This is a genomic window from Methanimicrococcus blatticola, from assembly GCF_004363215.1.
Taxonomy (GTDB): Archaea; Halobacteriota; Methanosarcinia; order Methanosarcinales; family Methanosarcinaceae; genus Methanimicrococcus; species Methanimicrococcus blatticola.
Genome location: NZ_SNYS01000009.1, coordinates 115343 through 230685 on the forward strand (window position 1 = coordinate 115343; position 115343 = coordinate 230685).

General features: G+C 40.2%; 107 protein-coding genes and 5 tRNA genes (2 of these 112 running past the window's edge). 67 read left to right on the forward strand and 45 right to left on the reverse strand.

The genetic code is table 11. The features are described 5' to 3' along the window. From C7391_RS06110 to C7391_RS06155, 10 genes are all read left to right on the forward strand, one after another. Positions 1–795, forward strand: partial view of an adenylosuccinate synthase gene (locus C7391_RS06110; RefSeq protein WP_133517665.1) — the 3' portion only. It extends 531 nt beyond the left edge of the window; only the last 795 of its 1326 coding nucleotides appear in the window; its start codon lies off the left edge, out of view; the stop codon is at positions 793–795. A gap of 546 nt (positions 796–1341) precedes the next feature. Further along, complete coding sequence (locus tag C7391_RS06115) at positions 1342–1791, forward strand: 30S ribosomal protein S19e (protein WP_133517666.1); 450 nt, start codon at positions 1342–1344, stop codon at positions 1789–1791. 63 nt (positions 1792–1854) lie between these two features. Beyond that, the gene (locus C7391_RS06120; RefSeq protein WP_133517667.1) at positions 1855–2202 is read left to right on the forward strand and encodes a DNA-binding protein; all 348 of its coding nucleotides are present in this window, start codon (positions 1855–1857) and stop codon (positions 2200–2202) included. 42 nt (positions 2203–2244) lie between these two features. After that, complete coding sequence (locus tag C7391_RS06125; RefSeq protein ID WP_133517668.1) at positions 2245–2850, forward strand: DUF7411 family protein; 606 nt, start codon at positions 2245–2247, stop codon at positions 2848–2850. 54 nt (positions 2851–2904) lie between these two features. Next, the gene (locus C7391_RS06130) at positions 2905–3060 is read left to right on the forward strand and encodes a 50S ribosomal protein L39e (RefSeq protein WP_133517669.1); all 156 of its coding nucleotides are present in this window, start codon (positions 2905–2907) and stop codon (positions 3058–3060) included. Positions 3061–3099: 39 nt separating this feature from the next. Beyond that, positions 3100–3369, forward strand: coding sequence for a 50S ribosomal protein L31e (locus C7391_RS06135; RefSeq protein WP_133517670.1), 270 nt, complete (start codon positions 3100–3102; stop codon positions 3367–3369). 109 nt (positions 3370–3478) lie between these two features. Further along, a complete protein-coding gene (locus C7391_RS06140; RefSeq protein WP_263295318.1) occupies positions 3479–4132 on the forward strand; it encodes a translation initiation factor IF-6 in 654 nt (217 codons plus the stop codon). A 94-nt stretch (positions 4133–4226) separates the two neighbouring features. Then, positions 4227–4403 (forward strand): 50S ribosomal protein L18Ae, encoded by a 177-nt coding sequence (gene rpl18a, locus C7391_RS06145; RefSeq protein WP_133517671.1) that lies wholly within the window; start codon positions 4227–4229, stop codon positions 4401–4403. After that, the gene (gene pfdA / locus C7391_RS06150; RefSeq protein WP_133517672.1) at positions 4403–4810 is read left to right on the forward strand and encodes a prefoldin subunit alpha; all 408 of its coding nucleotides are present in this window, start codon (positions 4403–4405) and stop codon (positions 4808–4810) included. The genes rpl18a and pfdA overlap by 1 nt, the downstream gene beginning before the upstream one ends. A 571-nt stretch (positions 4811–5381) precedes the next feature. Next, entirely contained in the window at positions 5382–7859 is a 2478-nt protein-coding gene (locus C7391_RS06155; protein WP_133517673.1) for a hypothetical protein, read from the forward strand. Positions 7860–7902: 43 nt separating this feature from the next. On the opposite strand, the gene C7391_RS06160 is transcribed toward C7391_RS06155, so the two are convergent. Both C7391_RS06160 and C7391_RS06165 read right to left on the reverse strand, forming a co-directional pair. Next, positions 7903–8133 carry a hypothetical protein gene (locus C7391_RS06160; protein ID WP_133517674.1) on the reverse strand — a complete coding sequence of 77 codons (231 nt, stop codon included), beginning with the start codon at positions 8131–8133 and terminating at the stop codon, positions 7903–7905. Positions 8134–8411: 278 nt separating this feature from the next. Next, positions 8412–9908 carry a catalase gene (locus tag C7391_RS06165; protein WP_133517772.1) on the reverse strand — a complete coding sequence of 499 codons (1497 nt, stop codon included), beginning with the start codon at positions 9906–9908 and terminating at the stop codon, positions 8412–8414. Between the two features lie 269 nt (positions 9909–10177). Between C7391_RS06165 and C7391_RS06170 the strand changes: the two genes are divergently transcribed. The 7 genes from C7391_RS06170 to C7391_RS06195 all read left to right on the forward strand — a co-directional run bounded on the left by C7391_RS06170 (position 10178) and on the right by C7391_RS06195 (position 14781). Continuing rightward, positions 10178–10771, forward strand: coding sequence for a DUF367 family protein (locus tag C7391_RS06170; protein WP_133517773.1), 594 nt, complete (start codon positions 10178–10180; stop codon positions 10769–10771). Positions 10772–10884: 113 nt separating this feature from the next. After that, positions 10885–11664, forward strand: coding sequence for a thymidylate synthase (locus tag C7391_RS06175; protein WP_133517675.1), 780 nt, complete (start codon positions 10885–10887; stop codon positions 11662–11664). Between the two features lie 159 nt (positions 11665–11823). Continuing rightward, positions 11824–12585 (forward strand): uroporphyrinogen-III C-methyltransferase, encoded by a 762-nt coding sequence (cobA, locus tag C7391_RS06180; RefSeq protein WP_133517676.1) that lies wholly within the window; start codon positions 11824–11826, stop codon positions 12583–12585. A gap of 33 nt (positions 12586–12618) precedes the next feature. Then, positions 12619–13407, forward strand: a complete 789-nt coding sequence (locus C7391_RS06185; protein WP_133517677.1) for a uroporphyrinogen-III synthase — start codon at positions 12619–12621, stop codon at positions 13405–13407. 93 nt (positions 13408–13500) lie between these two features. Beyond that, a complete protein-coding gene (locus C7391_RS08345) occupies positions 13501–13653 on the forward strand; it encodes a hypothetical protein (RefSeq protein ID WP_166627430.1) in 153 nt (50 codons plus the stop codon). 266 nt (positions 13654–13919) lie between these two features. After that, the gene (locus tag C7391_RS06190) at positions 13920–14414 is read left to right on the forward strand and encodes a zeta toxin family protein (protein ID WP_133517678.1); all 495 of its coding nucleotides are present in this window, start codon (positions 13920–13922) and stop codon (positions 14412–14414) included. Between the two features lie 154 nt (positions 14415–14568). Beyond that, on the forward strand, positions 14569–14781 hold the full coding sequence (locus C7391_RS06195; RefSeq protein ID WP_243726297.1) for an Lrp/AsnC ligand binding domain-containing protein: 213 nt from the start codon (positions 14569–14571) through the stop codon (positions 14779–14781). A gap of 1189 nt (positions 14782–15970) precedes the next feature. Here C7391_RS06195 and C7391_RS06200 read toward each other — a convergent pair. From C7391_RS06200 to C7391_RS06210, 3 genes are all read right to left on the reverse strand, one after another. Then, positions 15971–17431, reverse strand: a complete 1461-nt coding sequence (locus C7391_RS06200) for a DNA topoisomerase IV subunit A (protein ID WP_394343210.1) — start codon at positions 17429–17431, stop codon at positions 15971–15973. An 11-nt stretch (positions 17432–17442) separates the two neighbouring features. Then, entirely contained in the window at positions 17443–19335 is a 1893-nt protein-coding gene (locus tag C7391_RS06205; RefSeq protein ID WP_394343211.1) for a DNA topoisomerase VI subunit B, read from the reverse strand. Between the two features lie 169 nt (positions 19336–19504). Further along, positions 19505–20119: a uracil-DNA glycosylase gene (locus C7391_RS06210; RefSeq protein ID WP_223611017.1), complete on the reverse strand. Its 615-nt coding sequence runs from the start codon at positions 20117–20119 to the stop codon at positions 19505–19507. Between the two features lie 169 nt (positions 20120–20288). Between C7391_RS06210 and C7391_RS06215 the strand changes: the two genes are divergently transcribed. The 5 genes from C7391_RS06215 to C7391_RS06235 all read left to right on the forward strand — a co-directional run bounded on the left by C7391_RS06215 (position 20289) and on the right by C7391_RS06235 (position 25071). After that, positions 20289–20954: a hypothetical protein gene (locus C7391_RS06215; RefSeq protein WP_133517680.1), complete on the forward strand. Its 666-nt coding sequence runs from the start codon at positions 20289–20291 to the stop codon at positions 20952–20954. Between the two features lie 30 nt (positions 20955–20984). Further along, positions 20985–22613 carry a beta-Ala-His dipeptidase gene (pepD, locus tag C7391_RS06220; protein ID WP_133517681.1) on the forward strand — a complete coding sequence of 543 codons (1629 nt, stop codon included), beginning with the start codon at positions 20985–20987 and terminating at the stop codon, positions 22611–22613. A 37-nt stretch (positions 22614–22650) separates the two neighbouring features. Further along, a complete protein-coding gene (gene pth2 / locus C7391_RS06225; protein ID WP_133517682.1) occupies positions 22651–22998 on the forward strand; it encodes a peptidyl-tRNA hydrolase Pth2 in 348 nt (115 codons plus the stop codon). Positions 22999–23112: 114 nt separating this feature from the next. Then, complete coding sequence (gene truD / locus C7391_RS06230) at positions 23113–24456, forward strand: tRNA pseudouridine(13) synthase TruD (RefSeq protein ID WP_133517683.1); 1344 nt, start codon at positions 23113–23115, stop codon at positions 24454–24456. Between the two features lie 195 nt (positions 24457–24651). Then, positions 24652–25071: a hypothetical protein gene (locus C7391_RS06235; RefSeq protein WP_166627431.1), complete on the forward strand. Its 420-nt coding sequence runs from the start codon at positions 24652–24654 to the stop codon at positions 25069–25071. A gap of 129 nt (positions 25072–25200) precedes the next feature. Here C7391_RS06235 and C7391_RS06240 read toward each other — a convergent pair whose 3' ends face one another. Together C7391_RS06240 and C7391_RS06245 are read right to left on the reverse strand one after the other, a co-directional pair. Further along, positions 25201–25653 (reverse strand): protease inhibitor I42 family protein, encoded by a 453-nt coding sequence (locus C7391_RS06240; protein WP_166627432.1) that lies wholly within the window; start codon positions 25651–25653, stop codon positions 25201–25203. Between the two features lie 226 nt (positions 25654–25879). Then, entirely contained in the window at positions 25880–26686 is an 807-nt protein-coding gene (locus tag C7391_RS06245) for a protease inhibitor I42 family protein (protein WP_133517686.1), read from the reverse strand. Between the two features lie 665 nt (positions 26687–27351). Between C7391_RS06245 and C7391_RS06250 the strand changes: the two genes are divergently transcribed. Beyond that, on the forward strand, positions 27352–27564 hold the full coding sequence (locus tag C7391_RS06250; RefSeq protein ID WP_133517687.1) for a hypothetical protein: 213 nt from the start codon (positions 27352–27354) through the stop codon (positions 27562–27564). A gap of 44 nt (positions 27565–27608) precedes the next feature. After that, positions 27609–27782, forward strand: a complete 174-nt coding sequence (locus C7391_RS08350) for a hypothetical protein (protein WP_166627433.1) — start codon at positions 27609–27611, stop codon at positions 27780–27782. A gap of 32 nt (positions 27783–27814) precedes the next feature. Here the strand turns inward: C7391_RS08350 and C7391_RS06255 are convergent, their stop codons facing one another. The 8 genes from C7391_RS06255 to C7391_RS06290 all read right to left on the reverse strand — a co-directional run bounded on the left by C7391_RS06255 (position 27815) and on the right by C7391_RS06290 (position 34752). Beyond that, positions 27815–28093: a hypothetical protein gene (locus C7391_RS06255; protein WP_133517688.1), complete on the reverse strand. Its 279-nt coding sequence runs from the start codon at positions 28091–28093 to the stop codon at positions 27815–27817. Positions 28094–28396: 303 nt separating this feature from the next. After that, positions 28397–28936, reverse strand: coding sequence for a protease inhibitor I42 family protein (locus C7391_RS06260; RefSeq protein ID WP_133517689.1), 540 nt, complete (start codon positions 28934–28936; stop codon positions 28397–28399). Between the two features lie 220 nt (positions 28937–29156). Beyond that, on the reverse strand, positions 29157–30626 hold the full coding sequence (proS, locus tag C7391_RS06265) for a proline--tRNA ligase (protein WP_133517690.1): 1470 nt from the start codon (positions 30624–30626) through the stop codon (positions 29157–29159). Positions 30627–30694: 68 nt separating this feature from the next. Next, entirely contained in the window at positions 30695–30997 is a 303-nt protein-coding gene (locus C7391_RS06270; protein ID WP_133517691.1) for a Dabb family protein, read from the reverse strand. Positions 30998–31151: 154 nt separating this feature from the next. Continuing rightward, on the reverse strand, positions 31152–32597 hold the full coding sequence (locus C7391_RS06275) for an MFS transporter (protein WP_133517692.1): 1446 nt from the start codon (positions 32595–32597) through the stop codon (positions 31152–31154). Positions 32598–32711: 114 nt separating this feature from the next. Beyond that, a complete protein-coding gene (locus C7391_RS06280; protein WP_133517693.1) occupies positions 32712–33554 on the reverse strand; it encodes a DUF7524 family protein in 843 nt (280 codons plus the stop codon). A 291-nt stretch (positions 33555–33845) separates the two neighbouring features. Beyond that, the gene (locus C7391_RS06285; protein WP_243726298.1) at positions 33846–34046 is read right to left on the reverse strand and encodes a Trm112 family protein; all 201 of its coding nucleotides are present in this window, start codon (positions 34044–34046) and stop codon (positions 33846–33848) included. Between the two features lie 10 nt (positions 34047–34056). Further along, positions 34057–34752: a MarC family protein gene (locus tag C7391_RS06290; protein ID WP_133517694.1), complete on the reverse strand. Its 696-nt coding sequence runs from the start codon at positions 34750–34752 to the stop codon at positions 34057–34059. A 253-nt stretch (positions 34753–35005) separates the two neighbouring features. On the opposite strand from C7391_RS06290, the gene C7391_RS06295 reads away from it, so the two are divergent. Next, positions 35006–35278 (forward strand): hypothetical protein, encoded by a 273-nt coding sequence (locus tag C7391_RS06295; protein ID WP_133517695.1) that lies wholly within the window; start codon positions 35006–35008, stop codon positions 35276–35278. Between the two features lie 93 nt (positions 35279–35371). Here the strand turns inward: C7391_RS06295 and C7391_RS06300 are convergent, their stop codons facing one another. From C7391_RS06300 to C7391_RS06310, 3 genes are all read right to left on the reverse strand, one after another. Then, positions 35372–36580, reverse strand: a complete 1209-nt coding sequence (locus tag C7391_RS06300) for a potassium channel family protein (protein WP_133517696.1) — start codon at positions 36578–36580, stop codon at positions 35372–35374. 127 nt (positions 36581–36707) lie between these two features. Beyond that, a complete protein-coding gene (locus tag C7391_RS06305) occupies positions 36708–37271 on the reverse strand; it encodes a magnesium transporter (protein ID WP_223611016.1) in 564 nt (187 codons plus the stop codon). After that, positions 37268–37885, reverse strand: coding sequence for a magnesium transporter (locus C7391_RS06310; RefSeq protein ID WP_133517697.1), 618 nt, complete (start codon positions 37883–37885; stop codon positions 37268–37270). The genes C7391_RS06305 and C7391_RS06310 overlap by 4 nt, the downstream gene beginning before the upstream one ends. A 99-nt stretch (positions 37886–37984) precedes the next feature. Between C7391_RS06310 and C7391_RS06315 the strand changes: the two genes are divergently transcribed. Together C7391_RS06315 and C7391_RS06320 are read left to right on the forward strand one after the other, a co-directional pair. Continuing rightward, positions 37985–38058: transfer RNA gene (locus C7391_RS06315), tRNA-Val, on the forward strand. A gap of 115 nt (positions 38059–38173) precedes the next feature. Continuing rightward, positions 38174–38247: transfer RNA gene (locus C7391_RS06320), tRNA-Val, on the forward strand. A gap of 36 nt (positions 38248–38283) precedes the next feature. On the opposite strand, the gene C7391_RS06325 is transcribed toward C7391_RS06320, so the two are convergent. Continuing rightward, entirely contained in the window at positions 38284–38505 is a 222-nt protein-coding gene (locus tag C7391_RS06325) for a hypothetical protein (RefSeq protein WP_133517698.1), read from the reverse strand. A gap of 301 nt (positions 38506–38806) precedes the next feature. Between C7391_RS06325 and C7391_RS06330 the strand changes: the two genes are divergently transcribed. From C7391_RS06330 to uvrC, 3 genes are all read left to right on the forward strand, one after another. After that, positions 38807–39745 (forward strand): hypothetical protein, encoded by a 939-nt coding sequence (locus C7391_RS06330; RefSeq protein ID WP_133517699.1) that lies wholly within the window; start codon positions 38807–38809, stop codon positions 39743–39745. A gap of 229 nt (positions 39746–39974) precedes the next feature. After that, positions 39975–40448, forward strand: a complete 474-nt coding sequence (locus C7391_RS06335) for a Mov34/MPN/PAD-1 family protein (RefSeq protein ID WP_133517700.1) — start codon at positions 39975–39977, stop codon at positions 40446–40448. Between the two features lie 77 nt (positions 40449–40525). Continuing rightward, on the forward strand, positions 40526–42163 hold the full coding sequence (gene uvrC, locus C7391_RS06340) for an excinuclease ABC subunit UvrC (protein WP_133517701.1): 1638 nt from the start codon (positions 40526–40528) through the stop codon (positions 42161–42163). Between the two features lie 322 nt (positions 42164–42485). Here the strand turns inward: uvrC and cptIN are convergent, their stop codons facing one another. Continuing rightward, positions 42486–43004 carry a type III toxin-antitoxin system CptIN family toxin gene (cptIN, locus tag C7391_RS06345; RefSeq protein ID WP_133517702.1) on the reverse strand — a complete coding sequence of 173 codons (519 nt, stop codon included), beginning with the start codon at positions 43002–43004 and terminating at the stop codon, positions 42486–42488. Positions 43005–43488: 484 nt separating this feature from the next. Between cptIN and C7391_RS06350 the strand changes: the two genes are divergently transcribed. The 6 genes from C7391_RS06350 to C7391_RS06375 all read left to right on the forward strand — a co-directional run bounded on the left by C7391_RS06350 (position 43489) and on the right by C7391_RS06375 (position 52206). Next, entirely contained in the window at positions 43489–46119 is a 2631-nt protein-coding gene (locus C7391_RS06350; RefSeq protein WP_133517703.1) for a valine--tRNA ligase, read from the forward strand. Between the two features lie 379 nt (positions 46120–46498). Next, the gene (locus C7391_RS06355; protein WP_133517704.1) at positions 46499–46828 is read left to right on the forward strand and encodes a hypothetical protein; all 330 of its coding nucleotides are present in this window, start codon (positions 46499–46501) and stop codon (positions 46826–46828) included. 212 nt (positions 46829–47040) lie between these two features. After that, positions 47041–47406 carry a DsrE family protein gene (locus tag C7391_RS06360; RefSeq protein ID WP_133517705.1) on the forward strand — a complete coding sequence of 122 codons (366 nt, stop codon included), beginning with the start codon at positions 47041–47043 and terminating at the stop codon, positions 47404–47406. A gap of 181 nt (positions 47407–47587) precedes the next feature. Continuing rightward, positions 47588–48832 carry a hydroxymethylglutaryl-CoA reductase (NADPH) gene (hmgA, locus tag C7391_RS06365; protein WP_133517706.1) on the forward strand — a complete coding sequence of 415 codons (1245 nt, stop codon included), beginning with the start codon at positions 47588–47590 and terminating at the stop codon, positions 48830–48832. Between the two features lie 242 nt (positions 48833–49074). Next, a complete protein-coding gene (locus C7391_RS06370; RefSeq protein ID WP_133517707.1) occupies positions 49075–51678 on the forward strand; it encodes a heavy metal translocating P-type ATPase in 2604 nt (867 codons plus the stop codon). Between the two features lie 279 nt (positions 51679–51957). Continuing rightward, the gene (locus C7391_RS06375; RefSeq protein WP_133517708.1) at positions 51958–52206 is read left to right on the forward strand and encodes a hypothetical protein; all 249 of its coding nucleotides are present in this window, start codon (positions 51958–51960) and stop codon (positions 52204–52206) included. A gap of 89 nt (positions 52207–52295) precedes the next feature. On the opposite strand, the gene C7391_RS06380 is transcribed toward C7391_RS06375, so the two are convergent. The 3 genes from C7391_RS06380 to C7391_RS06390 form a co-directional block, all read right to left on the reverse strand. Beyond that, a complete protein-coding gene (locus C7391_RS06380; RefSeq protein ID WP_133517709.1) occupies positions 52296–53069 on the reverse strand; it encodes a hypothetical protein in 774 nt (257 codons plus the stop codon). A gap of 64 nt (positions 53070–53133) precedes the next feature. Then, positions 53134–54450 (reverse strand): geranylgeranyl reductase family protein, encoded by a 1317-nt coding sequence (locus tag C7391_RS06385; protein WP_223611015.1) that lies wholly within the window; start codon positions 54448–54450, stop codon positions 53134–53136. Between the two features lie 53 nt (positions 54451–54503). Beyond that, complete coding sequence (locus tag C7391_RS06390; RefSeq protein WP_133517780.1) at positions 54504–55367, reverse strand: methanogenesis marker 8 protein; 864 nt, start codon at positions 55365–55367, stop codon at positions 54504–54506. 324 nt (positions 55368–55691) lie between these two features. Between C7391_RS06390 and C7391_RS06395 the strand changes: the two genes are divergently transcribed. The 3 genes from C7391_RS06395 to C7391_RS08595 all read left to right on the forward strand — a co-directional run bounded on the left by C7391_RS06395 (position 55692) and on the right by C7391_RS08595 (position 58083). Next, positions 55692–56858: an LL-diaminopimelate aminotransferase gene (locus tag C7391_RS06395; protein WP_133517710.1), complete on the forward strand. Its 1167-nt coding sequence runs from the start codon at positions 55692–55694 to the stop codon at positions 56856–56858. 156 nt (positions 56859–57014) lie between these two features. After that, complete coding sequence (locus tag C7391_RS06400; protein WP_133517711.1) at positions 57015–57743, forward strand: UPF0280 family protein; 729 nt, start codon at positions 57015–57017, stop codon at positions 57741–57743. A 214-nt stretch (positions 57744–57957) separates the two neighbouring features. Then, the gene (locus tag C7391_RS08595) at positions 57958–58083 is read left to right on the forward strand and encodes a hypothetical protein (RefSeq protein ID WP_263295317.1); all 126 of its coding nucleotides are present in this window, start codon (positions 57958–57960) and stop codon (positions 58081–58083) included. Positions 58084–58128: 45 nt separating this feature from the next. Here the strand turns inward: C7391_RS08595 and C7391_RS06405 are convergent, their stop codons facing one another. Further along, the gene (locus C7391_RS06405) at positions 58129–58818 is read right to left on the reverse strand and encodes a SatD family protein (protein WP_133517712.1); all 690 of its coding nucleotides are present in this window, start codon (positions 58816–58818) and stop codon (positions 58129–58131) included. A 412-nt stretch (positions 58819–59230) separates the two neighbouring features. On the opposite strand from C7391_RS06405, the gene C7391_RS06410 reads away from it, so the two are divergent. The 4 genes from C7391_RS06410 to C7391_RS06425 all read left to right on the forward strand — a co-directional run bounded on the left by C7391_RS06410 (position 59231) and on the right by C7391_RS06425 (position 64770). Next, on the forward strand, positions 59231–60661 hold the full coding sequence (locus C7391_RS06410) for an aldehyde dehydrogenase family protein (protein ID WP_133517713.1): 1431 nt from the start codon (positions 59231–59233) through the stop codon (positions 60659–60661). Positions 60662–60760: 99 nt separating this feature from the next. After that, positions 60761–62074 (forward strand): formate-dependent phosphoribosylglycinamide formyltransferase, encoded by a 1314-nt coding sequence (gene purT, locus C7391_RS06415; protein WP_133517714.1) that lies wholly within the window; start codon positions 60761–60763, stop codon positions 62072–62074. Next, positions 62067–64247 (forward strand): KAP family P-loop NTPase fold protein, encoded by a 2181-nt coding sequence (locus C7391_RS06420; protein WP_166627434.1) that lies wholly within the window; start codon positions 62067–62069, stop codon positions 64245–64247. The genes purT and C7391_RS06420 overlap by 8 nt, the downstream gene beginning before the upstream one ends. Beyond that, entirely contained in the window at positions 64222–64770 is a 549-nt protein-coding gene (locus C7391_RS06425; RefSeq protein ID WP_133517716.1) for a phosphoribosyltransferase family protein, read from the forward strand. Before C7391_RS06420 ends, C7391_RS06425 begins: the two co-directional genes overlap by 26 nt. Positions 64771–64836: 66 nt before the next feature. On the opposite strand, the gene C7391_RS06430 is transcribed toward C7391_RS06425, so the two are convergent. Both C7391_RS06430 and C7391_RS06435 read right to left on the reverse strand, forming a co-directional pair. Further along, positions 64837–65034, reverse strand: a complete 198-nt coding sequence (locus C7391_RS06430; RefSeq protein ID WP_133517717.1) for a hypothetical protein — start codon at positions 65032–65034, stop codon at positions 64837–64839. 148 nt (positions 65035–65182) lie between these two features. Beyond that, positions 65183–66391 (reverse strand): homocitrate synthase family protein, encoded by a 1209-nt coding sequence (locus tag C7391_RS06435; protein WP_133517718.1) that lies wholly within the window; start codon positions 66389–66391, stop codon positions 65183–65185. A gap of 372 nt (positions 66392–66763) precedes the next feature. Between C7391_RS06435 and C7391_RS06440 the strand changes: the two genes are divergently transcribed. Both C7391_RS06440 and C7391_RS06445 read left to right on the forward strand, forming a co-directional pair. Then, on the forward strand, positions 66764–67975 hold the full coding sequence (locus C7391_RS06440; RefSeq protein WP_133517719.1) for a nicotinate phosphoribosyltransferase: 1212 nt from the start codon (positions 66764–66766) through the stop codon (positions 67973–67975). 128 nt (positions 67976–68103) lie between these two features. Beyond that, positions 68104–68997: a class I SAM-dependent methyltransferase gene (locus C7391_RS06445; protein WP_223611014.1), complete on the forward strand. Its 894-nt coding sequence runs from the start codon at positions 68104–68106 to the stop codon at positions 68995–68997. Positions 68998–69076: 79 nt separating this feature from the next. Here C7391_RS06445 and C7391_RS06450 read toward each other — a convergent pair. The 6 genes from C7391_RS06450 to uvrA all read right to left on the reverse strand — a co-directional run bounded on the left by C7391_RS06450 (position 69077) and on the right by uvrA (position 79372). Beyond that, positions 69077–69148 (reverse strand) — tRNA-Gly (locus C7391_RS06450). A gap of 66 nt (positions 69149–69214) precedes the next feature. Continuing rightward, entirely contained in the window at positions 69215–69379 is a 165-nt protein-coding gene (locus C7391_RS08355; RefSeq protein WP_166627435.1) for a hypothetical protein, read from the reverse strand. Between the two features lie 806 nt (positions 69380–70185). Then, positions 70186–70995, reverse strand: coding sequence for a DUF1638 domain-containing protein (locus C7391_RS06455; RefSeq protein ID WP_133517721.1), 810 nt, complete (start codon positions 70993–70995; stop codon positions 70186–70188). A 237-nt stretch (positions 70996–71232) separates the two neighbouring features. After that, entirely contained in the window at positions 71233–74610 is a 3378-nt protein-coding gene (locus C7391_RS08465; protein WP_208107073.1) for a hypothetical protein, read from the reverse strand. 281 nt (positions 74611–74891) lie between these two features. After that, the gene (locus C7391_RS06465) at positions 74892–75728 is read right to left on the reverse strand and encodes a DUF1638 domain-containing protein (protein WP_133517722.1); all 837 of its coding nucleotides are present in this window, start codon (positions 75726–75728) and stop codon (positions 74892–74894) included. 650 nt (positions 75729–76378) lie between these two features. Beyond that, a complete protein-coding gene (uvrA, locus tag C7391_RS06470; protein ID WP_133517723.1) occupies positions 76379–79372 on the reverse strand; it encodes an excinuclease ABC subunit UvrA in 2994 nt (997 codons plus the stop codon). A 430-nt stretch (positions 79373–79802) separates the two neighbouring features. Between uvrA and C7391_RS06475 the strand changes: the two genes are divergently transcribed. From C7391_RS06475 to C7391_RS06495, 5 genes are all read left to right on the forward strand, one after another. Further along, positions 79803–80237: a hypothetical protein gene (locus C7391_RS06475; RefSeq protein WP_133517724.1), complete on the forward strand. Its 435-nt coding sequence runs from the start codon at positions 79803–79805 to the stop codon at positions 80235–80237. A 136-nt stretch (positions 80238–80373) separates the two neighbouring features. Next, positions 80374–80799: a hypothetical protein gene (locus C7391_RS06480; RefSeq protein ID WP_133517725.1), complete on the forward strand. Its 426-nt coding sequence runs from the start codon at positions 80374–80376 to the stop codon at positions 80797–80799. A gap of 259 nt (positions 80800–81058) precedes the next feature. Next, complete coding sequence (locus tag C7391_RS06485; RefSeq protein WP_133517726.1) at positions 81059–81277, forward strand: hypothetical protein; 219 nt, start codon at positions 81059–81061, stop codon at positions 81275–81277. A gap of 323 nt (positions 81278–81600) precedes the next feature. After that, positions 81601–82974, forward strand: a complete 1374-nt coding sequence (locus C7391_RS06490; RefSeq protein WP_133517727.1) for an MATE family efflux transporter — start codon at positions 81601–81603, stop codon at positions 82972–82974. Between the two features lie 153 nt (positions 82975–83127). After that, entirely contained in the window at positions 83128–84261 is a 1134-nt protein-coding gene (locus tag C7391_RS06495; protein ID WP_133517728.1) for a TIGR04084 family radical SAM/SPASM domain-containing protein, read from the forward strand. 67 nt (positions 84262–84328) lie between these two features. Here C7391_RS06495 and C7391_RS06500 read toward each other — a convergent pair whose 3' ends face one another. Beyond that, a complete protein-coding gene (locus C7391_RS06500; RefSeq protein WP_133517729.1) occupies positions 84329–84664 on the reverse strand; it encodes a hypothetical protein in 336 nt (111 codons plus the stop codon). 1045 nt (positions 84665–85709) lie between these two features. Then, entirely contained in the window at positions 85710–86045 is a 336-nt protein-coding gene (locus C7391_RS08360) for a hypothetical protein (protein ID WP_166627436.1), read from the reverse strand. Between the two features lie 144 nt (positions 86046–86189). Here C7391_RS08360 and hxlB point away from each other — a divergent pair, with 144 nt between their 5' ends. Both hxlB and C7391_RS06515 read left to right on the forward strand, forming a co-directional pair. Beyond that, a complete protein-coding gene (gene hxlB / locus C7391_RS06510) occupies positions 86190–86771 on the forward strand; it encodes a 6-phospho-3-hexuloisomerase (RefSeq protein WP_133517731.1) in 582 nt (193 codons plus the stop codon). Positions 86772–87045: 274 nt separating this feature from the next. Further along, positions 87046–88158 carry a pyridoxal phosphate-dependent aminotransferase gene (locus C7391_RS06515; RefSeq protein WP_133517732.1) on the forward strand — a complete coding sequence of 371 codons (1113 nt, stop codon included), beginning with the start codon at positions 87046–87048 and terminating at the stop codon, positions 88156–88158. 59 nt (positions 88159–88217) lie between these two features. Here C7391_RS06515 and C7391_RS06520 read toward each other — a convergent pair whose 3' ends face one another. Beyond that, the gene (locus C7391_RS06520) at positions 88218–89216 is read right to left on the reverse strand and encodes an NOG1 family protein (RefSeq protein WP_208107074.1); all 999 of its coding nucleotides are present in this window, start codon (positions 89214–89216) and stop codon (positions 88218–88220) included. 425 nt (positions 89217–89641) lie between these two features. Here C7391_RS06520 and C7391_RS06525 point away from each other — a divergent pair, with 425 nt between their 5' ends. The 8 genes from C7391_RS06525 (at position 89642) to C7391_RS06560 (ending at position 97265) form a co-directional block, all read left to right on the forward strand. Next, positions 89642–90517 carry a CBS domain-containing protein gene (locus C7391_RS06525; RefSeq protein WP_133517734.1) on the forward strand — a complete coding sequence of 292 codons (876 nt, stop codon included), beginning with the start codon at positions 89642–89644 and terminating at the stop codon, positions 90515–90517. Positions 90518–90743: 226 nt separating this feature from the next. Then, positions 90744–91958, forward strand: coding sequence for a 12,18-didecarboxysiroheme deacetylase (gene ahbC / locus C7391_RS06530; protein WP_133517735.1), 1215 nt, complete (start codon positions 90744–90746; stop codon positions 91956–91958). A gap of 65 nt (positions 91959–92023) precedes the next feature. Continuing rightward, a tRNA-Leu gene (locus C7391_RS06535) sits at positions 92024–92108 on the forward strand. A 36-nt stretch (positions 92109–92144) separates the two neighbouring features. After that, entirely contained in the window at positions 92145–93245 is a 1101-nt protein-coding gene (locus tag C7391_RS06540) for a DNA alkylation repair protein (RefSeq protein WP_133517736.1), read from the forward strand. 184 nt (positions 93246–93429) lie between these two features. Then, a complete protein-coding gene (locus tag C7391_RS06545) occupies positions 93430–94506 on the forward strand; it encodes a uroporphyrinogen decarboxylase family protein (protein WP_133517737.1) in 1077 nt (358 codons plus the stop codon). Positions 94507–94784: 278 nt separating this feature from the next. Continuing rightward, positions 94785–95342 (forward strand): beta-class carbonic anhydrase, encoded by a 558-nt coding sequence (locus tag C7391_RS06550; RefSeq protein WP_133517738.1) that lies wholly within the window; start codon positions 94785–94787, stop codon positions 95340–95342. Positions 95343–95677: 335 nt separating this feature from the next. Beyond that, on the forward strand, positions 95678–96586 hold the full coding sequence (locus C7391_RS06555; protein WP_133517739.1) for an AraC family transcriptional regulator: 909 nt from the start codon (positions 95678–95680) through the stop codon (positions 96584–96586). 103 nt (positions 96587–96689) lie between these two features. Next, positions 96690–97265 (forward strand): cysteine hydrolase family protein, encoded by a 576-nt coding sequence (locus tag C7391_RS06560; protein WP_133517740.1) that lies wholly within the window; start codon positions 96690–96692, stop codon positions 97263–97265. Between the two features lie 324 nt (positions 97266–97589). On the opposite strand, the gene C7391_RS06565 is transcribed toward C7391_RS06560, so the two are convergent. Together C7391_RS06565 and C7391_RS06570 are read right to left on the reverse strand one after the other, a co-directional pair. Next, positions 97590–99203, reverse strand: a complete 1614-nt coding sequence (locus tag C7391_RS06565; protein WP_133517741.1) for a phosphate--AMP phosphotransferase — start codon at positions 99201–99203, stop codon at positions 97590–97592. Positions 99204–100449: 1246 nt separating this feature from the next. Next, a complete protein-coding gene (locus tag C7391_RS06570; RefSeq protein WP_133517742.1) occupies positions 100450–100818 on the reverse strand; it encodes a hypothetical protein in 369 nt (122 codons plus the stop codon). 506 nt (positions 100819–101324) lie between these two features. Between C7391_RS06570 and C7391_RS06575 the strand changes: the two genes are divergently transcribed. The 5 genes from C7391_RS06575 (at position 101325) to C7391_RS06595 (ending at position 104451) form a co-directional block, all read left to right on the forward strand. Next, positions 101325–101636, forward strand: coding sequence for a DUF2551 domain-containing protein (locus tag C7391_RS06575; RefSeq protein WP_133517743.1), 312 nt, complete (start codon positions 101325–101327; stop codon positions 101634–101636). Between the two features lie 198 nt (positions 101637–101834). Then, positions 101835–102239, forward strand: coding sequence for a hypothetical protein (locus C7391_RS06580; protein WP_133517744.1), 405 nt, complete (start codon positions 101835–101837; stop codon positions 102237–102239). 85 nt (positions 102240–102324) lie between these two features. After that, a tRNA-Gln gene (locus tag C7391_RS06585) sits at positions 102325–102397 on the forward strand. Positions 102398–102481: 84 nt separating this feature from the next. Beyond that, on the forward strand, positions 102482–103699 hold the full coding sequence (gene thiI / locus C7391_RS06590; protein WP_133517745.1) for a tRNA uracil 4-sulfurtransferase ThiI: 1218 nt from the start codon (positions 102482–102484) through the stop codon (positions 103697–103699). 167 nt (positions 103700–103866) lie between these two features. Then, on the forward strand, positions 103867–104451 hold the full coding sequence (locus C7391_RS06595) for a hypothetical protein (protein ID WP_133517746.1): 585 nt from the start codon (positions 103867–103869) through the stop codon (positions 104449–104451). A 1156-nt stretch (positions 104452–105607) separates the two neighbouring features. Here the strand turns inward: C7391_RS06595 and C7391_RS06600 are convergent. The 6 genes from C7391_RS06600 to C7391_RS06625 all read right to left on the reverse strand — a co-directional run bounded on the left by C7391_RS06600 (position 105608) and on the right by C7391_RS06625 (position 112149). After that, on the reverse strand, positions 105608–106396 hold the full coding sequence (locus tag C7391_RS06600; RefSeq protein WP_133517747.1) for a helix-turn-helix transcriptional regulator: 789 nt from the start codon (positions 106394–106396) through the stop codon (positions 105608–105610). 378 nt (positions 106397–106774) lie between these two features. Then, entirely contained in the window at positions 106775–108253 is a 1479-nt protein-coding gene (locus C7391_RS06605; protein WP_133517748.1) for a cobyric acid synthase, read from the reverse strand. Positions 108254–108535: 282 nt separating this feature from the next. Next, on the reverse strand, positions 108536–109387 hold the full coding sequence (locus tag C7391_RS06610; RefSeq protein WP_166627437.1) for a M48 family metallopeptidase: 852 nt from the start codon (positions 109385–109387) through the stop codon (positions 108536–108538). A 55-nt stretch (positions 109388–109442) separates the two neighbouring features. Continuing rightward, positions 109443–109754, reverse strand: a complete 312-nt coding sequence (locus tag C7391_RS06615; RefSeq protein WP_394343212.1) for a phosphoribosyl-ATP diphosphatase — start codon at positions 109752–109754, stop codon at positions 109443–109445. A 38-nt stretch (positions 109755–109792) separates the two neighbouring features. Further along, on the reverse strand, positions 109793–111055 hold the full coding sequence (locus C7391_RS06620; RefSeq protein WP_133517782.1) for a 3-isopropylmalate dehydratase large subunit: 1263 nt from the start codon (positions 111053–111055) through the stop codon (positions 109793–109795). A gap of 296 nt (positions 111056–111351) precedes the next feature. Then, complete coding sequence (locus tag C7391_RS06625) at positions 111352–112149, reverse strand: YkgJ family cysteine cluster protein (protein ID WP_133517750.1); 798 nt, start codon at positions 112147–112149, stop codon at positions 111352–111354. A 196-nt stretch (positions 112150–112345) separates the two neighbouring features. Here C7391_RS06625 and C7391_RS06630 point away from each other — a divergent pair, with 196 nt between their 5' ends. Both C7391_RS06630 and C7391_RS06635 read left to right on the forward strand, forming a co-directional pair. Then, positions 112346–112849, forward strand: a complete 504-nt coding sequence (locus C7391_RS06630; protein ID WP_133517751.1) for an amino acid-binding protein — start codon at positions 112346–112348, stop codon at positions 112847–112849. A gap of 245 nt (positions 112850–113094) precedes the next feature. Next, the gene (locus C7391_RS06635; protein ID WP_133517752.1) at positions 113095–113487 is read left to right on the forward strand and encodes a 5-(carboxyamino)imidazole ribonucleotide mutase; all 393 of its coding nucleotides are present in this window, start codon (positions 113095–113097) and stop codon (positions 113485–113487) included. Between the two features lie 666 nt (positions 113488–114153). On the opposite strand, the gene C7391_RS06640 is transcribed toward C7391_RS06635, so the two are convergent. Further along, a complete protein-coding gene (locus tag C7391_RS06640) occupies positions 114154–114447 on the reverse strand; it encodes a chorismate mutase (protein WP_223611013.1) in 294 nt (97 codons plus the stop codon). Between the two features lie 181 nt (positions 114448–114628). Then, positions 114629–115343 carry the 3' portion of a shikimate kinase gene (locus C7391_RS06645; protein ID WP_133517753.1) on the reverse strand. Its footprint extends 275 nt past the window's final position, so the window shows 715 of its 990 coding nt (coding positions 276–990); the start codon falls outside the window, past its right edge — the gene reads right to left on this strand; its stop codon occupies positions 114629–114631.

Genomic DNA, 115343 nt, shown 5'->3' on the forward strand with positions numbered 1-115343 from the left:
TACGATCTTTTCCCCGACGAAGAAATCAAAAATCTCTTGAAAATCGGCCGCGAACTCGAAGATTATTCGGTTGACGTTTCTTATGAAATTAATAATTCACTGCGCGCCGGCAAAAAAGTTCTTGCCGAAGGAGCGCAGGGCACCTTTTTAGATGTCGTTCACGGCACTCAAAAATATGTCACTTCTTCTTCAACCATTGCCGGCTCCGCCTGTACCGGCCTCGGTGTCGGCCCGTCTCAAGTGACCAAGACAATCGGTTTGGTCAAAGCCTATATCACGCGTGTCGGCAACGGACCGCTTCCGACTGAATTGGATGACGAAGTCGGTCAGCATCTCGTTGACGTCGGTCACGAATTCGGCACCACGACCGGTCGAAAGAGACGCTGCGGATGGATTGATATGCCTCTTCTGAAAAAATCAATCAATTTAAACGGGTACACCGAGTTGGTTTTAACAAAACTCGATGTCCTCACCGGACTGGAAACGATTAAAATGTGCGTTGCGTATGAATTGGATGGCGAGCGCATTGATTATCCGCCGCTGATGACCGAAGATATGGAGCGCTGCGTTCCTGTTTACGGCGATAATAGTGGGTGGGACGAGCCGATCGGTCACATCCGCAATTATTCTGAACTTCCTGAAGGTGCCAGAGACTTTATCGAATATATCGAGAAAATCTGTCGGATTCCGGTCAGTTATGTTTCTGTCGGTCCCGAAAGAGATCAAACAATCAAAGTCGATGCCAATCGACCGAAAGATCCGAGATGCAATCCGATTAACAGGAAATTGTTCTGAAATTATTCTGTATATTCTGTAATTTGAACTGATTCTGTAATTTGAACTAAATCTGAAATATTTGAACTAAATCTGAAATAACTCTGAAATTATTTTTGATTGTTTCAGATTTTTCTTTTTCATTTCCTTTTTTTCTTCCCTTTTTCTTTCCTTTTTTCTCTTCTCACTCTTATTTTCAACAAAATCTTTTTATATCATCGGTCTGTTGATAGGTTCATTTGAGTCCTTATTATTCAAGCATCCGGTTTCGGCCACCGCGGAGTTTGAAATAAAAGTTCAAAAAACCATTGAATGCTTCAGCCAGCGTCGCATTGAATGTTACACATAATCCGAACGAACCTGTCAAAATCGTCTGACTGTATTTGGTAAGACTGAAAAAAAAGCGGGGCGTTTACACTGTCCGCATGCAGAAATGCTGCGCTAAAAGACGGTGATTGCTGTGCACTTTTTTCTTGTTTTTATCATTTGCAGAGTATACACTTTTTTGGCGGATTTGGCGTTTCTTTGAAACGCAAGCGAGATTATCAATTTAATAAGGAGATATTAATGACAACAGCATACGATGTTCCCGCAGACGATCTCATTATGAGAGTTGCGGACAAATTTAAAGAAAATGACAAAATCAACCCGCCGGAATGGGCTGAATTTGTCAAGACCGGTGTTCACAAAGAATTCCCGCCCGTTCGGGAAGACTGGTGGTACGTCAGATGCGCCGCAGTTCTCAGAGCGGTTTACATGAACGGCCCGGTCGGTGTTGAAAGACTTTGTTCCATCTACGGCGGCAAACAAGACCGCGGATCCAAACCCGGAAGAAAGGAAAAAGGCAGCGGCTCTATCATCAGAAAAGCCGTTCAGCAGCTCGAAGCCGCAGGCTACCTCCAGACTGCCAAAGAAGGCAGAACTGTTGCCGGTCCCGGCAGAGCATTGCTTGACAACACAGCCCACGAATTGAAGGGAGAACTTCTCGAAAAGTACCCCGGATTGAAGAACTACTGATGTTTTTTAATCTCAATTCATATCGAAATGATTTCTGAATAATCTTGACGGAGTGTTTTAATTATGGATAACGAGCTTGAAGAAATTCGCCGCCGAAGAATGGCACAGATGCAGGAGCAACAGACTCAGGCACAAGCCGGTCCCGAGGCAGCTTACCAGCAGGAACAGGCGCAAGCCGAAATGGAAGCACGCAAACAGGAACTCCTCAGAAAAATCTTAACGCCTGAAGCGCGCGAGCGTTTAACGACGCTTCGCATGTCCCGTCCGGCATTGGTGGAACAGTTGGAAATGCAGCTTTTCTCACTCGCCCAAAGCGGTCGCCTTCAGAATATGATTGATGATGAGCAGTTAAAACAGCTTCTGGCGCAAATTCAGCCGCCGAAGAGAGAAACCTCCATTAAAAGAGTGTAAATTCAAGACATTTTCGTAAATTTCAATCTCAGTTGATCATCCATGAAAGCATATGTATTATTCAGCGGCGGAAAAGACTGCTCCTTGTCTTCTTTGATTTTGGAGCCGTATTTTGATGTTCAGCTTGTTACTTTCAATTTCGGCATTCTGCCGACAGGCGAAGTCGCTAAGCAAATCGCTGACGAATTAGGCTTTCCGCATATGGTGATTCAGCCGCCGATGGAAATCTTGGAAACTGCCGCTGAAATCGTTAAAAAAGACGGTTTCCCGAACGGCGCGATTAACTACATCCATCGCCAGGTTCTCGAAATTCTGGCAAAGACAGAAGGCGTTGAACTGATCGCCGACGGTCTCAGAAGAGATGACCGCGTTCCGCATTTGGAGCATTCCGAGATTCAAAGTTTCGAAGACCGGTACAAAATTTTGTACTGCAGCCCGTTAATGGGATTCGGACGGTTTACGATTAATAAAATGCTTGAATCCAACCTTGTCATCACCGAAGAAGAAAGCGCGGTGATTTTGAAATGCGATTATGAAGCCGAACTCCGCGAATATTTATACCGTGATATCGGCGAAGAAGAAACGCATAAGCATTTCCCCAAATCACACAAACAATCGCGCGTGATTTCAAGAATCAGAAAACAATGAAGCAACATTTCGATTGTGATTTCAATTTATACATATCATACACAGGTGTTTGAAATGAGTAAGAATTTAAAAGGACAAAAGAAGAGACTCGCAAAAGCGCACGTTCAAAACGCGCGTGTGCCGGTCTGGGTCATTATCAAGACCAAAAGAAACGTTACATCTCACCCCAAGAGACGCCACTGGAGAAGATCCAGCATGCGCTTGAAGTAATCGGGATGGTAAATTTAAACAAAATCATGGTGATTTATAATGGCAGAAGATATTGTTAAAGAACAAATTTATACAATCCCGCTTCGCGGCGTGAAAGTAGCTCCCAGATGGAAAAGAGCCAACAAGGCGATGTCCCTCATCAGAGAGTATCTTGAAAGACATATGAAAGCAACCCCCGAAATGATTAAGATTGACAAATCAATCAACGAGCGCGTTTGGGAAAGAGGCTGTGAAAAACCGCCGTCTTTTATTCGCGTGAGAGCCGCAAAATACGCAGACGGTGAAGTTCAGGCTGAACTTGCCGCTTAATTTTGTTGCAGCTGTTGGTTTGATATCGGGTTTTGGAGTTTCCGTCTTCAGACGGGAATTCCCCAAATCCTTGTCTTAATCATTTTCATGAATTTGAGTGAAGAAGATTATGCAAACAATTAATATTATGGATACCCCTGTGATCGGGGTTTTCTCCACATGTACCGAAGAAATCTGCTTGGTTCCCGAGGGAACGCGACCGGAGGTTACCGCCCAAATCGAAAAAAGATTGGACGTTTCCGTTTACAAATGTCTTGTCAATGACAGCATTTTGGTCGGTTCCATGTGCCGCGGCAATTCAAATGGTTTTTTGGTTCCGGAAAATTCAAAGGCCGACGCTCTTTCAAAACAGTTCGGAAAGCCTGTTACCGTTATGCCCGGAAAACTCAATGCTGTCGGCAACATTTTGCTTGCCAACGATACAGCCGGGTTGGTTCATCCCGAGATGCCGGACAATATTGTCCGAATTATCGGCGACACATTAAAAATTGATGTTCGGAAAGGAACAATTGCGGGCATTAAAACGGTCGGCATGGCCGGTTGTGTTACGAACAAAGGGCTTTTGGTCAGCCCCGGCATTACGGAAGACGAAACCGCGCTTCTTGAAGACTTGTTCGGATTTGCGCCGGTTGTCGGAAGTGTCAATTTCGGTTCCCGAATGGTCGGCTCAGGCATTTTGGCCAATTCGAAAAACTGTTTGGCCGGATCGGAAACGAGCGGTTATGAACTCGGCCGCATTTTGACCGCGCTCGATTTAGAGTGATGTCGGAAATGCGGATGAGAATGAAGATTTGAATTAATTATATCAACCGTCAGCGCATGTATGATTGATACATTACAATAAAAGGTGAAGACAAATGGCAAACTATTTGATTTCAGGCAAATTTAAACCCGGCTTTTTCTGGGAAAAATTTACCAAAACAATTGAAAGCGAAAACGAAAAGAACGCGCTTGAAAAGGTCTATTCCATTATGGGCAGCAAGCACGGTCTGAAGAGACGCAGCATTGTCGTTGAATCGATTCAAGAGGTCTGATGATGGCAATCAGTGAACAGGAAGCCCGTCAATTGGTGGCCGAATATCAGGAATACCAAAGAAACGTTGAGGCGCTTCAGGGACAAATGGAAATGGTTCGAAATACGCTTGCCGGCTGCGACAGCTCAATCAGTACGATTACGGCACTGAAAGAAGCGGCCGCAAACGGCAGTTCCGAATCTGTCATTCCCGTCGGTTCCGGCTGTTTTGTTCACGCCGAAATCCGTGACTTTTCAAAAGTAATCGTTAACGTCGGCTCCGGTGCCAACATCGAGAAAAACGTTGATGATGCGCTTGCTTTCCTCGCCGAAAGAAAGAGCAAACTTGAGAATATGATTCAAGAATTAAACGAGTCTCTCGCGCAGTTTTTGCAAAAAATGCGAGAAATTGAGTCCGTCCTCAATTAATTTGAGTGACACTCAATTCATTGATTGATTTTGATTTTATCAAAATTAATCTCCTTTTCTTTTTTATTTTCATAATTTTGTTGTTATTTCTTTTTTATTTTCGTTATTCTGTTGTTATTTCCTTTTTATTTTCGTTATTCTGTGTTATTTCCTTTTTATTTTCGTTATTCTGTGTTATTTCCTTTTTATTTTTGTTATTCTGTTGTTATTTCCTTTTTATTTTTGTTATTCTGTTGTTATTTCCTTTTTATTTTCGTTATTCTGCTGTAATTTCCTTTTTATTTTCGTTATTCTGTTGTTATTTTTTTAATTCCGTTTGTCATTTGTAAAGTTTTCATTTGCAAAGTCTCAGAATTTTCATTGACGGGGTCATGATTTGAGCACCAAAATATTTAGGCGGTCTTGTCTCTGTCTCACAAAATTTAGAGTTCATATAATATTGAACTTATAGTCAACTTTATATTCGATGATGTAATCTTGTTAGTATCTAAAGTATATCAAATATCTTGGTTATATTAAACTTATTGATTATGAATTTTAAAAAAACTAATATAATTTACAGGTTAAAAAAATGAAAAACAAAACAGCAACTATTTTACTTTTAATTATTGCATTTACTTCGCTGATCGGAACAGCATCAGCAGCAGATGTAGAGATTGACCCCCAGAATAAATCGGTTTATGCAAATGGAAATCCGATTACGATTTTGGGGCGTAAAACGGTAGAAGCAGACAACAGCGCGTCAATCGTATTTATATCAGACGATACCGAATATACAAATGTTGACGGATATTCAATTTACGGCGGCTCAAAAGACAACAGTTATGGGAAAAGCGCAACAAGCGAGAGTCCGGCAACAACAAAAATAACAATTGCCAATGACGGCTCTTTTTATGATAGCTTAGCAATCTATGGCGGCAATAAAGGTGAAGATGGTAATTCCGATCCGATTTTTCTTAATACTGAAGTCATTATTAACAGCCTGCACGGTTACGGCTCAAGTACCGAGATAACCGTTTTCGGCGGAAATGAAGAAGGAAACATAACGGAACTGACTTCATATATTTTAATTAAAAACGCAACAATCAGCAACGGCAGTATTCATGGGGCAAGCAATAAAGGAAATGTTGAAAAAGCGCAAACAAGAGTCGAAATTGCAGAAGCCGATGACGGAGAAATCGATTTTTGCAGCATCAGCATTTATGGCGGCAGTAAAAAAGGACAAATCGGAGATGCAAATAACAAAGACAGTGTAACAACCGTTGTTTTAACCGAAGGATTCATCGAAGATACAACAGCAACCGGATTGGGCGCGCTTTACGGCGGCAGCGAAGACGGAGATGTTTACGGTAAAACGAAAGTCGAAGCAAACGGCGGAAAAGTATACTACTTATATGGCGGAAATGAAAACGGAGATCTTTACGGAGAAACCGAGCTGATTTTAACCGGAACGTATGTCCAAAATAGTGCTTACGGCGGAAGCCGGTATGGTGATATCGAAGGAAAAACAATCGCTAAAATGTATGGCGGCAGAGTTGAATCTATATTCGCCGGTAATTCCGAAGGGGACATTATCGGAACAACAACTTTAATCCTTGATGGAGAAAGCGCGGCAACCGAAGATGAACTCCACATTAACGGATGGATTTTCGGCGGCAGCCTGGAAGGAAATATTACCGGTCCCTCAACCGGCAATACCATTACGGTCGATGTCAGAAATTTGGCAGAAAGTCTTGGCTTCCATGCAAGAATCAGCGGTGGCAATGATTTTGGAATCATTGATGGAAATATTTCTTTGACCGTTGAAGACAATAACGCAATTGTGCAAACATACGGCGGCAGCAGAGGCGGGGCCGGAACTATTCCGACAAAAACAATCGGAGAAATCGTTGTTAATTATAATAACAACAATGCACCTTTGGGGAAAAAAGCAAACATTACTGCCGGAAATAACCATGCGGTGCTTGAAGGAAATGCAACGCTCAATATTGACACACGAAATGAAAACGATTACAGCAAAATCTATAAGATTACCGCATCCGGCGGATCTGAACTGGCGAGTGTTCAAAAGGTTATTGTCAATATGAACAACGGATCTGTTGATTCACTTTACGGAATCGCGGAAAACAGTGGTGCTGAAAAGGTTGAAATTTACATCTTAAACGGAACCGTTAATAAATTATATGGCGGTTACACCGGCACCGCTGATGATATTTACGTAAAGATTTCAGGCGGATCTGTTACGACATTAATTCCAGGCGGGTTTAATGTATACGCAAATACGACAAAGGCAGAGATAAATGGCGGTACCGTCGGTACTTTATTCAGCTTTTATAATTCCGGAAATATAGACCGTAAAATTAAAAAGGCAGAGCTGAATCTAGACGGCGGCACAATCGACAAATTATACGCCGGCGGCGGTGTGCAGCGTACAAATTATAATATCAGTGTCGAAGAGGTCATTGTGAATTTAAACGAGAGCAGTACGGTTTCAATGATTTATTTGGGCGGACGAACCTATAACGACGGTGGACAAACAGGTAAAACGGAAGTCGAAACAGCCGTATTAAATTTAAACGGCGGAACAATATCGGCCACCGACGATATCCGTAAAATTTACGGACACGGGACTACGGAAAAAGATGTTGTTCAATCGGCTGTAATTAATTTAAATAACGCTGACAGCAACGGTTTGGAATACAGATTCTTTTTAGGCGCGACAAAAGATGCCGATCAAGTGATTCACAGATTCGGAAAATGGAAGTCATATCAGATTGCTGATGCAGATGATGTGACAACAGAAAGTTATCTGAATCCGTATAAACTCGAAAATGCGGGAGAACCCGTAAAACCGGACAATCCTTCCGGCGGTTCAAATAAAACACTCAATGTCGTTTCTTCAAGCGAAGTAAAAGATACCGATTCGGACCAGAGTTTTGAAGGAAAAACGCCCGGAAACGTGTTTGTCATTTTACTTCACATGATAGCTGTTACAGCATTTTGTTTCGTTGAAAGAAAAGAACACGAAGACGAGAAAGATCGGAAATAATTAATCCGAAAGAAGCAGGCGAAATAATTCATTTCGTCTGTTTTCATTTTTTATTTTTATTATTTTGCCAAAACAGAAACAGTTCGATAGCAGCAGAACAGAAACAGTTCGGTAGCAGCAGAACAGAAACAGTTCGGTAGCAGCAGAACAGAAACAGTTCGGTAGCAGCAGAACAGAAACAGTTCGGTAGCAGCAGAACAGAAACAGTTCGGTAACGGCGTTCCGTTCGCGCAAGCGAACGGGTGTGATAAGAAGGAGCAGATGCACGCAGCAAAAAACGCACATTGCAACGCGGATATAAATGAACATAGAATTAAATTTGAGAAACAGTTTTTCGTTTTTGCTGTCTCGACCGGGTACGAATCCGCAAATTTCCGATTTTTCATTTCGCTTCGCTCCATTCAAAATCGTAAATTAGCGGGCAGTTGTTTCGGGTTTTAATTCTAAAATTAAATTATAAAAAAAATCAGAAATCTTATTTAATTTATTAAAAAAATTAATTTATTAAAAAAATGAAAAAAAACGAAGCCGATAAACGGCTTTCGTTTATTTTTAAACTTTAATTTGTTTCAAATCTTTAACATCCAAGTTCTTTTCAACCAACTGCCAATCAATTCCCATGGCTTCGGCAACGCCTTTGCCGTAATCCGGATCGGCGCGGTAGCAGTTAACGGCGTGACGAACTTTGGTTTGCAGTGTTGCGCCCTGAATGTTTCTGGCTGTGTTTTCAAGAAGCAGTTTCTTCTTGTCAGGCGCCATCAAGCGGAACAGTTTGCCCGGCTGAGTGTAGTAATCGCTGTCATCCTCGCGGAAGTTCCAGTTGTCAATCGGACCGGTCCAATCCAACGCAGGTACTTTTGCTTCGGGCTGCTCTTCCCATTCGCCGTAACTGTTCGGCTCGTAATGGAGTTGGCCGCCGAAATTGCCGTCAACGCGCATTTGGCCGTCGCGGTGATAGCTGTGGTAGCCGCAGCGCGGACGGTTGACCGGAATCTGGTAATGATTGACGCCGAGTCTGTAACGCTGAGCATCGCCGTAGGAGAACAGGCGACCCTGAAGCATTTTGTCGGGCGAAAAGCTGATTCCCGGAACAACGTGTGCCGGATTGAACGCGGCCTGCTCGACATCCGCGAAATAATTCTCGGGATTTTTGTTGAGTTCCACAACGCCGACTTCAATGAGCGGGAATTCGTCGTGGTACCAGACTTTTGTCAAGTCAAACGGATTGTACGGCATGTTTTTGGCCTGTTCGTCGGTCATGATTTGAATGAACACGGTCCAGCGCGGGAAATCGCCCTTTTCAATGCTTTCATACAAATCGCGCTGATGGCTCTCACGATCCATGCCGATAATTTTTGCAGCTTCTTCATCTGATATATTTTCAATTCCCTGCTGCGTCGTCAAATGGAATTTAACCCAAACGCGTTCGTTTTCAGCGTTAATCATACTGTAAGCGTGGCTGGAGAAGCCGTGCATGTGTCTGTAAGAGCGCGGGATACCGCGGTCGCTCATCGTGATTGTTATCTGATGAAGCGCTTCCGGAAGAAGCGTCCACCAATCCCAGTTGTGTTTCGGGCTTCTCATGTTTGTTCTCGGGTCACGCTTTACAACGTGATTGAGGTCCGGGAACTTCAACGGATCGCGAATGAAGAACACGGGGGTATTGTTACCGACAAGATCCCAGTTTCCTTCTTCCGTATAGAATTTCATGGCAAATCCGCGAATGTCGCGCTCTGCATCAGCTGCGCCGCGTTCGCCGGCAACGGTGGAGAAACGGACGAACATTTCTGTTTGTTTGCCGATTTCCGAGAAAATCTTGGCTTTCGTGTATTTTGTGATGTCGTTCGTTACGGTAAATGTGCCGAACGCGCCGGATCCTTTGGCATGCATTCGTCTCTCCGGTATCACTTCGCGGTCAAAATGCGCGAGCTTTTCAAGATACCAGACATCTTGAAGAAGAACAGGTCCGCGCGGGCCGGCTGTCATAATGTTGTTGTTGTCGGCGACAGGCGCGCCGTTGACTGAAGTCAGTTTATGTGAATCATTCATTTGATTTTTCATTTCTGTTGTGTTTTGATTTTGCTTATCCAAAAAGATCACCTCATTTGTTAAACAAAACATATTAATTGTATAATATATTACAATCAATATATAGTTATTCTACAAATTTATTTATTCTTGTTTTTAATATTACTCCAATTATAAATCCGTTGATATCTATAAATGCCTTTTTCAAAAATCAAAAAGAATAAAAAGAAGACAAGCTTTATGAAATCCAAAAAGGCGATTGAATGGGTCAATATAATCAGATTAATCAGATGAATTTTTCAAACAAGACGGCTGCCGTTTCCGATCCGTCCGCCGACGGGAAAAAGGATGTCCGTCTCTATCTCTATTATGCCAATCAATGTGATCCGAGAAAATGCAGCGGCAAAAAGCTTGTCAAATTCAATTTAGCCCGCCAATATGAAAACATCGGCGAAACTCCGCGCGGCGCAATTTTAATGGACCCGACCGCCGAGCAAGCGCTTTCGCGCGCCGACAGCCTGAAAAAAGGAATTATTGTCTTAGACTGCTCTTGGGAACATTTTGAAGAAATGTTTCCGCTCCTTGATAATTTCAATCTTCAGCGGCGCGCGCTTCCTTATCTGCTCGCCGCAAATCCGGTAAATTACGGCCGTCCGTTTCAACTCAATTCCGCAGAAGCTTTCGCGGCCGCGCTTTACATTACGGGACAAAAAAAACAAGCTGAACGCGTTCTCTCAAAATTCAACTGGGGACATTCATTCTTTGAATTAAATGAAGAACCGCTCAACGATTACGCGGCGGCAAAAAACAGCACGGAAGTCGTTGAAGCGCAGAAATTGTATATTGATTTTGATGATAAAAATGAAAGCGACAATGAAACATGAATTTATTTTAAATGAGATGAATGACTCAAACATTAAATAATTTCAACACATATTTCGGGGTAGTTTGATATCTATATTTTATTCAATTAAAATCAGGAATTCTGTGATTTTTTATGAAACCGTCCTCATTAACTTTTGTGAAAACATATTCCGGCGAGAACATTGATTCTTTATACAAACGAATCACGGAAGACATTGTTCTTGACGGCAAAGACATCACATTCGGGCACGCCGGCGAGCCGAAGAAAGCGCGTGAAATTTATGCGATCATTCAAATTTACGGCAAAGCGATTGATGATGTTTTGGCCGGCATCACGCCTGAAAATTTCAGATGGGCCGGCGATAAAATTACGGACTATCAGGACAGTTTCCTGGTGCCGCTCTGCGATGTCGGAAAACGCCAGGGCGATGACACTGATTTTGAATACACTTACATCGAACTGATGCGCAAATTCCAAACGATTGAAGGCGAAATCGATCAAATGGAAGTGTCCAAAGACAAATTGGCTGAAGGGTTAAAAACCAAAATCCAGTCCAATCAGAATGTCGGTACCATTTATCATCCCATGTATTGGAATTCACACAATCCGCCGTGTTTTAATTGGTATCAAGTGCGCTTGCTGGATGACAATCAAGTCTCTCTTCGCTTGCTGTTCCGCTCCAACGATTACGGCGACGCCGTTTGGGCCAACCTCTGCGGTATCGCAAAAGCGTTTGACGAACTCGTGATTAAACCCGCCGGCTGCGAATTGGTTGAAATCATTTTAACCTCAACATCCGCTCACATTTACGCCAACGAAGCTGATTTGGCAAAAAAAGTTTCCGGATTTGACTGGGACCGTGACAAAAATGAAAAGAAGTCGCCGATTTTAAGACTTCTCGGGCACAAATAATGAATATGCCTTTCTCATTTAATCATTCAATATATTCTCATTCATAATCTCTTTACATTTTATTTCGATTTATTATTTGATTTATAATTTGATTTATTATTTGATTTATAATCTGATTTAATCTGATTTATTAATTTATTACATTGAGGAACGTTCAAAATGTCTGAAAAATACGGTAAAGTTTATTTGGCAGGATCCGGTCCCGGAGATCCGGATTTGCTGACGGTCAAAGCTCGCCGCTTAATTGATGAAGCCGATGTCGTCATTTTCGATCAGCTCCCGGGCGAAGCGATTTTGAATCTCATCCCCGAGAAAACCGAAAAAATCGATGCCGGAAAATATGCCGGAAACCACACGCTGACGCAGGACAAAATCAATGAGGCGATTATTGAAAAAGCCAAGGAAGGCAAAACCGTTCTTCGCTTAAAAGGCGGCGATCCGTACGTTTTCGGTCGCGGCGGCGAAGAAGCCGAAGAGCTTGTCAAAGAAGGCATTGAATTTGAAGTCGTTCCCGGAATCACATCCGCCGTTGCCGCACCGGCCTATGCGGGCATTCCGATTACGCATCGCGACAGCAATTCCATGGTGACATTCATCACCGGTCACGAAGATCCGACCAAAGAAGAAACCGGACTGGACTGGGAACTTCTCGCGAAATTCGACGGCACACTTGTGATTTTCATGGGCGTTAAAATGCTTGAACGCAATTGCAGTGAACTTTTAAAGTACGGCATGGACCCGAAAACACCCGTTGCGCTTGTTGAAAAAGGCACCAGACCCGATCAGCGCGTCACCGTCGGAAAGTTGGAAAACATTGCCGCTTTGGCCGAAGAAAGAAATGTCAAAGCACCGGCAATTACCGTGATTGGAAATGTTGTCAATCTGCATGCCATTCTCGGTGAGCAGCACTCGGATTATTGAAACATAAACTGGAATCAGCAAAGGAAAGATGTTATGGAAAAAAGACCCGTTCTTGCGATTATGCGTCCCGAAACTTATACGAACGATTCAGAAAGAGTTGCGGAAGACGCAGGATTTCAGCCTTTTTCTGTTCCCGTCGTGACGCTCAGAGGTATGAAAGACGACGCGTTTGACGGTTTTGTTCAGCGTGTCCTTTCTCAGAAAACGGATATTGTTATTTTTACAAGCGCAAACGGCATCGATTATACATTGAAAAATTTAGACGGCGTTTCTGAAAATGACTTTTTGAGCGCGTTGAAAAAAATTAAAATCGTTGCCATCGGCCCGACAACGCGGAAAAAGCTGGAAAGCTGCGGCTTGACGAGCTCTTTGATGCCCGGCGAATACAGTTCGGAAGGATTGGTAAATGATTTGGGCAAAGATGTCGATGGCAAAATCATTGATATTCCGAGAAGTTTTTACGGCTCGGAAGTTTTGGTTAAAGGATTAATCGACGCAGGCGCGACCGTTCATCAAACACACGTTTACACGCTTGATATTCCCGAAGGTCCGCTTCAAGACGAATTGATTGAAAAAACAGTAGCCGGCGAAATTGACGCTTTTGCGTTTACCAGCACGATGATGGTGAAGAATTTCATGAAAATGGCTGAAAACAACGGTGAATTAGAAGATGTCGTTGAAAAATTAAATGAAGCCGTTGTCGGCGCAATCGGTTATCCGACAGCTCAAACGGTTGAGAGTTTCGGGGTGACGGTTGATGTTGTTCCCGGCGAATTTACATTTGAGGCACTGGTTGAAGCAATTCGGGGAAAAATGAAATGAAGATTTTCGTTTCATTTTACATCTTCTTTTTTTAAAAACAATAGCATTAAATAAGAGAACATTCGAATTTTATTTAATCGTGAGGAGGAGATAATGACAGACTTTACATATACTGAAGAGTCAAAATCAATTGACAAATTAATGAAAAATTTTAAAGTTCTCCCTTACGCTGAAGTTTCTGCACGCTTGGATAGAGCAGCAAATGAAACGGTTGCTTTTGCGATGAAAAACAAAAAAACAATCTAACTCAGCGATTTTATAACAACCGGCGGGTTTTACCAGACCGTCCTATTTTCTTTTTGTTATTTTACAATTTTACATTTGGAGGTCTTATGTGTCCTTATGTTTCAAAAACAAAAGACATATACGTTTTTGCAGGGCCGAACGGTTCCGGTAAATCAACAATCGTTGACTGGTTTATAAAATATGAAAAATGCCCGCGGAATTATATTTGTCCTGATAATTATGTTCCAAAGAATCAAAGAGAAAACCCCGAAGCATATTTGTAGGGAATGAAATTAGCAGAAGAAACTCGATTCCAGCTGATTGATATGGGTATTTCTTTCACGTTTGAAACTGTTCTTTCAACACGTGAAAAAATTGATTTTTTAAAATGGGCAAAAAATGAAGGATATCTAATTAAAACAATTTACATAACAACCGCTGATCCTAAAATAAATGTTAAAAGAGTTGAAGAGCGAAAAAAGCAAGGCGGTCACGGCGTTCCAATTGATAAAATATTCTCCCGTTATGAAAAATCAATGAATTTAATGGCGGAAGTAATTATGCTTTCTTCTATGGTTGAAGTATATGATAATTCGGGTTCAATTCCCGTTAAGGTATTTGAAAAAAACACGTATGGTGAACAAATCTTATTGAACCGAGAAATTAGAAATGAATGGGTTGATCAATTTATTGCACACCCTTTGCGAATTAAAAATGCTGTTATCAATGCAGATTTGACATGCGAAGAAACGGAAGCTGTCAAAAATTCTGATGATTATTGATTTTTAAAGTCGATAAACGACAAATATATAATGTGAGAGAATTATTGTATCATTTATCCCGCCGTTTCAAAAACGGCAGACGCAAGGTATAATTTAGGTATAATTTAATTTCAAATCAAAATATGAGGAACAAAAAATGGTCATCGGAGTTACAATGTTAAACGTATTGCCCGGTTCTGAAAAGAACGCTTACAACGATTTAAAGTCCTTTGCCGGCGTGAAAGACGTCTACCACGTCTTCGGTGAATTCGACTTTGTCGTCATCGTCGAGCTCGAAACACTTCGCGAACTCAACGACATCGTTGACAAGATCAGAGAAAGCCCGAACGTGACAGCGACACAAACGATTGTCGGCGCAGAACTCTGAACGGCGAAGCCATAAAACGCGAAGCGTTTCACAAACATCGCCTCCCCCTGCCATGAAATTTTGTGAGCGAAGCGAACAAAATTTGTTGACAAGATTAGAGAAAGCCCGAACGTGACGGCGACACAAACGATTGTCGGCGCAGAACTCTGAGCAGCGCAGAACTTTAAATTTAATTAAATTATTTGTTTGAATGTGATTCATTCAAACATTTTTTCATATTTTTTGAAAATCTTTTAAAAAACGGGTCTTAAGTTTTTCTATTTTTTGAAAATCGAAGCAGTTCGCGCGCGTGAGTAGGCTGGGTACTTTTCGAATTAATTCTCCAGCACCGCTCATTTTAAATTAAAGAAAAGTCTACGAACGACCGCAATTTTCGGTTTTTGTGAGCGGTAGCGAACAAAAATTGAAAAATGCGGCTTATTCCCCTTCATTTTTAAAAAATAATCACTGTTGACTTTAACTCGCGATAGTCTGTTTATGTTGTTTATTCAACGAATGAGTCCGAATCTCCAACTCCTTCTTTCCTCGCTTCACTCGGAAACGCGTCGTTGGAGACGGTAGCTTTGTTTTTTCATTCATTTGAGTTAAATTGAAACATCGTTTTTCCGAAAATAAATGAAAAATGAACGCCGGTTAAGCTCCAAATAAAAAACGGATTGTTTTTGTTTTTGGGGTTTAGACGGCGTTCGGGTTTCAAAAATAAGTGAAAATGGATGTTTGATTTCATTTTAAATTAAAGAAAAGTCCGAGTACGACCGCAATTTTCGGTTTTTGTGAGCGATAGCGAGCAAAAATTGAAAAATGCGGATTCTTACACCGCCGTCTCTAAACCCGACTCAGCCGATAAAATTAGTCAGGAAGAAAAATTGATTCTGTCGTTTACCGTAAATGATGGGGGTGAATCTCCAACTCCTTCTTTCCTCGCTTCGCTCGGAAACGCGTCGTTGGAGGCGGTAGCTTTGTTTTTTCATTCATTTGAGTTAAATCGAAACATCGTTTTTTCTGAAAATAAATGAAAAATGAACGCCGGTTAAGCCCCAAATAAAAATCGGATTGTTTTTGTTTTTGGGGTTTAGACGGCGTTTGGGTTTAATGTTTTTTTAAAACCGATGTTTGATTTTATTTTTAAAAATAATAAATGAAAAAATGTTCATTTTTAGTCGGAAAGTCAGAGCTTATTTTGAATCGCTTAAATAATGCCTAATTCTTTCAACCGATCCGGCAAATACGTGTCCGTCACAAAGTCCAAACCCTTTCCTGCAAACGCTTGCTGTTCGGCTTTCTTGCCGATTTCAAGCTGAAGATTGATTTGTTCTTTCCAATAACCTGATGCGAAACGCGGGTCGGAAAGCTCACTCCTCAGTGCTGCGATGTCCTGTTCTGACAACTTGTCCGTTGCCAATTCATATTCAACGATGTCGGACGGCTGAACGCCGATGAATTTGGCTTCAGGTGTTGCCATATATTCGGAAAGGTGCGCGCTTTTGATGGCACCGTAAGCAATGGATGAATAAATACGGTAAGACCACGGGTCACCGTCCGTGAAGACCGTTGCCGGGATGCCGAGTTCCGTGTTTAGGCGGCGAATAATCCGGCGCGTCGAGCGGGCCGGCTGGCCTTTGAGGTGAACCAGAATCGCGTTGTATTTTTCATCAAATCCGTTTTCAATCAAACGCGCGTACATACCGCCCGTTTCAACGGCGATAATCATGGTCGCGTCGTGGTCCAAAAATTCAATATTTTCAACGTTAAAGGGAATCTGGTAACCGCCTTCGCCGATATCTTTCTGACAGTGGATGTCACGGGATCCGCGTTTTGTTTCTTCGCGAAGGAGAAGCGGGCCGTACATTGTCGCGCCGTCTTCTTCCGGACGAACGTGGAAAAACTCACGCTGCGCGCCTGTGATAATCTCCAAATCTTCAATCAGGCGGTCACTCTCTGCTTGCGCGTGGAATTTAGCCGCGCCCCAGCCTTCCGATATGTAATACAACTCTCTTAATGTTGAGCTGCGATTGTTTTGTAAGTGCTCGTTCACGACGAAGTCCGAGACCGAAACCGTTCGAAGCAATTGGTGAGCGCCTTTGACGGTTTTGGCGGAACGCTCGCTTTCAATGTCGCCGTAAACCCAAACCTCACTTTCATCGCTGTAAGCCAGGTTTTTCTTCGTTCTTGACGGCATCAGAACGTGCGGCACATGACCATTTTCAAACTGATCATAAAACGTTTCTGCCAAACCGATGAGTTTTCGTTTCGTCCAATCATCATTTTCAATCTTTTTGTCGGCGACTTTCTTTTTATATTCCGCCGAATTCCGGTCGAGATTGCTTGTTTCCGCTTCCAGTTTTTTCAGCGGTGACATATCGTCTTCAATTCTTGATTTTAACTTGCCCGAATCATCAAACAAATCCTGTTCCGGCTCCAAGAATTCTTCATCTTCGTCGCTGCCGAATTCATCCGCTTCGCCGTCTCCTGAGTAACTTTCAGATTTAGCCGCCTGATACGCGTTGTCTTCATCTCCGTAATCATAATCGTCAAAAGCCTCAAATTCGGCTTCATAATCATCTTCCGAAACGTATACGTCGTTGTTCTCTTCGATCTGATTTTGTTTTTCGTTTTGTTCTTCGGATTCTTTTTTGCTTTTGCGCACCATTTTCCTTCACCTCAAAACAGTTCGTTGAGGGCTTTTGCGCCCGTTACGTCTTCTTCATCCATGCCTTCGACGATAACTTCGTCCATATTTTCCAATTCGGTATCATCCGCGCCGTCTAATGTAAAACGGAACACCTTTGAACCGCCGGCGGCAACGTTGACTTCCCAAATATAATCATAATTATTGCCGACGCTCACAATAGATGACGGCGGCGGGCTCGGGGATTTGATTTCACACGGCAGAATCTGATGAATCTTGAATTTGCGCTGGGCGCTACCGTAGTTTCGAACCGCGAGAGAAACGAAATGAAGGTGGGATTGGCTGTCCGTTCCGGTATCGATTGTTCTGTCAACCAAAAGATTGCCCATAATATTGGCAACGGCCGGGCGAATATCCGGAACCGGCTTATCCACCATCGCGGCGACTTTTTCCGCCATCTGCGGCAGTAATTTTGTGATAATCACTTCTTTCTCACGGCGTTTTGCCAAATCACCTTGCTTTCCGAGATACGTTTTCAGTTTGCGGGCAACTTCTTTGACGGCCAGCTCTGTTTCTTCTTGAATAATATCAATGTCTGCAATCGCGTCTTTGGATTCGGACGTGAACGGCACGTTGGTTGACGCAATGTGAATCAAAAGAACAAACGGACCGAACGGCACACCGCCGCCGGGCTGGCTGATGCCGTACTGTTTCCATTTGATTTTTTCAACGGCATGCGTTGTCGCGCAGGCGCCCTGCTGATACAGAAGCGGCACACGGTTGGCAAAACGCATGATTTGCGCTTTTTCCTCCTTCGGGAAGTTGCCGCCGTAAGCGACACCGACTTCAATCACGAACGGGTTGCCGGAATAAATGGCCGGCTTTCTGGATGCGGTTGCGATAAAGTCAACACTGAATTCCTTTTTTAATCCCTGATAAATCAAATCTTCCGTAATCGGAGACAAGCAGCTTGTTGACGGCGCAACGATTTTTGCTTTTTTAAACGCGTTTAACAGTTTTACAGCGTCGTTTCTGTCCAACGAATGCGGGTCTGCTTCACGGTCTAAACCGGCCGCATCACAAATTTCTTCAGCGGTCTGAAGTCCGATTTTTGAAAAAGAGTAACGCAAAAATGGCGCTAACTTTTGGCGTTCCGTATTTTGAAGCATTTTCATAAGCGTTCCGAGTTCAATGCCGTGCGGGTGCGGCAAAACTTCTTCGGCCTGCTTGGGAATTTGATCTGTGGCGCGCTCAAATAAGATTTCATTGCCGTCAGGCTCCACCAAACGAATACGGGCGTGCGGGTTGATGATTGCGGTTGACTTCAAATATTCGTAAACGGATTGCTTTCTGCCTTTCACGTAAGAGGCGGCCATTTCGATTTCAATGCGTGTGCCGTGAGCGTTGGGCCAGTCTACGATTTTATCTTCCAGAATCGACGGGTCATTTGTGCTCGTATCGATCATGAGTTCATAATAGTGTGCCGGTGACTTATGATCCACTTTTGAAATGATTTTAGTAGATTTGCCGGTTGTGATTTGGGAATACAAAACGGCGGCGGAAATACCGATACCCTGCTGACCGCGGCTTTGTTTAAGCGCATGGAAACGGGAGCCGTAAAGCAATTTCGCGAAAACTTTCGGGATTTGCTCTTTAATAATACCCGGGCCGTTGTCCTCAATTGTGATTTGAAGATAATCGCCTTCACCGCGATTGACTTCAACCAAAAGATCCGGCAGAATGCCTGCTTCTTCACAAGCGTCTAAAGAGTTATCGACCGCTTCTTTAATTGTTGTAATCAGCGCGCGCGGCGCGGAATCAAAACCGAGAATGTGGCGGTTTTTCTCAAAAAACTCGGCGACACTGATTGATTTTTGCCGTTTTGCCAACTCTTCTGCAATCGGGGTTTTATCCATTTCTTCCATAAAAAACTCCTTTGAAAGATTTGTGTGCATTATTCTGAATGCGTCAACGTTAATAAAATTCAATTTAAAATTCAAATAAATATGAAATCAAATTTAAATGATTATGAAATCAGATTCAAATAATTATGAAATGTAGAAGTGCTTATTGTTTTTAAGGCTTTACAAGGTTTTACAATAACGCTTCCATTTCTTTTAAGTCTTCGGCGACCATAACAACTTTTGATTTTTCGATTAAAATATTGCCGCCGGTCATGATATAAGACGGAAAAACACGTATGTCGCCGTAATAATATTTTTCTTTACGTAATTTATAAGTCGAGCCGGACGGAATGACGGGCTTTTTTGTTTTCTTTTTGACAATCGCGTTAAACGATTTTTTAGCGACATCGCCCATCAGCATCACCGCTTTTAAATTCGGGAACAATTCAAATTCCTTTTCCAAAATCGGAACATGATTCATTATCGTTTTTGTTTCAATCGCATATTCTGTTTTCGGCGTTTTAACGGCATTCGTGACATAAATCCCCAAAGCCAGCAAATCCGCCGCTGTTTCAATTTCAATGCCGGCTGATTGAAACAACATTTTTGTCGTTGCCATATAATCCGGTGCTCCGACGGCATAAAAATCATCGGCCGGATTTTTCGGCGACACTTCGTTAATCATCATCACTTTAATTAAATCAGGACTGACAGTTACTTCCGGTAAAACAAGATTTTCATTTTTTTCAAATAGGCTGTTTGCCGCGATAAAATCGCCCAAATATTTTTTCATGTCAACTGCCATAGAAATCCTTTCAGACTTATGATAAGTATATTAATTAATGCTTTGTATAAAGAGTGAAAGTATTCATGTCTTCATTAGATCAATTTAGATTCGATTTATTTCTTGGAGATTCTCTTAAAGATTCAATTTATTCCTTAAGATTCAATTTATTCCTATTCGGTAAGATACAATGATTTCCATCCGTTCTTTGTTTCCAATTTTATCAGACGAAAATTTGTCGTCAGCGACAGATTCTGTTATATTTCTCGGTGTTCGCCCGTCAAATGATATTTATGACCAAATTAAAACAGAAACAGGTGCTGAAAAAATATTTCGCCTTTCTGTTTTTTTAACCCACAAAGAAAAGCTTCTCTTTACCGCGCCGGCCGGTCCTGACATGAATTCCGGTTTGGAAGATTTGGAATTTTGCGTTAAAGCCGGAATGCCGCTGATTCAAAATCTCGGCATTCAGCCCGAAATCGGCCTCATTTCAGGCGGACGGTCGGGCGATCTCGGGCGGAATGAAACCGTTGATCAAACCATTTTGGGTGCCGAAGCGCTTGAAAAAAAACTGAACGCGGAAGGAATTTCGGCAAAGCATTATACGATTTTGATTGAAGAAGCGGTCAAAGAAGCAAACTTTCTGATCCTGCCGGATTCATTGTCGGGTGAAATGATTTTAAAGACGGTTGCCGGAGTCGGCGAAGGCGTTGAAATCGGAAACATTCTTTTGCTCAAACCGCCTGCCGGGAAAACAATATCAGGCGATAAAATTTACATTGAACAGCTGACAAAAAAAGCCGATTTGGCAAACGCGGAAATTTTAAAAGAAGCCTTGGCTGCGTCATTCAAATAAATTCTCAATCATAAATCATAGGTGAATGATATGGAAACATTCGATTCAAATCGTTGGAACGATTCTGATTTTAAATCCGTTTTATCAATTTTTGAAGAAATTTCAAGCATTCCGAGATGTTCTAAAAATGAAGAACAAATCGCTTCATGGCTTGAAAAATTCGGTCAAGACCGCGGTTTTGAAACCAAGCGCGATCACTGCAATAATGTCGTGATTCAAGTTCCCGCGTCGACCGGAATGGAATCTTTGCCGACAGTCGTTTTGCAGGCGCATACCGACATGGTTTGCGAAAAAGAAGCCGGAACGCCCCATAATTTTACAACGGACAGCCTTTCGCTTCATTATATCGAAGAAAACGGCGTTCCGTTTTTAACAGCAGAAAAGACAACGCTCGGCGCGGACAATGGCATCGGCATGGCGTATATGCTGGCAGTCGCCGCATCGGAAAATATACCGCATCCGCGGCTGGAACTTTTATTTACAACCGACGAAGAAGTCGGGTTAACAGGCGCGCAAGGCATGAATGCCGATTTCATTTCCGGCTCTTATTTGATTAATTTGGATTCCGAGGAAGAAGGCGTTATCATCATCGGCTGCGCAGGCGGCACGCAAATCGGGTTTAAACGGTTGATTGATGTTGAAGATGCATGTGCCAGTGACGATGCGGAAGGAACAGACTGTGACAGCACGCTGCTGCCTTACACTGTTGCCGTTTCAGGCCTTCTCGGCGGTCACTCGGGAACGGATATTCACATCGGTCGCGGCAATGCCAATCGGATTCTAATCAGCTTTTTTACGATGCTTGCCGAAAAGTATCCTCAGAATCGGATGAAATTGATTAAAATCAAGGGCGGCACGGCTTCAAATACAATTCCGAGACATGCGGAACTTTCTTTTGTCACCGATATTTCAGCGGAGAATTTGAAAAACGAAGCCGCGATTTTTGTTGAAAATACAAAAGCTGCCGCCGGTTTCAATGATCCTGATTTGGCGATCGGCGTTTCCGATTTGAATTTTTCAAAAGACAACGGCTTGATTTTAAAAGCGTTTTCGATAAAAAATACGGGACGAATCATGAGCTTTTTATCTGCGATTCCAAACGGCGTTTTTGAAATGTCGGCTTCCATTCCCGACTTGGTTTCAGTTTCAGGAAACTTGGCGATGATTCGAACAAAGTCAAGCGCGGAATATTTCAAAGGCACTGAATCGGATATCGGCGGTTCTGATTTGGACATTTATACGGAAAAATCGAAACGCGAATTGGAGATCACACTCAGTCTGCGTTCCGGTATCGAATCGAAACTAAAAGACAAGATCCGGGAAATGATGGCGTTTTCTGAAAAGTATCATTTCAATTTTGAAATCACACACACATATTCGCCGTGGGAGGCGGATTTCAATTCGGATTTCTTAAAATCATGCGCCGACATTTATGCCCGTACATTCGGAAAAGAGGTTCAAATCACGGCAATCCATGCCGGTTTGGAATGCGGTGTTTTCCGCCGAACTTTTCCGTCCATGAAAATGATTTCAATCGGACCCGATATCATCGGCGCGCACACGCCTGATGAAAAACTCAATTTGGACGCGGCGGAAAAGGTTTGGATTTATTTGAAAGAGATTTTAAAATCGTTTCCAAGCGCAAATGCAAACGGTTAAATGAAATGGTCTGTGTTACCGTATCAGAGGAAGAATCATGGGTGAATATAAACAAGTCATTGTCATGCGGACGGATTTAAAGCTGTCACCGGGGAAGCTGGCGGTTCAGGTTGCGCACGGTGCGGTATCGGCAGCAGACTGGACCGACAAAAGAGATTTAGACGCCTGGAAAGCCGGCGGGCAGAAAAAAGTTGTTCTCAAGGCGGCGAATCTTCAGGAATTGTTTGAGCTGAAAGAAAAAGCGCGCCGGGAAGGATTGCCGACGGCTCTTATTACGGATGCCGGACGAACAGAGATTGCACCCGGAACAATTACGGTGCTCGGCATCGGTCCCGCTCAAGAAGAGAAAATTGACAGAATTACGGGACATTTAAAAATGCTCTGACGCTGAAAAAGGCATAGCGATCACAATAAATACAGCGTAAACAGCGTAAACAGCGTAAACAGCAAATACAGCAAACATAGCAAACATAGCAAACATAGCAGTGATTCGATTATTATGACAAATATTCAAGTGCCCGATTTGGAAAAGGAAATCGGGATTAATCTTTATTCGACAACGACTCCGGGAGTCAACGGTATTCTCAGATATCGCCCGGCAGATTTTGTTGTCAAAGAAATTTCCAATTATCCTTATGAAGAAAATGACGTGATTGACAAAAACCGTAAATATTTGATGGTTGAAGTCACAAAAGAGAATTGGGACACCAATCACTTTTTAAAAGCGTATTCAAGCGCTCTCGGAATCAGTCATAAACGCATCACTTATGCGGGAACAAAAGACAAAAAAGCGGTCACGGTTCAGAAAATGAGCCTTTATGACGTTACGAAAGAGCAGATTGAAAATGTTCATCTCAAAGATATTTCTGTCCGTGTTCTCGGCCGTTCTCAGCAGCCCATCGGCCTCGGCGATTTGGAAGGCAACGAATTTCAAATTGTGATTCGGGATATTGATTTGGCTGAAACGGAAGCAAAAGACGCCGCCGAAAAAACAACCGCTGAAATTTTAAAAGCAGGCGGCGTCCCGAATTTCTTCGGCATTCAAAGATTCGGTTCCCGAAGACCGGTGACGCATCATGTCGGTGCTGATCTTTTGGCCGGCGATTTGGAAAAAGCAATTATGCGCTACATTTCTGAAGTTTATCCGGATGAGCCTGAAGAAACCAAAGAGGTTCGCCGCTACATCGCGGAAACCGGGGATCTGAAAGGCGGCGTTTTGAAGTTTCCCGATTATTTGGGACATGAAAAAGCGCTTCTCAATCATTTGATTGCCCGTCCCGGCGATTTCAAAGGCGCGTTCATGATTCTTCCAAAAAATCTGTACACGATGTTTATTCATGCTTACCAGTCGTGGCTTTTCAATCGTATTATTTGCGAACGTTTGAAAAGCGGACTCACGCTCAATCAGGCCGTTGTCGGCGATATTGTCTGCTATCGCGCCAAAGACAAAACACCCGATCCCGCCCGATTGGAAAAGGTCGACGAAGACAACATTGACGGTATCAATGGTCTTTTAAAACGCAAGCGCGCTTTTATTACGGCACCTCTTTTCGGCTCCGAAACCCCGCTTGCCGACGGCATTCCAGGTGAAATCGAGCGAAAATTGATTGAAGAAACGGGCTTTAAACCTGAAGACTTTAAAGTGCCGGCTTTCCCTGAAGTTGCCTCCCGCGGTCTTCGAAAAGAGATCTTATTAGAAGTCGAGCCGCGCGTCGAAATCGCAACGGATGAGTTGATTGACGGCAAAACAAAAATGACGCTTGAATTCAAATTGCCTAAAGGAAGTTACGCGACAACGGTTTTAAGAGAATATATGAAAACAAATCCGCTCAAAATGAGCTGATTGTTTTTCTTTTTTTGATTTTTTGTTTTATTTTTTGTTTTATTTTTTGTTTTATTTTTTGTTTTATTTTCTTTTTTGTTTTATTTTCTTTTTCTTTTTTGAATTTTAAAGAAATGAACATCCTTTTTTTAAAAAAATAAATAAAACCCCAAACAACCGCCCGCTAATTTTCGATTTTGAATGGAGCGAAGCGGAATGAAAAATCGGAAATTTGCGGATTCGTACCCAGCCGATACAGCAAAAATCGAAAAGCGTTTTTCAAATTTATTTATTCTCTGCATCGGTCTGCTTTGTCACGACGTTTGCTTTGTTGTGCTGTCTGCTTTGCTGTCTGCTTTGCTGTTTGCTTTGCTGTTTGCTTTACTGTTTGCTTTGCTGTTTGCTTTACTGTTTGCTTTACTGTTTGCTTTGCTGTTTGCTTTACTGTTTGCTTTACTGTTTGCTTTACTGCCTGTGTCTGCTTTGCTGTCTGCATCTACTTCTTTTTATGACAGCCGTTCGCTTCGCGAACGTGGGCACTGTTACCTTACAGTTTGCTTTGCCGCTGTCCATGGTCGCGCTGCTGTCGCCGATACCACTACTGCACCACCGCCGATACCACTGCGCCACCGCTGACACGCTACTGCGCCGCCGCTCTAACAACTCGCTTATCTCAAAATAAAAATAAAAAAAGTGTACTCGGGTTTGAAAATATTATGAAATTTGAATCATTTGTGCGTACACTGCTGATTCTCATTCCTTTCTTTATTTTTCATAAATCCGAAGCGACATGTCTTCTTCGTCTACATAAACGGTCAATGTGTGTTTTGTAATGGTTTTGCCGTTATGATCGTATGAAAATGTCACGGTCGCAACGCCCGGGCTGACGCTTTGCAATACCCATTTGTGATATCCCAAATCGTTGAAAATGTAATCGTCGGGAACATAAGCGTTTTCTGTCATTCTTAAAACGCCTGCAGGTTCAATGCCGACAGACCAGCGTTGTTCGGGGATTTCACGAAGACGAATCTGAACATTTGTATGTTCGCGGTTGAACATTTTTTGCATCGGCGCGGAATTGTACGGATCTCCTTTATCTCCTGCAATAGTATCTTTGATATTTGAAAGACAACCCGACAAAGGAACAAGAAGACATAGACATAAAATCAAAATAAGTAAAATAAATACCCCTGCGCTTCTTTTCATAATAGAACCCATCCTATTTTTAACCCGGTATTTGTCGGCATATTTATCGGCATGAACCGACAAACCGATAAACTGTTTTATTTTGTAACATAATATTTATTTTTGAATATAAACTTATGTTAAAAATTTATTACTAAATAGAATGTATTCTTAATTTATTAAATCTGAAAAAGGAAATAGAAAAGAAAATAAAAAGAAAATGCGAAAAAATCGCATCCTCTTTTTGTTATTTTATTGATCAGTTGACAGTGTCAAAGCTGATGGCACGGATTTCAACAGTGTTGTCTGAATTTGTTTTCAGATCAAAGGTTGCTGTTTCTGTTGTGCTGCTGTTTTCAAAAGATCTGTTGTGGTCGAAAACCAAAGAAACTGTGCCTGCTTTTAAGCTTGCGAATTCCCAGGTGTGAACGCCGGGTGTGCCTGCTGCGTCAGTGGCGGGTGCGTCAAAATGGTCAGCTGTCATGTTCAAAACGTCAGACGGCTTCATTGTAATGTTCCAGCTGTAACCGGTTGTCGGGTTTTCCGTGAACATCATTTTAATGACGGTGTCATTCTTTTCAAGCGTTGCGTTTTTGGCAATCGGCAAAAGGTTGCCGGTCGGGGTTGAAACAGATAAAATCTCAACAGTGTTGTTCTGGTGAACCTGAATCACGTAGGTCAAATCTTCAACGGTTGAACCGTCTTCAAAAGATCTTTCATACTTGAAGTTTAAAGAAACTGTTCCGGGTGCTTCTGCTTTGTATGCGAATGTCTGAACGCCGGATGCGCCGGGTCTGTCAGGCGTTGCGGTGTTGTTGATTGTTTCGTTCAAAATGCCTGCTTTATCGGGTGTTACATCCCAGATGTAGCCTGTAGACGGATTTGCCGTAAATTCGAATTTAACGGTCGTGTCATTTTCAGTTAACGTCACATTTTTGTAAAAGTGAGTCGGGTCGACAGTGGTGTTGTTTTCTGTTTCGTTACCGTCATTACTGCCGAGGCAGCCTGAAAAAGCAACCGCTAAAACGAGACCGACCAAAATCAATAATTTTGTTAAGTTTTTCAAAGATATCCCCTCTGATTCATTTAATAAATTGAAATCTATTCAAGAAGATTTGAATAAAAATCAGAATATAATTATCGCATTTCCCCTATATAAATCAAATCGTAATATTATCTTGACAGATTAAGATTTTAAAAAAAGATAAAAAGAGATTTAAGAATTTAAATGATTGATATGAAATATTAAAATATAAATGGTAAAATAAAAATTGAAATAAAACGAAAATGGTTTTGTGTAAAAAGTCCAATCTGTGTAAAAAGTCCATAAGAATAACAGTTTTCTAATTTGATAATGTAGAAAACTCTCCAAAAATAAAGATAGATTTATTATTTAACAACCATATTCTAAAATTCATGGGATTGGGCGATGAAGAAAATAATCATAGCAATAGAATCGAAAGAGATACAAAATTTTATTGCCAATTAAAATAGGTTGGCGACATAGGATTTCAAACAGAAGACAATAGAGAAAAGAATATAGTACAGCAATCTAATGCAATTTTAACAATTATATCAATTTATTCATTGGTAGTTTTGTATGTAATTTCATTTAAAATTTTTAATTTGGATGGATGTCGTTTAATTTTACTCTTGGTTTTGGTATATATATGCATAATATTATGCCTTATCTATGCTGCCAAGACACAACTTGATAATCAGCGAGTTGATATGGGAACTATAGAAGAAATGGATGAGGAATACATGAAAGCTTTGGGGGAAGGAATCCCTCTTGAAGAATTATATCTTGCAGACTCAAATCGAATTCATATATATCGAAGAGAAATAAACGATATAAGAAATAAGTATATATTCAAAGCTTACATATTCCTTATCATATCAATATGCATCCCATTAATATTAGGTGTAATTTATGTATTATAGGATTTGTTTTGGGAAAGCATAAAAAATGCATTAGGAGGGATAATATGAGATTTATGAAAACTAAAGGTGTCATTTATAAGTACGATGATAGTAAAATCTCTAAAATCGAACCCGAAAAAATTAAACCTGATGAAATCAAAGTGACCAAAATTGATTATACTCGTAAAAGTCCAAGCATGACAACATATAATCCAATAAGTGGAAGACATAAAATATAAGATTTAATTGTAATTGGATGTGATTAAGAAATTTATCTCCATCTTTTATTTTTTGGAACACAGACATCAATCGTTTTATCTTCGTCGTTATAACTTCCCTCAACTGTTTCACAACCGATATATATGTCCTTATATTCTGAATAACTGACCGTTTTTATGGTATTTTCTTCTTCAAGAACTGTTCTGTTCTTGCATTTTGAACATTCTGAATTTTCAATTTCTTTTTTCTTCTTTTGAACCTCTTCTTTATTTCCAGGAATTTCTACTGTGACTATATGTCCGCAGAGTGCATGAATATTGTATTTCGTCATATTTTACATAAAATATGCTTTTGAGATAAATGTTTTGAAATTATATTTTACATGAAAAAGGGTGTTGTGTAAAAAGTAATTAATTTGTGTATAAAGTCGTGAAAAAAATCGACTTTTTACACAAAGCCAACGAAAATAAAAAATTGAAATAAAATGAAAAAAATGGAAAAAAACGAACTAAAAATGAAAATAAAAACGAACTAAAAATGAAAATAAAAATGAACTAAAAATGGAAATAAAAATAAAATAAAAACGAAAAAAGATTAAAAAAGCAAAAAGCAGATTTGAAATCCGCTTTTTTTCTTAAAGGCGTTCATGTAAAACGCTGATGATACTGATTTCGCCGGCATTATTGACTTCAATAATGTAAATCAGATTATTAATTGATTTTCCGGTTTCTTCAACGATATAATTAAAATTCATAATTGTTTTTCCGGGCCCGATTGATTCAAAAACCCAGACATGAATGCCCGGATATGTTTCGGGAGCATTTTCCGGAGTGACGTGTTCATCGGTTTCAATCGATAAAACCGTTCTCGGCTCCATTATTAATTCCCATTTGTCACCCGTTGAGCTTTCATCAAAAACGAAAACAACCGATTTTTTATCATCCGAAACTCTAACCTGTTTTGTTAAATAAGCGGATGCATTATCCGGCACATAAGACGTGTTATTGATCGGATTCGCAGGTGTACTGAACTGATCCGTGAGGTTTGACGTATTATTTGTGTCATTAATTGTTTTGTTTGTTGTGTTGGTACCGTCATCGGATGTTAAACATCCGGTGGCGGCAACAGCTAAGATCAAACATACAAAAATGAATGCCTGAACTATTTTTTTCATGTAAACCACTCCTGTAAACAGTAACACATTAGAACCTATAGAATAAATATTTTATTCAATTATAAAAATATATTTTAATTAAAAAAGTTTATGAATACTCAATTAATTCAAATAAACGTTTTAAAAAAGAAATGGAGAATGCAAACGATATTCACATTCTCTTTCAAAGTAAGAAATCAGTGCACAGGACAGTGCACAAGACAGTATACAGAATAAGAAATCAGTACATTTTAGCAATGTAAACCGTTTGATCGGCCTCTTTTCCGCATCCGGGACATTTGCCTTTCTTGATTTCTGTTTCCAAATTCGGTGTTCCGAGAATGCTGCCGTTCGTTTCTTCTTCGATTTTCATGCCGCATTCTTCACAGCCGCACCACGGAAGCGTGGCAACGCCTTTGCCGATTTGAGCAACGACTTCTTCCACCGTTTCGCACGGCACAATCATCGCGTTCATCTTTTCTTCAGCGGTTGTGTACAAATCGTCTGCCATCTGTTTCAATTCAGCACCAACCGTTTCGGCAATGCCGTCTAAAGAAACGAATTGTTTTTCGCCTTTGTCTCTTCTGACCAAAACGGCTGAATTCTTTTCCAAATCACGAGGACCGATTTCAATTCTGAGACAGCTGCCTTTGAGTTCCCATTTGTAATATTTAGCACCGGGGCGCATGTCGCTGGCATCCATTTCAACGCGAAGTCCGGTTTTTCTGAGGGATTCGACAACATCATTGCACGCTTTCATGACGGCTTCTGTCGTGTCTTTGAACAAGACGGGAATGACGACAACCTGAATCGGCGCGACAGCCGGCGGTAACACCAATCCTTTGTCATCACCGTGAACGGAAATCAACGCCGCAATCGAACGCTCGGAAATGCCGTAGCAGGTCTGGTTGGCGTATTCCTGTTCACCTTCTGCGTTTTCATATGTAATGTCATATGTTTTGGCGAAGTTGGTTCCGAGATGGTGAACCGTTCCGATCTGAAGGGTTTTGCCGTCCGGCATAATCGTATCAAGCGCGATTGTGTAATCGCCGCCCGGGAATTTGTCCCAGTCGGGGCGTTTTGAAATCAAAACAGGAACTGAAAGCTGTCTGTAAATGTCAGTGTATAAGCCGACAGCTTCATCCACTTGATTTTTCGCATCATCCCAAGTCGCGTGAACAGTGTGCGCTTCTTTAAATGACGTGATTTCACGCAGACGAATCAGCGGGCGGGTGTGTTTTGTTTCATGACGGAATGTGTTCACCACTTGATAGAGTTTCAGCGGGAGGTCGGCGTGAGAGCGGATCCAAAGCTGATACATCGGATAAATCGCGGTTTCACTGGTCGGGCGAAGTGCCAAACGAACATCTAAAGGCGTTACGCCGCCGTGCGTCACCCAAAAAACTTCATCTTCAAAGCCTTTGATGTGGTCGGCTTCTTTCATGAATTCTGTTTCCGGAATTAAAAGCGGGAACAATGTTTCTTCGTGTCCGGAATTATCCATCACGTCGCGGATAATGTTGTAAACGCGTTTTCGAATGCCGAATCCGAACGGGTACCAAACATAAAGACCCTTAACGGGATAACGGACATCCATAATCTGTCCGATGTCAATGATTGAATTAAACCATTCACTGAATTCTGATTTGGGAGGCAAAACCGCCTCTTTGCCGGCATCGTTTTTACCGGTTTCTTTTTTGTTTTCTGCCATAAATTCACCTGATTATTGAAAATGAAATTTGAAATAAAATTGAATAAAAATAAAATTTAAATGAAGAATCAGAACTCAAAATCAATTGACGCCCTGCTTTCTACGACTTTTTTGACGTAAATTGCGACATCTTCGTGAAGCGGATTTTTCTGATATGCGTATAATGCGTTTTCTGATTCAAATTCGGCAATCAGAGACAGGTTATAATTGCCGGCAATATCCAATGTGTTTGAGTGAACCTCAATGCTTTTAATTTCGGGAATCTGACTGTAAAGTCCTTCCAGACGCTCTTTAATAATCACAGCATTTTCTGCGGCAGATTTTCCTTCCGCTTCGGGTTTCAAAATCCATAAAACAATGTGTTTAATCATGTTCTGACAGAACGGTTTTTTGGTATATATAAATGTTCGGCTATTGCTTCATAATTTTTGATGTTGCTGTTTTCTATGACGCCGCCGCGTGTGTGGACCAACCCGAATTTTAAAAATTTGGAATCAGATTCTCCTTTTCATAAAATAAAAAGAATTAAAGGGCGTCGCAAATTTCTTCTTCCCGCACCGTCGCCCCTCTCAAATAAGACAAAACTGCGCCGGCCAAACACAAAACAATGCCGATGTAAAAAGTAATCTGCATGGCGGTAAGGAAAAGCGGTATCGTATCTTCCCGAATCATTTCGGTGCTGCCGAGGAATATTGAAATAACGCACATGGCAATGGCCATTGATAAAACCATTCCGGATTGGCGCATGACAGATAAGGAAGCACTTGCGCTGCTGTAATCTTTGCGGCTGACGCATCCCATAATCGCGGATGTGTTCGGAGACGCGAAGAACGCGAAACCGATGCCGATGATAATTTGGTAAACAATTATCTGCCAAATTTCAGAGTCGGCGGTCAATGTTGACAAAAGAAGAAGGCCGACTGCAAGCAGGACCATGCCGAATGTGGAGAGGTAGCGGCTGTCCATTCTGTCGGAAAGTTTGCCGACGAAGGGGGAAAATACGGCTTGAAGCAGCGGCTGCGCCAAAAGAATCAAACCCGCTGTTCCGGCCGGCAAATGAAGGATGCGCTGCAAATACAAACTGAGGAAGAATACGATTGCGTATGTGCCGGCATAATTTAAAAAGGCGGCGAAATTGGAGCGGGAGAAGTGCTTATTCGTAAAGAAAAGCCGAATTTGCATAATCGGATACGTTTGTTTTTTGGTGTAGTAAATGAAAACAGGGAGCGCGGCAAGTCCGACCGCGAGAGAAATAAACGCCCATGTTTCCGGTAAATTGCTGAGCCCGAAAAGAACAAAGAAAATTGTGATCATATAAAGCAACGCGCCGATTTTGTCAAAGGGTTCGCCTTTGCCTTCTATGAATTCGATTTTCAGCGCGCGGTAAACCAAGACGGTAGCAACGGCAGCCAACGGAATCAACAGCAAAAAGAGACTGCGCCATCCGAATGTTTGTGTCATGATGCCGCCGATAACCGGACCGAGCGAGGAGCCGATGTAAACAACAGCGACGTTAATCCCGAAAACGGAACCGCGTTTGGAGGCGGGGTAAATGGAGCTGAGAATTGGAAGAGACGTTCCGAAAACGCAGGCCATTGCAATGCCATCTACGGCTCGAAGGAGAATTAAAATTTCAAAACTCGGCGAGAAGAGTTGACAAACGGCTGAGAAGGTGGCGATGCACATTCCGATTAAAAATATTTTTTTCCGCCCGACCAAATCGGAGATTCGCGCCATCGGCACCAGGAACAGAACAGACGAGAAGAGGTAAGCGGTTGACACCCACCCGAGCGCGTGTGTGCTGACGCCGAACGTTGCGCCGATCTCAGGCAGGGACAAATTCAGCATGGACGCGCCAAACGGTGTCATGAAAGACGCTAAAGAAATGCCGATGAGCACCAGACGTCTCTGTTCGGGCGTTAATGACGGCGTGTTTCCGGAATCCTGTGAGGCTGAAGCTGTCGCTGACATTTGGAATTGTCACCTGAAATAAATTTAAAATAAAAATTTAAAATAAAAAAATTAAATCATAAAAAACAATAAAAGGAGAGGACAAACCGGAAAGGTTTATGCCTCATTCCTCAATCAGTTGGCATTCGTTCTTTTCAAAAACATGGATAAGAGAAGAACGATGAAAACGATGAAACCGCCTGTAATCAACGCTAAAATGACGGTTTGATCGAAGTTGAAAATGGAATTAATATCTGTAATTTGAATGTAAACAAACATTGCAACCAAAATCGCAATCAATATGACCGATACAAAGAATGAGACTTTTTCGGCGGTTGAAAGCGGCGCAATCGGTTTGCTGGGTTTGTATTTCTCGGAATTGGATGATGATCGGGTAGACCAGCCTTCTTTTTTGGCCTTGTTTTCATTCCAGTCCTTTTTCACGGAAAAAGACGGTTTTTGCTTTTTCGGCTTTGTTTCGTCTTCATCATCGTCATCAATGATAAGTTGCGCGCGTTCGGGAACAGACGGAATCATCGGACCTTCCGCGCGATAAATGTCGCCGGCCGGATTGTTTGTGACGCGTTCGCCTGATAAATCGCCGGATTCGGAAAGAATCGAAGCGCGGACTTTATCGGAACCGACGGACAGTTTAAATCCTTTCTTTTGAGCGCCGTAACCTGTTATAACATAAAACATACCTTCTGCCGCCTGCTTGGCGTTGTAAGGAATGCGGATGACGATGCGGACATATTCATTGTTTTGAATATGGTGTTTGCTCGGCACCAAAATCAGATAATCGCGAATTGAATCGTCAGGTAAAAACGTAATGTGCGTCGGTGAAGCAAAGTTTTTAATAAATATTTGAAACTCGCGATCTTCACCTTTGTAAAGCGGAACTTCAATCTCATTGTATTTGAACTCGATCGAGTCTAAATTTTGGCGCCCGATGTAGATATCTTGAAGTACTTCTTTCATTTAATTCTCTCCGAATCGGATAAATGTGTGCATAATTTGAATGGTTGATGTTTCCTATTATACTTTTATGAGTTAATAAAATTATTCATCATTTTGTTTTTTGATACAGTTGCCTTTTCAAAATTTATTTGAACTGTTTGGTGAAAGTTATGAATGACAGATTTTTGAGTGACAAACTCGAGTGACAGACTTTTGGGTGACAAATTTGAGTGACAGGACTTTTGGGCGACAAATTTGAATGACAGACTTTTGGGTGACAAATTTGAATGACAGACTTTGGATGACAGGTTTTTATGAAAATGTCTCTCTCAATTCAGGCGGCAGCATATTTGCAATTTTATTTTCAATCGGGTAGTAAATGCCGCATTTTTCGCAATACAAATTCCCGGAAATGATTTCATCTTCTGTTTCAATTTCCGGCTTTGCCGTTAATTTTCCGCGGCATCCCGGGCAAACCAATATGGAAAGCGTTTCTTTTTTCATAATTCTCATCTAATCAATATCATCTAATTAATGTCTTTACAACAGCGACGGTTGCGTTCAGCGGTTCCAAAAATTCCGAAAACAAGTTTCTCAGCATCTTCATGATATAATTTTCAAGGCCTGTCATAATCATGCCGACTGCGATTGCCGAAAGCAGCAGTCCGAGAAGACGTGTAAACACAAGCATTCCTGTGTAACTGAGGCGCTTGCTAATGGCTTCTGAGGAGCGGAACATAAGGTAAGCAATCGAATAGACCAAAACGATTGCAACCAAGACGAGGAGAATGCCCCAAATGTCCTGACCGCCGGTTAAAACAATCACGGTTGAAATTGTACCCGGGCCGGATAAAAGCGGAATCGCAATCGGGAATACCCAAAAATCCTTGTCATTCGATTCGGCGATTTCCGTGGACGAAACAATCGGATTGACCTTTGCCGTCATCATATTGAAGCCGACGGAAAGCAGAATAATGCCGCCTGCAATTCGAAGCGCGTCAATGCTGATATTAAACAGATTCAGAACCAAGGATCCGGCGATCGCAAAGAAAAGTGCCATTCCCATTGCCAGCAAAATTGATTTTTTAGCGTATTGGTTCTTGGACTTCTGCTGATAACCGCTGGTCATCGACATAAAAGTAAATAAACCGCTGAGCGGGTTAACGATTACGAAAACAGCAGTAAAAGCAACAATAAAAGTTGTAATGATGTGTTCCATTTTTCGTCACCAATTTTTCATATTTAACATTTCTCTTTAACTGAACCATTTGGTAATATATAAAAGTAAGGTGCTGCTGATTTAAATTACTTCAATAAGATTATTTTATGCGCACCGACTATCAAAATAATTAGAAAGGGTTAAATAATGGCTTGAATAAAGCAAACTCTATAAAATGGGAAATATATATCCTGTTTTATATTCAATATGCTATACATAGATATACAACGCATAAATTTTAGGAGGATACTATATGACTGGTGAATGGAAAATTGAAGATAATCCGGCATGCAATTTACCCCAAAAATTAGCTACAGGATTTACTCAGGCGTTTGAAGGACTTGTCGGAGCATCATACAAACCCACATTGTATATTGCATCGCAACTTGTTGCGGGAACGAACTACATGCTCATTTGTGAACAAAAACTGATGACTAATCCGCCCCATTTGGGCTATGTCAAAGTTGTTTTGCATGAAGATTTAAACGGTCATTTCTCAATTATGAGCATTGACAAAATTATTTAAACGTCTGCAATTTCGAAAAATGTAATGAGCCTTTCTGTCAGTTAGTCTCATTACATTTTTTAGTAAATTACATTTTTATTATTTTTATTACAATTACATATTCACCGGACATGAGCACATTTCAAGAAGCGCTTCTTCGCCGGAACGAGAGCCGCGGGCGATGAGTACATCATTTTCCTGAATCGTAATTTTTCCGCTGACGGAATAAATCCAGCGATTTTCTCTTTTAATTGCCAAAACGTGAATGCCGGTTTCGGTTTCCAAACGCAGTTCTTTCAGCGTTTTTCCAATAATCGGGGAGCAGTCGGCGACTTCAACTTTAATGATGACTTCATCGGATTCGCGAACGGCCATTGCGATAATCGGGTGAAGCTCGATTTCACGAACGACAGGATCTGCAATGTCGGAAGCGGCGTTTGAAATTTTCTCCGACGCGCTTGAAAAGATCAAAAGGCTTTTGTAATCCGTCAAATCTTCACCTTCGGCGGCAGAAGCGGCGGCTTCCAAAACCAAATCTTGGACCGCGTATTTCATTTCATCCAAATGCTGTTCAATTGCCTGAACTTCGTGCGCAATGTCTTTGTTGTTGAGCAAAAGCGCGGAATACGCTAAGCCGACTGAGAGTTCGCACATGTTTTTCATTTCAACAATGATGTCAATAGACTGGTCGAATTCTGCCGGGTCGCTGTAGTCGATGACTTTTCTCGGCGTATAAATTTTGTTCGTTGCTTTCTTGAAGAAAATCGGAACGCCTTCATCATGACCGCGAGCGATTAAAACATCGCCTTGACGGAGGCGGGTTTCGCTGTTGGGCGCGTAAATCCATTCGGAATTGCGGCGCATGGCAATGATCCACATACCGCTTTCAATGTCAAGTTCCAAATCGCCGAGCGTTTGGCCGACCATTTCGGATTCTTCATTCAAGCGAACTTTGACAATTGTTTCATTCGCGTTTCTGAGCGCGACTTTCAGTCTGTCCGGGATGGAAATGTCCATTAAAACGCATTTTGAAATTTCCATGGCGGCGTTGGCAATGTATTCGGATGCGGCGGCAACTTCTAATACGCCGAGAAGCTGTTCCGCTTCTTCAATGCGGCGTGTGCTTAAAATTGCGCCCATTTTGATTTGGTAATCAAGCATATCCATGTTTTCTTCCAAATGCATCACTTCTTCGGCGATGTCTTCGTCGTCGTAAATCATCGCCGAGTAAGCCAAATCAACCATCAGTTCCGATGTATCTTTCATTTCAACGAGCAATTCCTTCAAATTGCGCGGTTTATATTGATATCGATTTTTTGCCATACAGTCCTAAACATCCTTTTTTTGATTTCCGTAAAGTTGCCGTTTCAAGACGGCGCTTAATGTCTTTTTAATGTATTCGATTTTAATTTGAATGTAAATTTATTGATAATTTTGAATTATTTTTTGATTAGATAACAATCAAGCCGAAAACAACGATTGCAATCATGATACCGATAACACCGACCAAGTCACCCATGCTGGCAACAATCGGAATCACGACATCATCGGGATCAATTCCGATTTTATGAGACAAAGCCGAAAAGGCGACGGCAACCGTGTAAACAATGATAATGTCCAACAGAACGACAATGAAGCTGACACCGAAAATCAATGCCGCCGATGTGCCGTATCCGAGAATAATGTTGATTAAATAAACAATAATGCTGACAAAGAGAGATGAGATGACAGCCACGATAATTGCGGCAATCACACTGTTTCTGACAACCGGATTGTTGAGAATTCTCTGACTTAAACCGAGGTGGAAAGCTGAAGAGAGGCGGGAGCCGAGCATGCTTCCCGTGTCGCCGCCGATTTTAAGCAAAACAGGCATCAGAATCAGAAGCGTCGGATATTCAATCAAAATATCTTCTTGGTAACCGAGGAGCAAGCCGACGATAATTGCCATAAAACATGTCGCGATCAGAATCGGGAGGCCGCCTTTGACGAGTCCTTTGACGGTATAATAACTCATATCATCAACACCAGCCTGGCGAATACGAAAATCATCGCGACTGAGATGATATCGCCGATTGTCGCAATGGAAGGCGTGACGACATTGTCGGGATCAAACCCGAAGCGGAACGCGCCGATTGAAAGATAAACAGAAATGAATGAAAGAATTAAGCCGGAAAAAAATCCGGACATGAGTGAAATCAGAACCAAGTTGAAAAGTCCCGCGCTTCCGAATCCTAAGAATACGGAAACGAAGTGCCCGAGAAATCCTAAGAAAATAGAAATAATAACCGTCAGAACCATGGAGCCGAGAATGTTGTTGGTGAGTTCGCGGTTTTTGTAGTCGATTTTTGTAATCAGACCCATGTGAATCGCGCTTCCCAATCGGGAGCCGAGGGTGGATGAAATATTGCCGCGCAGTCCCATGACGCCGGGAATAATCACGATGAGGCCGGGAATCAGCTCCAGTTCATTTGTCATGCCTGATAAAATAACGCCTGAAATAATGCCGCCGACAACTGCAACCAATTCAAAAGGCAACGCCTCTTTGACAATTGAGGTAACGCTGGCATATTCTCCCAAGTATTGCTCAACGTATTCGGCTTCCGCGTCTTCGCGTTCACGGTGAGGCATAAATACGTATTAAGAGAGCAAAAACATATAAATGCTGTTATATCGGATTCGATTTTAGAAGAAACCTATTTATAGGAAGTTTCCGTTTTTTTCGAAGTTGGGCTCGTGGTCTAGATGGTCATGACACCGCCTTTACACGGCGGAGGTCCTGAGTTCGAATCTCAGCGGGCCCATGAAACATATTACAGAAACTGCAGAACATATTGCATTTGAACGGCGGGAAATGTATAAAAACAAAAACGCCGATTTATGTTCAGCTTACTTTTAATTTATTGTTATTACTTCCGTGGGCTCGTGGTCTAGACGGTTATGACGTCGCCCTCACATGGCGGAGGTCCTGAGTTCGAATCTCAGCGGGCCCATTCTTTTTCATTCTTTCACTCTTTTTTTCATACTTTTTATTTTGATTTCTGATCTGATCGCTCTTTTTTTGATATTTTGAAAACCATTCGTCCGGTTTGTGTTATTTTTGAAAAACGGTGCGGTTCGCGCGCGGCGGTGTGGTTGTCGGTAGCGGCAGTGTTAACGCAGCCGGCGGATAGCAGCAGCAATGCAGATGGTGGGTAGCAACAGCCCCGTTCGCGCAAGCGAACGGATGTGATAATAAAGAGCAAATGCACACGGCAAAGTCAACGCATGTGGAAAAGTTTGGACATGCAGCAAAGTAGAAGAAAAGAAGAAAGAGTGTATTGTTTTTGCTGTATCGGCTGAGTACGAATCCGCAAATTTCCGTTTTCTCTCTTCACTCCGTTCAGGTCGAAAACGTAAATTAGCGGACGGTTGAATCGGGTTTTAATTTTTTCAAGAGAATAACATCTCTTTTCCTCAAATTGATGTATTAGTTTTAAATTTTAAATTAAAAATCGAATTCTGATTAAACTTTAGAATTGCTTTTATACCAGCAAAACCTCTTTTTTTGTCATGGCACTCTTAGATACACTCGCAGAATTACCAATTTATGTCTATCCGATTCTGTTTATTTTACTTGTCATCATTGTTGCCGCTGTTTCGTTGTTCATCGGCAAGCGCAAATACAATCAGGATAACGGTATCGTTAAGGAAAAGAAAGTTAAAGCACCTAAAGAGCCGAAGAAGTCGAGAGAAAAAACCGGCAAAAAACTCAAACGTGCTGAAGAAACCGCACCTGCAAGCTTCACCGACGAATTCGATTCAGATGAAGATTATGACAACGCTGTCGAATCTTTAAGAGCGGCACCGATTTCAAAACCGTCTCAAAAAGTTGTTGACGGTCCGGTCATTGTTGTTGACGAAAATAAAGTCAATCCGGAAGAAGTCATTGAGTGGAAACCGCCGACGGAAGATAAAAAAGTTATTGAGGCTGCGCCTGATGTGAATGAGCCTGTTCCTGCGCCTGTTGTTGTTGCGCCTTTAGATGAACCGTCCGAAAGCGACTGGAATGATGAAGATTTGGAACTCTTTGAAGCACGCGCTTACTCTTTCGATGAAGAAACACAATCCGGTTATGTTTCCGAAAAAACACCCGATAAAGTTGATGAAAAACCAATCGAAGCGCCGGCTGAAACAGTTTATGCTTTCCGTGAAAAGAAAGAACCGTCCCGCGATCCGTCAGAAGATGAAGGCGTTCAGGTTTTTGAAACAAAAGACGAAAAGCCCGAACCCGTTCCGGTAAAACCGATTGCAAAAGAAGAACCCAAAGTGAACAATTCTAAATATGCATATTTTGATTCCGTTATGGAAAAAGAAAAATCACAGGAACAATGGCAGCCGCCGCAAGAAAGATCTGCGCCCGCATCTGCGTCGTCTCCTTCCGAATCCGGAGCACCCAAAAAGAAATCCGGTATGCAGTATATTGAATTGGATTTGGATGATAAAGAATAATATTTTAAAATTTTAAACAAAATTTAAAACTAAATTTTAAACAAAATTTAAAATTAAAACCCGGCGGACAGTTTTAAAGCTGTCCGCTTTTTTTTGGTTTAATGTCAAATCATTTTCTTTGAATTTGTTTTCTTATTGTTTTCAATTTGTTTTCTTTATTTGTTTTCTTTGAATTTTGAATAATGTTTTATCCGATAAAATGAATTGAAGTAAAAACGAGGCGAAAAATATGGCTGTTCGAAACATCGCATCCGACACACTTGATTTTATATTGGAATCCTGCAAAGCTTCTCATCCGCACGAATTCGGCGCGCTTTTGGAAGCGGAAGGAGATACCATCATCAATATTATTTATCTGCCGGGGACGGATTCAACGAGCAGGAGCGTCAGCTTCAAAACATGGATGATGCCGAATATGCCGCATGCCGGTTCCGTTCACAGCCACCCGAGCGGTGCTGTCCGCCCGTCCGAACAGGATTTAATTTTTTTCAGAGCGAATGAAGTGAATATTATTGTCGGCGAGCCGTACACGCGTGAATCTTGGAAGGCGTTTGATAAAAACGGCAATTTAATCATGCTTGATGTTGTTGATTATGAATTTGACGACAATATATTTGACGACAATATATTTGACGACAATATTGATGACGCAGATTTTTTTGATTCTGATTTTGATTCTGATTTTGATTCTGAAGACGATTGATGGTTTGGAAAAGAATATATAAAATCCGTTGTGAATGGTAAAATAAAAACGATTATTCATCTAAAGATTGAGCAGAAATGATTGATTTATCCGTGATTCCGACATCCAGCGGCTGTTACATTTACCGCGACAAAGAGGATGAAATTATTTACATCGGCAAGGCGAAAAATCTTAAAAAACGTGTTTCCAGTTATTTTCAAAAACGGGACCTTGATCCGAAAACACGCCTTTTGGTCAAGCATATCGATTCCGTTGATTTTATTGTCACCGCAAACGAAGTTGAAGCACTGATTCTGGAAAACACGCTGATTAAAAAGCACAACCCGAAATACAATATTGATCTCAAGGATTCCAAGAGCTACGCGTTTATTCACATCAGCGGCGACGAATTCCCACGCATCGGTATTCTCAGACGCGCGACGACGCAGGGAAAACTCTACGGCCCGTTCGTTTCCGCGCACGACCGCGATGAAATTTTAGATGTCGTGAAACGCACGTTTAAACTTCGCTCCTGTCGGAACATGCCCAAGCGCCCCTGTCTGCGCTACCACATCGGCAACTGCATGGCACCGTGTACGGGAAACGTGCCGAAAGAAGAATATAAAAAAGCGATTGATAAAGCTGATTTTGTTCTGCGCGGCAACTCGGCCGAGCTTGCCGAAAAACTTCGAAAGGAAATGGAAGAATACGCGAAAAAACAGGAATTTGAAATCGCCAAAGACTTGCGTGATCAGATTTATTCATTGGAATATTTGAATAACCGCCAGCATGTTGCCCGTCAAATCAATCATGATGAAGATGTTGTGAATTACATTATCCGCGACGATAAAATTTACATTATGGTTTTCAACGTGGTCAAAGGGTCGCTGGTCGGCAAGGAAGAATTTTCTTTCCGCTATCACCAGAATTTCCTGGAAGAATTCTTAGTCCGCTATTATTCGGGACACGAAACGCCGTCGGAAATCATTCTTCCCGACGCTTCCGAAATTCAGGAAGAAGAAGCCTACACTTCCGCCGATGATGTTGTTCGTGAAAAACCGTCTAAAGGCGAAAATGGAAGTGAAATAATCAGTCAATCTTTGATTGATTTTCTGTCACAGCGGCACGGCAAAGCCGTCAAGATTACGGTTCCGAAACGCGGTGACAAAAAAGACCTTCTTCTGCTTGCCGAAAAGAACATTGAAATCGCTTTCTTCAGCGCAACGTCGAAAGTGGAAGAGCTCGGCAAACGCCTGATGCTTCCCGAACCGCCGCGCGTGATCGAATGTTTTGATATTTCTCATCTCTCGGGAACGCACACAGTTGCTTCCATGGTTCAGTTCCGCGACGGCAAAGCCGACAAATCCAATTACCGCCGCTTCAAAATCAAAACCGTTGAAGGCATTGACGATTTCGCCTCCATCGCCGAGGTCGTGAACCGCCGTTACACGCGTTTATTGGAGGAAGAAAAACCGCTGCCGGATTTGATTGTCATTGACGGCGGCAAAGGTCAGCTGTCATCCGCCGTTGCCGTTCTCAAAAAACTCGGCGTGAAAACGCCGGTAATCTCTCTTGCCGAGCGCGAAGAAGAAATCTTTGTTCCCGGTTTGTCCGATCCGCTTCCGATTAAAAAGAATGAAAAGGCTTCCCTTTACCTTCAAGAAATTCGAGATGAGGCGCATCGGTTCGCGATTACTTTCAACCGTCAGCTGAGAGAAAAAGCGCTGACAGATTGATTTTGTTAACGCTGACAGATTAATTTTGTTTATTTTGACAGATTGATTTTGTTGACGCTGACAGATCGATTTTACTGAGTTTGCCCCCTTTAAAAACTACAAAAAAAGATAAATATCGCCGCGGAATGTATGGTCTTTATGAATCTTGTCCGAAAATGCCGAAAATGCGGAAATTGGATTTACATTATCGACAAAGAGGTTGGTGATTTAATTAAATGCGGGCGTTGTGGGGAAGATCATCATTTATCAAAAACGTTGTCAGAGAAAATTGTTTTGACGCGTATTTGATTTTTGATATTTCTAATTCTATTAATTCTGATTTTCAATTCAGATTTTCGTGTTTATTTCTTTGAAGTTCTTCTATCAATTTTCTTTCGATCTCTAAAACATTCGGAAAAATGATATGTACATTATGTTTATGCATTCTGAGTACTTTTTTTGATAATTTAATAATTTGATCTTCAATTTCAGAATCAATTGAAATGACTGAAAACGTTTTACTGTCAGTATATATCTCTTGTATGTATTTTTCGATACTCGGAAACATATTTTGAATTAAAAATACTTTTTTTGTTTCCAAAACATCAGCAAATTGAATTGTAAAACATTGATTGTATTTGTTCATCTTTTTTTGAAAAATTCTCTCATATTTATTGACTTTTGAAGAAATCGGAATGAACCAAATGATATCGGTATTCTTCTCATCTCGAAAACTGAAGAAGAAAGGTCTTCCGTTTAGAAACTCATTTGTTTCTGTTTTATTTTTCATTAATTTCTCATCCGGAAAATCTATAAAAAACTGATTTTCTATGAAGCAGAAACAACCTTCCGATAATTTCATTTAATCACATCATATAAATTTAAAACATGTCTGCTGTTTTTAAGGAGAATAAAACCGGTAATTTATTTTACCTCCGCATACCGGCAAGCGGAGTTAACATTTCGCATCCGAAACAAAGTTGTTTCGGCTCTGTATACAAAAAAGTATGCAGAGGATTTGACAATAAATCTTGTCAAATTCAAAATAGTTCCCTGCATATAAATATCTTTTTTAATTCTTCCAATTATGATTTTTTGTATTTTATTTTAGTAACTCATTTCTGTTTCAAAATTAATTAAAGTGGGGAACTTAATAGAGAGTAATAGAGAGTAAGAGAGTAATAATAAAGAGCTTTGGCAGTCAGACAGACCGGAACATATTCTCATCTTGTGTGTTGTTCAAATAAAACCTTTTTATAACCTAAGTAATGTTTACACTCCTATTTCTTAAAATTAAATTACATTTTTTAAATCAATAACAAGTTAGAAACAGGAGATTTATTTTTATGACCGGCTCTGAAATTCCGAAAGAATACAATGCCGCCGAAATCGAAATTAAATGGATGAATGAATGGGATTTATCCATGTATCATTTTGACTGGGCTGACAAAACAAGACCGCAGTATATTATCGATACGCCGCCGCCGTACCCGACGGGCAATTTCCATATCGGCAACTCGCTTAACTGGTGCTACATCGACTTCGTTGCCCGTTACAAGCGTATGCGCGGATTCAATGTCATGTTCCCGCAGGGATGGGACTGCCACGGCTTGCCGACGGAAGTGAAAGTTGAAGAAACGCATCACATCACAAAGAATCAAGTGCCACGCGCTGAATTCAGAAAAATGTGCGAGGAGATGACGGAAGGAAACATCATTAAGATGAGAAACACGATGAAGCGTCTCGGTTTTTCCAATGACTGGAGCAACGAATTCATCACGATGGAACCGTCTTATTATGTCAAAACCCAGCGCTCTTTTTTGAAAATGCATGAAAAGAATTACGTGTACCACGAAGAACATCCGGTCAATTGGTGCCCGCGCTGTGAAACCGCGATTGCGCTTGCCGAAGTCGAGTACCGCGAAAACGTCACTAAACTCAATTTCCTTTATTTCTCATTGGCTGAAGACGAAAATGAAAAAGTTCATATCGCGACCAGCCGACCCGAACTTCTTTGCGCCTGCGCGGCTGTTGCCGTGAATCCCGATGACGCACGATACGGCAAATTTGTCGGCAAAGAGCTTGTTGTTCCGATTTTCGGACAAAAAGTGCCGGTGATTCCCGATGTCGATGTTGACGCCGAATTCGGTACCGGTGCTGTTATGATTTGTACATTCGGTGACAAGCAGGACATTCGCTGGACAAAAACACATAATCTCAAGATTACAAAAGCCATTGACAGAAACGGTAAGATGACCGCCGCTGCCGGCAAATATGAAGGTATGAGCATTCCCGAATGCAAGGCCAACATTATTGAAGACTTGCGCTGCAATGGCTTCCTTTACGAACAGCAGGATTTGGATCAGAATGTCGGTCTCTGCTGGCGCTGCAAAACACCCATTGAAATCCTTTCCGAGATGCAGTGGTTCGTTAAAGTCAATCCTGAAGAAATTCTCTCCGGTGCTGATCAAATCGAATGGATTCCGGAATACATGAAAGTCCGTCTCGAAAACTGGACCAGTACGATGGAATGGGATTGGTGCATTTCCAGACAGCGCATTTTCGCAACGCCGATTCCGGTTTGGTACTGCAATAAATGTAATGAAGTATTGATTGCAGACGATTCTTGGCTTCCGATTGACCCGACGCAGGAAAAACCGCCGGTCGCCTGTCCGAAATGCGGCGCGAACGACTTCCACGGCGAAACCGATGTTTTTGACACATGGATGGATTCGTCTCTGACTGCGCTTCACGTGAGCGGTTGGGACAGCGATCACGAACTCCGTTTGCCGACACAGCTTCGACCGCAGGGTCACGATATTATCAGGACATGGGCGTTCTACACGATTCTTCGCGCCAAAGCGATTGAAAACAAAATTCCGTGGGACACCATCATGATTAACGGAATGGTTCTCGGTCCCGACGGTCACAAAATGAGCAAATCTCTCGGAAATATCATTTCCCCCGAAGATGTTTTGATTGAACACAGCGCTGACGCTTTCCGTCAATGGGGCGCGCTCGGCGGCAGTGTGGGATCCGATGTTATGTTCCGCTGGAATGATGTTGTTTCCGCTTCCAGATTGATTCAAAAATTATGGAACATTTACCGCTTCTCTCTCTCTAACATGGATGGATTCGGCACAAAAGACGCAGCTTCCTTTGACGTTTCTAAATTGAAGCAAATTGATTACTGGCTTCTCTCCAAGCTCAACGGCTTGATTGACGATGTCACCGGCGCGATGGAAGTTTACAAGTTTGACGACGCGTTTAAAGCCATTCGCGTTTTTGCTTGGGATGTTTTGGCTGACAACTACATTGAACTTGTCAAAGGCCGTTTGTATGGCGCTGACGCTGACGGAAAAGCGGCCGCCCGTTTTACGCTCTTTACCGCTGTTTCAACATTGACCAAGATTCTGGCACCGTTTACGCCGTTTTTGGCTGAAGAAATGTATTCCAGAATCGGTGAAGGAAGTGTTCATCAGCAGGGCTGGCCGGCAAAAATTGACGGTCTTCCCGCCGACGCGGAAGAAAAAGGCGAACTCATCAAAGGCATCACAAGCGCAATCCGCTGCTACAAATCCGACAACAAGATGGCACTTAACGCGCCGCTTAAAAAGATTGAAATCTACAACGCAGTCGTTGACGCGGCTGACATTTCAAACACCGTGACGTCTCCGACAGATCTCATTGAAGGCGCGCCCGAATTTGAATCTGTTCCGGTTGAGGTGAAACCCAACATGGGTATGCTCGGTCCGATGTTCAGGGACAAAGCAGGCGCCGTCATCGGCGCGCTCAAAGCGTTGCCCCCGAAGGAAGCTGAAGAAATGAAGGCTGCCGGGAAAGTCGTTGTGACCGCCGGCGGTGAACAGATTGAACTCGGTGCCGATTCAATTGAAATTAAAAAAGAAATGGTTTCAGCCGGTCGTGAAATTGAAATACTCCATGTCGATGAAGCCGTTATCGTGATTGTGAAATAACACAATCACTTTTTCATTTTTTCAATTCTCTTTTTCAATTCTCTTTTTTTAATTATCTTTTTTCAATTATTTTCCATTAATTTTTGTTTTGTTTTATTTCATCTTTTATTTCATCTTTCATTATTTCATTTAATTTTCGAAATCAATCGAACATTATTTTTCATTTTACTAACAAAAAATCGAACGCCTTTTTTAATTCGAATCTTTCTTTTTTTGATTTTAACCGGCGTTCGGGTTTAATAATATTGAAAAACGGATGTTCGGGTTTTGACAAAATAATTAAACCCGAAGCAACCACCCGCTAATTTTCATTCCGAACGGAGTGAAGCGAAGTGAGGAATGGAAATTTGCGGATTCGTACCCATCCGATACAGCAAAAATGAATAATCCCTTTCTCAAATCAATTTACATTTATGTTCCGATCTCTGCGCTGCTGCGTGCATCTGCTCTTTTTTATGACAGCCGTTCGCTTGCGCGAACGTGGGCACGGCTACCTTCCGCTTCTGTTTTGCGTTGCTACCTTCCTGCTTCTGTTTTGCGTTGCTACCTTCCTGCTTCTGTTTTGCGCTGCTACCTTCCCATTTCCGTTTTGCGCTGCTACCTTCCCGTTTCCGTTTTGCGCTGCTACCTTCCCGTTTCCGTTTTGCGTTGTCACCTCCCTGTTTCCATTTTTGCTGTCACCTTAGTGTTTTCGTTTTGCATATTATGAAAAACGAATCACGTTTTTAAAAAAATATCAAAACGTGTCGCCTTCGCGCACGCTCACGATGCCGCGGATTTTGCCGGATTAATCTGTCATTTTTTTGTTTAATTTGTCATTCATTTTACACATTTTCGGTTGGTTTTTTGGGTTATCTATAAATATAAGTCTGATAAAGTTGGATTCGTTTTTCATGATTATTCATTGACGAGAGGTCCGTCATGTCCAAAGTTACAAAAGTTTTGATATTACTCAACGATATGGTGTATGAAAGCACAGCGCCTCAGCATGCTTTACGTTTTGCGCGCTGTTATCGAAAACGCGGAATCGATGCGACGATTATGATTTGGGGTCCGATGGGGGCAATTCTGACAAAAAAGAATAAAGTCGGCACACAAAATTATGATGATAAGATTCAGGAATGTTTAGATCTCGGGGTAAAAATCAAATGCTGCGAATTGGCAGCTTCAATCATCGGCATGACGCCGGATGAAATGATTCCCGGAACGGAAATCATCACAACCAAAGAACTGACAAACACGCTGATTGAATACACCGAAGAAGGTCAATTGGTTATCTATGTTTGATTTTTCAAACAATATTTGCCGTTTTGTCATTTTCACAATTTATTTTTAAATTTATTAAATTATTTTGTTTTTAAAACGATTTGCAAGACCGCAACAATCAAAAAGAATCATATTTTATCATCATTTATTCATTCTTTATTTATTCATTCTATTCTTAATCGTTTTCAGGAGATTGGTATTCATGTCCACAACAGAAAAATTGACGGCTGACGAGAAAGCGCTTCTTGAAAAGATGCTTTCCGGCGAGATCTCGCTTCGCAAAATCGAAGATCATTTAGACAAAGACGGCTCGGCCAAATTGCGCCGTGCCTATTTGGAAGCAAAGGAAAATGTTTCTTTGGACCATGTTTCAACTTATACTTTTGACACCGAAGCGGTTGCCAAAAAGAACATCGAAAACTTTATCGGTGCCGTTCAAATCCCGCTCGGCGTTGCCGGTGAAATTAAAATCGACGGCGATTACGCCAAAGGAAATTATTATTTGCCGCTTGCAACAACCGAAGGCGCACTCGTTGCCAGCGTTAACCGCGGCTGTTCCATCATTACAAAATCCGGCGGCGCAACCGTTCGCGTGTTTAAAAATATGATGACACGCGCGCCTGTTTTCAAATTCGGCAGCCTGGGAGAAACAAAAGACTTTTACGACTGGCTGATGTTGCCCGAAACCTTTGATAAAATGAAAAAAGCAGCGGACGCGACAACCCGTTTCGGCGCGCTCTTGGAAGCTCAGCCGTTTGTCAGCGGAAACAACGTTCACCTCCGCCTCGGTTTTGACACCAAAGACGCCATGGGCATGAATATGATTACAATCGCGTCTGAAGCGATTACAAAACTCATCGCCGATGAAAAAGGCGTGCCGTGCGTTTCTCTCTCCGGAAATATGTGCACCGACAAGAAACCGACCGCAATTAACGCGATTCTCGGCCGCGGCAAAACCGTCATCGCCGAAGCCCGTTTATCCGCTTCATTCATCGAAGAAACGCTCAAATGCACAGCAGAATCCATGTTTGATGTGAATTACCGCAAAAACTTTATCGGCTCAATGCGTGCCGGCGCGCTTGGATTTAACGCGCACGCCGCAAACATTGTCGCAGCTGTTTTCCTGGCTTGCGGTCAGGATCCGGCGCACGTCGTTGAAGGCAGTCTTTGTGTCACAGAAATGGACTTGGCTGACAACGGCGACCTTATCTGCTCCGTGACAATGCCTGCGGTTGAAGTCGGCACGGTTGGCGGCGGCACATCTATCGCAACGCAGCAGGAATGTTTGAAGCTGCTCGGTGTTGCCGGCGCAGGAGAAGTGCCGGGTGCGAATGCCCTTGCGCTCTCAGAGATTGTTACAGCTGCCGTTTTAGCGGGGGAAGTCTCTCTCGTTGCGGCGCAGGCTGCCGGTCATCTGGCGCGCGCACATGCGCAGTTGGGCAGATAATTTCTCCCCAACATTTTTCATTTTCCTTCAAACATTTTTCGATTTTTCCACGTTTTATTATTTTTTGGTTCTTTTTGTATCACCAAAGTGTTATTTTTAATACATATTTTTCATAACATCTTGGGTTACTTTTATATAAGTCGGTTTTTGTTTAATAATTCGTAACACTTTTAATTAAAAAGTTATGAAATTTATGAAAAATAGGTACAATTTTTCACACGCATTATTTTTTGGTGTGCTTTATGATAAAAAAAGAATACAATTTGAAAGGGCTGGGCTGTGCCAACTGCGCTGCAAAAATAGAAACCGCCGTCGGTAAATTGGACGGCGTTTCAGAAGCAATCGTCAGCTTCGCAACCGCAACCCTCATTGTTGAGCTTCAGGATGATTACAGCGGCGATATTCAGCCGAAAATCGAGAAAATCGTTCATTCGATTGAATCAGATGTCATCGTTTCTGAAAAAATCAAACAAACGGTTGTTTCTAAAAAAACCAACCAAACAATTGGTTCTGAAAAAACCAAACAAACGGCTAAACCTTCAAATGTTTCTGTTCCTCGGGAATATTTGTTAAAAGGGTTGGGTTGTGCCAATTGTGCCGGAAAAATTGAAACCGGTGTCGGTAAATTAAATGATGTTGAAGAAGCATCGGTTAATTTTGCAACCGCGACGCTGACGATTCGACTGAAAGACGGTTACAGCGGTGACATTAAACCCGAAATTGAAAAAATCGTTCATTCGATTGAATCACATGTTGAAGTATTGGAAAAAGACAAACGGTCAGCGTTTGTTTTAAAATCCGCTTCTTCCTGCGATGATGGGTGCTGTGATTCACATGGCGGAAACGATGCAATTCGACCCGACGAATCCGGCGCAAAGAAAAGCCGTTTTTCCTTCTTTCAACATATCGATCGAAAAAGAGCGGTACGAATTTTAGCCGGTGTTCTCATTTATTTGATCGGCATTTTGATTCACATCTCTCACGGCACGGAAATTCCGTTTTTCTCGACCTTTGGGATCGTTCATTTGGCACCGGTCGAATACGTTGTTTTCATCATCGCTTACCTGATTATCGGCGGCGATGTGATTTACAAAGCGATTCGGGGAATCGTTCGCCGCGAGTTTTTCGATGAAAATTTCCTCATGACGATTGCAACGCTTGGCGCGTTCGCGCTCGGCGAGTTTACCGAAGCGGTTGCCGTGATGCTCTTTTACCAAATCGGCGAACTCTTCCAAGAAGCTGCCGTCAGCCGTTCACGCAAATCCATCTATGATATGATGGACATACGCCCCGACTACGCGCATAAAATCAATGCCGACGGCGATTATGAAATCGTTTCCCCGTATGACATTGAAATCGGCGACAATATTCTCATCAAGCCCGGTGAAAAAGTGCCGCTTGACGGAATCGTTTTGTCCGGCAATTCATTCATGGACACATCAGCGTTGACGGGCGAATCTGTCCCGAGAACGGTTCGTGAAGGGGACATGGTTTTGTCGGGAAGCATCAATAAAAGCGGAACCTTGACGGTTCGCGTTGAAAAATCATTTGACCAGTCAACGGCATCCAAAATTTTGGATTTGGTTGAAAACGCAGCTTCCAAAAAAGCGCCGACAGAGAAATTCATCACGCGCTTTTCAAAATATTACACGCCGCTTGTGACATTGGCAGCCGTTTTGATTGCCGTGATTCCGCCTCTTATTCTTCCCGGCGCGACTTTTGATGAATGGATTTATCGCGGCTTGGTTTTTCTTGTCATATCCTGCCCCTGCGCGCTTGTGATTTCAGTACCGCTCAGTTATTTCGGCGGCATCGGCGCCGCGTCCAAAAAAGGCGTTTTAATCAAAGGCGGCAATTATTTGGAAGGATTAACGCAAGTCAAAACGGTTATTTTTGACAAAACCGGAACGCTTTCAAAAGGCGTTTTTGATGTCGTTCGAATTGATCTTCCGGCCGGCGCGGTTTATTCCGAAAAGGAAATTTTGAAATTCAGCGCCGCCGCGGAATCCTTCTCTAACCACCCGATTGCGCTTTCAATCGTCAGCGCTGCAAAAGAAGATGAAAGTGTCGGCTTTGCCGGAACATCTCAAGTTTCCGATCACACGGAATATGCCGGTCTCGGCATCAAAGCCGTTTGCAGCGGAAAAACAATTCTTGTCGGCAACATGAAGCTGATGGCGCAGGAAAATATCGCTGTTCCCGATTTGCTGTCTGTCGGATTGACGGCAGAGACGGAAACGCATATCTATGTCGCCGTTGACGGCACCTTCGCCGGCCGAATCGCGATTTCTGATGTTGTCAAACCCGACAGCAAAGACGCGCTTTCCCGCCTGAAACGGCTCGGCGTTGAAAAAACGATTATGGTGACGGGCGACACCGATAAAGTCGGCCACGCTTTTGCCGCCGATCTCGGATTGGACACCGTTTACACGGAACGACTGCCGCATCAGAAAGTTGACGCGCTTGAAGAAATCGAGACGCAAACAAAATCCGTAAATCCGAAAGCGAAAGTCGCTTTTGTCGGCGACGGCATCAACGACGCGCCTGCCCTCACGCGCGCGGATGTCGGCATTGCTGTCGGCGGTGTCGGATCAGACGCCGCGGTCGAAGCGGCAGACATCGTTCTTATGACCGGCGACCCGACGCAGTTGGCAGATGCTTTTGATGTTGCGAAAAAGACAAAAAAGATTGTTTATCAAAACATCATCTTCGCGCTCGGCATCAAGACAATTTTCATGGTGCTCGGCGTTTTCGGCATCGCCACAATGTGGGAGGCCGTTTTCGCCGATGTCGGCGTGACATTGATTGCGGTTTTGAATTCAATGAGACTCTTGAGATTGAAATAAATCTCAAGAGTCATTTATTAATTAAGAAAAGTGCTTTTTTTGAAAAGAATAAAACCTGATACAACCGCCCGCTAATTTTCGATTTTGAATGGAGCGAAGCGAAGTGAGGAACGGAAGTTTGCAAAAATTGATCGCTTCGCTCACAATTTTTCATGAGCAGAGGGAGGGCAGTGTTTGCAGAAAATCGCTTCGTGATTTTTATCAGCTTCGCTGAAACCCAAAACAACCACCCGCTAATTTACGTTCCGATCTGAGCAAAGCGAAGAGAGGAACGGAAATTTGCGGATTCGTACTCAGTCGATACAGCAAAAACAAAAAACTGTTTTACAATCAAATTTTGTCGCATGTGAGGCATTTCTGCGTGCATCTGCTCTTTTTTATCACATCCGTTCGCTTACGCGAACGTACCGCTGCTACCTTGCCGATACCGTTTCACGCTGCTACCTTGCCGATGCCGTTTCACGCTACTGCCTTGCAGGTCCTGTTCAGTTCCTGCCGGTCATCGCGCGCAAAATGCACCGTTTTTAAAAAATATCAAAACCCGACGTGATATTTTCAAAAATATCACAAACGAAAGCGTTCAAAAAAAGAAAGGGATACGTGAATTATGTATCCGTTCACTTCTCAAAATTATAAATTCTGACGATATTGTGATTTCTGACCACAAACGTTGCTTCCTGATCATTCACTTTTATTGTATAATTTCCGTTTTCCAAGTCATCAAGCGGCATGATTTCAAATTCCTGCGTTGAAAAAACGCCGATGAATGTCATCAACTCTTTGTAATCCAGTTTTTTCTCGGAAACCTGAATCGTGAACGTTTTATTTTCATCAAAATTATCTGAATATGTTGCGTTTTCAACATCAATTGTGAAAATTTGTTCATCGCCGGTTAATGTTTTGACAACAGTTTTAATCATATTTTTGTCTTGTACGATTTGAATGGCTTCAACGCGTGCGGGCGCGAAGTTGTACAAACTTCCGTTTTCAAAAATGAATTTTCCGATTTGGTTGGGATTTCCTTCCAATGAAACAAAATACATCCCTTGTTCTTCAAAAAGCTCTTTCTTTCCGAGATTAATTTCCGTTGCTTCAAAATAACGGTAACATGAGTCATCATAATTCTCATATTTGACCGTCGGAAGATGAATTTGAACCGTATTTCCGGATATATTAAACGTGGCGTTTTCTTCGTCGATTTCGTAATTATCATAAATCCAATAAACGACGTTGCAAATGATTTCTCCGTCTTCATTCTGACTGCAAGAAATACTGGCGTTAACAAAGGGTTTTGAACATTTCATCACTGTATCTTCTTCTTTTTCGGAAGAAGACTCTATACAGCCGACACAACTCAAAACTGCCGTTAAAAGGAGTAACAGCACCAACATTGCAAATTTATCCTTTACGCTCACGAAGTAATGTATGCCTTTGTTATAAAAATAGCTTTCTGAATTAAAATAGCGTTTTAATAAAAGTTCCGAATAACTTCATCATTTTCAATGAATGTTTGGAAAGCATCAGTTTTTGAATCAAAACAGACGGATGATCCATGTCTCCGTATTCGGTAATCAAATTTAAAATCTCGGGATCATTAAGTTCGTCAAAAATCCGATTCATTTCTTCATCGGTCAGTTTCATTCTGTAATCATGAACGCGCATCCCGATATCCAATTCCCGCCCGAGTTCCTTTTTCCACCGTTTTTCATATTCAGCCATTTTCTTTTCCGAAAAATCATTTTCATTAATCGCTTCCGCCGCAACTTTTGCCGCAATTTTAGCAGCCACCGCACCCGTGTAAACGCCGCCGCCTGAAATCGGTTTGCATTGTCCCGCCGCGTCGCCGACAACCATCAATCCTAAAGCGTATGTTTTTTTCATCGGGCCGATCGGAATGCCGCCGACAACGAAATCTGAATATCCCGAATTTCTTTTTTCTTCAATGACGGGATTTAAAAGAAGGCGGTCAAGATAACTGACAGCAGAATCATTATCAACTGAACATATTTGAATCGTATTTCCGTTTTTTTCATCTTTTTGATTTTTTTCCCTTTTTTGAAGTTTCGGATCAACCGCAAGCCCGATTCTTGAAACTGTTTCAGATGCCGGAATCGACCATGCAAAAAATCCGGGGGCTTCTGACCCGACAAACATTTCAACAAATTCCGGATTTTCCGATTGATAATTCGCTTCAATTTGAATTCCCGATAAAACTTTTTCACAAGGTGAAAGACCGGCAAGTTTTGAAATCCGACTTCGAACACCGTCAGCGGCAATGATAATTTTGGCGTAAAATGTTTTTTTCACGCCGTCATGAAGAATTTCCAAAGCTTTGCATTTGATTTCTCCCGAATCATTTGTAAAAACAACATCGTTTAATCCGACTGCCTGCGCTTTCATTAAATATTCCGCGCCTTCGTTTGCCGCCTTTTCGGCCAGTTTCCTGTCAAACATTTTTCGGGAAACGACATACGCTTTCGTTTCTTTTCCGACAATTTTAAGTTGTTTTCCGGACGGCGGATAGACTTTTGCGCCTTTCACGGCGTTGAATATAAAAGAAGAATCCGATTCGGAATCCGGATCCATATCTGTTTCCCGAAGAGCGGCAACGCTGAGAAGACCGGCACATTGAACAGGTGAGCCGATGCTTGAATTCTCTTCAACGACCAAAACGCGTTCAATGCCGTTTAATTTCGCGTATCGCGCGGCAACAGATCCGGTCGGGCCGCCGCCGACAACAATCAAATCATAAATTTCATTTTCGGGAATCAAAGATTTTCCTCTTTTATTCTCTTTCCTGTTTTTCTCTTCTATTTTTATTCTCTTTATTTCGGCTGTTTCTGCTCCGGCAGATACGGGAGCGGCATTGTGTTGACTAAAAGGGAATTGTTGACGTATTTGGCGCGTTCCAAAAGCAATTCTTTGCCGTTTTGCGTGAGCGCAATCAGCGGAACGGATGTGCCGACCTGAAGCATCGGCTTGATTTCCCGAAGACATTTGGAAGCGCAAAGCGTAATGATGTCGGCATTTTCCGCCATTGTTTTTGATTCTTCTCTTGAGAGACCGGTTGTGTGAACGCCGATAATTGTAAAAGAAACGCCGCCGTAACCGCCGGAATTTTCATTATATTCTTTTTCAATTTCACGGATTTCTGCGGCGGTTTGAGCGTTTGCTGTTGTGACTGCGATTTTTCTATAACCGAGGTCGACTGCTTTTTTTGCGCCGGCAAACGGGTCAATGACAGCCGTTGTTTCATCTAAAACAATACCGTTTCGGTCTTTGATTTTTTGAATCGTTTCTGGAATCGGGGACGTTTCAACGAGACCTGACATCCGGGCACCCATTCCTTGAACGAGAGACGGATTGTTTGTGATGACCGTTCCCGCGCCGTCACAGACGCTGACAGACGTATCAATAATGCCGTGCTGAAGGCCTGACATCATTGTTTCAGACGCGCCGAAGCCGACAAAATCTTCAAAATCGTCCAGCAGACGATTCGGCGTGAACAAACCGAATTTTTCAATGCGGAATTCCATGTTCTTTTTGATTTCTTCGGGCGTTATTTTTTGAATCCCGCGCGCTTTTTCAAAAAGAGAGCACCATGTAATTTCGGGTTCGCTGACTTCAATCACTTTGCCGTTTTCGACAACAACTCTTGCGTTTCCGACCATTTCCATGACATGACGCATCATTTCACCTCTCAAATGTAATCCTAAATTTAAACATAAATTAAAATTCGTGATATTCAAACAGATAATCTCTGACCCAATAAACAATTTGTCATTTTAAAAAGGTTTCGTCGCCAATTGTTTTTTCGTTTTCGTGCCGAATACGTTTATCTGAATGAAAAAAGCAAGGCGCAAAATATTAAATAGTGAATCTCATACCCCACAAGACGAAAACATAAATTGTATTAATTATTCAACATATTGAATAAAATTAATGAAAATAACTAAAATAATTCAAAAATAAAATTAATTAAAAAATTATTAAACCATTTTAAGTGATTGCCTATGGAATACGCAGACCGGATTAAAACGCTCCCGCCTTATCTTTTTGCTTCGATTGACGAATCTAAACAAGCCTTGATTGACAAAGGCGTTGATGTCATTGACTTGGGCGTCGGCGACCCTGACAGACCGACACCTAAACACATTGTCGACTCCATGATTCAGGCAGTCGCGGATCCGAAAAACCATCAGTATCCGTCTTATACAGGTCTCATGTCTTTCCGCGAAGCCGCCGCAAAATGGTGTAAAGACACCCGCGGTCTTGATTTTGATCCGAAAACGCAAGTTTTGTCTCTCATCGGCTCCAAAGAAGGTGTCGCGCACGTTCCGTTCGCGTTCGTCAATCCGGGAGACGTTGTTCTTTGCCCGAACCCCGGTTATCCGGTTTATTCGATCGGCACAAAATTCGCGGGCGGCGTTCCTTATGACATGCCTCTTCTCGGCGAAAACGATTTCCTGCCCGACTATGAAGCCATTCCCAAGGATGTTCTCAAAAAATCAAAAATGATGTTTATCAATTATCCGAACAATCCGACCGGCGCTGTTGCCGATAAAAAATTCTTTGAAGAAACCGTTGAATTCGCGAAGGAAAATGACATTTTGGTCGTTCACGACAACGCTTATTCCGAAATGGTTTATGACGGTTACAAATCGCCGAGCTTTTTGGAAGTTGACGGCGCGATGGATGTCGGTATTGAAATGTATTCCATGTCTAAAACGTATAACATGACCGGCTGGCGTCTCGCCTTTGCGGTCGGCAACAAAGAAATGATTGCCGGCTTCGGAAAAGTGAAAGCCAACATTGACTCGGGTGTTTTTGACGCTGTTCAGCGCGCAGGAATCACGGCGCTGACATCTTCTCAGCAGTGTGTTTCTGACATGAACAAAGTCTATCAGGAAAGACGCGACGTTTTGGTCAAAGGTCTCGCCTCAATCGGTTTGGAAGTGAAGCCCAACAAAGCCACATTCTATCTCTGGTGCCCGGTTCCGGAACACACTGACTCTATGAGCTTTGCCAAGCTTCTTTTGGAAGAAGCCGGAATTGTCGCAACGCCCGGTGTCGGCTTCGGCAGCGCCGGCGAGGGCTATGTCCGCTTCGCGCTGACCAAAGAAGTTGACCGCATCAATGAAGCGGTCGGCCGTATGGACAAAATTCGCTCTAAAATTTAAAATTTTTAAAATTAAACGAAATGGCAGGGAGTCGGGTTTTCGATTCCTTCCTTTGATTTTTCATTTAATTTTGAACTTTATTTTTATTAATTTCTAATTTAATTTCTAATTTAATTTAATTTAATTTTTAATTTAGAATCATTTCAACCGTTAATCATGTATCAGAAAGCGCATTTTCAGTTTAAGCAAACGATTGTCACAATTTTGGCGGACAAAACCGAATTTATTGACATTGCCAAAGAGGAAATTCTCAAAAGCCGCTTGATTATTGAAAATTATATTGCGCAGAATCCTTTTTTTGAAGTGACGCTTGAAGCTTACGATATTGATAAAAACGCGCCGCCGTTGATTTTGAAAATGATTGAAGCCGGCAATACGTTTGATATCGGCCCGATGAGCGCGGTTGCCGGAACGATTGCCGGGGCTGCCGTTGAAAAAATGAAAAAATGCGGCGCGTCTTTTGCGCTGGTTGACAACGGCGGCGATATGGCGATTTTCAATCAAACCGATAAACCGACTGTCGTCGGAATTTACGCCGGCAGCGGCAGCGTTCAAAATCTCGGCTTTTCCGTTGATCCGTCCGATGAAATCATCGGCATTTGCACGTCTTCGGGAACTGTCGGCCCTTCTATCAGTTTCGGGAAAGCCGATGCTGCCATCATCTTTTCAAAAAATCTGCCGCTTGCCGATTCCGCGGCGACAGCACTCGGCAACGCGCTCAAAGAACAAGGCGCGGAAAATATCGAAAACGCGCTGTCGGTTGTTTCAAATGTCGACGGTATTGACGGCGCTGTTTTAATCCAAGGCGAAAATATCGGTTTTGTCGGGAAAGTGCCTCAGTTGGTTAAAGCAAATGTTGATTACGATATTATTACGAAAGGGTAATCGTTCCATTTTTTAATAATTGATTTCCAACGATTGATTTTTTTATTTATTTTATTATAACCCGATTCAACCACCCGCTAATTTACGTTCCGAATGAAATGAGGAACGGAAATTTGCGGATTCGTACCCATTCGATACAGCAAAATTGAAAAACCGATTTAATTAACAGATTTGTTTGCACATTCGCTTTATCTGCTCTGTTCTGCGTTGCTACATGCATCTGCTCTTTCTTATCACATCCGTTCGCTTCGCGAACGTGGGCAATGCTACCTCCCATTTGCATTACTGCCATTGCTGCGCCTCGCCGCCGCGCGCGAGCCGCACCGTTTTTCAAAAATAAGAAAAAGGAAAACCCGTTTTTACAAATAAAATGAATCTCAATCGTTTAATCTGTGTCAATCTCGCCCCATTCTTTTTGAAGCGCGTCGCTGACTGCTTTTCTGAGATTCATAAAATTGTAATAACCGCTTCTTTTCATATGAACGTTGACGGCCGGAATTGAAATTTCAAAAAGTTCGGCGAGTTCCTTTTGCGGCACTTTCGTGTCGTAGCCGTAGCGGAATATGCTTTCTCGGATGATATTTTTTTGTTTGTCCGTCCATCCGCGTTCGATAAAATCACAAAGGCTGAGGCTTTCGTTGATGACTTCGATCCAAACGTCTTTGTTTCGTTCGTTGTCTTCGGTTTCAAAAAGTATTTTCGGGCGGATGTAGCTCTTGTTTTTCTTCATCTGCTGTATCGCAAATCCGGCATTCCAAAAAGCGGGGCCGTCAGGGCGGTGACTGCTTTTTTTGTTAATTCCCGAATAAATCGGGCCGATTCCGATTCCGAAACGAAGTTCGAGCGGGTCTGCCAGATATTCGATCTTGTCTAAAATTTCAAGAACCGCTGACGCTGTTTTGATTAAACCCTGGAACTCGTCGCCCAGCGTTAATCTGAAATCAAAAGCAATATCGTTTTTGTATTCTTTGTTGATTTTTGTTAAAATTTCATCAACCTTGTTCTGCATTTCATACCGTTCTTTATTAACCATTTTTTCGGCGGAAATGATGTTTCCGATGACTGCAAAATACATGTTTGAACCGACCTGCTTCTTGAAAATTTAATGAATATGAATTTTGTAAAATTGTTGTAAAAATGTTGTGAATTATTGTGAAATCGTGAATTGATGTAATAATTGTATAAATTAATGAATTAAAATTCATTTATTAGATTTTAATTTTTTTCATTTAACTTTTTTGCAATTAAGTGTGTTTGAATAATATCATTCGGTTTAGTTTTAAATGACTTATTGTTTAAAAATTAAATTATATCTTTTAATTCGATATTTTTTAAACTAATTTAATTAATTTTTTAAACATGTTTGAAAATGAACCAAAATAAAACAAAATATAAACAGAAAAACATAACAAAACATAACAAGATTGAAATAAAAAGGGCGGCAATTCCTGATATTCATTTATTAAATCAAGCAAGGACGAAATGTTATGTTTATCGGCGGTGAAAAATACAACCCAATTCAGGCAGAAACTTTTGATGTCATCAATCCCGCAACCGGCGAATTGATTGAAACCGTTTCATCCGCTTCTTCCGATGATGTTGAAAAAGCAATTCAATCGTGCGCCGACGCTTTTAATCCTTGGTCTCAAAAATCTTATGCCGAAAGAGCTGCCGTTTTGTCCGAAATTTCCACCGTTTTGAAAGAAAAAGAATATTTGGAAAAGCTGGCGGTCACGCTGACAAAGGAACAAGGCAAACCGCTCACAGAGTCCCGGCGCGAAATTGAAGGCGTCATCGGCGTCATCGATTATTTTACAGGACTATCTTCTTCATTACATACTGATTTTTTTGAAAACAAAAACAATCAAAGCTATTCTTTCACATTGAAAAAACCGCTCGGCGTTTGCGTTTCAATTTTGCCGTGGAATATGCCGACATTGATTTTGTCATGGCAAATGATTCCCGCACTTTTGACCGGCAATACCTGTCTTGTCAAACCGTCTTCCGTTTGTCCGCTGACAATTTTAGAACTTGCCGCTCTTTTCCATCAAGCCGGACTTCCTGCAGGCGTTTTTAATGTCGTGACGGGGTCGGGTGAAAAAATCGGCAGCCAATTAGCGGCATCGCCTGCGGTCCGAAAAATTTCATTTACAGGAAGCGTTGATGCCGGCAGAAGCATCGGCGTTGAAGCGGCGAAATACAATAAGCGCGTTACGCTTGAACTCGGCGGCAGCGACGCGATGATTGTCTGCGACGATGTTGACATCCGTGACTGCGCTTCAAAAGCGGTTCAAACAAAATTCTTTAACGGCGGTCAGGCGTGCATTTCGCCAAAGCGCATTTATGTTTTTGAATCCGTTTTTGATCAGTTTGTTCAAGCGGTTTTGGAATCGGTTTCCAAGATTCGTCTCGGAAACGGGTTGTCTGAAAAGACGACAATGGGACCGCTCAGCTCCGCCGGCGGGCAAAAACAAATGATTGAATTCGTCGCGTCCGCAAAAGCGGAAGGCGCAAAAATTTTAGCCGGCGGCAAGATTCCCGAAGGTGACGAGTTTAAAAACGGATATTTCTTTGAACCGACCGTGATTACAAATGTACCGCCGTCTTCCGGGCTTTTAAAGGAAGAAGTGTTCGGCCCGATTATGGTCATCAATCCGGTTTCGGATTTGGATGAAGCGATTTTTGAAGCCAATCATTCCGATTTCGGTCTCGGTGCTTCGATTTGGACAAATGACATTCGCCGCGCGAAAAGAGGATTTGAAGAATTGGAAGCAGGGATTGTTTGGGTAAACCAGCATACAAAAGTGCTTCCCGAGTTGCCTTTCGGCGGTGTCAAAGACAGCGGTTTCGGACGGGAAAACGGCTATGAATCGCTGAATGATTATTTAGAAACGAAGACGGTTGTCTTTAAATTCTGATTTCATTTATTATTTTTATTGTTTAATTATTTATTATTTCATTTATTGTTTCATTATTATTGAATTGGTTATTAAATCGGTTATTGAATTGGTGATTCTTTGGTAACAATCGGTACTCCTCTTTCGGAAAATGCAACAAAAGTTCTTCTTTGCGGCTCGGGCGAGCTTGGCAAAGAAGTTGCGATTGAGCTTCAGCGTCTCGGCGTGGAGGTTGTCGCGCTTGACCGCTATGAAAACGCGCCGGCCATGCAGGTTGCGCACCGCTCTTATGTTCTTCAAATGACGGACGGTGCAGCACTTCGCGAAATTATTGAAAAGGAAATGCCGGATTTTATTGTTCCCGAAATTGAAGCGATTGCAACCGATACGCTGGCTGAAATTGAAAAAACCGGCATTCGCGGCAAAAAAATCAAAGTCGTGCCGTCGGCAAAAGCGGTTCAATTAACAATGAATCGTGAAGGAATCCGCCGCCTGGCCGCTGAAAAATTAAAGCTGAAAACATCCGCTTATTATTTCGCCGAATCCGAAGAAGAAGTTCAAAATGCTGCCAAAAAACTCGGATTCCCGTGTCTGATTAAACCGATTATGAGCTCTTCCGGCAAAGGACAAAGCGTGATTCGAAGCGCTTCTCAAATCAAGGACGCGTTTGATAAATCTCAGCGTGAAGCGCGTGGTAGCAGCAGCGGTGACGGCAGCGGTGACGGCAGCGGTAACAGTAACGGTAACAGCAAACCAATGAAAGTGATTGTTGAAGAATTCATTGAATTCGATTACGAAATTACGCTTCTCACGGTTCAAAGCGTGTCGGGAACGATTTTCTGCGAGCCGATCGGCCACGTTCAAATCAACGGTGATTACCGCGAATCCTGGCAGCCTCAAAAAATGGATCCTGTTGCGCTTAAACGCGCGCGAAATATTGCCGGAAAAATCACAAAAGCACTCGGCGGTTACGGCATTTTCGGCGTCGAGCTTTTTGTGAAAGGCAAAACCGTTTATTTCAATGAAGTTTCCCCGCGCCCGCATGATACGGGAATGGTGACAATGATTTCCCAAGATTTGTCTGAATTTGCGCTTCATACACGCGCTTTCTTAGAATTGCCGATTCCGGCAGAAACCGTGAAAGGAAAGAAAGGCAAAAAATCCGGTTTCAAAGTTGTGAAATTAAATGGGCCGGCGGCATCAAAAGCAATATTCAGAACGGGAACATCAAATAAAATCTCATATTCCGGATTGGAAAAAGCTTTAGAAGAAAAAGAGACGCAGATTCGTTTGTTCGGGAAACCTGAAATTAAAGGTGAGAGAAGGCTTGGAGTTGCTTTGGCGAAAGGGAAGAGTGTGAAAGAAGCACGGAAGAATGCGAGAAAAGTCGACAAGGCGGTTTGTATTAATTTAAATGGTGTTGACTATGACTGAGTTAAATTCAGATTTACCGATAGATTCAGTAGAGGATGACTTGCTGGAAAGGTCAACTTTTGCAACAGAATTAGCTGAAACAATATTGTGTTATACATCTCAAAATAGTTTTACAATTAGTTTAAATGGGAAATGGGGGACAGGTAAAACATCTGTTATAAATATGATTGAATCTGAAATAAATCGGTTAAATCATCTTAACTTAAATAAAATGTCTGATGAGCGAGAATATTTGAAACCAATTATTTTTCGTTTTAACCCTTGGATATTTTCTGATGAAAATCAATTAGTTACAGAGTTTTTTAAGCAACTTTCAAGTGAAATTTTAAAAAGCCCTTATTCTAAAATTACAAATGTTGCTAATGCTGTAATTAAATATTCTGATATATTAAATCACGTCCCTGTGACTTCAAATATTAAAATCGGTAGTGTTTTTAAAAAACTTGGGGTTGAGCTAAAAAATTACTCTGAATTTAAAAATGAAAACGTGAAAATTATTAAACAAGATTTAATTGAAAAATTAAATAATGCAAATATTAAATTAATAATTATAATTGACGACATTGATCGTTTAACAAACAAAGAAATTTGTATTATTTTTTCACTTGTGAAATCAATAGCTAATTTTCCACATACGATTTATTTGCTAGCTTTTGATCCAGAAATTGTATGCAATGCGCTTAGAGATACCCAACTTAAAGATTCTGGTCACAAATATCTTGAAAAAATTGTGCAGTTGCCAGTGGAATTACCAATCATGAATCAATCAATATTGTTTGATTTATTAATTGAGAACTTAAGGTCAATAGTTGATGATGATACTAAAATAAACCAAAGCAAATTTGATCGACTGTATCGTAATGGATTGCAAGATTTAATTGTTTCATTTAGAGATATTTCGAGACTCTCAAATTCTTTTGGAATTAAATATTCATTATTAAAAAATAAAGTTGACATTGTTGATTTGTTTTCAATTACGGTTATTGAAATTTCAGAACCTAATGTTTATTCAAAATTACCCTCTTATAAAAATTTGTTATGCGGTGGTTCAAATGGAATGTCTCTTGAGAATGATAAGAGGTTAATTGATGTCTGTTGTGATAAATTAACTTCTAATTTGAGAGAAAAAGACAATAAACAAAAAATAATTGATATTTTATCAGTCATGTTCCCTAAAATCAAAGATGTTCAAGCAAATTTGAATTTTTATAACACATATGATTCGAAAAGATCATTATTAGAAAATGAAATTTGTAATCCTGACCATTTTGATAAATATTTCCGTTTATTTATTGGTAAAGATTTTTCTTCAGGTGAATTACTTAATTTGGTTTTTGAATCTGATGAATCAGAATTAGAAAAGAGAATATTAGAAATCAATGATTTAGGACAAATGGATCTGTTTTTAAAACATTTGCAAGCAATCATTCCAACATCTAATATTGATTCTTTTACGCGAATTCCATTAATTTTTAATATATTGTTGAAAAATTGGTCTAAATTTAAAAATGATGATGTGAAACTATTTGGTATTTCTATCCACGAACGGTTAAAATTATCAATCCGAGACATGTTAGATCCGATAGATGATAATTCTAAATTTAAATTAATAATGTCTGAAGTTAATAATCCTGAAGTAACTTTGTCAGTTATAATTTCAATAATGTTAATCTATGAAAAAAATAAAACACAATATAGTGATATTCAAAGTTTTAAAAACCTTGAAGAGTGTGTTTTAAAACGTATTCAAAAAGAAGCCAATGATGGCTTTTTTCCAAATGATAAAGGTATATTGAAAATTTTAGGATACTGGAAGAGAACAAATTTAGAGTCATATCTTAAGTGGAAACAAAATTATGAGTATACTGATTTTAATTTAGCAAGATTAATCTCATCATGCGTATCTAAAGGAACTATTTCTGGAACATCCACTTATGAGGTCTGGAAAGTGTATTTAGATTACATTGATGAATATTATCCTCACGATGAAGCATATACCCGTATTTCAAAATTTGTCTTAACTCCCGATTTTAATAAATTTGATTCTGATCTAAAAGAGAATATTGCAGCATTTTTAATAAACAGTAGTACAGATTTAGAAGATATTACAATTAAATTAATTAGTTCCAAATTAGCTGAGATTAAAAATGACACAGCCTTACTCAACCTATGAACTCGAAGTTGCCGGTCTCACTCGTCATCTTCCGATTTGTCCTGTCAACGAACATTTAGATATTGCCGGTTTCGTCATTTTTTCCGATGTCGAACTGACAATCGCCTGTGCTGAAGAACTTCTTAAAAAAGTGTCGGACTATGATGTTTTGCTCACGGCTGAATCCAAAGGCATTCCACTGGCATATGAAATGTCCCGCGGGTCCGGTAAAAAATATATTTTGGCGCGCAAAAGCAAGAAACTTTACATGCGCGATCCTGTGGCGATTGACGTGAAATCCATTACGACTGAAAAAATGCAGACGCTTTATTTGGATGTCGGCGATATGGAATATTTGAAAGGCAAACGCGTGCTTTTGGTCGATGATGTTGTCAGTACGGGTGAATCCATGGCGGCAATGGAAGAATTATGTCAAAAAGCAGGCGGCACGGTTGCCGGGAAAGCCGTGATTTTGGCGGAAGGCGATGCTGCCGACCGTGAAGATTTAATTTATCTTGAAAAATTGCCGCTTTTTTTCAAATGAATAATTTTGATTGAAAAATTCGTTTTTATTTAATTTTAAAATTGGATCATCCGTTTTGTTTTATTCTTAAAAACGGTGTTGTTCGCGCGCGGCGGCGTGGCCGGCAACGGCAACAACGCAAACGGCAGGTAACAGCACAACGCAAACGGTAGGTAACAGTGCCCACGTTCGCGAAGCGAACGGATGTGATAAAAAAGAGCAGATGCACGCAGAAACGCAAACTGTAACAACAAAAAGATAATTTGCAAACAAAAATCGGTTCATTATTTTTGCTGTATCGGCTGAGTACGAATCCGCAAATTTCCATTCCTCACTTCGCTTTGCTCAGTTTGGAATGAAAATTAGCGGGCGGTTGATCCGGGTTTAATTCTTTATTAAATCGTTTTTCAATCAAACCCTTTCAATCAAACCGTTAATTGTTTTTCAAAATATTTTTTATTAGTTTTTCCAATTCGTCACGTTCAACGCTTCGCTGTTCGGTTTCGGTGATGATTTTGATTTGGTCGAAAAGGGTTGTGAAATTGTCTTCATCCAGTTCGTAACCGATGTCTTTGATGATGCCGGCAAGGGCTTTTGTGCCGGTGTGTTTGCCGACGATGAGGTTTCTTTTGCCGCCAACCATTTCGGGGAGGAAAAGTTCGTATGTTCTCGGATTTTCGAGAATGGCGGCGACGTGGATTCCGGATTCGTGCGAGAACGCGTTTTGGCCGACAACGGCTTTGTTGATGGCGACATCGAGTTTGGACGCGTCTCTGACTTCATGGGAAAGGTCAACAAGCGTGTGAAGATCGTAGCGGTCAATGCCGTATTGGACGCGCAGGTTCATGAGAACTTCTTCTAAGGCGGCATTTCCGGCGCGCTCGCCGATACCGTTGACGGTGGTATGAAGCTGGAATGCGCCGGCTTCAGCGGCAGCCAGCGTGTTGGCAACGGCAAGACCCAAATCGTCATGACAATGCATACAAATTTTCGTCTTCTTCGTGTCAATCGCATTGTAAATCTGATCCACCAAATAAGTGGCGGTAATCGGGTTTAAGATACCGACGGTGTCGGCAACGCTGATGTAATCGGCATTTCTCTCTTCCGCCATCTTAAAAGCGTCAATTAAGCGCGGAATCGGTGTTCGGGTTGCGTCTTCAGCGGCGAATCTGACGCCGATGCCGTGATCTTTGGCATATTCAATGGCGTTCATAGCTACGTCAAGCATTTCATCCAAACTTTTGTGATATTTGTATTTCAAATGTAAATCCGACATTGCCAAGAAAATGCTGACAAAATCAACATCACAGTCGACGGCGGTTTCAACATCCTTTTGCGTTGAGCGGCAGAGGCAACAGATTCTGGCATCCAAGCCCATGTTGGCGATGGATTTGACGACATCTTTTTCAGCGTCTGAGACGACCGGAAAACCGGCTTCGATGACATCAACGCCGATATCATCCAAATGCTGCGCAATGGACATTTTTTGTTCCTTAGAAAAAGCGACGCCCGGTGTTTGTTCACCGTCTCTGAGTGTCACATCGCAAATTTCAATGTCAATGTCTTTGATTTTGACAAAATCCATTAAGCTGTTGCGGCAATAATCGGGATATTGTTCCTCATTATGTGCTTGATTTTTCATTTTAAAATTCCTTTGTGATTTCTGTTTTTATTTTCGTTTTACGTTTCGTTTTATCGTTTCAGCTTCATTTTATGTTTTATTTTCATTATTTCCCTGAATGAAACGGATAATTATGATATTTTTAAAATCTTTTAAAATCAATTTACAAACACTTTGATAAGATAGATATTAAATTTGAAAATTTAAAAAACGAGTTCGATAAGCTGTTAAAATGTATTTGTTTATTGATTTTTTAAAAATCGGTTAATTCATTAGTAAAACAGAAAAAAAAGGGTATAAATATTTATGTCTTTCGTCCCTTTAGAGTTACTCTGAGTATTCTTTTTAATAATTTGAGAGCGCTTTTATTACAAAATTCGGGATTTACATATTATGGCGGCGGAGCAACATTTTGAGGCAGAGCAACAATTTGATTTTGAAAAATACACTGACAAATATTTTTTAAGAGCTTATGAAATCCTTCAAAAAGAAAATTTAAATCCTTTTGTCCGCGCTCAGGTTTTTGTCCGAAAAGGTCCCGGAATCATGGCCGGCATGGAAGAAGCCGTTTCATTCATCCGCAATCATTCAAATTTGGAAAAAAACGGCGGCCGCATTTACGCGCTTTCCGACGGCGAACCGTATGAACCGCTTGAAACAATTTTGATGCTGGAAGCGCCGATTTTAGATATTGTCCGTTTAGAAACCGTTTATCTCGGCATTATCAGTTCTTCTTTGGCTGTTTTTAATGACAAACAACAGCTTGATCTTCAAAATGTCGAGAAGCGAATGAAAACAATTGTTGACGCTTCCGAAAACCGTCCCGTGACTTATTTCGGCGCGCGTCACTGGCATTATCGTGATGATGCTGCCATTTCTAAAGCGGCGATTGATGCCGGCGCAGTCGGCGCGTCAACCGACATCGGCGCGGTTTACGCTCACAAAGAAGGCAGCGGCACAATTCCGCACGCGCTTGAAAACATTTACGCGTGGAAAGACGGAAAAGAAAACGCCGTCAAAAACGCAACAATCGCTTTTGACAAACATATGCCGGCGGATGTTGCCCGCGTGGCTTTAATTGATTACAATAATCAAGAGATTGATGATACTCTTCAAACGGCAGCGGCTGTTCCGTCTTTGGCGGCGATTCGAATTGACACATGCGGTGAAAATATCGGGCAGGGTGCTCTTTCAATGAATGATCTTGACGGCAAGAGCTTGGCGGAAATTGACGCTTTATTGGCTGATTTCTTCGGGAAAGCCGTTTCGGTTCCAAAAGGCGATGAAAAATATTGGTTCGGAAACGGCGTTTCCGTCACAGGCGTTTATGCCGTTCGAAAAGCATTGAATGAAAACGGGTTTGAAAAGATTCAAATTATGCTTTCGAGCGGCTTCGGTGATGTTAAAAAGGTCGAAGCGTTTGTGAAAGCCGAAAAAATTATCGGGATGAAATTATTTGACAGTCTCGGTGTCGGCGGGATTTATGATTCCCGTGATTCAACCATGGATATTGTCGCAGTCGGCGAAACGATTGAAACAATGGTGCCGATGGCAAAAGTCGGAAGAGCGTACAAACCGAATCCGAGATTGAAAAGAATTGTTTGAATTATTTATTGAATTATTTGAATCGTTTAATTGAATCGTTTAATTGAATCGTTTAATTGAATCGTTTATTGAATCATTTATTTGAATCTTTTAAGTTGTGTAAATTTAATTTTTAAAGGGTGATCGACGTGGTGAAGCCGCAGAAGTTGAGAGAATTTGCAGCTTATTATCTGTCCGAATTTCCCGATGAAGCTGAATCGGCGGGCATTTCATTGACGAATGATGAAATAAACCGGCTGCCGGCAAACAAACAAAAAATCGGTGACATTTTAGTTGTTTCAATACCCGATTCTCTTTCTCATAAAAAACAGGAAATCGGCAAGCTTCTTTTGCTGATGGATGAAAAAGCCCGTTTGGTTCTAAACGACGGCGGTATTTCCGGTCAATTCCGTATCCCGAGTCGTGAAATTATTTGTTGCAGAAGCGGTGAATCGGATTCGACAGAAACGATCCATAAAGAAAACGGCTGCAAATTTAAGCTGGATGTTGCCCGAATTATGTTTTCCAAAGGCAATTTGGCGGAAAAGAGAATTCTAACAAACGAATGCATGGGGGAGGTTATTGTTGATATGTTTGCCGGCATCGGTTATTTTTCAATCCCGATCGGCGTTCATTCAAATCCGTCAAATCCTCCGAAAATTATCGCCATAGAGTTAAATCCGATTTCTTACAGGTATTTGTGTGAAAATATTCGTTTAAACGGCTTAGAAGAAGTTATTGAGCCGATTTGCGGGGATTGTCAAACGTTGACACCTGAAAATATCGCGGATCGCGTTTTGATGGGGTATGTCGGGACAACGCATGAATTTTTGGAAACCGGAATTAAAGCAATTAAAAAAGAAGGCGGTCTTTTGCATTATCATGAAACTGTTCATGAAAAAGATTTCCCGGAAAGGCCGGTTCAAAGAATTACGGAAGCGGCTGAAAAATGCGGCAGAAACGCTGTGATTTTAGAGTCGCGAAAAATAAAAAAATATTCGCCGGGCGTTTATCATGTTGTTATTGACGTTGAAATCCAATGAATTTCAAAACTATTAAAAGTAATAAAAAAAGTAATATATAATTTATATAAAAGAAAATCGTAAAATTAAAGAAGAAAAGTGCATCGACCGGGATTCGAACCCGGGTTTGCGGCTTGGAAGGCCGCAGTCATAGCCACTAGACCATCAATGCAAATTGTAATCGCTGTCAGAACAGCAATCATTAGAGATATTGATTTTATTTAAATATTGTGGTGAGTTATTCCGCCGCTGTTTTTGTTTTGTTTGAGATCAAATCTGTTTTGAGGGATATTTTTTCAGATTGATTTAAATTCAATTGTAAACGGCTTATATTGATTATAATTTTACTTTCGTTGTATTTTTTATTAATTGCATGGGATGAATCTCCAACGCCTTCTTTCACTCGCTTCGCTCATGAAACGCGTCGTTGGAGGCGGTTGTTTTGGTTTTTCAATTATTATAGAGCCCAAACATCTTTTTTTAAAAAATTAAAGAAAAAACGAACGCCGTTAAAACTTTGAAAAACAACCGTTTTTTGTTTTTGGGTTTTATCAGGCGTTCGGGTTTCAAAAAATAATAAAAGCGATGTTTGTCGCTTTAGTTTAAAATAAAAGTCCAAGTACGACCGCAATTCAAGATTTTGTGAGCGCAGCGAACAAAATTGAAGAATTGCGGATTATACCGCGCCGTTAATAAAACTAAATCTAATGATTTTTTATAAGTATAAGTCGACTGATTTTGTCGTTTATTGAACGGATTGATGGAATCTCCAACTCCTTCTTTCACTCGCTTCGCTCGTGAAACGCGTCGTTGGAGGTGGTTGTTTTGGTTTTTCAATTATTATTATCGAGCCCAAACATCTTTTTTTCAAAATTAAAGAAAAAACGAACGCCGCTAAAACTTTGAAAAACAACCGTTTTTTGTTTTTAGGTTTTATCGGGCGTTCCGGATATCAAAAATCATAAAAACTGATGTTTGGCTTTTGTAATAAATTAAAAGTCCAAGTACGACCGCAATTCAAGATTTTGTGAGCGTAGCGAGCAAAATTGCAGAATTGCGGCTTATTCCACGCCGTTGCTAAAACCAACTAATCAGCTTGAATTTAATTTCAATTAATAATCTGCTGCTTTCTGTTTATTCAACGGATGGGTAAGAAACTCCAACTCCTTCTTATTAAAAATGAAAAATAGAGCGAAAAATAAAATAATTTTATTCTTTCGGCATCAATCGGTTTTTGACTTTTTTATAACAATCTTCAAATAAACGCTGATGACCGCCGCTCATTTGTATGACGTCCAATTGGTATTTGTCGGCGAATGATTGAATATTTTCTTCAACGCCGGGCGTGTAATGGAGACCGGTTTCGAGGTTGGCGACTTGCTTGTAGCCGGAGGATTCGAACATGAATTTGTTCAGTTCAAACATTTGCTGATCGGTGAATCCGGCGGAGGCTTGTCCGAAACCGAAGAAATCTTTGACGGCGTAAGACGCGTACATCGGGGTTAAAATGAATGTGCCGACGCCGTGAAAGCTTTTGAGAACTTTGGCGTATTCCTCACGGCCGCCGAGAACGCCGCCGATGCAATCGTCAATAATAATGCCGTCTTTGTCTCTGAGAATAATGACGGGACACGCGTCGTTTTTGAAATCAGACTCGACGTCCGCTAAAACGTTGCCGCAAAGGCCGTAAAATAAGAAAATCGCATCCGCTTTCGGCATAAAAACAGGAATCTCTTCGTAAACGCGTTTTTTCAGCATTTTCGGAACTTCGTGAAGCCCGAGATCCAATTGCCAGACAACAAGCGTTAAGCAGCCGGAACAATTGTGATCGGAATCCGGCAAATCTTTGACATCCTGAACCGTTCGGTAAGAAATGTTAAAACTTTCCAGTTTTTGAACAAACTCCTCATGTTCACCGTTTTCAATCACAATCACTTCGGAAATATCCGAATCTTTCTGAATCAAATAAACGATTTCGTCCTGAAGCATTTTGCAGGCTAAAATACCCATCACGGTCATATCACACACATCCGTTGCCGACAATTTTCGGCATTTTTTTCGGGTTCAGCCACTCTTTCGTTTTTCGGTTCTGTTTTTCTTTTCCGTTTTTTACAACAAACAATGAAAATAAGTGCTTATGGTACTTGAAGTTATTTTAATAAAAAAAACAAGAACAAAAAAAGAACAAAAAAAGAACAAAAACAAAAAAAAGAAAAATGAAACTCAAAAAATGAGTTTCACTTACTTATGTTTCACTTACTTATTTTTCCTGTAAAAATAAACGCCGGCAACAATACAAATTATCAAAATGCCGCCGATTACAGCCCAAATGAAAAATGATGTTTTTTCCGGCGGTTCTTGTGTTTGAGAATTATCGGTCACATCTTTTTCATTATCGAATCCTTGATTGCTTTGGTTTGAATCAGTTTGACCGGGTTGAGACGGCGTTTCATTCTCAACAACTTTACCATTGCCGAAACCTTTGCCACCGTTTTGATTTCCGGAAAGTGCAAGTTTAACAGAATTCATTTCTCCGACACGCGGACTGTCAGTACTTTCCTCAATTTCGAACGAATTTGTAACCGACGAATAATCCTCCAACGAAAAGTTGAATTCCGGCTCCCCAACAGGAAGCCAAAGCGTTGCCGTTCCGTCAGCAAACAAAGTTCCATCAAAGTCGGAAGCAAGTCCTGCTGCATTAATTCTGTCAGTCGCATCTTCTCTTGTCGTTGCTGAATAATCGCCTGATTTAATCAAAGCACCTGAAAGACCGTTTCCATCGGAATCTGTTACTGTAAATGAAATCGGAGAAACAGGATCATCATTTGAATTTTTGAAAATAGCCTTTGCTGTTGACGGCTGATTCAAAATTAAAACGTTGCCGCTTTCGATGATAACATTTGCTTTTTCGTCATCGTTACTTTTACCAAAACCGGGAGCACCTCTGCCGACACCTCCCGAAATAACAATAACATCGGTTCCTGTGCCGGAAATATTAATGGAATCTGTAATTGAACCGCCGCTGGTGCCGCTGCCGCCGAAACCGCCGCCGCCGCTACCAATACCACTGCCGCTACCACCGCTGCCGCGACCCCTGCCGCCGGTCGCAGTAATAACACTACTATCATTAACAATAATTGTAGTAACAGAGCCGCCGCGGCCGCTGTCGCCGAAACCGCCGCCGCCGCTTCCGATACCACTGCCGCCACCTCCATAGGAGCCAGAACCACCTATTGCTGTAACAAAACTATTTTGAATTATAATTTTATCAGCAGCACCTGCATTAGTACTTGTATCTCCACCGCCGCTACCAATACCACTACCACCACCATCATTTCCAGCTCCTCCTTTCGATATTATAAAACTATTTTGAATCATAATAATACCACAGGATTCATGGCCGTTACTGCCAATTCCACTGCCACCACCGCTGTTGCTTTGGCCGTCATCACCAATGCCCCCTGTTGCCGTCAAACTTCCTTTTTCGGGATTATCATCTAAAGAGGAAATTGTAATTTTACACTTATCAGGAACTTCCAATCCGGCTTGTCCTGCTTTGGTTGTTGAATTAGTTCCGCCGGTCAAATAATTGTCACCTGACAAAATTAATTTGACATTTGCTTTGTTTTGTAAAGAGAAAGCAGATTTTGAAGAATTATAAACGTTGATTTCATCTATTTGAATTTCAAGCGGATTGTCGAGAACAACGCCGTTACCGTTAACAATGACTGTATTTGATGTTACTGTTTCCGGTGTTTTCTGATTAATGGAAATCGGATCAGTGACTAATTGTTGAAGGGTACCTTCTTTTAATTTTATATTGACATGAGTTTTATTAACAACAGTAATTATCAGTTCATCTTGAATTATTGAATTGTTGTCAAGTTCAAGATCTTCACCAAAAATAAATGAGTCTAACTCAACATTTTCATGCTTGTCAAACGGTAAAGTTGTTACTGCCACATCAACCGACTTAGTTGAATGCTTATATCCGCCGGATGAAAAAATAAAATCTCTGCCAATACTTTCAGGAAGCCACATTGTCACAGATCCGTCTTCATAATATTTCGTATCAGGGAGCGTAACTGACCCCAATCGGTCAAAAGCATTTGCGCGCGTCATTGCCGAATATGTTCCCGATTGAATCTCTGAATTCGGAAGGTTTGGACCGGCCGAAGCTTTTACCGTAAATGAAATCGGATAAACGGGGTCAGCATTTGAATTTTTGAAATCAGCCTTTGCTGTTTCCGGCTGATCCAAAATCAAAACGTTGCCGCTTTCGATGATGACATTAGCAGCAGCTCCGTCATTGCTTTTGCCTGATTCCCGGGCACCTCGTCCGATTCCGCCCGAAACAACAATAATATCTGTTCCTGTGCCGGAAATTTTAATGGAAGTAACAAGACCACCGTTACCGCCGACGCCTGCACCACCGCTACCGATTCCACTGCCGCCGCCATTAATTTCGTCGATGCCCATTCCGTCGCCGCCTGTTGTAGTAATAACACAATTATCCTCGATAATAATTGTAGAAACAGAGCCGCCGTTACCTCCGCCGGAGCCGCCGCCGCCGCCACCGCCACCGCCTGTGCCGATTCCACTGCCGCCGGCACCGTTGCCGCCGACACCGCCGGGGTTGCCGCCTGTTGCGTAAATTTCACAATTTTCTTTAATCATAATTGTATCAACAGAACCACCGTTGCCGCCATTGCAACCGGTACCTCCTGTGTTGGTCCCTCCGCCGCCGCTTCCAATTCCACTGCCGCCGCCGCCGCCGCCTTTGCCGCCGGTCGCGTAAATAACACAATTATCTTCAATAGTAATTGTAGAAACAGAACCGCCTGCGCCGCTGTCAATATTACTGCTACTTCTGCCACCGCCACTTCCGATTCCACTGCCGCCACCACCGAAGCCACTTTTACCTCCTGTGGCTGTTACAATACTATTTTGAATCGAAATTAAACCGGTAGAACCGTCCTCTGCTTTAAATTTCCCGCCGCCGCTGCCGATTCCACTGCCGCCACCATCATTATTTCCTGGTCCTCCCGTCGATATTATCCGACAATCTTTGATTGTGATTATACCGCATTCTTCAAGAAAATTGCTGCCGATGCCGCTGCCACCATCGTTTCCACCGGTTGCATTCAATTTTCCATTTTCAGCATTATAATCTAAAGAAGAAATTGTAATTTCACAACCGTCGGGAACTTCTAATCCGGCTTTACGTGTTCCACCGGTCAAAATATTGTCACCTGATAAAATCAATTTGACGTTTGCACCGTTTTGTAAAGAGAAAGCCGATGTACCATGTGTCACACCGCTGATATTTACATTTTCGATTGTGATTTGGATTTGTTCGTTAATGCCGTTTCCGTCAACAACAACAATATTTTTTGTTTCAACAGCCGGTGTTGACTGCTTGATTATAATCATTTCAGCAAATGAAATGTTTTCGAATGCTGAAGTGCCATCGACTTTAATGTCTAAAGAATCAAAAGTGCCATTTTTTACAATGGTAATATTTCCGGTTTCAATTTCAATTTCTGCGGCCGAGGCCGTTCCCGTCATTAATAAAAAAATTAACAAAACAATTCCCAATAACGGTAAAATACCATATCTTCTTTTTTCGCTCATAAAAAACCCTTTTTTTAAATGTTTTTTAAATTTAATTTCAAAAATTTAATTTCAATTTTGTTATCGGTTGAATCAAAAACAAATAATTAACTGTAAAAATAAATAAACAAAGAAATTATTAATATTATATAATATTTTGTAAGGGGTATGAATGAAGATTGAAAATAGAATAAATTGATACAATAATAAAAATGAATGAATTCATAGAATAAATGTTAGAAAATAAAAAAAATAATATAAATTAAAAAACAAAATATAAAAAAGAATAATAAATTCTAAAATCAAGCGGCTGTCGTCTCTTTTTGAATAATTTTGTCTTTTAATTTCTGATAACAGTCATCGAAAATCTGTTGATGGCCGCCGTCTAAATCGAAAATTTCAAAGCCGTAGGTGTCGGCGAAACGTTTCAGCTTCGTTTCCGTATCTTTGGTGTAATGCAAACCGGTTTCAAGTCTCGCGACGCGTTTGTAATTGGACGCTTCAAACATGAACTTGTTCATTTCAACAATTTGTTCTTCCGTTAAACCGCGACGGTCTTTCGCGTAATTGAAAAATTCATCAATGGTATCTTCATACATCGGCGTGAAAATAAAAGTGCCGACGCCGTGAAAACTCTTTAAAAGATTCAAATACGGTTTACGGCCGCCGATTGTCGCGGCGATGCAATCATCAACGATTTCGCCCTCCGGATCGCGAAGAATGACGATCGGACAAATATCTTTGAAATCATCCTCAACGTGACCCAAAACATTTCCGCAAAGCCCGTAAAGCAAATAAATGCCGTCCGCTTTTTTCGCGAAAATTTCTAAATCCCGATAAACTTCGTCCTTCAAAATTTTCGGCTTTTCATGAAGCCCGAGCTCCAAATTCCAGACAATTAAAGAAATTCCCGCGCCGGCATCAGCGTCATTTTGTTTCTCCCTGTCCGATAAATCCGGAATCGAGTGAATCATCGGCGCCAAAGAATAAGTTTTGCCGACCTCATCCAACTTTCGAATAAACTCATGATGCTCACCGTTTTCAACAACAGTTACATCTTTAATTTCAGGATCATTCAGAATCAAATAAACAATTTCATCCTGAAGCATCTTACAATTTAAAATTCCCAGCACAGTCATACATTTCGCCTCCGAGATCGCTGAATCAAATAAAATTGATTATAATTCGTAAACAAATATATCCTCTTTAAATGTAAATAAATGTTTTGAAAAAAGAACCCATTTTTCTCAAAAAATAGTGAAGAGAATATGGTGTAACAAAATCAGTTACATAATTATTCAAACCCGTAATTAAGTCAAAGAAAATAAATTAAAACTGATTTAAAAAAGATCAAAAAATAAAAATATCAAAAAAATGAAAAGATCAAAAAATCGAAAAAAAGAAAACAATAAATTAACAGATGAAACAACCGTTTTCATTAACAATAAAAACCGGAACAACCACCCGCTAATTTACGTTCCGACCTGAGCAAAGTGAAGGGAGGAACGGAAATTTGCGGATTTCACCCCTTCTTTAATAAAACTTAATTGAGAGAATACTTTTTAAAATTCAGCTCGAGCACCGTTTTTGATCTATTTTTTAGATCTGCCGGGTTCGCGCGCGCCGCTGCTGATTCAGTGCAAAATATCGAAAGCTGCTTTTCGTTTTTGCTGTATCGGCTGAGTACGAATCCGCAAATTTCCGTTTTCTCACTTCGTTCAAAAACGAAAATTAGCGGGTGGTTGTATTGAGTTTCAGTAAACTAAAAGACGGTTGTTGGGATTTTAAATTAATCCTTCGAAACCGCCGCTTTTTTTGTCTTTTTCTTTGCGGCTTCCGTTTTGGCACCGGATTCCGTTTTGGCTTTTTCCATCATCGGCTTCAAGTATTGAGCTGTATAACTTTTTTTGCTCTTAATCAATTCTTCGGGCGTTCCTTTTGCGATAATCTGACCGCCATCATTTCCGCCTTCCGGTCCCATGTCAAAGATGTAGTCGGCGCATTTGATGACATCCAAATTGTGCTCAATCACAATCACCGTGTTGCCCATGTCCGTTAAATCATTCAAAACGGAAATCAATTTTTTGACATCATGGAAATGCAAGCCGGTTGTCGGCTCATCCAACAAATAAACCGTTTTGCCGGTCGCTTTCTTGGAAAGTTCGCGCGTCAATTTAATGCGCTGTGCTTCACCGCCCGAAAGCGTTGTTGAACTCTGGCCGAGTTTAATGTAATCCAAACCGACTCGTGCCAGCGTATCCAATTTATCGTGAATGTACGGCACCTTTTTGAAATGTTCCAAAGCCTCGGCCACTGTCATGTCCAAAACTTCCGCAATGGATTTGCCGTTGTATTTGACTTCCAGCGTTTCCTTATTGTAGCGCGTTCCTTTACACTCCTCACACTCGACATAAACGTCCGGAAGGAAGTTCATTTCAATTTTAATCAAACCGTCGCCCTGACAAGCCTCGCAGCGTCCGCCTTTCACGTTAAACGAAAACCGGCCGGCAGCATAACCGCGCACCTTCGCTTCCTTCGTCGCGGCATAAATTTCACGGATTTTATCAAAAATTTTCGTATACGTCGCCGGGTTTGAGCGCGGCGTTTTGCCGATCGGATCCTGGTCAATTACAATCACTTTATCCACTTTCGTGTCAAACTGAAGAGACGAATACTCGCCGCATTCCATTTTTGAATGATAAAGAACATGCATCAGTGCCGGGTACAGCGTATCATAAATCAAAGTTGATTTTCCCGAGCCGGAAACGCCCGTCACAACCGTCAAGACGCCTGTCGGAATATCAACGGACAAATTCTTAAGATTGTGCGCTTTTGCGCCTTTCAGACGAATAAATGTATCAGAAGTTCTGCGCGCTGCCGGAATCGGAATATAATCCGTGCCCGACAAATAACGGCCTGTCAAAGAAACCGGATCCTTCAAAATTTCATCCGGCGTCCCGGCCGAAACCACATGACCGCCGGTAACACCCGCGCCCGGTCCCATGTCAATCACATAATCGGCGTTTAAAATCGTATCCTCGTCGTGTTCGACAACGACCAGCGTATTTCCCAAATCACGCAAATGGCGAAGCGTTTCAATCAAACGGTTATTGTCCCGCTGATGCAATCCGATGGAAGGCTCGTCCAAAACATAAAGAACGCCTGTTAAATTTGAGCCGATTTGCGTTGCCAAACGAATGCGCTGCGCTTCGCCGCCTGAAAGCGTTCCGGAATTTCTGAACATCGTTAAATAGCCGATGCCGACCTGATCCAAGAAGTGAAGACGCGTTTTAATTTCTTTCAGAATCAAAGAAGCGATTTCTTGCTGCTTTTCTGTCAGCGGCATGTTTTCAAAGAAATCAATGGCATCTGAAACGGATAATTTGGTAATGTCAATGATATTGTAACCGTCGATTTTAACCGACATCGCTTTTTTATTCAGCCGGTCGCCCTCACAAGTCGGGCATTTCGAAACACGCATAAATTTTTCAAATTCCTGGCGGCGGTAATCGGATTCCGTTTGAGAATAAAGCCGGAGACACTGCGGCATAACGCCTTCCCACTTATTTGATGACGTGTAATTAAATTCACCGTTGTTCATTTTCATATTGAATTTAATTTTATCATCGGAACCGTACATCAAAGCGTTGTATTGCTCTTCCGTTAAATCCTGAATCGGCGTCAGCGCTGAAAAACCGTAATGTTTGGCAACGGAAGCTAAATGCTGTTGGCGGTATCCGTCAATATAATTTTTATAAATGGCAAACGCGCCATCTGCAATGGAAAGACTGCGATCGGGAATGATGAGGTTTTCATCAAATTCCATTTTAAACCCGAGACCGTTACATTCCGGGCAAGCACCGAACGGACTGTTGAATGAAAACATACGCGGCTGCAATTCTTCAAATGCCAAACCGCACTCGGGGCAAGCCATTTTTGAAGAATATGTCACTTCAATGATTTCTTCGTCGTCTTCACCGTTGTCATCAAATGAATTTTCATCAATTGTTCTCTTTTTGAGAACTTTTTGATAAAGTCCGCGCGTTCCTTTTTCTTTTCTGTAAGAATTCGGTTTTCCGACAACATAAACAAGACCGCCGGATCTCTCTGTTGCCCGCTCGCAAGCTTCCACCAAACGGGAACGCTCGTTTTCATCATCAACATCAATGCGGTCAATGACGATGTCAATGTCATGCATTTTATAGCGTTCCAAATCGATTTCTTCATCGGTTCTGTAAATTTCTTCATTAACGCGGACACGCGCAAAGCCTTCGGCATTCAAATCGCGAATCAGCTGCTGATACGTTCCTTTCTTTTTCCGGACAATCGGCGCAAAAATCGTGACCATGCCTTCAAATTCAGCGAAAACCAAATCCGCGATTTTTTCGGGAGACTGGGATTCAATTTTGAGATTATGGTCGGGACAATAAGGTGTTCCGACGCGTGCAAAAAGCAAACGGAAATAATCGTAAATTTCAGTTACGGTGCCGACGGTACTTCTCGGATTTTTGGAAGTTGTTTTCTGCTCGATTGAAATGGCCGGTGACAGGCCTTCAATGCTGTCAACGTCGGGTTTATCCATAATGCCCAAAAATTGACGGGCGTAAGAAGACAAAGATTCCACGTAGCGGCGCTGACCTTCAGCATAAATCGTATCAAATGCCAATGTTGATTTGCCGGATCCGGAAACGCCGGTGATGACGGTCAATTGGTTTTTAGGAATGGTGACGGAGATGTTTTTAAGGTTGTGTTCCCGAGCACCTTTGATAATAAGTTTGTTCATAATAGATCCTGAAATTGTTTTTTAAGAATTAATTTATAAATAGTATATATAGAAGTTTAGTTTTATTTTTTTCAATATTATTGTTTTGACCGGCAGTAAAGAATAAAAACTTACTTATTGTGCGGTGAAAGTACTCAAAATGAGTGATGATTTTACGAGATTGTAGGATAAAATATGATAAAAATGATGTATGAAAAAATATAAAAATAGATTATTAAATATAAAATAGTGAAAACATATTTAAACTGTTAAGCAATATGCTAGATGTATTCCTAATTGGATAAATATATTTATAATATAACATATTAAATATTAGAATTATAATTCATATTTTTGATTAATTGAATGAAAATATGTATATAAACGTAGTTGGAAATATATAACTGCAATTAAATTTACAAACCTGATTCCAAATATTGAGGTTTATAGTATGGTTAAAACAATTCAAAGAAAGATTACATCCGCATATTCACTTTGGCTCTTCGTTGTGTTTATCGCGATGATTGCGTATTTTTTATTAATCGGAAACGTTTTTGAAACATATGAAGATGCTATGCCCTGGATTTTGGGATACATCGCTCTTGCCATCGTCGGCAACATCGGCATGTTAATTGCAATGTACAAGTTTTTGGTTCCGAACAGAGACGGCTTAAAGTTTGTTGCTGTTTATGAAATCATTTTTGTTATCATTATGATTTTGAGCTACCTCATCATGTACATGCAGTGGATTCCCGAAAACGGATACGGTAATCTTAACTTCCCGACACTTTTGAACGCGGTTTTGCCGTTTATGTTCATCTTCCTGATATTGGCTGAATTCATTTTATCCAAGGCTCTTCGTTTGATGCCTATCAAAGCAGTTTAATATCAAAAAATCATTTAATGTAAGTAATAAATAAAAGATCGGCATTGCCGGTCTTTTTTTTTGGTTTTTTCCTGTCATTTTTTATAATTTATTTTTATAATCTTGAATGAAATTAATTTTAAAAGCGGGGGATTAAATGAGTCTGTCAAAACAAGAAAAGCTCGGTATTGTGAATTTTATTTTAACAATTGTTGCAATTATTTTAATCAAATATTTGTCAATGTACATCCCATGGCTGCCGACCGCAGCTGACGGAACGGTGGAAATTGTTCCTCTTGCGATTACGACAATCATTGCCGTTTTGGCGATTCATGCCATCACCTGGATCATATTGGTACGGTATTTCAACATCAACAAAGAAAAAAACAGCAAGACCGTGTTAATTATCTATGAAATCTTGTTCCTGCTCTCTATTGTCGTTTTGTATATCAGCGTCGCCTATGATTTCCTGCCGGCATTTCTCAGTGAAAACATGTTGTCCGGAATCGGCCTCTTCATTATAATTCAAATGGCGCTCAGCATTTTCTTTACATACGCTGTTTCAAAAATTCCGACAAAATAAAATGAAGATCCCTTCATTTTTTGTTTTATTTTCTTTTTTTATTGCTTATTTTTATTGTTTATTTTTATTATTTATTTTTCAATTTTTTACTTCCGCGACAGTCGCTGCATGCGAGACACACCGTTTTTGAATTTTATTTGAAATGAGAATTCTTTTTTCAAAAAATATTTCAAAAACAACCATGGTTTATCAATTTTCATGAAACCCAATACAACCACCCGCTAATTTACGTTCCGACCTGAGCAAAGCGAAGAGAGGAATGGAAATTTGCGGATTCGTACTCAACCGATACAGCAAAAATGAAAAACTGTTTTACAATCTATTTACTTCATTTACCTGCTTCGCTACATTCATTTGCTTTGCTGCGCTCTTCTTCTTCTTATCGCAGCCGTTCGCTTCGCGAACGTGGGCATTGTTACCTGCCGTTCACATCGTTCTGCTACCTGCCGTTTGCATTGTGCTGTTACCTGCCGTCTGAGTTGTCGCGGCTACCTTCCGTTTTCACTCCAATCTGCCGCCGCTGTGTCCGCGCGAGTCTGCTCAATTTTATAATTTATACAAAAACCATCTCGGGTTTTAAAATTTTTAAAAATGCCTCCCTCAATCATATAAATCTGAAAAAGCGAACCTTTAAGTAAAACAAAATGATTAGTCAGGGTGTACGCGGAGGTATTGTTACAATACCGGATAAGCGAATTTGTCTTTTACGATGGTCATTCATCGCAAAACATCGGATTTCGCCTGTTCGGCTTTTCTCTGCGCTTGAATGATGAATGATTATTGTAAGGACAGGAGTTCCTTATGTCAAGCGCAATTTACGCACAAAACCAAAAGCAAAAAAGTATTCAAAAAGAATTTCTCTTATACGTTATCCCGTCCGTTATTTCGATGGTTGTCTCCTCACTGTATGTTATTGTCGACGGTGTTTTTGTCGGCCGCGGCGTCGGAGAATCAGCATTGGCCGCTGTTAACATTATTTATCCGTTTAACATGCTCCAAATCGCGATGACCATGTTGATTGCAATCGGCGGCGCAAATTATTTTTCACGATACATCGGTGAGAGAAAACACAAAGAAGCCAATAACTTCTTTCTTCAGAGCATTATCGGCCTCATCTTAATCAGTATTCTGATAAACGTTTTTGTTCTGATTTTTCCGGAGCAAGTTGCGTCTCTGCTCGGCGCGGATGAAACGCTTATGCCGCTTGTTCTTCCATATTTGAAATGGATTGCTTTATTCGGCATCATTTACATGCCTGGCTTAGGCTTAAGTATTTTTGTCAGAAACGATGGCGCGCCGAAGCTTGCAATGATCGGAACACTCGCCGGAGCCATCCTCAACATTATTTTGGATTATGTTTTTATCATGGAATTCGGATGGGGAATCTCCGGAGCGGCGATTGCGACGGGAATCGGCGAAACCATTGCCGGGTTCATCTTTTTGATTCATTTCCTGAAAAAAGACAGAATGCTTCGCATCAGAAAACCCGTTTTTAAAATCGGTAATTTGAAGAAAATAACACTCAGCGGAATACCTTCCTTTTTAATGGAATTCAGTCAATCCGCCGTTGCATTCAGTTTCAATTGGGCGATTCTTCTGTTTGTCGGAACAATCGGCATTTCAGCGTACAGTGTCGTGATGTACGTCTGCTCCATTTTCAACATGTTTCTCATCGGAATTATTCAAGGAGCGCAGCCGTTGCTCAGTTTTAACTACGGCAGCCGGAATAAAGAAAATGTTCAAAAAATATACAAACTCGGATTAGGATCGAATTTAATTTCCACGTCCTTGTTTTATTTTTTCGTCTTTTTCTTCGGCAGTCAGCTGGCCGGCATTTTTCTTCCGGGAAATACTGAATTGATTCAAATGTCTTCTGAAATGATGAAAATTTACATGCTCGGATTCTTCCCGATCGGCATTTCGTTAATGAACATTTTGTATTTCCAAGTAACAGAAAAAGAAGGCAGGTCCATTCTCATTTCAGCGCTTCGATGTGTCGGGTTTGTTCAGCTGTTTTTGCTGATTCTGCCTCAAATTTTCGGCATATATGGGCTTTACGCCGCGTTTTTCTGCGGGGAAATGTGCAATTGTTTGCTGTCAGTCGTTTTATACAAACGGTCACGGCGAAAAGAAAGGCGACAGACGGAATCTTTAAAAAATGTTTCAGTTGCTTGATTTGTATCAGTTGCTTGATTTATCCGATTTTTTAGTCGGTAATTTTTAAGCAACTTTTAAATCAACTTTTAAGCAATTTTAAGCAACTTTTAAGCAATTTTCAACTTTTAAGCAACTTTTAAATATGAATCCTCTTATTTTCGAGCAGAGACTATGGTAAACTTTTTTGTCACGCTGACGATGGCCTGTGATTTGGAATGCCGCTACTGTTACGGCGAAGTTTGTGATTGTTTTGATGACTTCGATGACGGCATTGCTGTTGATTATGACGTTCCCGAAACAATCAGTTACGAAACATCGGCACTCAGAGATTTCATTGCAAAAGACAAAGACGCGGTCGTCATTTTTTACGGCGGCGAACCGCTTCTTGAACTTGATAAAATGAAAGAAATGATGGACACGCTGCCGGCCAAAACATTTTTGCTGCATACAAACGCGACAATGTTGGATCAGGTGCCGGCTGAGTATTTGCAACGCTTGCATACTATTTCTATTTCCATTGACGGCAACCGCGCGTTAACGGATTATTACCGCGGCGACGGCGTTTATGATCTCATCGCGAAAAACGCGAATATCGCGCGCGAAAAAGGTTTTACCGGCGAAATTATTGCCCGCATGACGGTTCAGGAAGAAACCGATATTTATGAAAGCGTCATGCATCTTTTTGAAAATCCTGATTTTTGTTTTGACAGCGTCCACTGGCAACTCAATGCTCTTTTTTGGAGAAATGATTACGAAAGACGCCGCGAAGGATTTTTGGAATGGGCGGACAACAATTACAACCCCGGAATTCAAAAGTTGGCGGATGAGTGGGTTCACAGAATGAAAGAAAACGGACAAGTTCTTCATATGTATCCGTTTGTCAACATCATGAATTCACTGCTTCGCGGCGAAAAAACGCATTTGCGCTGCGGTGCCGCTTGGACGGAATACAATGTGCAAACAGACGGCAAACTCTCCCCCTGCCCCGTGATGAGCGGCATGAGTGATTATTATGCCGGTGACATCTACAATGGCCGCCCGGACCAGTTGCGTGTCATCCACGTTTCCGGCGAATGTTTGAAGTGCGATATTTTAGACATTTGCGGCGGGCGCTGCCTTTACGCGAACGCGACGATGAAATGGGGCGTTCAAGGATTCAAAGAAGTTTGTGGCACAGTCAGATTCTTAGTGAATGCGCTGAAAGCAAAGCAGCCGGAAATTGAAAAATTAATCGAAGACGGAATAATCAGTTTGGATGACTTTTCGCAAGGCATTGAATACAACAGCTGCGAGATTATCCCATAAAAAGATGGTTTGGAGGGCGGCGCGCGTGAAACGTGCCGTTTTTGGGCTTTTCCACATGAGAATTATTTCATTCATGAGCTTTGTAGAATTCATCTAATTCTCTACATGATATTTTTATGCTGTGTTCTTTTTTGTATTTCTTTTCGTCTCGTTCTTTTGTATTATGCCATCCTTCCAATTCTTTCGTTGCATATTTGTCAAAAATATATTGTGCCTTAATTTGTGTTTCTCTTTCATCACAATGGACTCCATATACACAACCAGACTGATCTTTGATATTTCCATATTTCAGTATATTTTGCTCTACATAGTCTCTTACATGGCTATTGTTCATTACAGATGCATGATGATTTACTCTATTAAAGCGTATTATTGATAATTGTTTTACTTTCGTTATATGCATATTTTAATTTCTCCCACTGTTTTCAAATTAATAACTTAATTATCCAATAAGAATATTCCATAAAATTTACACTTTTTGTATTGTTAATGTATACTTTGAAATCGGAATTTCTGCTAATTTGTTAATAACCATATGAAGTATATGCTACAATCAAATCTAAGCCGATTAATTGGTTTTGGCAGCGAAGGGGAATAATCCGCAATTCTGCAATTTTGTTCGCTGCCGCTCACAAAATTTTGAATTGCGGTCGTACTTGGACTTTTAGTTTATTAACAAGAGCCAAACATCAGTTTTTATGTTTTTCGATACCCGGAACGCCCGATAAAGCCCAAAAACAAAAAACGGTTATTTTTCAAAGTTTAAACGGCGTTCGTTTTTTCTTTAATTTTTGAAAAAGGATGTTTGAGTTTTGAAATGATTGAAAAGTCAAAACAACCGCCTCCAACGACGCGTTTCACGAGCGAAGTGAGTGAAAGAAGGAGTTGGAGATTCTTACCCATTTGTTAAATAAACAATGAACGAGGTATAATAATCAAACTCAAGCCGATTATTGATTTTATTAACGGCGCGGTATAATCCGCAATTCTTCAATTTTGCTCGCTGTCGCTCACAAAATCTTGAATTGCGGTCGTACTTGGACTTTTAGTTTATTAACAAAAGCCAAACATCAGTTTTTATGATTTTCGATACCCTGAACGCCCGATAAAATCCAAAAACAAAAAGGGTTGTTTTTCAAAGTTTAAACGGCGTTCGTTTTTTCTTTAATTTTTGAAAAAGGATGTTTGAGTTTTGAAATGATTGAAAAGTCAAAACAACCACCTCCAACGACGCGTATCATGAGCGAAGCGAGTGAAAAAAGGAGTTGGAGATTCGTCTCATGCGATTAATAAAAAACCAAAGGCATAGGACATTAAAACATAGAAAATCAAAACATAGAAAATCAAAAAGTAAAAGTCAAAAAAAGTAAAAAATCAAAAAAATGAAAAACCAAAAAAGTAGAAAATAAAAAATAAAAAAAGTAAAAATTAAATCTTGCTTTTCCTTTTCAATTTTTAATTTTAACGACAACATTTGTGTTAATTGTCCATTCATCCGCTTCGTCTTTTATTTCTTCTGGAATGAGTTTGTTTGAAACATCATTGCCGAGCATTAAAAACGCCGAATTTTTTTCTTTTTGGATTTGAACCGACGCGAAAACGGAGTAAAAAGGCGTTTCATTTCGAAGCACTTCGACTGCTTTATTTTTCGTTTTGCCGTTTTTCTTATTTTTGTCCTTTTTCTTATTTTTTACATATTTCTCATATTTTCCGTTTTGTTTCATGGATTTATTGAGTTTTTTTCCGTATTTTCGGATTTTTTTAATTGTTTTTATATAATTCATTTTCATCACTTTTCATTACTTTAAAGCGGTTCTTTTATATGAGATTGAAATTAAGACGATATTAATTTATTTTAACTTTAGGAAGGAAAAAGTATGTCTTGCGGTTGTCAAAAAGATACAGCGAAAGAATCAGTGAATGAATCAATGAAAGAATCAACAGATATTGTCATTGAAACAATGGAAATTTTAGCCGAACAAATTAAAGCAACAACAGAAGCTGTGTCGCAAAATGAAATCTATGATATGCTGACAACACTTTTAACCGCCAAAGAATCCGGAAACACCGTTTTCGTTGCCGGTGCCGGACGCTCAGGTCTTATGGGACGCGCTTTTGCAATGCGCCTCATGCATATGGGATTTAAAACATATGTTGTCGGCGACACCGTTACGCCCGCTGTTCAAAAAGGCGATGTTTTGGTGGCAATTTCCGGATCCGGAAACACAAAATCAATCGTTGAAATCGGCAGCAAATGCAAAACAATCGGCGCAACCGTCATTGCAATCACATCCAAAGACGGATCCGATCTCAAAAAATTACCGGCAATCAATGTGATTTTGCCCGCCAAATCCAAAGATGACAATTCAGGCGGCCCTGTCAAAACACCGATGGGAACATCATTTGAAATCTTAGCACTTGTCTTTTTAGACTCGGTTATTATGCAACTTATTGATTTGACCGGCGTAACAGAAGATGAAATGAAAGCCCGTCACGCAAATACCGAGTAATTAAATTTCAATAAATCAAAAAATCAAAATTTAAAAATTTAAAAATTTAAAAATTTAAAAATTTAAAAATTTAAAAATTTTAAAAACCAACAATTTAAAATTAATCATTCAAAAATTAATTAATAATTTAAAAATTAACATTTACTTCAAAAATTAATAATATTCCACAAATTAATTATTTTTGATAAATTCAATTTATTTTAATCATTTATCATTAATCAAAGTTCATTAAATGAATATAAATTAATTTCAATCAATCATCATGAGGAAAATTATGTCTGACATCCAATTTTCAAAAGGCGTCTCAAGCATTAATATCTCCGGCATCCGCAAATTGTTTGAAGCCGCCGGTCCGAATGCGATTAACTTAGGCATCGGCCAGCCGGATTTTGATACCCCTCAAAATATCAAACTTGCGGCCATCCAAGCCATTGAAGACGGTTTTACAGGTTACACCGCAGGTCTCGGCATTCCCGAACTTCGAAACGCAATCAGCGACAAATTCAAGCGTGAAAACAATTTTGAAGTCAGCCCCGACCAAATCATGGTCACCTCCGGCGCGTCAGAAGCGCTTTACATCACAACCGCCGCCTTAGCCAGCCCGGGCGATGAAGTTCTCATCCCAAACCCCGGATTTCTCGCTTACAAATCCATCGTCAACATGCTCAACGGCAAAGATGTCAGCGTTAAAATGAAAGAAGACTTGACCGTTGACCCGAATGATGTTTTGGAAAAAATCACACCCAAAACCAAAGCCTTAATTTTAAATTCTCCCGGAAATCCAACCGGTGCCGTTTCTTCCAAAGAAGACATCAAAGCCATTGCCGATATTGCAACGGACAAAAATATCACAATCATTTCCGACGAAGTCTATGAATATTTCATTTACGAAGGAACGCACACAAGCCCCGCGCAGTTCACCGACAATGTTGTAACCATCAACGCTTTCTCAAAAAGCTATTCCATGACCGGTTGGCGCGTCGGCTATCTCGCCGCGAACAGCGATTATGTCGGCCAGATTTTAAAGGTTCACCAATATTTACAGGCCTGTGCCAGTTCAATCGGTCAGAAAGCCGCTCTTGAAGCGATTACCGGACCTCAGGAATCTGTCACAATCATGAGAAATGAATTCAAAAAGAGACGTGACTTTTTAGTCAAAGGGCTTCATGACATCGGCATCAATTGCGTAACGCCGCAGGGCGCTTTTTACGCGTTCCCTGAAGTTAAGAATTGCGACGAAGCCGCCGCCAATCTTTTGAAAAATGATGTCGTTGTAACCCCGGGAACCGCTTTCGGTGAAAACGGCAAAGATCACATTCGTATTTCATACGCTTCTTCAATGGAAAATATTGAAAAAGCATTGGAAATCATGGGAAGAGTTCTCTAACTCTTCTTTTTATTTTTTCATTTTTTTACTTTTTATTTTTACTTTTTTTATTTTCTTACTTAAAAATCATCGCGAAGCGGCGGCATTTCTTCAAATTTCGGCTCCACTTTCGGAAGCATCCCGATTAATTTTTCAACTAAATTTTCAATGCCTTCGCCGGTCATTGTTGAAATAATATATTCGATTTCATCTGGCTTTTTAAATTCGTCTCTGTCGGCTTTATTGGCGACAATAATGGATGGAATGACAAACTGGTCCTGAATTTCATGCGCCAGCTTTAACTGGGCTTCAATGTCATAACCGCAGCTTTCGCTCGGGTCAATCAAAATAAGAACAATTGCGTCAAGACGTCGCAATGCGGTGATGGCCTGAAGTTCAATTTCATTTCTTTCAGACATCGGGCGGTCTAAAAGTCCGGGCGTATCAATAATTTGATAGCGGAGCCCTTCTCTTTCCATGTGGCCGATGTGAATGCCTTTGGTTGTAAACGGATAAGAAGCAACTTCGGGCGTTGCGTTTGTTACAGATTTGACAAAACTGGATTTTCCGACATTCGGATATCCGGCAACGATGACGGTCGGCTCTTCACGAACATCAGGCAATTTTCGAAGCACATTTCGGGCTTCGCCGAGCAGCAGCAAATCTTTGCTGATAGATCCGATAATTGAGCTCATGCGGCCGAACGCTTCTTTTCGGGGAACATCGGGCGTTTTATTGCCGCGGATTTTGCCGATGTATTCGCGTGACATCGAATGGATTTTTTCAGACGCCCATTTCACGTTGTTTAAAGATTTTTTTAAGTCATCGACACCGATTAAAATGTCGGCTAAATCGTAATAAAAAGGAGAAATATTATCAAAACTCGGAAACATTTTGGTGATGGACGCTAAATTATCCGTTAAAATGTTGGCTGCGGTCAAAAGCATCGCTTCATTGGCTTCACAGCGGGATGTCGGTCCGTCAATTGTTTTGCCGGCCATTGTCCTGACAGATCGGCTGTACGCTTTGTCTAAAAGCTCCTCCGACGTCGGAATTGTTTTAATTTTTTCAAAAATCATAATAAAACCTGAAATCTTTGTTAGAAGCGCTACATAGATAAACGAAGTAGATAAGCTTTCTTATATTACTCTTTTATAACTCTTTTTTAGGAGCGGTTCGAATTTTTTTAAACGGATGTAATAATTTCTATCAAAAATTATATCTTTATGAGCATATTTATTATAATAGCAAGCCATAAATAAAAATGATAAAAACGATAAAAATGTATTGTAAACAAATTCTTTATTTATATCTATTATTGTATAAAAATTGTCGGCGATTCATTGTCAAACAATACAAAAAACGTAAACCTTCGAAAATGGATTTATATAGATAAATGTCCTAAATGTAATTTACATATTTGATTATGTATTTTAGATTTATTCTTTAAAATCAATCCGAGAGACATAAAATTGTTTTTTTGGCGGATTAATAAAGTGATATCATGGATTTAACAGCGATTCAAAAAGATATTTTAACGGCTTTAGTTAACCTTCAGCGACAGAAAGAATCTGCCGTCAAAGGCGAAGAGATTGCAGATCTCATTCACCGAAATCCCGGTACGATTCGAAATCAAATGCAGCTTTTAAAAGCGCTCGGCCTTGTTGAAGGTGTTCCGGGACCCAAAGGCGGTTACCGCCCGACCGGCGAAGCTTATCAAGCGCTTGATATTGAAGTTATGGATGAAGAAATGGTTGTCCCGGTTTACCGCAACGGCTCGGCTGTTAACAACACAACGACCGCCGAAATTTCATTCACAACCGTCCGCAATCCCGAGAAATGCAAAGGCGTTGTCAAAATCATCGGCAACATTAAAGATTTCAATGCCGGCGACCAAATTCAAGTCGGCCCGACACCTGTTAACCGCCTCACCGTCCGCGGTGAAGTGTACGGCCGCGATGACAGCAATAATTTAATTTTAATTAACATCACCGAAATGGTTTCACTTCCGAAGAAGAATGTCAAATTCTACATGAAACCGCTCACGCTTGCCGTGAACAGCGGTCTTGACCTTCAGGAAGTTTCCCGCCACTTCATTGCCAAAAACTTACACGGCGCAGCGGTTGAAGACAACGGCAAGATTGTCGGCGTCATCACGACAACCGATGTGACAAAAGCCGTTGCGATGAACAAGCTTGATGTCAAAGCCAAAGACATCATGACCAAAGAACTCATCACAGTCGACGGTGAAATGCAGCTTTACGACGTTGTCCGCCTGTTCCACAAATATAACATCGGTCAGCTTGTTGTGACCGTTGACGGCATTCCGAAAGGCATTTTGTCCAAGACAGATGTCATGAACGAACTTGCCGTTTACTGATGATTTTGGATTTTTATTCAAAATCTCCTTTTCTTTTTTATTTTAAATTTCTTTTTTTATTCTGAATTTCTTTTTTGTTCTAAATTCTTCTTTTAAAATTCAGTCTCTTGTTCTCTTTTTAAAACAATTTCATTAATCGGAATGATTATTATTATAAAAAATTCTGCTTATGCCGAACATTTTTTTTCAGAAAGGTATTTAATGATTATTGTATAAGTTAGGGTCTATGATTGGTATTTCTAAATTATATTGCGGTACCGTCGAGCCGTCTGACGCTCTTCGTTACAATCGCGATTCAAAAAAGTTACCGTCACATCTGCTTCAGTTTTCTAAAGACAAAAAACCTGTTGTCGTATGGAATATGACAAAAAGATGCAACCTCGGATGCGTCCACTGCTATGCGCATGCGGTCAATCCGAATGTTGAGGATAAAACGGAACTTACAACGGAAGAGGGAAAAGCACTTATTGACGATTTAGCGGAATTCGGATCACCCGTCATTTTATTTTCGGGCGGCGAACCGCTTCTTCGAGAAGATTTGGTGGAATTGGCTCAATACGCGAAAGACAAAGGCATGCGCGCCGTTATTTCAACCAACGGAACGCTCATTACAAAAGAAAAAGCGAAACAGCTCAAAGAAGTCGGTTTGTCTTACGTCGGCATCTCACTTGACGGTATGCCGGAAGTGAACGACCGTTTCCGCTGCTACGACGGTGCTTTTGATGAAGCGATTCAAGGTCTTAAAAATTGTCAGGACGAAGGCATAAAAGTCGGTCTCCGCTTTACAATTAACAAACACAATGTTGATGAAATTCCGGCGATTTTTGACTTCCTGGAACGCGAAAAGATTCCGAGAATTTGTTTCTATCACTTAGTTTACGCCGGCCGCGGCAGTAAAATGGTAGAAGAAGATTTAACGCACGAAGAAACGCGAAAAGTCGTTGATTTAATCATGGACAAAACCGCCGAGCTTCACGCAAAAGGATTCCCCGCCGAAGTTTTGACGGTGGATAACCATTGCGATGCGCCTTACATTTACATGCGCCTGTTAAAAGAAAATCCCGCACGCGCCGCCGAAGTTTATGAACTTTTGGAAATGAATCAGGGCAATTCAACCGGCATCGGAATCGGCTGTGTTTCCTGGAACGGCGATGTTCACGCCGATCAATTCTGGCGCCATCACACATTCGGCAACATCCGTGAAAGACCGTTTTCTGAAATCTGGACCGACACAAGCGATCCGCTCATGGCCGGCTTGAAAGACAGGAAAGATTTGCTGCGCGCCAACGCACCCAAATGCGCCCGCTGCCAGTGGCTGGCAGTCTGCAACGGCAACTTCCGCGTTCGCGCCGAAGCCGTGACCGGCAACGTTTGGGGTGATGATCCGGCCTGTTATTTCACGGAAGAAGAAATTACAAAAAAACCTGAAAGCGGAAATTGATTCCGTTTTCTTTTTATTTTCCTTTTTCTTCTATTTTTATTTGACCAATTTCTTTTATTTCATTTGCAGGGGTTGCCGAGCTTGGTCAAAGGCGCAGGGCTTAGGACCCTGTTCTGTAGAGATTCGCGGGTTCGAATCCCGTCCCCTGCATCACATCTCTGATAAACATATCTGATAGAGGATTATATGCCGGAATTAATGAAAGACAAATTTTATAATGACAAGTCTGTTCACGAACTTGCTTTGCGCATTCAAGCTGTTTATCCTTTGTTTCAAACAGATGATTTTGTCAGCGGCATAATGGATGAAACATGGAATGAGTTGGAATTAAAAGCCCGCATGCGTCGAATTTCTGAAAATTTAGGAAAATATTTGCCGGCCGACTATGAACAGGCGCTTGTCATTATTGATCAAGTCCTGGCAGGTTATCCAGAGGGACATAACGACTTTTCTTTAATGTATTTTCCGGATTTTGTTGAAGTTTTTGGGCAGGATGAATGCCATTTGGAGTTATCAATCGCTGCGCTTGAGAAGTATACTCCTTTCTCTTCTTCCGAATTTGCTGTAAGGCCGTTTATCATACACAACAAAAAGCGTATGATGGCACAGATGGCGGTTTGGGCTGAAAATGATAATGAGCATGTCAGACGGCTTGCCTCTGAAGGTTGCCGTCCCGCTCTTCCATGGGGACAAGCATTGCCCTGCTTTAAAAAAGATCCAACGCCGGTTCTTAAGATTTTGGAAAAACTGAAAGCTGATCCATCACTGTATGTCCGTAAAAGTGTGGCCAACAATTTAAATGATATTTCTAAAACACATCCGGACTTGGTTGCGAAACTTGCAAAAGAGTGGTACGGGAAAAACGAATATACCGATTGGATTGTCAAACACGGATGCCGAACGCTGCTTAAAAAAGGCAATCGGGATGTGCTGGCTATTTTCGGGTTCCAAAATGCCGCTTCCGTAAATGTAGAAAATTTTACATTAAATGCGTCGTCTGTTTCAATCGGAGACGACATTGTTTTTTCATTTGCCGTTTCGGTCAAAGAACCGATAAAGGTCAGACTGGAATACGGAATTGATTATGTCAAATCCAACGGGAAACGAAACAGAAAAATATTTCAAATTTCTGAAATTTCACTCAAAGAAAACCAAAAAAAAGTTTATTCAAAAAAGCACTCCTTCGCAGATGCAAGCACAAGGAAACATCATCCTGGGATGCATTCCGTGACGCTTATTGTCAACGGTGCGGAGAAAGGAACGCTTGATTTTGAATTAACAAAGTAATAAAACGGATTTTACATCGGCTTCTATTTTCATCTGTCACAGACGGGTTTTTCGGCATTTTTTACTGACCGTTCTTTTTTTCTTCTTCGATTTTATATTTTTAAATTTAAGTAATTATTTATATCGTTATCTATATAGTTATATTGGAAAACGAAAAAACGGAATTAAACGGAGGTAAAATTTTATGACAAATAAAATGACATCAGCAGAGCGCATGGGCGCTTTGATTTCAGGACAAAAGCCTGATCGTGTACCCGTTGTTCCTTTTATTTCGGGATATAGTACTAAAATTACCGGAATTTCACTTGGTGATTTCTATGCTGACGGAGACAAGTGTTTTGAAGCGCAATTCGCAGCTATGAGACTTCACGGTTATGAGCAGACGCCGATGTATGGTTACGCTTCCTGCGGCGCATGGGAATTTGGCGGAGAAATTGGCTTCCCTTATAAAAAAGGTGAAGGCGCTCCTTATGTGAAAAAGCATCCGGTCGTTACTGTTGAAGATATTGAAAAGCTTGAAGTGCCGAGTTTTGATAAAGAATTGCCGGGCGCATACGGCATTGCCGACCGCGTCGCATCGCGTTGTTTTGAGCTTGGGATGCCTGTTACGATTCAGATGGGCAGCAATTTCACCGCATCGTCGGTCATTGCGGATACGTCCGAATTTTTAATTTGGCTGATTGAAGAACCGAAAGCGGTTCATCTTCTTTTGGATAAAGTCAGCGATATGTACATCAACGCTTTGGATTATTTCGCGGAGAAATACGGCGCTGAAAGCCTGATGCCTTTTGACGGCGGCCCGACCGAATCAAACAATATGATTCCGCCTCAGATGTTTGAAGATTTTGCTTATCCGTACATGAAAAAAGTTCACAGCCATGTCAAATCTCTCGGGATTCAAACTGTGCTAATGCATCCGTGCGCCAATCAAAATCTGAATCTTCCATATTATGCGAAATTGAGAGAAGAATTGAATTGGTCGGGAAAATATTTCTGGATTTTCGGACCTGAAACGCCTATCAAAGACCAAATCAAAGCATTCGGAGATCACGATGTTGTTTGCGGAAATATCAATCCGCCGCTTTTCCTGAATCATTCTTATGAAGAAATCATGGAAATCTGCAAAAAAACAATTGAAGAAGGCAAGAATTCTCCTTCCGGATTTGTTCTTGCGCCGGGCTGTGAGTTTCCGGTTGACGCGGATCCCATTAAATTAATGGCAATGGTGGACGCTGCTGAAAAATACGGCAGATATGATTAAAATATTATTTAATAAAAATTTAATAAAAACGGGTGCAACGACATTTGTTCTAATTATCTGTCGTTTCACCGTTCTTTTTTGAATTTTAATCTTTTTAATACATTTATACGAAAATTTATAATTGATTATGTTCTTATTCTTTCCTTCCAACTCGTTTAATTATTAAATTATTACAGACGCTATCGTTTTAAGCCAAAAAGGAAAGACGAGCCGTCTATTTTGAAAATTCGCAGGTTTATTTTTTTCTTGCGTCTGTTTTTTAAAATGGAGAGAAAAGTATGTCGCTTATTAATGAAATACTCGAATATAATCAAAGTTTTGTTGACGGCAAGCAATACGAAACATTCGACACAACCCGTTTTCCGAATAAAAGAATTGCTGTTCTTTCCTGTATGGATACAAGGCTGACAAAATTGCTGCCGGCGGCACTCAATTTTAAAAACGGCGACATCAAAATTATTACAAATGCCGGTGCCATGATTACACATCCTTACGGCAGTGTGATGCGAAGTTTATTGGTGGCGATTTATGAACTCGGCGTTCAGGAAATCATGGTTATCGGCCATTACGGCTGCGGTATGAAAAATTTAGATTCATTAAAATTAATTGAAAAAATGAAAGAAAAAGGTATTACAGAAGATAAAATCGAGATTGTAGAATCCGACGGCATTGATATTCATAAATGGCTGAGCGGATTTGAAAACCCGGTTGTTTCTGTTGCTGAAACGGTGACTTTGATTAAAGAACATCCGCTGATTTCGGCCGACATTAATGTTTACGGATTTTTAATGGATCCTCATACCGGAAAATTAGATAAAATTGAAAATGAAGCGTAATGAATTTATGATTTTAAAATTATTAATTGTTTTTCGTCAATTTATCCTTAATTAATGATTTTAGATTAATTATATTTTGTTTAATTCTTTTAGATTAATTTTTAAAATTGATTATTTCATCTTCGTATCTTCTTTTCTTATTACTTTCTTATTTTCTATTCTTATTTTCTATTCTTATTTTTACTCTTTTTATTTTCTTTTTTGTTTTTTATTTTCTTTTTTGTTTTTTCAAATAAGTAAAAAATTTAAGTAAAAAAGACCCGTCAATATTTGAAATAAAAATAACGGGCGAACCTTTTTATTGTTTTAAGAACTGCTTCATTTTTGGTGAAAACATGAATTCTTTAGAACAAATGAACCAAGCGATGGAATATATTGAAAACAATCTGCTTTCCGGCGTTGATTTTTCAAAAGCCGCTGAAATTGCCGGCTGCTCTGAATATCATTTTCTTCGAGTGTTTTCATTTTTGGCGGGAATGCCGCTTGGGGAATACATTCGTTCAAGAAAATTAAGCAACGCTGCTGAAAGGCTGAGGGCGGAAGAGATTAAAATTGCAGATTTGGCGCTTGAATTGGGTTATGAGTCTCCCGATGCATTTACAAAAGCGTTTCATTCGTTTCACGGAATCACGCCGTCTAAAGCGCGGGAGGCTGACTCTTTGATAAAGATCTTTACACCGATGACATTTCAATTAACAATAAAAGGAGGAACAAAAATGAATTACAGAATTGTTGAGAAAGAGGCGTTTTACATTATCGGCTTTAAAAAGAGGATTACGCTTCTTTTTAACGGTATTAATACGCAAATGGAGTCCGTTTACGAAAAATTAACGCCGGAAATAATTGCCGAGCTGAAAAGTTTATCCGATACGGAACCAAAAGGAATGCTGAATGTGTCTGTCAATTTTTCGGATCGAACGCAGGAAGGAAGCGAGCTTGATCAGTTTATTGGTGTTGCTTCATCCAAATCGCTTTCTGAGAAAACTGCTGAAAATGCCGGAAATGCAGAGTATGACAGTTTATACGTTAAACCGTATACATGGGCTGTTTTTTCTGTCAGCGGAAAATTTCCGGATGCTTTGCAGGCTACTTGGGCGCGCATTTATTCTGAATGGCTTTCCCTTTCCGATTATGAATTGTGTGACGGGCCGGAAATATTATGGAATGAAAGTCCTGACACATCCAAAGAAGATTATAAAAGCGAAATATGGATTCCTGTTATTAAGAAGATGAAGACAGAATAAATTAAGAAATGCAATGAATTAAAACAGAATGAATTAAAACAGAATGAAACAAAACAGAATAATGAAACAGAATGAATTTATAATTTAACTCTGAAGATTGATTATGAAAAAAATGTTAGTTGTTATTGATTATCAAAAGGATTTCGTTGACGGTTCAATCGGTTTTCCCGGCGCGGAACTTTTGGATGAGGGCATTGCAAATAAAGTAAAATCGGCAGCTGAATCAAGCGATTCCGTTATTGTTTATACGATGGATACACACACACCGGATTATCTCAATACAAGAGAGGGAAAAGCGTTGCCGGTTCCACATACAATTATTGAAACGCCCGGTTGGGATTTGTACGGAAAAACAGGCGACGCGATTCAAAAAGCCAAATCGAAAGCAGAAACAAATACAAAGAAAAATGTGCCGGTTTATGAGCTTTGTAAAACGACTTTTGGCGTCTCTCCTGATAAAATGCTTGATCTTCTTCAAAAAGTCGGTGCTGATATTGAAACGATTGAAATGGTCGGTCTTGTTACAAACATGTGTGTTCTTTCAAATGTTTGTGTTTTCCAGGCGGCTTGGCCGAATGCTCAAATCATTGTTGACGGATCGCTTTGCGCTTCATTTGATCCCGTACTTCATCAAAAAACGCTTGATATCCTGGAAGGCATGCAGGTGAAAGTTGTTTGAGCCGCCTGCGACTCATTTTCGTATGAAGTTCTGTTTAACTTATTTGAATAAATTAAATGAAAGTTCAAATACGACCGCAATTCAAGATTTAGTGAGCGACAGCGAACAAAATTGCAGAATTGCGGATTATTCCCCTTCGCTGCCAAAAACGATTACTCGACTTAAATTTGATTGGAATAATACTTTTTCATATGGTTTATTTAACAAATGGGTAAGAATCTCCAACTCCTTCTTTTACTCGCTCTGCTCGTAAAATGCGTCGTTGGAGGCGGTTGTTTTAGATTTTCAAGAATTTCTAAAACCCAAACATCTTTTTTTCAAAATTTAATCACTGCTGATTGGGAAATCCAGTTCTTCCATTTCATCATTTAATTCTTCTTCAATTCTTTTGACGATTGTTTTTAAGACTTTAATCCGGGCATAATATTTGTCATCGGCTTCAACAATCACCCATGGCGCTTTTTCAGTGCTTGTTTTTTCAATCATTTCATTGACGGCGTTATAATATTCATTCCATTTTTCACGGTTGCGCCAGTCTTCTTCCGTTAATTTCCATTGCTTCAGCGGGTTTAATGAGCGGGCTGTGAATCTTTCATATTGTTTTTCTTTGCTGATGTGCATCCAGAATTTTATAACAATAACACCATTGTCCGTCATCGCTTTTTCGAAATGCTTAATTTCATCATAAGCGCGCTGCCATTCTTCTTCCGTACAGAAATGTTCGATGCGTTCCACCATGACTCGGCCGTACCAGCTTCTGTCAAAAAGCGACGTTTTGCCGCACGGTGGGATGCCGTCTAAAAACCGCCATAGGTAATGGTACTTTTTGTCTACGTCTGTCGGCGACCCGATCGGAATCACACGGTAGTACCGCGGATTCATGGATTGAACAATGCGTTTGATGCTTCCGCCTTTGCCGGCAGCGTCCCACCCTTCAAAAACCAAAACCATCGGCTTTTTGTTTAAATATAAGGAATAGTGTGAAAAAGCCAATTTCTTTTGATTTTTCTTTAACTTTTTCTTATACTCTTCTTTTGAATAGCATTTTGTTAAATCAACCTCATCAAGAGGGCCTTTCATAAGCGGAACTTCGGGACAGGTATTTTCACTGATTTCACAATAATCTGTTTTTTCCTGTTCCAGAAAACGGGATGATTTGACATCAAAAATGATTTGTTTGATTTGATCAATTATAATTTTCATCGTGGTTGCGGTGGCTTCATCAATATCCTGATTTACAAAATAAAGATTCCAAGGCGCATATTCCGTATTCGTTTGTTCCAAAACTTCTTTTAAGACGCGGACATCTTTTTTGTAAATTTTTTCCGTTGATCTCTTATCAATATCATACGGAATGATTTTTTTCCAAAGCTTGTGACTTTCAATCCGTTTTTCTTTGCGTGCCCCCAAATAGATTTTAACAAAGCGAGTGCCATTATTGTAAAGCGTGCTCTCGAAATCATTTATTGTTTTTATTAAACGGGCAAATTTAGGCGTATGGATAACTTCTTCATTTGCCGGTTCCGTTAAAATGGCTTCCAGATTTGTTTTGTAAGTCAGATTGGCACAGCCGAATTTTTCAGATTCATTTAAAAGATGTTCAATCAGACCGCGCATGTACCAGCTGCGGTCAAATACGGCAATTTTTCCTTTCGGCGGAATCTTGCGGCTGAACCTGAAAATAAAAGGAATTTTGTTTTCTTCAGATGTCGGCGCATTTGTAAAATGAAAATCAAATCCGCGTGAATCGAGCGGCAACAGCTGCCGATTAATGATTTCACCAATGAAAACATCATACCAGCCTTCAAAAACAATTACCAAAGGAATTTCAAGGTCTCTTGCTTCTCTTTGCAAAATCCCGAGCTCATCACCGTATTCTTTAATTAATTTTGAAAAATCTGTGTTTTCCGGAAACTCCGACTTTATTTCAGAAATCATTCTATCACCCGTTTTCTCAACAATTATATCGCCAATTTAAATATATAATAATGTTTTTAAAAGTAAATAAAGTAAATGATTAAATTAAAATTAAATTGTAATTAAATTGAAATTAAACTAAAATCTGAATTATAATTTTTTAAATTGCTTTTTTCTTGTTTTTTAGTTGAAGTTATTCAAATATCTATCTTTAAAGATTTATTTTTTAAAAACGATTTTATAACCAAATCGGATAGAACATTAGAAATGATTAATTCATTCAAATTATATTCACTGAAAAATAGATATTTTTCTCAAATATTTATTATAATATATTGCGAATAAAAATGTGAAACAAATTTTAAAATTCATTTCATTTTTTGAAAATGATTCAAAAAGCAGATTTTTAAAAACATATATTTTAGATATTTAATATGAATCTTTTAATCTAGTAACTTCAATTTCAAAAGTAACAATAAAAATACATATTTTTAAACATCTATTAAATTCATTTTTTTTCATAAATTTTGTTTTAAAATTACAGTTTTTTTGAATTTTTCATTTGACCGGTTTTTTCGAAAAAAATTATTTTGAGTTTAATGATTTATTCAATAGAGTATAGGCATCAAATATTTGAAAAAAGCAAAATGTCTTCGAATAATCTTTTTTGCAGTAAATAGGCATTAAATCGTTCAGAAACTCTAAGTTCATAATGTCTTTGGAATGATTGAGTTTAGAAAATGCCGGTTTTTTGAAAGAACGTCTTTGAACAAATCCTCTGTTCATATAGTGTATAGAATGCAGGATAATTCAATAAAATTTTTAAAATGCTTTTGATTTTTGGATAAATATTTGATCACAAATATGATAAAATTTCAAAAATTCCCTATATGTTCAACGAGGAATCTCTTATTATGAGTCTATATGCTACAATCATAAAACATTTATATAAATATAGTCAAATATTTAATTTTTGAAATTATTTTAGGAATAAATTTGAATTTTATCTGACATAAATTTCCAGAATAATATTTAAAACAAATACATATTATTCAATACATGATAACATAATAATTTTTACATTTTTTCAAATCAATTATTCCGGCAAAAAATAACAATTTCAATTTTTTAATTTTAATTCAAATCCAGATTATTCAAATTTATTAAATTTATTTAAATTCATTTAAATTTATTTAAATGATTGTGCGTAACAAAAATGTGTGACAAGTTCCGACTCGTATCGATTTAAGTTAAAATTAATTTGAAATTAAATATTAATTTTAATTCCAAAAATTTCTTCAAATTTTTGATACTTTTTTTTGGCGCGATGATAATATTGGCGAATATATTTTTCATTCCCGGCTCTTTTGATCAAAGCGTCAATTTCTGTCTTTGAAAATATTGTCAAAAGTTGTTCTCTTGGAATTTTATTCAATTCTTCGACCGTATTAATAATATCAGAATAGACAGGAATAAAAAACGGATCCTTTTTTTCGTCTTTTTGATCTTTTCGTTTTTGATTTTTTTGTATCCCGCCATCATTTATTTCATTATCATTATTTTGTTTTTTATGATTTTGTGCCCCATCAACCTGTGTTTCATTTTTGTAATCCGGGGGAAGAATTAAATCGACCAATTCCGGCTCTGCATCATTTATCCAAGACCAATTGGAATCATATATATTTACAAAAACGGTTGAACAAATCGTGCATGCGGAAACAATAATTTGTTCATCTGAATCCTGTGTTTTTCCTTTTCTGAAATGACCGCTTAAAGACTTTAATTGGCCGGAGCATTTGGGACAAATGCCGATTTCATCGATATCATGATCTGTCGGCATCAATATATCCTCTTCAAGAAGCAGGATTCCGGTTTTGAAATCATAATGACAGATCATTTTTTAAAACCTCAATTATAATAATGCCTCATAATTAATAAAAGCCTGTTTTTTAATAAAAGTCTGTTTTTTAGTTAACAAGAATGCCAAATCATGTATTTTTTTGTGATAAGTTTTTATATGATGCAGTCTATTGTGATTTATTATAGGAATATTTTGAGTAAAATATGAGAGGCTCTATATATTTCTATCAGTTTCTATAAACTTCCATTCAAGTAATTTTAAATTTTCAGAGGTATACACTCATGTCTTTGAAAGAAAGTATCATGTCCCGCCTTGAACAATTCATAGCGGCAGACTCTACCGGTTATCGCAAAAAATGCTTAGACCTTTTCATTAAAGTCAAGGAATTTACAGTCAGTCAAATACATGACTTATTGTCTGAAGATTATCAGGTCACACGCAACGAAGTTGCTTCAATGATCGGATATATTCAATCAAAAGTAGGAATTTTAAAATCCCACAAAGAATCCTACAAAACACCGACGGTCTACACCGTTAAAGACGAATATGTCGCGTTAATTGACAGTTGTCTGAAAGCTGTCCGCGTTGTCTGAATTCAAAACGCCACTTTGACTGAGAACGCTTTTCTGAATATTTTTCAGAATAACAAATACTTTTTTATTTCGGTTACGGGATACGGTTTTATTTTATAATTTACTTTATTATTTGTTTCATAATTTACTTTATTTTACTTTAGTTTATTATTTGTTTCATTAAAAAGAAATAAAAACAAGAGGAGACAATAAGCTGTTATGTCTATTGTAAAAAATGCTCCGAAAACGGCAACCACCATTGTCATCCGTTCGGAATCAAGTGCCCGAGTCAGCAGTTCTCGAGATCCGTATTACAGTTTAATGCGCCGCTTGTTTCAAGAAGATGCAACCGCAATCCGCGGCCAGAAATTTTTGAATTTGGTTGAATCCCGCCAAAAAGAAGGCAATCCGCTTCGAACAGAAGATTGGCAAATGATTATTGAATATTTAGGTGTCAGCCGCGCATCTTTTTATTCAATGAGAAATAAATTGACCGGTGCCGGATTAATCAGCATTAAAAATCAAAAATATCATCTTTCGGGCCAATTTTCCAAAGATTTGATGGACATGGCTCGCTGGTGGTGGACAGCGATTTTAGAAAACAGTGAAGAATCCTTAGATTAATCAAATTCGTTAAAATAACAATCGGGCGGAAAACTATTTATAGGATTCTACAATTAGTAGGTTTCGTTAATTCTCATAACAACGAAGCCCGGTAGTGTAGTGGTCAATCATACGGGACTCTGGATCCTGTAACCTCGGTTCGAATCCGTGCCGGGCTACTATTATTTTTCTTTTCTGTTGTTTTTATGTTCGTTAATTACATTTATCAATCAATGACGCCTCAGGAATAATCAGGAATAAGTATGTCAATTCAGTCGACCGATTTACCGGCAAAAAAAACAATTGTTATTGTCCGCTACGGTGAGCTGTCGCTGAAAAGCAAAGGTGTTCGCGATCGATACGAGCAAATTTTAAAAAACAACATTCAGCAAATGCTTGAATATCACAATGTTGCTTTTTCTAAAATCCAAAGGGATTTCGGCCGTATTTTTATTCATTCATCAGATCCGGCTGCTGCCGAGAAAGCGGCACTTGTTTTCGGTGTTGTCAGCGTGTCATCGGCATACACTTGCCCGTCCGACCCGGCTGCAATTACCGCTCTTTGCGCTGAAATCGGCTCGGAAATGATTGCTGACGGTGAAAAATATGCTGTGCGCGCACGTCGTTCAGGGAACCACACATTTACGTCCAATGAAATCGCGCGCCAATGCGGTGATGCGATTTGGAACAAATTGGTTGAAACCGGCAAAACGCCCGCCGTTGATTTAACAAATCCCGATAAGGAAGTTTTTGTCGAGGTTCGTCAAACCAACTCTTATGTTTATTCTGAAACAATAAAAGGACCCGGCGGCTTTCCGACGGGAACGCAAGGCAAAATGGTTGTTTTGCTCTCCGGCGGCATCGATTCTCCGGTTGCGGCTTGGCTGATGATGAAACGCGGTATTGAAATTATTCCGGTTTTCTTTGACAATGAAGAATATGCCGGGTCAATTGTTGCCGAAAAAGCAATCGAAAATGCCAAAGTTTTATTTTCATGGATGCCTGGCCGGAAACAAAAAATTTACCGCATTAAAAACGGTGAATATATGAAAAAAATGATGCAGACGACAGGTCCAAAAAATATCTGTTTGATGTGCAAACGATTCATGTTCAGAATTGCCGGTGCCGTTATGGAAAAGGAACATGCGAGCGGCATTATTACAGGCTCTTCTCTCGGGCAGGTTGCATCGCAGACCGCTGAAAATATGCTTTCAGAAACGTATGGTTTAAGTTTGCCGCTTTATCATCCGCTGTTGGCGTTTGACAAGCAGGAAATCATTGATATTGCGCAGAGAATCGGCACATTTGATATTTCAATTCGTTCAAACGGTGAAAAAGAGTGTTTAGCTGTTCCGGATAAGCCTGAAGTGAAAGCAGTTTTAACGGCAGCCGTTATGGAAGAAGAAAAGATGGTTTTTGATATTGATGAAATGATTCAAAAAACAGTTATGAACGCTGAAATTATTGAAATGAAGATTTAACCGGAATTCGTTTTGATCATTATTTTAAGCTGAAAATAAGCTAAAAATAAGCTGAAAACGGCTTTTTTTAAATAGAAGTTCAGCAATATTAGAGTTAGTTTTTACATTTTATTTTTATATTTCATACATCTATTTTGAGTTTATTGATATTGAAACGGAGGCATCAAATGTCAGTGTGTGATTGCGGTACGCAAGATGAATTGGTTGAATTGGTCAAAGAATATATGCTTCAGGTAAAAGGCGTTGAAGAAGTATTTATTTTGACTGAAGTTGACAAAAAAAGCATTGAGCAGCTTGAAGAAGAAGCAAAAGGAAATGTTTTAATGGGCATGGGTGAAGGCGATAATCAAGGTATTGCCGAAGTGTTCAAAAGAGAACATATTTTGTGTTTTACAACAAATAAAGAATACGTATGGCCCGAGCCGCCGAATGTGATTATGATGCAGGGCGGCGAAATGATCGGTTTTGACTGCACGGAAGAAGAGGCCTGCAAATACGAAAATCATCCGGATTACTTGGTGATGGGCACCTTCATTATGAACAAAGCAAAAACCGTCGGCAACACCGGAAAACCGATTGTTGTTCTTCCTCCCAAACCCTGTGATTTGGGAGAAATTGAAGTCGAGGACGCTGTTTTAGGATCACCGTCAACCCCGAGCGACGAATACATCCGTGAAGCTTACAACTTTGAAAAATCAAATGAGAAAGGCACATTTTTCCTCGGGTTTAATAAAGTAAAATGCGTGGATTAATTTGGTTCCTTTTAATTATAAATTAAATAAATCGGTTTAACCGATTCTTTTTTATTTTATTTTATTTTTTCTTTATTATTCTCATTTATTACTTTTTTATTATTTTACTTTTTCATTTTTACTTTTTCATTTTTACTTTTTCATTTTTACTTTTTCGTTTTTTCAATTCGATTAATGAAAAATGAATAATTATAATTCAATTAATCATTTTTGTAGACATTTAATTGAATTATCCCTTTTTAATTAATTTATGAAAATTAATGAAAATTAACAAATTTTGATATTATTAACTATAAATTCAAAATTTAAAATTTATTAACTAAAATTCTAAAATGAAGAATTTATTAATCGAAATCAGTAAATAAAGACTGAAAACGGATTCAACAAACCAAATGAAAAATCCGAAACATCATTTTCAAAATATTCAAATCCGAACGCCATTTAAAATCCAAATATAAAAATCATAAAAAATTTCAAAATTTAACGGCGTTCGCTTTTATTTAATCAAAGAAAAAATGTTTCGATTCAAACAAAAATAATTGAAAAATCAAAGCAACCGCCTCCAACGACGCGTTTCACGAGCGAAGCGAGTGAAAGAAGGCGTTGGAGATTCTACCCATTCGTTAAATAAACCTCTAAACAGAAATTCAGAAATTAAATAGAGTTCAAAAATTAAATAAAGTTCAGAAATTAACTATGAATTTTCAGTATCGCACTCAACCCTTTTCGGGTTTTAGCGACGGCGGGGTAAGAATCCGCAATTTTCAAATTTCGTTCGTCTCTTCGAGCCGCTCGAAATTTTCAATTGCGGTCGTACTTGAACTTTTAATTTCATTAACAAACATCAAACATCCGGTTTTATTTAATTTTCAAATCCGAACGCCCCTTTTAAAATATAAAATCAGGAGAGAAAGATGTTTTTAAGGTTTAATCGGCGTTCCTCTTTTCGTTTATTTTGAAAAAGGATGTTTGTTGATTAAAAAACAAGAAAAAAATGAAAAACAAAATGAAAAACAAAATGAAAAACAAAATGAAAAACAAAAAGTAGAGGACAGATATGAAGAAAAACAAAAATTAAAAAGAAAATAGAAAATTAAAAAGAAAATAGAAAATTAAAAAGAAAATAGAAAAATGAATAAATCAGCCGGCGGCTGAATTATTCTAATTTGTCGATTTTCTTGGCGTGTTCGACGAAATACTTGAAGCAGTCGTTACCCCAGTTCAAGGAGCGGTTGTCGGTTGCAACAAGGTATTTTTGTGCGTCGTAAAGGCCGTTCTTGTAGAATAAAGAGAAGTAAAGGAAGCCTTCGGTTGTGATAATGAACAAATTGACATTGTCGATTAAATAAAGCTCGTTGTCCTTTAAAGCCATAAATTGCTGCAAGAGATCTTTGTAATCTAATCTGTATTTGTCAAAAACGTCCTGTGTCATGATGATTTTGGACGGCGTTTTGTTCTTTACCATCTCCTCGAACATTTCAAGACTGGACGGCATGAAAACGGAAATAATTCCGGAAACTTTCTGTGCAGAGTCCAACTTTTCAACGATGATTTTATTTTGTTCAAAAACGTTTTTGGACGGATCCTGGAACAAAATACTGTTTTCCAACTCATTGAAACGTTCAAGAAGATGATGCGGGATTGCGTTTGTGTCGTGGTCTGTCCAGAAGTCACTGGTTTCTTCAAAGACATTTAAAATTTCCACAAGCGGCGTGTAATATTTCAAAATAACTTTGCCGATCGGCGTTAAGTAGTATTCATTGTTTGTCTTTTGAATCAAATCAGCTTCAAGCAATTCTTTAATACGCGGATAAATTTCCGGCGTCTTAACGTTGAAGAATTCTTTGATTTCGAAAAGTGTGCGCGGTTTTTCATCAATTAAAAAGAGTAAATCTTTTCTTTTTTCAGAATATGTAATCAGGCTTAAGAGACCTTTTCCTTTCATTTGTATCACCCGTATATTATACACAACAGACTTCTCAGAAGTTGACAATTATGACAAAAATTGTTCAATCAACATAAAAGTTATACGATAAATATACACTCTATCTTTTGTAATATAAAGTTTTCGTAAATTTATAATGAATAATACGATAATAGATACAAAATACAGATGTTTAAAAAGAGTCAAAAGAGGCTGAATAAATAATATTGAGAAAAAAGAAAAATTAGAAAAAATGAAAACGAAAAAGAAAAACGAAAAAGAAAAACGAAAAAGAAAAACAAAAAAAATGAAAAAACAAAAAAGAAAAGAAAAGAAAAAGATTTTTAAAAAATTAGAAAACGAAAAATGAAAAAATGAGAATGAAAAAGAACATTGTTCTTATTTCAAGCCCATTATTTTGTAAATGGTTTCAACGTCAATGTTTTTCTCAAACACTTGCGCCAGTTCTTCAAAACCATCCTGCATTGTAAATCCGTCTTCTTCGGCATACGGAACGCCTTTCTTTTCAGACAAGTATTTCAATAAAGCGACACGGAGATTTTTATTGTCAAAAAAACCGTGCATTGACGTGCCGACAATCAAACCGTCTGCGCTGCAGGCGCCATCATGATCAAAAACCGGAGAGTGGGTTGATACCCGGCCGCTGTAAGCATTAAATCCTTCAACCATTTCGCCTTCAATGACTTTTAAGTAAGGATTACAGCCTTTAACTTTTGAAGAAACGCGAACCGGTTTTTCGCTGTACCCTTCTTCCTTTTCATAAACGGTTTCAATATCCAATAAGCTGAGCCCGTCTACAATTTTGCCATCGGGGGCAGTCAACGTTTTCCCAAGCATCTGATATCCTTCACCGATTCCGATGATTGGAACAGTTCCGGCTTTACTTAAGATTTGAGCAGCCATACCGCTTTCACGCAAAGCTTCCAAATCTTTTAACGGCGTTCCGGATCCGGGAAGAATAATTAAATCGGGTGTGCCGAGAGAGCTGTAAATATCAATATATTTGACAAGCGCTTGTGATTCTAAAATTTCATAATCGTTGAAGTGGGAAATTTTCGGGAATTGAATAACGGCGATTTCAACCGCGTTGTTGCCGGTTTTCTTCTCATCCGGGACCGATCCTGCGCCTTCTTTTTCACGGAAAGACATTGAATCTTCTGCCGGAATTCTGAGACGGAAATAAGGCATAATACCGAGAACAGGAACGCCTGTCATTTCTTCAAGCTGTTTTAATCCCGGTTTTAAAATTTCAGGATCACCGCGGAATTTGTTAATAATGAAGCCTTTGATATTCTTTTTAATATCCTCAGGCAGCAGCATGAATGTGCCGTAAAGACTTGCAAAAACGCCGCCGCGTTCAATATCGCCGACAATAATAATCGGCGCGTTTGTAATGCGCGCGGTTCCGACATTCACAATATCGCGGTCATAGAGATTAATTTCAGCAGCGCCGCCGGCACCTTCCATAATAATAATTTCGTACTCTTCGTCCAATTTCGAAAGAGCGCGGCTGAGAATTTCAGACATTTCGTCAATGGATTCATAATAATTGCCGGCGCTTCTGTCAGCATAATGTTCCCCGAGAACGATCACCTGAGAAAAGCTGTCGCCTTTGGGTTTTAAAACAACAGGATTCATTTCCGGAATCGGATCTGCGCCCGCAGCCCATGCCTGAATGACTTGTGCGTAGCTGATTTCTTTACCTTCGGGATTCACCCACGAATTTAAACTCATATTTTGCGCTTTAAACGGCGCGGTTTTGTAATCCCGAGACATTATTTTACAAATTGCCGTAACAATAGAACTTTTTCCGGCATCCGAAGAAGTTCCGAGAATAAGCAGACGTTTCGAACTCATAATTTCCACTTCTGATAAATCAACTAATCTTTATAAAAAAATAGCTCCCCATTTCTTTACAAAAACATGATTTATAAAGGATTTGGTTCATCTACAAAGTAAATTAAACTTGTCATAAATGAAAAACAACACCGAATTTTAAAAAACGCGAATCGCAAACAGTATCATTAAAACGACCTCCTAAATTATAATGTATAAATATGATGATAAAAAATAATTGACATGCATAATTTTTAAAGAAGTAATAAATCATAATTGAGAAATTAAAAGACAGATGAACTGTCATTTTATACCTAAAATCCACCCGTTTTCTTTGAGTTCCTGCCTTTTTTCTTTGTATTTCGGGTCAATGATACCAACCAGATTCCAAAAAGCCTTAGAATGGTCTTTATGCCGAATATGACACAATTCATGCACAATCACATAATCAATAACAGGCGTTTCGGCTTGAATTAAAACCCAATTCAATTTAATTTCGTTTTGATAAGTGCAGCACCCCCATTTGCTTTTGTAAGAAGCTGCTTTAACAGATATCGGTTTTTTCCCGATTAAATCCAGATATTTATCGGCAAAATAATCAACGCGGGAATTGAAAAAAACATCTGCCTGTTCAATATAAAAAGATTCAACCGCTTTCTTAATTTTCTTTTCTTTTTCAGTTTCCGGCAAATCAATCATATTTCGCGGCAAATAAACCTGAAGCTGCCCGTCAATCAATCTGATTTGAATCTTTTTTTCATTGTTTTCATTGACATCATAAATCAGCCGAAGCGTATAAGTCCGCCCCATATAATGAAAAGTGCTGCCGTTCTTGTATGACTGTTTTGAATTTTTCAAAACCGCCTCTTCCTTTTTGGCAGCTTTATTCAAAAGTTCAATGATATTTTCCTCATTTTCAAGCAAAACCGATTGAATCTCGTTTACAGAAAGAGATGCCGGCGCGCGAACAAACAAAACCGGTTTGGAATTTGCTGTTTCGGAATTAGTTGCCTCGGACTGAATTGATTTTGAATCAAGCTTCCCGGAATCAAGCATTTCATATCGAACGGTATAACTGAGCGTTTTCTTTCGCTTTTTTGAAAAAATGATAACAGAATCCAATTGAACCGAACCGAACGGAATAACAACTGACATTGTTTTTTCACCTACGGCAGGTCTGACAGGCGGCATAATTCTAAAAAAGAAAAAATTATTTGAAGCGGCGGGCAAGTTCCGCCGAAATGTCATCCGGCGTGACACCGCATTCAAAAAGCATCACTAATAAATGGAAAAGAAGATCTGAGGTTTCATAAACAATTTCTTCTTTATTGCCGTCTTTAACGGCGATAATTGTCTCAGTGGTTTCCTCACCGACTTTTTCCAATATTTTATTGATGCCTTTCGGGTCATTCAACAAAGCCGAAACGTAAGATCCTTCCGGCTGTGTTTGACTGCGTTCTTCAATAATTTTGTAAATCGTATTCAAAACGGATAAATCAGGAATTTCAGACACATTTGACACATTTATTTCTCCTGTTCATTGAAAAGCTTTCATTCCTTTTAAATTTCTCTCGGATCTGTAATTTCGCCCGTAATAGCTGATGCGCCTGCGGTTGCGGGAGAGGAAAGGTAGACGAAAGATTTCGGGCTTCCCTGGCGGCCTTGGAAGTTGCGGTTAGATGTTGACAAACCGACTTCGCCATCACCCAAGCGACCGAAAGAGCCGCCCATACACGGACCGCAGCACGGTGATTCAACAATCGCGCCTTTTTCCATTAAAGTTTCGACATAACCGGCGCGATAAACTTTCATATATTCAGTACGGGATGCCGGAACAACAATTAAACGAACGCCTTTTGCAATCGGATCATTGCCCATTGCGTCCATCATAATTTTAATGTCTTCAAAGCGGCCGTTTGTGCATGAGCCGACAAAAATCTGATCAATTTTTGTGCCGGCAACTTCTGTAACGGGTTTGACATTGTCAACATTGTGCGGACAAGCGACCTGCGGTTCCAGTTCGGAAATATCGTAACCGCGAACTTCTTTAAATTTTGCGCCGCTGTCGGATTTCCAATTTGAATCCAGTTTAAAATCGGGAATGCGTTCTTTCAAATAAGCTTCCGTCACTTTATCCGGCTCAATCAAACCGGCTTTGCCGCCCATTTCAATGGCCATATTTGACATTGTCATTCTTTCTGAAACAGATAAATGCTGAACCGTTTCGCCGGCAAATTCGGCGGCCATGTAACGCGCGCCTTCAACGCCGACATCACCGATTAAATGAAGAATTAAATCTTTGGAATAAACATGATCCGCCAATTTACCTTCAATGTTAAATCGAATGGTTTCGGGAACTTTGAACCAAAGTTTTCCGGTTGCCAAAACAGCCGCCATGTCGGTTGAGCCGAGACCGGTTGAAAATGCACCGAGCGCGCCGTAAGCGCAAGTGTGCGAGTCCGATCCGACAATCAAGTCTCCCGGGCGAACATGTCCTTTCTCGGGCAAAACCTGGTGACAGACGCCTTCATAAATATCATAATTCAAAATACCCTGTTCCTTGGCAAAATTTCTCAAATAAATGTGATTTTGAGCCGCATTCACAGAATCAGCCGGTGATTGGTGATCAAAAACAATGACAATTTTCTCAGGGTCCCAAACTTTCTTTTCTTCTTTCCCTTCCATAATCTCATTAAAACCTTTGACGGCAAGCGGGCCTGTAATGTCATGCGTCATTGCGCGGTCAATGTCCGCAACAACAAATTCACCGGCGGAAACAGGTTTACCTGCAGCCTTTGAAAAGATTTTTTCTGCGAGTGTCATTGGTTTATTTCCCATAATATATCACCTAAACTTGAAATGCAAATATTATCAATTATCGGGTTCTACTTTCCTTTTCTTTAAATAGTTTATTAAATTTTTCAAATTTTAATTTTTTGTGTCATTATAAATGACCTCTTTTGCTCTCAATTTTTTAAGAGTGTCAGTAAGTTAATGCCGCCGCCAACAGGTTCGAACAGCACCGTTTTAAAAACAAAAATGAATAAATCAATAATATGAATAAATAAATAAAAATGAATAAATGAATAATCGTTTTTAAAAAATGAAAAAATTATAGTTTATTGATCAATGTTAAATTCAACCTCATAAACGCCGGTGCTGTCATAAACAACAAAAGAAACGATATTTTTGATTAAATTTTCATTAAAACGGATTCGAGCGGTTTCATTATTAAATTCAAATTTGTCATAAATATTTTTAATGGCAACTGAGGTTTGAATATAATCTGTATGATCTGAAAGCACGCGTTCCTGAAGTGCTTTTGTCAATTCATTTGCTAAAATTGGCTCTGTTTTTTCGATTGAGCCAAGCCCTTCACATTCACATTTCAAAACGCCGCTTTCATCCGTGAAAAACGGATAAGTTCGGCATAATGCCGGGCGCGCTTCATAAATCATACATTTTTTAGAATCAGAATTTAAAAAAATACAGCTGCCGTCATCATTTCTTTGAAGCATCCATCCGAAAGTATGAATTCGGCCTTCTTCATCCGTTTGTTCCGATAAAGAATGAAGCATATCAATAAAAGTCGATTCTTTAAAAATTGCCGTTTCATTTTCCGTTTCATAAAAATCAGGCAAAAGCGGTAAAATAAAATTTTCACGTAAAAATCCGGACGCTTCTATTTTTTCAATTTCATCAGGCAAAAGATAAACGGAATTATCATCTTCCGCTCTTTCGCAGCATTTCCCACACATTAAACATGAAAAGCCGGCAGATTCAACCGTTTTCAGCATTGATTTCTGCTTTCCGGCAAGCAGCTGTTTCATTTTTAGAAGTTCTTTTTCAATGCGCGTTGATCCGGAAGTATCTGTCGGGATTGATTCGAGCTTTGAAATTTTTGATATTTTTGCCATTGCGTGTTTTTAATTTTCCGAAATTGTAATAAGACTTGTGCCCGAACAAAACAATTAAAACCAAACGTTTAAAATGAAACAAGAATAGATATAAATGTACATTAATTCAATTAATGACTCAATTCAATTAATGACTCAATTATATTACTGATTTAATTATATTAATAATTCAATTATTATTCAGCGGAGCGAAAATATGTGGGAACCGATTCATCAAAAATTTGAAAAATATCCGGCACAAGAAAAGGTTGTCAAATTGCTTTTAGAGCGCGGTTTTCAGGTCAATGCCGCCGGAAAAGTTGTTTCAGGCAGTATTGAAATTCCCCATGTACAAATCGGCAAAGAAATCAACGTTGACCGCCGCGTTGTTGATGCAACGACCAAACACATTATTGAAGATGAAACGCTTTTTGATTTTTTCAAACATGTCCGTTCCATTCCCTTTTTAGCAGAAGTCGCGCCACATTTGAATTTAGGCGTTGTGATTATTATTCCTGATGACGGCGCCAATGTCGGTATTATTTCAGGCGTGACAAGCGTCATTTCCGATGCCGGTTTCAGTATCCGGCAAGCCGTTTCAGACGATCCGTTTTTCAATGAAGCACCGCGGCTGACAATTATTACAGACAAAAAAATACCCGGAAATCTGGTAGATCAAATCAGAACCGTTAAAGGGGTTAAAGGTGTCACAATTCATTAATTAACAACTATTGACTAATTATTACTCGATTAATCAATTTTAACTAATTATTATGAATTCAATAATCAGATTAATGACAAATTAAAAGAATAATTCAAAATCAGCGGATTATACCGTTACTTTTTAATTGAAATATGTATTTTTAAGCCTCACGAACTAAAGTTTTATTTAATTTATAACAAATTTAATTTTATTATTTTTTATTATTAAAACGGTTATTTTGCTGAAAACAGGTGGCGAAAACAATGGTCCAAATTTCAATTATTATGGGTTCTGAATCGGACAGAGCAATTTCCGACAGAGCCGTTTCGGTTCTCGAAAAAACAGATTATTCTTACGAAGTTGTTGTGATTTCCGCGCACAGAAACCCTGATGATTTGGATGAATATATCAAAAATTCCGACGCGCTCGTTTTTATTACAATTGCAGGTCTTTCCGCCGCTTTGCCGGGCGTTGTCGCTTCCAAGACCAAAAAACCCGTCATCGGTGTTCCCGTCAGTGCAAAATTGGGCGGATTGGACGCGCTTTTATCCGTGACACAAATGCCGCCCGGCGTTCCGGTTGCCGCGGTCGGTGTTGATAACGGTGCTAACGGTGCGCACTTGGCAATCCGCATTTTAGATTTGCTTAAAGCATAATTACGGAACAAAATGAAAAGGTTACTTCATCTTTCATTTATTTTTCAAAACGATGTTTCGATTCATTTGAATTGAAGAAAAATCCAAGTACGACCGCATTTTTCGATTTTTGTGAGCGGTTGCGAATAAAAATTGAAATTGCGGATTATTTCCCACCATCGCTAAACCCGATTCAGCTTAATCTTAAAAGTAAAATATTTTGGCATTTGCAGTTTATTAAACGTATTGGAATGAATCTCCAACGCCTTCTTTCACTCACTTCGCTCGTGAAACGCGTCGTTGGAGGTGGTTGTTTTGGTTTTCCATTTATTTTTACAAAAACAGAAACATCCGTTTTTCAAATTTAAGAAGAAATGAACGACATCTAAACCCTAAAATAAAAACAGACATTTTTTGGATTTTATCGGTCGTTCGGGTTTCAAAAATTAATAAAAACGATGTTTCGATTCATTTGAATTGAAGAAAAGTCCAAGTACGACCGCAATTTTCGATTTTTGTGAGCGGCAGCGAACAAAAATTGAAAAATGCGGATTATTCCCCTGCGTTTATAAAACAATCTCAGCTGATTTAAATCAAATAGTGAAAACGGCTTATGTTGTTTATTTAACAATAGAATTTAAAAAGATTAAAAAGAAAATAAAAAGATTAAAAAGAAAATTAAAAAAATTAAATATACTTGGACTTGCCGCTGTATTCGTTTTGTTTGTCAATGCTCATTTGAATGAGAATATCAAAAATTTGGTGAACGGAATCCACGTCCAATCCTTTTTCAACCGCCAAACTTGACGCGCGGTCCAAAACATTTTGAATCTGCTCTTCGTCGACAATCGGCTTGCCCATTTCTTTTTTAGAAGAAAGGATTTCACCGGCCAAATTCGTTCTGACCTCAATTAAATCAATAATTTCACGGTCGATTAATCTCATTTTTTCGCGTGTTGTTTCTAACATACCTGTCGGCATCATATCTCCGTCCTTTCTTTTGAAAATGAAATCATTCTCAGCGGTAATATTGGACACCCATTCAATATAAATGTTCAGATATATCTTCAGATATACCAATCAATAAATGTAATAAAAATATCAATCGATAAATGTAATAAATATCGATCGACAAATAAGTATCAATCGACAAAAATAAATATCAATCGTTAAATGCAAAATTAAATTCTTTCAAATCCCTGTTTCCGTTTTTCATATATTTAGAAAAACGGCGGCTTTCATCAAGCGCATTGAGATTACACGTTTTCGTTTCATAAATTTTGCCGCCGGGAAATTGAGCCGCCCATATTTGTTTAATTTTCAAAACGGCAGTTTGAAGTTCTTTTTGCTCATCTTTTGACAACAAATCCGAACACGGCAAAAGCGCCGTAAAAGACGGACCTGTCCCTGACAGACCTGCCGCGACATCGAATTTTTCGCCGATTTCCATACACGCAACAGCCGGAGCCGGATCAAACCCGAGCGCGCCGCAATAAATCAGACCGTTCAATTTCATCGCTTTTTTATAATCTCCCGTAAGCGCAATTTCAAAAGCCGTTTCAACCAAATCTTTCATCAAAACCGAGCGCGAAACATTTGTTTCCGCGCTGAACGCTTTTGTTTCGGGATTTAAAATCAAAACATTGTAATGAAATTCATCTCTTTGAAGCAATTCCATTGTTTTGTTGTCGGTAACCGCAACGCCGCCGTAAAAAGAAGCGCAGGCATCATCATACGCGCCCGTGATTGTCACGCCCGCTTCTTTGGCCGCTTTGACGCCGAGCTGAACAATTTCATCGGCAGAAAGCTTTTCACCGAGCGCATCTAAAGTTGCAATAAGAGTTGCATTGGCGGCCGCACTGCTGCTTTTTAAACCG

Excerpts from the sequence above, each read along its gene's own strand:
- C7391_RS06125 (WP_133517668.1), top strand. The coding sequence starts at position 2,245 with ATGAAAGCATATGTATTATTCAGCGGCGGAAAAGACTGCTCCTTGTCT.
- C7391_RS06190 (WP_133517678.1), top strand. The coding sequence starts at position 13,920 with ATGAAATTAGCAGAAGAAACTCGATTCCAGCTGATTGATATGGGTATT.
- C7391_RS08345 (WP_166627430.1), top strand. The coding sequence starts at position 13,501 with ATGACAGACTTTACATATACTGAAGAGTCAAAATCAATTGACAAATTA.
- C7391_RS06545 (WP_133517737.1), top strand. The coding sequence starts at position 93,430 with ATGACAAATAAAATGACATCAGCAGAGCGCATGGGCGCTTTGATTTCA.
- uvrC (WP_133517701.1), top strand. The coding sequence starts at position 40,526 with ATGATTGATTTATCCGTGATTCCGACATCCAGCGGCTGTTACATTTAC.
- pepD (WP_133517681.1), top strand. The coding sequence starts at position 20,985 with ATGGAAACATTCGATTCAAATCGTTGGAACGATTCTGATTTTAAATCC.
- C7391_RS06625 (WP_133517750.1), bottom strand. The coding sequence starts at position 112,149 with ATGGCAAAAATATCAAAAATTTCAAAGCTCGAATCAATCCCGACAGAT.
- C7391_RS06120 (WP_133517667.1), top strand. The coding sequence starts at position 1,855 with ATGGATAACGAGCTTGAAGAAATTCGCCGCCGAAGAATGGCACAGATG.
- C7391_RS06355 (WP_133517704.1), top strand. The coding sequence starts at position 46,499 with ATGAATAATCCCTTTCTCAAATCAATTTACATTTATGTTCCGATCTCT.
- C7391_RS06135 (WP_133517670.1), top strand. The coding sequence starts at position 3,100 with ATGGCAGAAGATATTGTTAAAGAACAAATTTATACAATCCCGCTTCGC.
- C7391_RS06300 (WP_133517696.1), bottom strand. The coding sequence starts at position 36,580 with ATGGCAAAAAATCGATATCAATATAAACCGCGCAATTTGAAGGAATTG.
- C7391_RS08595 (WP_263295317.1), top strand. The coding sequence starts at position 57,958 with ATGCATCTGCTCTTTCTTATCACATCCGTTCGCTTCGCGAACGTGGGC.
- C7391_RS06430 (WP_133517717.1), bottom strand. The coding sequence starts at position 65,034 with ATGAACCGATTTTTGTTTGCAAATTATCTTTTTGTTGTTACAGTTTGC.
- uvrA (WP_133517723.1), bottom strand. The coding sequence starts at position 79,372 with ATGAACAAACTTATTATCAAAGGTGCTCGGGAACACAACCTTAAAAAC.
- C7391_RS06500 (WP_133517729.1), bottom strand. The coding sequence starts at position 84,664 with ATGCATATAACGAAAGTAAAACAATTATCAATAATACGCTTTAATAGA.
- C7391_RS08360 (WP_166627436.1), bottom strand. The coding sequence starts at position 86,045 with ATGAATTATATAAAAACAATTAAAAAAATCCGAAAATACGGAAAAAAA.
- C7391_RS06275 (WP_133517692.1), bottom strand. The coding sequence starts at position 32,597 with ATGTCAGCGACAGCTTCAGCCTCACAGGATTCCGGAAACACGCCGTCA.
- rpl18a (WP_133517671.1), top strand. The coding sequence starts at position 4,227 with ATGGCAAACTATTTGATTTCAGGCAAATTTAAACCCGGCTTTTTCTGG.
- C7391_RS06270 (WP_133517691.1), bottom strand. The coding sequence starts at position 30,997 with ATGATTAAACACATTGTTTTATGGATTTTGAAACCCGAAGCGGAAGGA.
- C7391_RS06235 (WP_166627431.1), top strand. The coding sequence starts at position 24,652 with ATGAAAAATCGGAAATTTGCGGATTCGTACCCAGCCGATACAGCAAAA.
- C7391_RS06480 (WP_133517725.1), top strand. The coding sequence starts at position 80,374 with ATGAGTCTGTCAAAACAAGAAAAGCTCGGTATTGTGAATTTTATTTTA.
- pth2 (WP_133517682.1), top strand. The coding sequence starts at position 22,651 with ATGGGTGAATATAAACAAGTCATTGTCATGCGGACGGATTTAAAGCTG.
- C7391_RS06635 (WP_133517752.1), top strand. The coding sequence starts at position 113,095 with ATGGTCCAAATTTCAATTATTATGGGTTCTGAATCGGACAGAGCAATT.
- C7391_RS06395 (WP_133517710.1), top strand. The coding sequence starts at position 55,692 with ATGGAATACGCAGACCGGATTAAAACGCTCCCGCCTTATCTTTTTGCT.
- C7391_RS06195 (WP_243726297.1), top strand. The coding sequence starts at position 14,569 with ATGTTAAACGTATTGCCCGGTTCTGAAAAGAACGCTTACAACGATTTA.
- C7391_RS06400 (WP_133517711.1), top strand. The coding sequence starts at position 57,015 with ATGTATCAGAAAGCGCATTTTCAGTTTAAGCAAACGATTGTCACAATT.
- C7391_RS06540 (WP_133517736.1), top strand. The coding sequence starts at position 92,145 with ATGCCGGAATTAATGAAAGACAAATTTTATAATGACAAGTCTGTTCAC.
- C7391_RS06455 (WP_133517721.1), bottom strand. The coding sequence starts at position 70,995 with ATGACCGTGATGGGTATTTTAGCCTGCAAAATGCTTCAGGACGAAATC.
- C7391_RS06205 (WP_394343211.1), bottom strand. The coding sequence starts at position 19,335 with ATGGAAGAAATGGATAAAACCCCGATTGCAGAAGAGTTGGCAAAACGG.
- C7391_RS06305 (WP_223611016.1), bottom strand. The coding sequence starts at position 37,271 with ATGAGTTATTATACCGTCAAAGGACTCGTCAAAGGCGGCCTCCCGATT.
- C7391_RS06555 (WP_133517739.1), top strand. The coding sequence starts at position 95,678 with ATGAATTCTTTAGAACAAATGAACCAAGCGATGGAATATATTGAAAAC.
- C7391_RS06155 (WP_133517673.1), top strand. The coding sequence starts at position 5,382 with ATGAAAAACAAAACAGCAACTATTTTACTTTTAATTATTGCATTTACT.
- C7391_RS06565 (WP_133517741.1), bottom strand. The coding sequence starts at position 99,203 with ATGATTTCTGAAATAAAGTCGGAGTTTCCGGAAAACACAGATTTTTCA.
- C7391_RS06260 (WP_133517689.1), bottom strand. The coding sequence starts at position 28,936 with ATGAAAAAAATAGTTCAGGCATTCATTTTTGTATGTTTGATCTTAGCT.
- C7391_RS06550 (WP_133517738.1), top strand. The coding sequence starts at position 94,785 with ATGTCGCTTATTAATGAAATACTCGAATATAATCAAAGTTTTGTTGAC.
- C7391_RS06605 (WP_133517748.1), bottom strand. The coding sequence starts at position 108,253 with ATGAGTTCGAAACGTCTGCTTATTCTCGGAACTTCTTCGGATGCCGGA.
- C7391_RS06200 (WP_394343210.1), bottom strand. The coding sequence starts at position 17,431 with ATGGTGCGCAAAAGCAAAAAAGAATCCGAAGAACAAAACGAAAAACAA.
- C7391_RS06515 (WP_133517732.1), top strand. The coding sequence starts at position 87,046 with ATGTCTGACATCCAATTTTCAAAAGGCGTCTCAAGCATTAATATCTCC.
- C7391_RS06280 (WP_133517693.1), bottom strand. The coding sequence starts at position 33,554 with ATGAAAGAAGTACTTCAAGATATCTACATCGGGCGCCAAAATTTAGAC.
- C7391_RS06285 (WP_243726298.1), bottom strand. The coding sequence starts at position 34,046 with ATGAGAATTATGAAAAAAGAAACGCTTTCCATATTGGTTTGCCCGGGA.
- C7391_RS06335 (WP_133517700.1), top strand. The coding sequence starts at position 39,975 with ATGGCTGTTCGAAACATCGCATCCGACACACTTGATTTTATATTGGAA.
- C7391_RS06620 (WP_133517782.1), bottom strand. The coding sequence starts at position 111,055 with ATGACACTCGCAGAAAAAATCTTTTCAAAGGCTGCAGGTAAACCTGTT.
- truD (WP_133517683.1), top strand. The coding sequence starts at position 23,113 with ATGACAAATATTCAAGTGCCCGATTTGGAAAAGGAAATCGGGATTAAT.
- C7391_RS06210 (WP_223611017.1), bottom strand. The coding sequence starts at position 20,119 with ATGGCAGTTGACATGAAAAAATATTTGGGCGATTTTATCGCGGCAAAC.
- hmgA (WP_133517706.1), top strand. The coding sequence starts at position 47,588 with ATGTCCACAACAGAAAAATTGACGGCTGACGAGAAAGCGCTTCTTGAA.
- C7391_RS06580 (WP_133517744.1), top strand. The coding sequence starts at position 101,835 with ATGTCTATTGTAAAAAATGCTCCGAAAACGGCAACCACCATTGTCATC.
- ahbC (WP_133517735.1), top strand. The coding sequence starts at position 90,744 with ATGATTGGTATTTCTAAATTATATTGCGGTACCGTCGAGCCGTCTGAC.
- cobA (WP_133517676.1), top strand. The coding sequence starts at position 11,824 with ATGTCTGAAAAATACGGTAAAGTTTATTTGGCAGGATCCGGTCCCGGA.
- C7391_RS06490 (WP_133517727.1), top strand. The coding sequence starts at position 81,601 with ATGTCAAGCGCAATTTACGCACAAAACCAAAAGCAAAAAAGTATTCAA.
- C7391_RS06370 (WP_133517707.1), top strand. The coding sequence starts at position 49,075 with ATGATAAAAAAAGAATACAATTTGAAAGGGCTGGGCTGTGCCAACTGC.
- C7391_RS06475 (WP_133517724.1), top strand. The coding sequence starts at position 79,803 with ATGGTTAAAACAATTCAAAGAAAGATTACATCCGCATATTCACTTTGG.
- pfdA (WP_133517672.1), top strand. The coding sequence starts at position 4,403 with ATGATGGCAATCAGTGAACAGGAAGCCCGTCAATTGGTGGCCGAATAT.
- C7391_RS06330 (WP_133517699.1), top strand. The coding sequence starts at position 38,807 with ATGGCACTCTTAGATACACTCGCAGAATTACCAATTTATGTCTATCCG.
- C7391_RS06575 (WP_133517743.1), top strand. The coding sequence starts at position 101,325 with ATGTCTTTGAAAGAAAGTATCATGTCCCGCCTTGAACAATTCATAGCG.
- C7391_RS06255 (WP_133517688.1), bottom strand. The coding sequence starts at position 28,093 with ATGACGAAATACAATATTCATGCACTCTGCGGACATATAGTCACAGTA.
- C7391_RS06380 (WP_133517709.1), bottom strand. The coding sequence starts at position 53,069 with ATGTTGGTGCTGTTACTCCTTTTAACGGCAGTTTTGAGTTGTGTCGGC.
- proS (WP_133517690.1), bottom strand. The coding sequence starts at position 30,626 with ATGGCAGAAAACAAAAAAGAAACCGGTAAAAACGATGCCGGCAAAGAG.
- C7391_RS06425 (WP_133517716.1), top strand. The coding sequence starts at position 64,222 with ATGACACAGCCTTACTCAACCTATGAACTCGAAGTTGCCGGTCTCACT.
- C7391_RS06165 (WP_133517772.1), bottom strand. The coding sequence starts at position 9,908 with ATGAATGATTCACATAAACTGACTTCAGTCAACGGCGCGCCTGTCGCC.
- C7391_RS06185 (WP_133517677.1), top strand. The coding sequence starts at position 12,619 with ATGGAAAAAAGACCCGTTCTTGCGATTATGCGTCCCGAAACTTATACG.
- C7391_RS06390 (WP_133517780.1), bottom strand. The coding sequence starts at position 55,367 with ATGCGTCATGTCATGGAAATGGTCGGAAACGCAAGAGTTGTTGTCGAA.
- C7391_RS06420 (WP_166627434.1), top strand. The coding sequence starts at position 62,067 with ATGACTGAGTTAAATTCAGATTTACCGATAGATTCAGTAGAGGATGAC.
- C7391_RS06495 (WP_133517728.1), top strand. The coding sequence starts at position 83,128 with ATGGTAAACTTTTTTGTCACGCTGACGATGGCCTGTGATTTGGAATGC.
- C7391_RS06295 (WP_133517695.1), top strand. The coding sequence starts at position 35,006 with ATGACTGGTGAATGGAAAATTGAAGATAATCCGGCATGCAATTTACCC.
- C7391_RS06630 (WP_133517751.1), top strand. The coding sequence starts at position 112,346 with ATGTGGGAACCGATTCATCAAAAATTTGAAAAATATCCGGCACAAGAA.
- C7391_RS06405 (WP_133517712.1), bottom strand. The coding sequence starts at position 58,818 with ATGTATTTTGCAGTCATCGGAAACATCATTTCCGCCGAAAAAATGGTT.
- C7391_RS06520 (WP_208107074.1), bottom strand. The coding sequence starts at position 89,216 with ATGATTTTTGAAAAAATTAAAACAATTCCGACGTCGGAGGAGCTTTTA.
- C7391_RS08350 (WP_166627433.1), top strand. The coding sequence starts at position 27,609 with ATGAGATTTATGAAAACTAAAGGTGTCATTTATAAGTACGATGATAGT.
- C7391_RS06435 (WP_133517718.1), bottom strand. The coding sequence starts at position 66,391 with ATGAAAAATCAAGCACATAATGAGGAACAATATCCCGATTATTGCCGC.
- C7391_RS06485 (WP_133517726.1), top strand. The coding sequence starts at position 81,059 with ATGGAAATTTGCGGATTCGTACTCAACCGATACAGCAAAAATGAAAAA.
- C7391_RS08465 (WP_208107073.1), bottom strand. The coding sequence starts at position 74,610 with ATGAGCGAAAAAAGAAGATATGGTATTTTACCGTTATTGGGAATTGTT.
- C7391_RS06130 (WP_133517669.1), top strand. The coding sequence starts at position 2,905 with ATGAGTAAGAATTTAAAAGGACAAAAGAAGAGACTCGCAAAAGCGCAC.
- C7391_RS06465 (WP_133517722.1), bottom strand. The coding sequence starts at position 75,728 with ATGACTGTGCTGGGAATTTTAAATTGTAAGATGCTTCAGGATGAAATT.
- cptIN (WP_133517702.1), bottom strand. The coding sequence starts at position 43,004 with ATGAAATTATCGGAAGGTTGTTTCTGCTTCATAGAAAATCAGTTTTTT.
- C7391_RS06115 (WP_133517666.1), top strand. The coding sequence starts at position 1,342 with ATGACAACAGCATACGATGTTCCCGCAGACGATCTCATTATGAGAGTT.
- C7391_RS06595 (WP_133517746.1), top strand. The coding sequence starts at position 103,867 with ATGTCAGTGTGTGATTGCGGTACGCAAGATGAATTGGTTGAATTGGTC.
- C7391_RS06600 (WP_133517747.1), bottom strand. The coding sequence starts at position 106,396 with ATGAAAGGAAAAGGTCTCTTAAGCCTGATTACATATTCTGAAAAAAGA.
- C7391_RS06290 (WP_133517694.1), bottom strand. The coding sequence starts at position 34,752 with ATGGAACACATCATTACAACTTTTATTGTTGCTTTTACTGCTGTTTTC.
- C7391_RS06215 (WP_133517680.1), top strand. The coding sequence starts at position 20,289 with ATGATTTCCATCCGTTCTTTGTTTCCAATTTTATCAGACGAAAATTTG.
- thiI (WP_133517745.1), top strand. The coding sequence starts at position 102,482 with ATGTCAATTCAGTCGACCGATTTACCGGCAAAAAAAACAATTGTTATT.
- C7391_RS06525 (WP_133517734.1), top strand. The coding sequence starts at position 89,642 with ATGGATTTAACAGCGATTCAAAAAGATATTTTAACGGCTTTAGTTAAC.
- C7391_RS06240 (WP_166627432.1), bottom strand. The coding sequence starts at position 25,653 with ATGGGTTCTATTATGAAAAGAAGCGCAGGGGTATTTATTTTACTTATT.
- C7391_RS06175 (WP_133517675.1), top strand. The coding sequence starts at position 10,885 with ATGAAACCGTCCTCATTAACTTTTGTGAAAACATATTCCGGCGAGAAC.
- C7391_RS06610 (WP_166627437.1), bottom strand. The coding sequence starts at position 109,387 with ATGTCAGTTGTTATTCCGTTCGGTTCGGTTCAATTGGATTCTGTTATC.
- hxlB (WP_133517731.1), top strand. The coding sequence starts at position 86,190 with ATGAAAGAATCAACAGATATTGTCATTGAAACAATGGAAATTTTAGCC.
- C7391_RS06350 (WP_133517703.1), top strand. The coding sequence starts at position 43,489 with ATGACCGGCTCTGAAATTCCGAAAGAATACAATGCCGCCGAAATCGAA.
- C7391_RS06410 (WP_133517713.1), top strand. The coding sequence starts at position 59,231 with ATGTTTATCGGCGGTGAAAAATACAACCCAATTCAGGCAGAAACTTTT.
- C7391_RS06560 (WP_133517740.1), top strand. The coding sequence starts at position 96,690 with ATGAAAAAAATGTTAGTTGTTATTGATTATCAAAAGGATTTCGTTGAC.
- C7391_RS06140 (WP_263295318.1), top strand. The coding sequence starts at position 3,479 with ATGCAAACAATTAATATTATGGATACCCCTGTGATCGGGGTTTTCTCC.
- C7391_RS06360 (WP_133517705.1), top strand. The coding sequence starts at position 47,041 with ATGTCCAAAGTTACAAAAGTTTTGATATTACTCAACGATATGGTGTAT.
- C7391_RS06250 (WP_133517687.1), top strand. The coding sequence starts at position 27,352 with ATGGGAACTATAGAAGAAATGGATGAGGAATACATGAAAGCTTTGGGG.
- C7391_RS06170 (WP_133517773.1), top strand. The coding sequence starts at position 10,178 with ATGAATTTTTCAAACAAGACGGCTGCCGTTTCCGATCCGTCCGCCGAC.
- C7391_RS06440 (WP_133517719.1), top strand. The coding sequence starts at position 66,764 with ATGGCGGCGGAGCAACATTTTGAGGCAGAGCAACAATTTGATTTTGAA.
- C7391_RS06640 (WP_223611013.1), bottom strand. The coding sequence starts at position 114,447 with ATGCCGACAGGTATGTTAGAAACAACACGCGAAAAAATGAGATTAATC.
- C7391_RS06310 (WP_133517697.1), bottom strand. The coding sequence starts at position 37,885 with ATGCCTCACCGTGAACGCGAAGACGCGGAAGCCGAATACGTTGAGCAA.